The 115,343-nt window shown below is 71.2% G+C and carries 105 protein-coding genes (2 of these 105 running past the window's edge); 61 read left to right on the top strand and 44 right to left on the bottom strand.

Annotated elements, in window-relative coordinates:
* From JOD95_RS07025 to JOD95_RS06990, 8 genes are all read left to right on the top strand, one after another.
* Positions 1–824 carry the 3' portion of an efflux RND transporter periplasmic adaptor subunit gene (locus JOD95_RS07025; RefSeq protein ID WP_209684123.1) on the top strand. It extends 223 nt beyond the left edge of the window, so 824 of the gene's 1,047 nt are visible here — the last part of the coding sequence; its start codon lies beyond the left edge, outside the window; its stop codon occupies positions 822–824.
* Entirely contained in the window at positions 821–1,585 is a 765-nt protein-coding gene (locus tag JOD95_RS07020) for an ABC transporter ATP-binding protein (RefSeq protein WP_235426449.1), read from the top strand. The genes JOD95_RS07025 and JOD95_RS07020 overlap by 4 nt, the downstream gene beginning before the upstream one ends.
* Positions 1,582–2,790 (top strand): ABC transporter permease, encoded by a 1,209-nt coding sequence (locus JOD95_RS07015; protein WP_209684121.1) that lies wholly within the window; start codon positions 1,582–1,584, stop codon positions 2,788–2,790. Before JOD95_RS07020 ends, JOD95_RS07015 begins: the two co-directional genes overlap by 4 nt.
* Before the next feature lie 91 nt (positions 2,791–2,881).
* On the top strand, positions 2,882–3,436 hold the full coding sequence (locus JOD95_RS07010; RefSeq protein WP_066652001.1) for a DUF2231 domain-containing protein: 555 nt from the start codon (positions 2,882–2,884) through the stop codon (positions 3,434–3,436).
* A 149-nt stretch (positions 3,437–3,585) separates the two neighbouring features.
* A complete protein-coding gene (locus JOD95_RS07005) occupies positions 3,586–4,374 on the top strand; it encodes a DeoR/GlpR family DNA-binding transcription regulator (protein ID WP_209684119.1) in 789 nt (262 codons plus the stop codon).
* Between the two features lie 17 nt (positions 4,375–4,391).
* Positions 4,392–5,396: a hexose kinase gene (locus JOD95_RS07000; protein ID WP_307810402.1), complete on the top strand. Its 1,005-nt coding sequence runs from the start codon at positions 4,392–4,394 to the stop codon at positions 5,394–5,396.
* A gap of 82 nt (positions 5,397–5,478) precedes the next feature.
* Positions 5,479–7,608: a fructose-specific PTS transporter subunit EIIC gene (locus tag JOD95_RS06995; protein WP_209684116.1), complete on the top strand. Its 2,130-nt coding sequence runs from the start codon at positions 5,479–5,481 to the stop codon at positions 7,606–7,608.
* Between the two features lie 330 nt (positions 7,609–7,938).
* Positions 7,939–8,712, top strand: a complete 774-nt coding sequence (locus JOD95_RS06990) for a DedA family protein (protein WP_209684115.1) — start codon at positions 7,939–7,941, stop codon at positions 8,710–8,712.
* 4 nt (positions 8,713–8,716) lie between these two features.
* On the opposite strand, the gene JOD95_RS06985 is transcribed toward JOD95_RS06990, so the two are convergent.
* The gene (locus JOD95_RS06985) at positions 8,717–8,920 is read right to left on the bottom strand and encodes a DUF2945 domain-containing protein (RefSeq protein WP_058729617.1); all 204 of its coding nucleotides are present in this window, start codon (positions 8,918–8,920) and stop codon (positions 8,717–8,719) included.
* 200 nt (positions 8,921–9,120) lie between these two features.
* On the opposite strand from JOD95_RS06985, the gene JOD95_RS06980 reads away from it, so the two are divergent.
* Both JOD95_RS06980 and JOD95_RS06975 read left to right on the top strand, forming a co-directional pair.
* A complete protein-coding gene (locus JOD95_RS06980; protein WP_066652012.1) occupies positions 9,121–10,173 on the top strand; it encodes a serine/threonine-protein kinase in 1,053 nt (350 codons plus the stop codon).
* 64 nt (positions 10,174–10,237) lie between these two features.
* Complete coding sequence (locus JOD95_RS06975; RefSeq protein WP_209684114.1) at positions 10,238–10,861, top strand: phosphoribosylanthranilate isomerase; 624 nt, start codon at positions 10,238–10,240, stop codon at positions 10,859–10,861.
* Positions 10,862–10,952: 91 nt separating this feature from the next.
* On the opposite strand, the gene JOD95_RS06970 is transcribed toward JOD95_RS06975, so the two are convergent.
* The gene (locus JOD95_RS06970; protein WP_209684113.1) at positions 10,953–11,711 is read right to left on the bottom strand and encodes an HAD-IIB family hydrolase; all 759 of its coding nucleotides are present in this window, start codon (positions 11,709–11,711) and stop codon (positions 10,953–10,955) included.
* A 110-nt stretch (positions 11,712–11,821) separates the two neighbouring features.
* On the bottom strand, positions 11,822–12,415 hold the full coding sequence (locus tag JOD95_RS06965; RefSeq protein WP_066652018.1) for a nitroreductase family protein: 594 nt from the start codon (positions 12,413–12,415) through the stop codon (positions 11,822–11,824).
* Between the two features lie 126 nt (positions 12,416–12,541).
* Here JOD95_RS06965 and JOD95_RS06960 point away from each other — a divergent pair, with 126 nt between their 5' ends.
* Positions 12,542–13,465: an AEC family transporter gene (locus tag JOD95_RS06960; protein ID WP_066652019.1), complete on the top strand. Its 924-nt coding sequence runs from the start codon at positions 12,542–12,544 to the stop codon at positions 13,463–13,465.
* A 382-nt stretch (positions 13,466–13,847) separates the two neighbouring features.
* On the opposite strand, the gene JOD95_RS06955 is transcribed toward JOD95_RS06960, so the two are convergent.
* From JOD95_RS06955 to JOD95_RS06945, 3 genes are all read right to left on the bottom strand, one after another.
* Positions 13,848–14,684 carry an exodeoxyribonuclease III gene (locus JOD95_RS06955; RefSeq protein WP_209684112.1) on the bottom strand — a complete coding sequence of 279 codons (837 nt, stop codon included), beginning with the start codon at positions 14,682–14,684 and terminating at the stop codon, positions 13,848–13,850.
* A 218-nt stretch (positions 14,685–14,902) separates the two neighbouring features.
* Positions 14,903–16,261, bottom strand: coding sequence for a M23 family metallopeptidase (locus tag JOD95_RS16910; RefSeq protein WP_209684111.1), 1,359 nt, complete (start codon positions 16,259–16,261; stop codon positions 14,903–14,905).
* A 93-nt stretch (positions 16,262–16,354) separates the two neighbouring features.
* Positions 16,355–18,043 carry a hypothetical protein gene (locus JOD95_RS06945; protein ID WP_209684110.1) on the bottom strand — a complete coding sequence of 563 codons (1,689 nt, stop codon included), beginning with the start codon at positions 18,041–18,043 and terminating at the stop codon, positions 16,355–16,357.
* 76 nt (positions 18,044–18,119) lie between these two features.
* Between JOD95_RS06945 and pyrE the strand changes: the two genes are divergently transcribed.
* Both pyrE and JOD95_RS06935 read left to right on the top strand, forming a co-directional pair.
* Complete coding sequence (pyrE, locus tag JOD95_RS06940) at positions 18,120–18,671, top strand: orotate phosphoribosyltransferase (RefSeq protein WP_058729844.1); 552 nt, start codon at positions 18,120–18,122, stop codon at positions 18,669–18,671.
* Positions 18,668–21,085, top strand: a complete 2,418-nt coding sequence (locus JOD95_RS06935; protein WP_209684108.1) for a hypothetical protein — start codon at positions 18,668–18,670, stop codon at positions 21,083–21,085. Before pyrE ends, JOD95_RS06935 begins: the two co-directional genes overlap by 4 nt.
* Before the next feature lie 147 nt (positions 21,086–21,232).
* Here JOD95_RS06935 and JOD95_RS06930 read toward each other — a convergent pair whose 3' ends face one another.
* Positions 21,233–22,186 carry an aldo/keto reductase gene (locus JOD95_RS06930; RefSeq protein WP_066652028.1) on the bottom strand — a complete coding sequence of 318 codons (954 nt, stop codon included), beginning with the start codon at positions 22,184–22,186 and terminating at the stop codon, positions 21,233–21,235.
* Between the two features lie 91 nt (positions 22,187–22,277).
* Between JOD95_RS06930 and JOD95_RS06925 the strand changes: the two genes are divergently transcribed.
* Together JOD95_RS06925 and JOD95_RS06920 are read left to right on the top strand one after the other, a co-directional pair.
* Entirely contained in the window at positions 22,278–22,922 is a 645-nt protein-coding gene (locus tag JOD95_RS06925; RefSeq protein ID WP_209684106.1) for a HEAT repeat domain-containing protein, read from the top strand.
* 349 nt (positions 22,923–23,271) lie between these two features.
* Positions 23,272–24,567, top strand: a complete 1,296-nt coding sequence (locus tag JOD95_RS06920) for a sodium:proton exchanger (RefSeq protein ID WP_307810401.1) — start codon at positions 23,272–23,274, stop codon at positions 24,565–24,567.
* A 583-nt stretch (positions 24,568–25,150) separates the two neighbouring features.
* Here the strand turns inward: JOD95_RS06920 and JOD95_RS06915 are convergent.
* The gene (locus JOD95_RS06915) at positions 25,151–25,840 is read right to left on the bottom strand and encodes a metal-dependent transcriptional regulator (protein WP_066652032.1); all 690 of its coding nucleotides are present in this window, start codon (positions 25,838–25,840) and stop codon (positions 25,151–25,153) included.
* 22 nt (positions 25,841–25,862) lie between these two features.
* On the opposite strand from JOD95_RS06915, the gene JOD95_RS06910 reads away from it, so the two are divergent.
* The 5 genes from JOD95_RS06910 (at position 25,863) to JOD95_RS06890 (ending at position 32,141) form a co-directional block, all read left to right on the top strand.
* Positions 25,863–26,744: a CPBP family intramembrane glutamic endopeptidase gene (locus tag JOD95_RS06910; protein ID WP_209684104.1), complete on the top strand. Its 882-nt coding sequence runs from the start codon at positions 25,863–25,865 to the stop codon at positions 26,742–26,744.
* Between the two features lie 237 nt (positions 26,745–26,981).
* Positions 26,982–28,757 carry a phosphatase PAP2 family protein gene (locus JOD95_RS06905; RefSeq protein WP_209684102.1) on the top strand — a complete coding sequence of 592 codons (1,776 nt, stop codon included), beginning with the start codon at positions 26,982–26,984 and terminating at the stop codon, positions 28,755–28,757.
* A gap of 146 nt (positions 28,758–28,903) precedes the next feature.
* Complete coding sequence (locus tag JOD95_RS16905; RefSeq protein WP_209684100.1) at positions 28,904–29,779, top strand: L,D-transpeptidase; 876 nt, start codon at positions 28,904–28,906, stop codon at positions 29,777–29,779.
* Positions 29,780–29,808: 29 nt separating this feature from the next.
* Entirely contained in the window at positions 29,809–30,705 is an 897-nt protein-coding gene (locus JOD95_RS06895) for a UbiA family prenyltransferase (protein WP_209684098.1), read from the top strand.
* Entirely contained in the window at positions 30,702–32,141 is a 1,440-nt protein-coding gene (locus tag JOD95_RS06890) for an FAD-dependent oxidoreductase (protein WP_209684096.1), read from the top strand. Before JOD95_RS06895 ends, JOD95_RS06890 begins: the two co-directional genes overlap by 4 nt.
* A 19-nt stretch (positions 32,142–32,160) precedes the next feature.
* On the opposite strand, the gene JOD95_RS06885 is transcribed toward JOD95_RS06890, so the two are convergent.
* Entirely contained in the window at positions 32,161–32,958 is a 798-nt protein-coding gene (locus tag JOD95_RS06885; protein WP_058730132.1) for an HAD-IIA family hydrolase, read from the bottom strand.
* 138 nt (positions 32,959–33,096) lie between these two features.
* Here JOD95_RS06885 and JOD95_RS16295 point away from each other — a divergent pair, with 138 nt between their 5' ends.
* The 4 genes from JOD95_RS16295 (at position 33,097) to JOD95_RS06865 (ending at position 35,835) form a co-directional block, all read left to right on the top strand.
* Positions 33,097–33,843, top strand: coding sequence for a TetR/AcrR family transcriptional regulator (locus JOD95_RS16295; RefSeq protein ID WP_209684094.1), 747 nt, complete (start codon positions 33,097–33,099; stop codon positions 33,841–33,843).
* Positions 33,840–34,706: a DUF3592 domain-containing protein gene (locus JOD95_RS06875; protein WP_209684092.1), complete on the top strand. Its 867-nt coding sequence runs from the start codon at positions 33,840–33,842 to the stop codon at positions 34,704–34,706. Before JOD95_RS16295 ends, JOD95_RS06875 begins: the two co-directional genes overlap by 4 nt.
* Before the next feature lie 58 nt (positions 34,707–34,764).
* Entirely contained in the window at positions 34,765–35,076 is a 312-nt protein-coding gene (locus JOD95_RS06870; protein ID WP_209684090.1) for a DUF4190 domain-containing protein, read from the top strand.
* 87 nt (positions 35,077–35,163) lie between these two features.
* Positions 35,164–35,835: a TrmH family RNA methyltransferase gene (locus tag JOD95_RS06865; RefSeq protein WP_374191726.1), complete on the top strand. Its 672-nt coding sequence runs from the start codon at positions 35,164–35,166 to the stop codon at positions 35,833–35,835.
* A gap of 188 nt (positions 35,836–36,023) precedes the next feature.
* On the opposite strand, the gene JOD95_RS06860 is transcribed toward JOD95_RS06865, so the two are convergent.
* From JOD95_RS06860 to JOD95_RS06845, 4 genes are all read right to left on the bottom strand, one after another.
* Positions 36,024–37,043 carry a LacI family DNA-binding transcriptional regulator gene (locus JOD95_RS06860; protein ID WP_209684088.1) on the bottom strand — a complete coding sequence of 340 codons (1,020 nt, stop codon included), beginning with the start codon at positions 37,041–37,043 and terminating at the stop codon, positions 36,024–36,026.
* Positions 37,044–37,393: 350 nt separating this feature from the next.
* Positions 37,394–39,463, bottom strand: a complete 2,070-nt coding sequence (locus tag JOD95_RS06855) for a YhgE/Pip domain-containing protein (protein ID WP_209684086.1) — start codon at positions 39,461–39,463, stop codon at positions 37,394–37,396.
* Positions 39,460–40,176, bottom strand: a complete 717-nt coding sequence (locus JOD95_RS06850; RefSeq protein WP_209684084.1) for a hypothetical protein — start codon at positions 40,174–40,176, stop codon at positions 39,460–39,462. Before JOD95_RS06850 ends, JOD95_RS06855 begins: the two co-directional genes overlap by 4 nt.
* A complete protein-coding gene (locus JOD95_RS06845; protein ID WP_066657692.1) occupies positions 40,173–40,829 on the bottom strand; it encodes a TetR/AcrR family transcriptional regulator in 657 nt (218 codons plus the stop codon). The genes JOD95_RS06850 and JOD95_RS06845 overlap by 4 nt, the downstream gene beginning before the upstream one ends.
* A gap of 158 nt (positions 40,830–40,987) precedes the next feature.
* Between JOD95_RS06845 and JOD95_RS06840 the strand changes: the two genes are divergently transcribed.
* Together JOD95_RS06840 and JOD95_RS06835 are read left to right on the top strand one after the other, a co-directional pair.
* Positions 40,988–44,647, top strand: a complete 3,660-nt coding sequence (locus tag JOD95_RS06840) for a S8 family serine peptidase (protein ID WP_209684082.1) — start codon at positions 40,988–40,990, stop codon at positions 44,645–44,647.
* Between the two features lie 135 nt (positions 44,648–44,782).
* Entirely contained in the window at positions 44,783–44,953 is a 171-nt protein-coding gene (locus JOD95_RS06835; RefSeq protein ID WP_153257418.1) for a hypothetical protein, read from the top strand.
* Positions 44,954–45,033: 80 nt separating this feature from the next.
* On the opposite strand, the gene JOD95_RS06830 is transcribed toward JOD95_RS06835, so the two are convergent.
* Positions 45,034–45,270 (bottom strand): Rv0909 family putative TA system antitoxin, encoded by a 237-nt coding sequence (locus JOD95_RS06830; protein ID WP_245171608.1) that lies wholly within the window; start codon positions 45,268–45,270, stop codon positions 45,034–45,036.
* Here JOD95_RS06830 and JOD95_RS06825 point away from each other — a divergent pair.
* A complete protein-coding gene (locus JOD95_RS06825) occupies positions 45,269–46,573 on the top strand; it encodes an adenylosuccinate synthase (RefSeq protein WP_066652061.1) in 1,305 nt (434 codons plus the stop codon). The genes JOD95_RS06830 and JOD95_RS06825 overlap by 2 nt on opposite strands.
* Positions 46,574–46,575: 2 nt before the next feature.
* Positions 46,576–47,133, top strand: a complete 558-nt coding sequence (locus tag JOD95_RS06820) for a low molecular weight phosphatase family protein (RefSeq protein WP_245171941.1) — start codon at positions 46,576–46,578, stop codon at positions 47,131–47,133.
* A 63-nt stretch (positions 47,134–47,196) separates the two neighbouring features.
* On the opposite strand, the gene JOD95_RS06815 is transcribed toward JOD95_RS06820, so the two are convergent.
* Entirely contained in the window at positions 47,197–48,195 is a 999-nt protein-coding gene (locus tag JOD95_RS06815) for a nuclease-related domain-containing protein (protein WP_209684078.1), read from the bottom strand.
* A gap of 138 nt (positions 48,196–48,333) precedes the next feature.
* Here JOD95_RS06815 and JOD95_RS06810 point away from each other — a divergent pair, with 138 nt between their 5' ends.
* The gene (locus JOD95_RS06810) at positions 48,334–49,278 is read left to right on the top strand and encodes a hypothetical protein (RefSeq protein ID WP_209684076.1); all 945 of its coding nucleotides are present in this window, start codon (positions 48,334–48,336) and stop codon (positions 49,276–49,278) included.
* 51 nt (positions 49,279–49,329) lie between these two features.
* On the opposite strand, the gene JOD95_RS06805 is transcribed toward JOD95_RS06810, so the two are convergent.
* Positions 49,330–50,049 carry a CPBP family intramembrane glutamic endopeptidase gene (locus tag JOD95_RS06805; protein ID WP_209684075.1) on the bottom strand — a complete coding sequence of 240 codons (720 nt, stop codon included), beginning with the start codon at positions 50,047–50,049 and terminating at the stop codon, positions 49,330–49,332.
* Between the two features lie 153 nt (positions 50,050–50,202).
* On the opposite strand from JOD95_RS06805, the gene JOD95_RS06800 reads away from it, so the two are divergent.
* From JOD95_RS06800 to JOD95_RS06735, 14 genes are all read left to right on the top strand, one after another.
* Positions 50,203–51,651, top strand: coding sequence for a polysaccharide biosynthesis tyrosine autokinase (locus JOD95_RS06800; RefSeq protein WP_209684074.1), 1,449 nt, complete (start codon positions 50,203–50,205; stop codon positions 51,649–51,651).
* Between the two features lie 13 nt (positions 51,652–51,664).
* Positions 51,665–52,609 (top strand): hypothetical protein, encoded by a 945-nt coding sequence (locus tag JOD95_RS06795; RefSeq protein WP_209684073.1) that lies wholly within the window; start codon positions 51,665–51,667, stop codon positions 52,607–52,609.
* Between the two features lie 13 nt (positions 52,610–52,622).
* Positions 52,623–54,089 (top strand): sugar transferase, encoded by a 1,467-nt coding sequence (locus JOD95_RS06790; RefSeq protein ID WP_209684072.1) that lies wholly within the window; start codon positions 52,623–52,625, stop codon positions 54,087–54,089.
* A gap of 17 nt (positions 54,090–54,106) precedes the next feature.
* The gene (locus JOD95_RS06785; RefSeq protein WP_307810400.1) at positions 54,107–55,222 is read left to right on the top strand and encodes a glycosyltransferase; all 1,116 of its coding nucleotides are present in this window, start codon (positions 54,107–54,109) and stop codon (positions 55,220–55,222) included.
* Positions 55,182–56,438 (top strand): lipopolysaccharide biosynthesis protein, encoded by a 1,257-nt coding sequence (locus tag JOD95_RS06780; RefSeq protein WP_209684071.1) that lies wholly within the window; start codon positions 55,182–55,184, stop codon positions 56,436–56,438. Before JOD95_RS06785 ends, JOD95_RS06780 begins: the two co-directional genes overlap by 41 nt.
* A 157-nt stretch (positions 56,439–56,595) precedes the next feature.
* Positions 56,596–57,627, top strand: coding sequence for a glycosyltransferase (locus JOD95_RS06775; protein WP_307810408.1), 1,032 nt, complete (start codon positions 56,596–56,598; stop codon positions 57,625–57,627).
* Positions 57,624–58,655 (top strand): glycosyltransferase family 4 protein, encoded by a 1,032-nt coding sequence (locus tag JOD95_RS16900; RefSeq protein WP_307810399.1) that lies wholly within the window; start codon positions 57,624–57,626, stop codon positions 58,653–58,655. The genes JOD95_RS06775 and JOD95_RS16900 overlap by 4 nt, the downstream gene beginning before the upstream one ends.
* A gap of 1,082 nt (positions 58,656–59,737) precedes the next feature.
* Complete coding sequence (locus JOD95_RS06765; RefSeq protein ID WP_209684068.1) at positions 59,738–60,064, top strand: hypothetical protein; 327 nt, start codon at positions 59,738–59,740, stop codon at positions 60,062–60,064.
* Positions 60,061–61,134 (top strand): glycosyltransferase, encoded by a 1,074-nt coding sequence (locus JOD95_RS06760; RefSeq protein WP_209684067.1) that lies wholly within the window; start codon positions 60,061–60,063, stop codon positions 61,132–61,134. Before JOD95_RS06765 ends, JOD95_RS06760 begins: the two co-directional genes overlap by 4 nt.
* On the top strand, positions 61,131–62,039 hold the full coding sequence (locus JOD95_RS06755; protein WP_209684066.1) for a glycosyltransferase: 909 nt from the start codon (positions 61,131–61,133) through the stop codon (positions 62,037–62,039). Before JOD95_RS06760 ends, JOD95_RS06755 begins: the two co-directional genes overlap by 4 nt.
* Positions 62,040–62,104: 65 nt before the next feature.
* The gene (locus tag JOD95_RS17060) at positions 62,105–62,542 is read left to right on the top strand and encodes a DapH/DapD/GlmU-related protein (protein WP_374191725.1); all 438 of its coding nucleotides are present in this window, start codon (positions 62,105–62,107) and stop codon (positions 62,540–62,542) included.
* A gap of 148 nt (positions 62,543–62,690) precedes the next feature.
* Positions 62,691–63,890 carry an acyltransferase gene (locus JOD95_RS06745; RefSeq protein WP_307810398.1) on the top strand — a complete coding sequence of 400 codons (1,200 nt, stop codon included), beginning with the start codon at positions 62,691–62,693 and terminating at the stop codon, positions 63,888–63,890.
* A gap of 188 nt (positions 63,891–64,078) precedes the next feature.
* Entirely contained in the window at positions 64,079–65,899 is a 1,821-nt protein-coding gene (locus JOD95_RS06740; RefSeq protein WP_209684063.1) for a DUF4012 domain-containing protein, read from the top strand.
* A 439-nt stretch (positions 65,900–66,338) separates the two neighbouring features.
* Entirely contained in the window at positions 66,339–66,896 is a 558-nt protein-coding gene (locus JOD95_RS06735) for a hypothetical protein (RefSeq protein WP_209684062.1), read from the top strand.
* Positions 66,897–67,031: 135 nt separating this feature from the next.
* Here JOD95_RS06735 and JOD95_RS16645 read toward each other — a convergent pair whose 3' ends face one another.
* Both JOD95_RS16645 and JOD95_RS06730 read right to left on the bottom strand, forming a co-directional pair.
* Entirely contained in the window at positions 67,032–67,160 is a 129-nt protein-coding gene (locus tag JOD95_RS16645) for a hypothetical protein (protein WP_268746769.1), read from the bottom strand.
* Positions 67,161–67,212: 52 nt separating this feature from the next.
* Positions 67,213–68,103, bottom strand: a complete 891-nt coding sequence (locus JOD95_RS06730) for a VanZ family protein (RefSeq protein WP_209684061.1) — start codon at positions 68,101–68,103, stop codon at positions 67,213–67,215.
* 271 nt (positions 68,104–68,374) lie between these two features.
* Between JOD95_RS06730 and JOD95_RS06725 the strand changes: the two genes are divergently transcribed.
* From JOD95_RS06725 to JOD95_RS06715, 3 genes are all read left to right on the top strand, one after another.
* Positions 68,375–68,701, top strand: coding sequence for a hypothetical protein (locus JOD95_RS06725; protein ID WP_209684059.1), 327 nt, complete (start codon positions 68,375–68,377; stop codon positions 68,699–68,701).
* Positions 68,702–68,814: 113 nt separating this feature from the next.
* On the top strand, positions 68,815–69,144 hold the full coding sequence (locus JOD95_RS06720; protein ID WP_209684057.1) for a hypothetical protein: 330 nt from the start codon (positions 68,815–68,817) through the stop codon (positions 69,142–69,144).
* A gap of 346 nt (positions 69,145–69,490) precedes the next feature.
* Positions 69,491–74,893 carry an Ig-like domain-containing protein gene (locus JOD95_RS06715; protein WP_209684055.1) on the top strand — a complete coding sequence of 1,801 codons (5,403 nt, stop codon included), beginning with the start codon at positions 69,491–69,493 and terminating at the stop codon, positions 74,891–74,893.
* 152 nt (positions 74,894–75,045) lie between these two features.
* Here JOD95_RS06715 and JOD95_RS06710 read toward each other — a convergent pair whose 3' ends face one another.
* Both JOD95_RS06710 and JOD95_RS06705 read right to left on the bottom strand, forming a co-directional pair.
* On the bottom strand, positions 75,046–75,777 hold the full coding sequence (locus JOD95_RS06710; protein WP_209684053.1) for an SOS response-associated peptidase: 732 nt from the start codon (positions 75,775–75,777) through the stop codon (positions 75,046–75,048).
* Between the two features lie 48 nt (positions 75,778–75,825).
* The gene (locus JOD95_RS06705; protein ID WP_209684051.1) at positions 75,826–76,494 is read right to left on the bottom strand and encodes a hypothetical protein; all 669 of its coding nucleotides are present in this window, start codon (positions 76,492–76,494) and stop codon (positions 75,826–75,828) included.
* Between the two features lie 54 nt (positions 76,495–76,548).
* On the opposite strand from JOD95_RS06705, the gene JOD95_RS06700 reads away from it, so the two are divergent.
* Positions 76,549–76,932, top strand: coding sequence for a YchJ family metal-binding protein (locus JOD95_RS06700; RefSeq protein WP_209684049.1), 384 nt, complete (start codon positions 76,549–76,551; stop codon positions 76,930–76,932).
* A gap of 58 nt (positions 76,933–76,990) precedes the next feature.
* Here JOD95_RS06700 and JOD95_RS06695 read toward each other — a convergent pair whose 3' ends face one another.
* Positions 76,991–77,857 (bottom strand): shikimate dehydrogenase, encoded by an 867-nt coding sequence (locus tag JOD95_RS06695; RefSeq protein ID WP_209684047.1) that lies wholly within the window; start codon positions 77,855–77,857, stop codon positions 76,991–76,993.
* Positions 77,858–77,915: 58 nt separating this feature from the next.
* Here JOD95_RS06695 and JOD95_RS06690 point away from each other — a divergent pair, with 58 nt between their 5' ends.
* Positions 77,916–78,932 (top strand): iron-siderophore ABC transporter substrate-binding protein, encoded by a 1,017-nt coding sequence (locus JOD95_RS06690; protein WP_066652111.1) that lies wholly within the window; start codon positions 77,916–77,918, stop codon positions 78,930–78,932.
* Positions 78,933–79,279: 347 nt separating this feature from the next.
* Here JOD95_RS06690 and JOD95_RS06685 read toward each other — a convergent pair whose 3' ends face one another.
* Positions 79,280–79,687, bottom strand: coding sequence for a DUF1304 domain-containing protein (locus tag JOD95_RS06685; RefSeq protein WP_200884129.1), 408 nt, complete (start codon positions 79,685–79,687; stop codon positions 79,280–79,282).
* A gap of 88 nt (positions 79,688–79,775) precedes the next feature.
* Here JOD95_RS06685 and JOD95_RS06680 point away from each other — a divergent pair, with 88 nt between their 5' ends.
* The 3 genes from JOD95_RS06680 to JOD95_RS06670 are packed head-to-tail and all read left to right on the top strand — an operon-like array spanning position 79,776 to position 81,732.
* Positions 79,776–80,096 carry a chorismate mutase gene (locus JOD95_RS06680; protein ID WP_066652113.1) on the top strand — a complete coding sequence of 107 codons (321 nt, stop codon included), beginning with the start codon at positions 79,776–79,778 and terminating at the stop codon, positions 80,094–80,096.
* Positions 80,093–81,220 carry a beta-propeller fold lactonase family protein gene (locus JOD95_RS06675; RefSeq protein WP_209684045.1) on the top strand — a complete coding sequence of 376 codons (1,128 nt, stop codon included), beginning with the start codon at positions 80,093–80,095 and terminating at the stop codon, positions 81,218–81,220. Before JOD95_RS06680 ends, JOD95_RS06675 begins: the two co-directional genes overlap by 4 nt.
* 59 nt (positions 81,221–81,279) lie before the next feature.
* Positions 81,280–81,732: a GNAT family N-acetyltransferase gene (locus tag JOD95_RS06670; RefSeq protein WP_251160442.1), complete on the top strand. Its 453-nt coding sequence runs from the start codon at positions 81,280–81,282 to the stop codon at positions 81,730–81,732.
* 12 nt (positions 81,733–81,744) lie between these two features.
* On the opposite strand, the gene JOD95_RS06665 is transcribed toward JOD95_RS06670, so the two are convergent.
* The 4 genes from JOD95_RS06665 to purS are packed head-to-tail and all read right to left on the bottom strand — an operon-like array spanning position 81,745 to position 86,072.
* Positions 81,745–82,665, bottom strand: a complete 921-nt coding sequence (locus JOD95_RS06665; protein WP_209684043.1) for a 2-hydroxyacid dehydrogenase — start codon at positions 82,663–82,665, stop codon at positions 81,745–81,747.
* Positions 82,666–82,690: 25 nt separating this feature from the next.
* A complete protein-coding gene (gene purL, locus JOD95_RS06660; protein ID WP_307810397.1) occupies positions 82,691–85,072 on the bottom strand; it encodes a phosphoribosylformylglycinamidine synthase subunit PurL in 2,382 nt (793 codons plus the stop codon).
* Positions 85,073–85,119: 47 nt separating this feature from the next.
* Entirely contained in the window at positions 85,120–85,815 is a 696-nt protein-coding gene (purQ, locus tag JOD95_RS06655) for a phosphoribosylformylglycinamidine synthase subunit PurQ (protein WP_209684467.1), read from the bottom strand.
* 5 nt (positions 85,816–85,820) lie between these two features.
* Entirely contained in the window at positions 85,821–86,072 is a 252-nt protein-coding gene (gene purS / locus JOD95_RS06650) for a phosphoribosylformylglycinamidine synthase subunit PurS (protein WP_066652126.1), read from the bottom strand.
* A gap of 146 nt (positions 86,073–86,218) precedes the next feature.
* Here purS and JOD95_RS06645 point away from each other — a divergent pair, with 146 nt between their 5' ends.
* Together JOD95_RS06645 and JOD95_RS06640 are read left to right on the top strand one after the other, a co-directional pair.
* The gene (locus tag JOD95_RS06645; RefSeq protein ID WP_066652130.1) at positions 86,219–86,827 is read left to right on the top strand and encodes a PadR family transcriptional regulator; all 609 of its coding nucleotides are present in this window, start codon (positions 86,219–86,221) and stop codon (positions 86,825–86,827) included.
* Positions 86,824–88,368: a DHA2 family efflux MFS transporter permease subunit gene (locus JOD95_RS06640; protein ID WP_144411226.1), complete on the top strand. Its 1,545-nt coding sequence runs from the start codon at positions 86,824–86,826 to the stop codon at positions 88,366–88,368. Before JOD95_RS06645 ends, JOD95_RS06640 begins: the two co-directional genes overlap by 4 nt.
* A 190-nt stretch (positions 88,369–88,558) precedes the next feature.
* Here the strand turns inward: JOD95_RS06640 and JOD95_RS06635 are convergent, their stop codons facing one another.
* A complete protein-coding gene (locus JOD95_RS06635) occupies positions 88,559–89,380 on the bottom strand; it encodes a cytochrome c oxidase assembly protein (protein ID WP_307810396.1) in 822 nt (273 codons plus the stop codon).
* A 156-nt stretch (positions 89,381–89,536) separates the two neighbouring features.
* Positions 89,537–90,877 (bottom strand): acyltransferase, encoded by a 1,341-nt coding sequence (locus JOD95_RS06630; RefSeq protein WP_209684039.1) that lies wholly within the window; start codon positions 90,875–90,877, stop codon positions 89,537–89,539.
* Positions 90,878–91,135: 258 nt separating this feature from the next.
* On the opposite strand from JOD95_RS06630, the gene JOD95_RS06625 reads away from it, so the two are divergent.
* A complete protein-coding gene (locus tag JOD95_RS06625) occupies positions 91,136–91,579 on the top strand; it encodes a Fur family transcriptional regulator (RefSeq protein WP_066652134.1) in 444 nt (147 codons plus the stop codon).
* 116 nt (positions 91,580–91,695) lie between these two features.
* A complete protein-coding gene (locus tag JOD95_RS06620; protein WP_209684037.1) occupies positions 91,696–93,219 on the top strand; it encodes a catalase in 1,524 nt (507 codons plus the stop codon).
* Positions 93,220–93,413: 194 nt separating this feature from the next.
* Here the strand turns inward: JOD95_RS06620 and JOD95_RS06615 are convergent, their stop codons facing one another.
* The 3 genes from JOD95_RS06615 to JOD95_RS06605 form a co-directional block, all read right to left on the bottom strand.
* A complete protein-coding gene (locus JOD95_RS06615) occupies positions 93,414–93,980 on the bottom strand; it encodes a GNAT family N-acetyltransferase (protein WP_209684035.1) in 567 nt (188 codons plus the stop codon).
* Between the two features lie 134 nt (positions 93,981–94,114).
* Positions 94,115–94,987: a VOC family protein gene (locus tag JOD95_RS06610; RefSeq protein ID WP_209684033.1), complete on the bottom strand. Its 873-nt coding sequence runs from the start codon at positions 94,985–94,987 to the stop codon at positions 94,115–94,117.
* 53 nt (positions 94,988–95,040) lie between these two features.
* Positions 95,041–95,832 (bottom strand): SDR family oxidoreductase, encoded by a 792-nt coding sequence (locus JOD95_RS06605; RefSeq protein WP_209684031.1) that lies wholly within the window; start codon positions 95,830–95,832, stop codon positions 95,041–95,043.
* 110 nt (positions 95,833–95,942) lie between these two features.
* Between JOD95_RS06605 and JOD95_RS06600 the strand changes: the two genes are divergently transcribed.
* Positions 95,943–96,467: a hypothetical protein gene (locus JOD95_RS06600; RefSeq protein ID WP_209684029.1), complete on the top strand. Its 525-nt coding sequence runs from the start codon at positions 95,943–95,945 to the stop codon at positions 96,465–96,467.
* The gene (gene lepB, locus JOD95_RS06595; RefSeq protein ID WP_245171601.1) at positions 96,464–97,093 is read left to right on the top strand and encodes a signal peptidase I; all 630 of its coding nucleotides are present in this window, start codon (positions 96,464–96,466) and stop codon (positions 97,091–97,093) included. The genes JOD95_RS06600 and lepB overlap by 4 nt, the downstream gene beginning before the upstream one ends.
* Before the next feature lie 93 nt (positions 97,094–97,186).
* Here lepB and JOD95_RS06590 read toward each other — a convergent pair whose 3' ends face one another.
* The gene (locus JOD95_RS06590; protein ID WP_144411227.1) at positions 97,187–97,507 is read right to left on the bottom strand and encodes a hypothetical protein; all 321 of its coding nucleotides are present in this window, start codon (positions 97,505–97,507) and stop codon (positions 97,187–97,189) included.
* Positions 97,508–97,624: 117 nt separating this feature from the next.
* Between JOD95_RS06590 and JOD95_RS06585 the strand changes: the two genes are divergently transcribed.
* Positions 97,625–98,821, top strand: coding sequence for a PP2C family protein-serine/threonine phosphatase (locus tag JOD95_RS06585; RefSeq protein ID WP_144411228.1), 1,197 nt, complete (start codon positions 97,625–97,627; stop codon positions 98,819–98,821).
* 251 nt (positions 98,822–99,072) lie between these two features.
* Here JOD95_RS06585 and JOD95_RS06580 read toward each other — a convergent pair whose 3' ends face one another.
* The gene (locus JOD95_RS06580; protein WP_066657742.1) at positions 99,073–99,933 is read right to left on the bottom strand and encodes a phosphoribosylaminoimidazolesuccinocarboxamide synthase; all 861 of its coding nucleotides are present in this window, start codon (positions 99,931–99,933) and stop codon (positions 99,073–99,075) included.
* A gap of 5 nt (positions 99,934–99,938) precedes the next feature.
* Positions 99,939–101,207, bottom strand: coding sequence for a phosphoribosylamine--glycine ligase (gene purD, locus JOD95_RS06575; protein ID WP_209684027.1), 1,269 nt, complete (start codon positions 101,205–101,207; stop codon positions 99,939–99,941).
* A gap of 57 nt (positions 101,208–101,264) precedes the next feature.
* Between purD and JOD95_RS06570 the strand changes: the two genes are divergently transcribed.
* Positions 101,265–101,627, top strand: coding sequence for a sterol carrier family protein (locus tag JOD95_RS06570; RefSeq protein WP_066657743.1), 363 nt, complete (start codon positions 101,265–101,267; stop codon positions 101,625–101,627).
* A gap of 346 nt (positions 101,628–101,973) precedes the next feature.
* Here the strand turns inward: JOD95_RS06570 and JOD95_RS16895 are convergent, their stop codons facing one another.
* Entirely contained in the window at positions 101,974–104,565 is a 2,592-nt protein-coding gene (locus JOD95_RS16895) for a LuxR C-terminal-related transcriptional regulator (protein ID WP_209684025.1), read from the bottom strand.
* A gap of 202 nt (positions 104,566–104,767) precedes the next feature.
* Here JOD95_RS16895 and JOD95_RS06560 point away from each other — a divergent pair, with 202 nt between their 5' ends.
* The gene (locus JOD95_RS06560; protein WP_209684023.1) at positions 104,768–105,196 is read left to right on the top strand and encodes a hypothetical protein; all 429 of its coding nucleotides are present in this window, start codon (positions 104,768–104,770) and stop codon (positions 105,194–105,196) included.
* An 87-nt stretch (positions 105,197–105,283) separates the two neighbouring features.
* On the opposite strand, the gene purF is transcribed toward JOD95_RS06560, so the two are convergent.
* Complete coding sequence (gene purF / locus JOD95_RS06555) at positions 105,284–106,741, bottom strand: amidophosphoribosyltransferase (protein WP_066652154.1); 1,458 nt, start codon at positions 106,739–106,741, stop codon at positions 105,284–105,286.
* A 71-nt stretch (positions 106,742–106,812) separates the two neighbouring features.
* Here purF and purM point away from each other — a divergent pair, with 71 nt between their 5' ends.
* Positions 106,813–107,913 carry a phosphoribosylformylglycinamidine cyclo-ligase gene (gene purM, locus JOD95_RS06550; RefSeq protein WP_209684021.1) on the top strand — a complete coding sequence of 367 codons (1,101 nt, stop codon included), beginning with the start codon at positions 106,813–106,815 and terminating at the stop codon, positions 107,911–107,913.
* A 497-nt stretch (positions 107,914–108,410) separates the two neighbouring features.
* On the opposite strand, the gene JOD95_RS06545 is transcribed toward purM, so the two are convergent.
* The 8 genes from JOD95_RS06545 to JOD95_RS06510 all read right to left on the bottom strand — a co-directional run.
* Entirely contained in the window at positions 108,411–108,632 is a 222-nt protein-coding gene (locus JOD95_RS06545) for a DUF3073 domain-containing protein (RefSeq protein ID WP_066652157.1), read from the bottom strand.
* Positions 108,633–108,801: 169 nt separating this feature from the next.
* Entirely contained in the window at positions 108,802–109,242 is a 441-nt protein-coding gene (locus tag JOD95_RS06540; protein ID WP_209684019.1) for a DoxX family protein, read from the bottom strand.
* Between the two features lie 171 nt (positions 109,243–109,413).
* Positions 109,414–109,680 (bottom strand): DUF3072 domain-containing protein, encoded by a 267-nt coding sequence (locus JOD95_RS06535; RefSeq protein ID WP_066652161.1) that lies wholly within the window; start codon positions 109,678–109,680, stop codon positions 109,414–109,416.
* Positions 109,681–109,787: 107 nt separating this feature from the next.
* On the bottom strand, positions 109,788–110,543 hold the full coding sequence (locus JOD95_RS06530; protein WP_209684017.1) for a hypothetical protein: 756 nt from the start codon (positions 110,541–110,543) through the stop codon (positions 109,788–109,790).
* A gap of 13 nt (positions 110,544–110,556) precedes the next feature.
* Positions 110,557–112,806 (bottom strand): APC family permease, encoded by a 2,250-nt coding sequence (locus JOD95_RS06525; protein ID WP_209684015.1) that lies wholly within the window; start codon positions 112,804–112,806, stop codon positions 110,557–110,559.
* A gap of 128 nt (positions 112,807–112,934) precedes the next feature.
* Positions 112,935–113,516 carry a PadR family transcriptional regulator gene (locus JOD95_RS06520; protein ID WP_066652167.1) on the bottom strand — a complete coding sequence of 194 codons (582 nt, stop codon included), beginning with the start codon at positions 113,514–113,516 and terminating at the stop codon, positions 112,935–112,937.
* Complete coding sequence (locus JOD95_RS06515) at positions 113,513–114,358, bottom strand: DUF4097 family beta strand repeat-containing protein (protein ID WP_209684013.1); 846 nt, start codon at positions 114,356–114,358, stop codon at positions 113,513–113,515. Before JOD95_RS06515 ends, JOD95_RS06520 begins: the two co-directional genes overlap by 4 nt.
* A 132-nt stretch (positions 114,359–114,490) precedes the next feature.
* A protein-coding gene (locus JOD95_RS06510) for an ABC transporter substrate-binding protein (RefSeq protein WP_209684011.1) crosses the window boundary here: on the bottom strand, positions 114,491–115,343 show its 3' portion. 455 nt of this gene lie beyond the right edge of the window; 853 of the gene's 1,308 nt are visible here — the last part of the coding sequence; its start codon lies beyond the right edge, outside the window; it ends in the stop codon at positions 114,491–114,493.

The raw sequence follows: 115,343 nt of genomic DNA, 5'->3' as shown, positions 1-115,343 counted from the left end.
CGGGCGCGGCGTCCGGTACCGTGACCTGGCTGCCCGAACCCGGACAGGTCATCGAGCAGGACCAGCCGGTGTACGCGGTCGACGAGCGACCGGTCCGTGCGATGTACGGCGCCACCCCGCTCTGGCGGACGCTCGAGTACGGCATCGAGGGGGCCGACGTCCGGCAGCTCAACGAGGACCTCGCCGCCCTGGGCTACGACGTGTCCGTCGACGAGACGTTCGGCAAGCGCACCCGGGCAGCGGTGCAGCGCTGGCAGGAGGACCGTGGGCTGGAGGTCACCGGCGCGCTCACGGCGAACGACATCGTCTTCGTCGACGGCCCCGTCCGCGTCGACTCCGTCGTCGCGAAGCTCGGCCAGCCTGCCGCCGGGGACGTCCTCCAGGTCACGAGCACGAAGCGCGTCGTGAACGCCGCAGTGTCCCAGGCGGACGCCGCGCGCCTCGCCGTCGGCACGAAGGTCCGGGTGCGTCTGAACGGCGGCGAGGACGCGATCGAGGGCGAGGTCGTCGACGCCGAGCCGGACGAGTCGGACACGGGCGGCAAGACCGTCCTGACGACGATCGCGTTCGACGCCGGCGACCAGAGCATCCCCGCAGCGGCATCCGTCCGGGTGGAGGCCCCCGGGCAGACCGCGAAGGACGTGCTCTCGGTGCCGGTGCAGGCGTTGTCCGCGACCGGACGCTCCGGCGAGTACAGCGTCGAGGTCGCCCGACGTGACGGCACGACGAAGCGCGTGACGGTGCAGGTCGGGCTCGTCGCCGACGGTCGTGCGGCGGTCACCGGCGACGTGCACGAGGGCGACGAGGTCGTGGTGCCCTCGTGAGCGCGGCGACCCTCGCCGATCATGCCGTCGCCGGCCCGCGCGCCGCGGAGACGGTGGTCCGCCTCCGTGAGGTGGTGAAGACCTACGGCGACGTGCAGGCGCTCCGCGGGGTGTCGCTCGACGTCACCGCCGGGGAGCTCGTCGCGGTCGTCGGTCCCTCGGGCTCCGGCAAGTCGACGATGCTCAACACCGTCGGGACGCTCGACCGGCCGACCTCGGGCACCGTGACGATCGCCGGGCACGACGTCGGGTCGATGCGCGACGACGACCTGTCCCGGCTCCGCGCCGAGCACATCGGGTTCGTCTTCCAGCACTTCCACCTGCAGGCCGGCGCGACCGCGGCGGAGAACGTCGCCGACGGACTCCTCTACGCCGGCGTCCCGCGTCGGGCTCGGATGGAGCGCGCGGTCGACGCACTGGGACGGGTCGGTCTCGAGCACCGCGTCGGGCACCGCCCGCCGCAGCTCTCCGGCGGCGAGAAACAGCGCGTCGCGATCGCCCGCGCCATCGTCGGCGATCCGACGATCCTGCTCGCCGACGAGCCGACCGGTGCACTCGACACCGCGAGCGGTCGGAAGATCCTCGGGCTGCTCCGCGAGCTCAACGACGCCGGGACCACCGTGCTCGTCATCACGCACGACCTGGCACTGGCGGCCTCGCTGCCCCGCCAGGTGCGGATGCGGGACGGGGCCGTGGAGGACGACTCGAGCACCTCGGACGCGGGTGCCCTCGCCGACGCGATCGTCGGAGCCGGACGGTGAGCGCGCACACGGCGCGAGCGCAGCGCCCGCGGACGGTCGGCGCCGGAGACCTGCTCCGGCTCGGGGTCTTCGGGCTCCGGACCCGTCCGGGCCGGGTCGTGCTGTCGGCGCTCGGCATCGCGATCGGCATCGCCGCCATGATCGCCGTCGTCGGCATCTCGTCGTCGAGCAAGGCGGCCCTCGACCAGGTGCTCGACGCACTCGGCACGAACGTCCTCACGGTCACGAAGGCACAGGGCTTCGGGGACGTCCCGCCCCTGCCGAGCACGGCCGTCGAGTCGGCGCTCCGACAGTCCGACGTGCAGGACGCCGCCGGCGTCGGCGAGGCCGAGGACGGCCGCGTCTACCGGAACCCCTTCGTGCCCGCGGCGGAGACGAAGGGCATCGGCGTGATGACCGTCTGGGGTGACGTGCCGACGGTGCTCGGCGGATCCCTGGCGGCCGGACGGTGGGTCGACCCGTCGCCGGACGCCCCCGCCCAGGCCGTGCTGGGGGCGGTCGCCGCGAAGAACCTCGGCATCGACGAGCTCCGGCCGGACACCCGGGTGTGGATCGGCGGACAGTGGGTGCAGGTCGTCGGCGTCCTCGCGCCGCTGCAACTCGCGGAGGACCTCGACAACCAGGTCTTCGTCCCACAGGCGCTCGCGACGACCCTCGGGTTCGACGGACACCCGACCGCGGTCTACACGCGCGTCGACCCGGAACGGGTGGCCGACGCGCGGGACGTCCTGGCGAACGCGATCAGCCCCGACCACCCGCAGGACGTCGGGGTGACCCGTCCGTCCGACGCCCTCGCGGCGAAGAACGCGACGGACGACTCGTTCACCGGGCTCCTGGTCGGGATCGGTGGGGTTGCCCTGCTCGTGGGCGGGATCGGTGTCGCGAACACGATGGTGATCACGGTCCTCGAACGACGGGCAGAAGTAGGTGTCCGGCGTGCACTCGGCGCCCGACGACGGAACATCCGCGACCAGTTCCTGGTGGAGTCGCTGCTGCTCTCCTTCCTCGGCGGTGTCGCTGGGGTGGTCATCGGGCTGGGCGTCACGATCGCCTTCGCGCTCGCGCAGGGGTGGCCGGTGGCGATCCCGCTGTGGGCGGTCGGGGGCGGACTCGCCGCGACCGTGGTGATCGGCGGCGTCTCGGGGCTGTACCCGGCGGCGCGCGCCGCGCGAATCCCGCCCACCTCGGCGCTCGCCGCGGTCTGACCGGTCGCGTGGTCCGCCGGGCGCACCGGTCGGGAGGCCCGGTGCCGGTTCCTGGAACCGACACCGGGCCCGGCGGCCTAGCGTCCAGGGCATGCCAGAGCTGCCGATCATCCGTCGCCTCACCGACTCCATCGAGCACGCCAGCGTGCTCGACAAGGCCGTCGACCTCGACACGCGCGTCGTCCGCGCGGTCGCGAAGCCGAAGGCCCTGCGGCAGCTGCTGCACGGCGTGCCGTTCGGACACCCCCTGCACCCGCTGATGGTGCAGGTGCCACTCGGCGCCTGGATCTCGGCAGCCGTCCTCGACCTGATCGGCGGGAAGGGCAACGCGCGCGCGGCGCAGACGCTGACCGGGGTCGGGATCGCATCGGCGGGCAGTGCGTCGATCGCCGGCTACGTCGACTGGGCGGAGCTCTCGCTCGAGCAGCGCCGGACCGGGTGGGTGCACCAGGCGGTGAACTGGGTCGGCATCACGTTCTTCGGCCTGTCGTGGTGGCAGCGACGGAAGGGCAACACCGCGGCAGGCAAGGCGCTCGGCGTCGTCGGGCTCACCGTCGTGAGCGTCGGCGGGTACCTCGGCGGACACCTGTCCTACCGGCAGCGTGCCGGGGTGGGGTCGAGCGACCGGGTCCCCTTCGACGACTGACGCCCCACACGGCCTCCACAGGAACGCCCGATCTGCACTGGCAGGTCGGGCGTTCCTTCGTTCGTGTTGGTTCTGCCGCGAAACAGTTGCGTTCGTGTTGCTTTCGGACGTACAGTTCCTCGAACCAACGAGAACGAAGGAGTTCCGGCATGTACGCAACCGAGCGGCAGGACGCCATCGCCGCCACGCTGCAGTCGGCCGGGCGGGTGTCCGTCGCCGACCTCGCCGAGCACTTCGACGTCACGACCGAGACAGTGCGCCGCGACCTCGACGCCCTCGAGACCGCCGGTGTCCTGCGCCGGGTGCACGGGGGAGCGGTCCCCGTCGGACGCTCCAGCGTGGTCGAGCTCTCCGTCGCCGAGCGCGAGGGGCAGCACGGCACCGCGAAGACGGCGATCGCCCGCGCCGCGATGCGCCTGGTGCCGTCGTCGTTCACCGGGTCCATCGCCCTCGACGCCGGCACCACCTGCGCCGCCGTCGCCGCCGAGCTGGTCCGCTGGGAGCCCGCGACCCCCGGATCGACCCTGACCGTCGTCACGAACTCGGTCCCGATCGCCGCCACCCTGCAGCACAGCGAGCACGTCGAGCTGCACCTGCTCGGCGGGCGGGTGCGCGGGCTGACGAGCGCCGCCGTCGGTACGGCCACCGTGGAGCAGATCGCGGCGCTCCGCCCGGACATCGCGTTCGTCGGCACGAACGGCCTGTCCGCCGGCTTCGGGCTGAGCACGCCCGACGAGTACGAGGCCGGGGTCAAGGGCGCCTACGTCCTCGCGGCCCGACGCAGCGTCGTCCTCGCCGACGCCGCCAAGCACGGCGTCGAGGCGCTCATGCGCTTCGCCCGGCTCGACGAGGTCGACACCCTCGTCACCGACCAGGAGCCCCCGGCGGACCTCGCCGGGGCGCTCGCCGACGCCGACGTGGAGGTCGTGGTCGCATGAATCAGCAGGAGCACACCGTGCACCCCAGCACCCGGATCGTCACCGTGACGCCGAACCCGTCCCTCGACCGCACGATCGAGCTGGGCGGCGAGCTGCAGCGCGGCGCCGTGCAGCGGGCCGTCCGGACCACGGCCGAGCCGGGCGGCAAGGGCGTCAACGTCTCCCGGGTCGTCGTCGCGAGCGGCGGGGACACCCTCGCGGTCCTGCCCGGCGACGAGCTCGACCCCGTCCTGCTCGGCCTGGCGACCCGGGGCATCCCGACCGCCGCACTGCCGATCGGTGCCCCGCTCCGCTCGAACGTCACCGTCACCGAGCCGACCGGCACGACGACGAAGCTCAACGAGCCCGGGCCCTCGCTCGCGGATCGTCTCGAGGACCTCGCCGCGCTCGTCGCCGACGCCGCCGGACCGACCCCGACCGGGCCGTCCGCCCGCTGGGTGGTGTTCGCCGGGTCCCTGCCGCCGGGCCTGCCCGACGACGCGCTCGCCGTGCTCGTCCGTGCCGTGCGCGAGCGCCACGGCGACGACGTCCGGGTCGCGGTCGACTCGTCGGGCATCCCGTTCACCGCGCTGCTGCAGTCGGGGGAGCGGATCGACCTGGTCAAGCCGAACGCGGAGGAACTCGCCGAGGTCGTCGGCGGTGACCCCGAGGTCTACGAGCAGGACCTCGAGGCAGCCGTCGCCGCCGCACACCGGCTGCGTGAGAAGCACGTCGACACCGTGCTGCTCACACTCGGCAGCGCCGGCGCCGTCCTCGTCTCCGGCGAGGGCAGCCACGTCGCCGCCGCACCCCGCATCGTCGCCCGCTCGACGGTCGGTGCCGGTGACTCGTCCCTCGCGGGCTACCTGCTCGCCGAGGTCGCCGGAGCCTCGGCGTCCGAGCGCCTCGCCCAGGCCGTCGCCACGGGGGCCGCTGCCGCGGCACTGCCCGGGAGCGACGTGCCCGCCCTCGACCACACCGACCCCGGCAGCGTGACGGTCCGGACCCTGCACACGACGCAGGTCCCGGCGCCGATCGCCTGACCGATCCCGCAGCACCACCCAGCAGCACCACCCCGAACCAGCATTGCCCGCGCCCCCGGCGCCACTGCAAAGGAGCAACCCCATGTCCGCAGACACGACGCAGCGCCTCATCAGCGCCGAGCTCGTCGGCCTCGACGAGGACCTCGGCGCGACGTCGTCCGACGTCATCCGCGTGCTCGCCGACCGCGTCGCCGCGACCGGCCGCGCGGCCGACGGCGTCACCCTGGCCGAGGACGCCATCAAGCGCGAGGCGAGCGTCGGCACCGGTGTGCCCGGCGGCATCGCGATCCCGCACGCCCGGTCGGCCTCGGTGTCGAGCCCGACGCTGGCGTTCTCGCGGCTCGCACGGAAGGTGCCGTTCGGAGCGCCGGACGGCGACGCCGACGTCGTCTTCATGATCGCCGTGCCCGAGGGCGCCGACAAGGACCACCTCACGGTCCTGTCGACCCTCGCCCGGGCACTCATCCGCGAGGACTTCACCGCCGCGCTCCGCGCCGCCTCGACCCCGCAGGAGGTCGTCGACCTGGTGCAGCGTGAAGTGGGCGGCGAGGTCGCCGCAGCCGGTGTCGGGAACGGGAGCAGTGCCTCCCGTCCGACCACGTCGCAGCCCGCGCAGGCCGCAGCAGCCGGCGGCGCGACCGGCGGCGCCACCGGCGCGCGGAAGGTCATCGTCGGGGTGACCGCCTGCCCGACCGGCATCGCGCACACCTACATGGCCGCCGACGCCCTCGTCGCCGCCGCGGAGCGCGCCGGAGCCGAGATGCACGTCGAGACGCAGGGCTCCTCGCAGGTCGAGCCGCTCGACCCCGCGCTCATCGCCCGCGCCGACGCCGTCGTGTTCGCGGTCGACGTGGACGTCCGTGACCGCAGCCGCTTCGCCGGCAAGCCGCTCGTGTCCGGGCCGGTCAAGCGCGGCGTCGACGAGCCCGACGCGATGATCGCCGAGGCCATCCGCGCCGCCGACGACCCGAACGCCGCGCGCGTCCAGGGCGGTGCCGCGACCGCGACCGAGTCGAACAAGGCCGACGAGCACTTCGGGCAGGCGCTGAAGCGCTGGCTGCTCACCGGTGTGAGCTACATGATCCCGTTCGTCGCGGGCGGCGGTCTCCTCATCGCCCTCGGCTTCCTGCTCTCCGGCTACGCCATCGCGCTCCCGCACGGCGACTCCGGCCAGAACAACGCCGTCTACACGCTGACGAACTCCACGCTCCTCAACCTGCCGCCGGAGGGCCTCGGCTACTACCTCGGTGCAGCGGCCTTCCAGATCGGCGGGGTGTCCCTCGGGTTCCTCGTCGCCGCCCTGGCCGGGTACATCGCCTACGCCATCGCCGACCGCCCGGGCATCGCGCCGGGCTTCGTCGCCGGGTCGATCGCGGTGTTCATGAACGCCGGCTTCCTCGGCGGGCTCGTCGGTGGTCTCATCGCCGGTGCCGCCGCGTACTGGATCGGCCGCATCCCGACCTGGCGCTGGCTCCGTGGCCTCCTGCCGGTCGTGATCATCCCGCTCTTCGCGTCGATCATCGCCTCGGGCCTCATGCTCCTCGTGCTCGGCGGGCCGATCGCGTGGCTCATGACGCAGCTCACGAACTGGCTGAACTCGCTCAACGGCGCCTCGGCGATCCTGCTCGGCGTGATCCTCGGCCTGATGATGGCGTTCGACCTCGGTGGCCCGGTCAACAAGGTCGCGTACTCCTTCGCCGTCGCCGGCCTCGGTGCGGGCACCGCCACGAACGTGGTGCCGTTCGAGATCATGGCGGCCGTGATGGCCGCGGGCATGGTCCCGCCGCTGGCCCTGGCGCTCGCCTCGACCGTGCTGTACCGCAAGGGCTTCACCAAGCCGGAGCGCGAGAACGGCAAGGCGGCCTGGCTGCTCGGTGCGTCCTTCATCTCCGAGGGGGCGATCCCGTTCGCCGCGGCCGACCCGCTGCGCGTCATCCCCGCCTCGATGATCGGTGCCGCGGTCACGGGTGCGATCTCGATGGCGGCCGGCGTGACGTCGCGTGCCCCGCACGGTGGCATCTTCGTCTTCTTCGCCATCGGCGACGTCCTGATGTTCATCGTCGCGATCCTGGCGGGCACGGTCGTCTCCGCGCTGGTCCTGGTCGGGCTGAAGAAGTGGGTGCGCAAGTCGCCCGCCGCCGACTCCGTCGCCGCTGAGCAGGCAGCGGTGGCCGGCGAGACGGTCGGGCAGCGCGCGCCGGCCGCCGTGTAGCGGTCGTCACCACCTGACGGACGGGAGGCCCGGTGCCAGCTGGCACCGGGCCTCCCGTCCGTCGTCGTGCGGCTCGCACCGCGGGGTCGTGCCGGGTCGCGTCGCCGGGCCGCGAGACGCCGGCGTCTCCGCGAGACGCCGCCCCGCCGCCGAGACGCCGCGGGATCCGGGGGAGTCTCGGCGGGGACGATGCGTCTCGGTCCGACGCCGGCGTCTCGGGAGCGGCACCGATGACGGCGAGACACCGGCGTCTCCGCGAGACGCCGGCGTCCGGCGCGTGCGCGGGCGGGTGCACCGTGATCTGTCAGGACACTCAGGGAGACTCGGGGCATGACGACCGCCCTCACGCTGCCGCCGACCCTGCCCGTGACGACCACCGCCGCGGGCTCCCGGCCGGAGGGCACCGAGGACCTCGGTGGGCTGTCGGGCTTCGTGCTCCAGCTCATCGACGCGCTGGGGGAGTGGGGCGTCGCACTGATGCTCTTCGTCGAGACGGTGTTCCCGCCGATCCCGTCCGAGGTGATCCTGCCCCTCGCGGGGTTCCTGGCGGGAGCCGGGCAGATGAACCTCGTCCTCGTCCTGGTGCTGGCGACGCTCGGGTCGTACCTCGGTGCACTCGTGCTCTACTGGCTCGGCGCGGTGATCGGGTTCGAACGGACCGTCCGGCTGCTGGGACGACTGCCGCTCGTCGACGAGGACGACTTCCGCAAGGCCGCCGACTGGTTCCACCGGCACGGCAAGAGCGCGGTCTTCTTCGGCCGCTTCGTGCCGATCGTCCGCAGCCTGATCTCGCTGCCCGCCGGCGCCGACCGGATGCACCTCGTGCCGTTCTCGGTCTTCACGATCATCGCCAGCGGCATCTGGAACAGCGCGCTCGTGCTGCTCGGTGCCGCGTTCGGCACGCAGTACGACAAGGTCGAGCAGTACACCGAGTGGATCGACCGCGTGCTCTACGTGGCGATCGCGGTCGTCGTCGTGACGTTCGTGGTCCGGCGCATCCGCCGCGTCCGTGCCGAGCGGGCCGAGCAGCGTGCGGCGGCGCAGGACGGCGCGACGACCGGAGCCGCCCGCGGACGCCGCCGTGCGACGCCCGCGAACGACTGACCGGTCACTTCTTCGTGAGTGCCGACTCCTTGTGGGCGGCCTTGTTGCCGGACTTCTCCGACTCGATGATCCAGTACGGGTCGTCGTCCGTCGGCTTGAAGTCCTGACCGTCGAACGTGAAGTCCTTCGTCTTCTTCTCGACGAGCTTGCCGGTCGTCTTGCCCTGCGAGGTGTTCCAGTGCACCTCGTCGCCCTTCGACAGCGCCACGATGTCCTCCTTGCGTAGTGGGTGTGGTTCCGTGACTCCGGACCGTACCCCCGCAGATCCGCGGATCCACGGGCATCTGTCCCCCATCACGATGTCGTAACGCCCCTGCGGGATCGAGGTGGGACGCGTACCGTTGACGGCGAGTCAGTTCGCGGCGTGGGCCGCGGTCCCCGATGGCTCCAGACGGAACGACGTGCACCATGACCCTGGTCGACAGCGCACGAGCCGACACGGTCCTCTCCGGCCGCTACCGGCTCGTCAAGCTCATCGGTACCGGTGGCATGGGGTCCGTGTACGAGGCCCGCGACGAGCACACCTACCGGCTCGTCGCCGTGAAGCTGTTCGCGACACCGGACTCGATGACCACGGCCGACCGCGTCCGCCAGGAGCGCGAGATCCGCCTGCTCAGCATGCTCTCGCACCCGGGCCTCGTCCCGCTCTACGACGCCGGGACCCACGAGTTCGAGGACGGTCCGCACCGCTTCATCGTGATGGAGCTCATCGCCGACACGACGCTGCTCCGTCGGCTCGCCGGCGGTGCGCTGCACAACTACGAGGTCGCCGACCTCGGCGCACAGCTCGCCGACGCCCTGGCCTACGTGCACTCGCGCGGCATCGTGCACCGTGACGTCAAGCCGGCGAACATCCTCATCAACGACGAGGGCGCATCCGGCTTCGTCCGCTCGGTCAAGCTCACCGACTTCGGCGTCGCCCACTTCGTCGACGGCTCCCGCCTGACGAACGACGGCACGATCATCGGCACCGCCGCGTACCTCAGCCCGGAACAGGTGGCCGGTGAGCCGATCGGCTTCGCGACCGACGTGTACTCGCTCGGCCTGGTGCTGCTCGAGTCGCTGACCGGCAAGCAGGAGTACTCCGGCACCCTCATCGAGGCGGCCCTCGCGCGGCTCCGGAACGACCCGCAGGTCCCCGCGGAAGTGGGTGTCGAGTGGAAGGACCTGCTCGCCAAGATGACGCACCGCGACCCGGCGAAGCGCCCGACGGCCGTGGCCGTCGCGAACGCGTTGCGCGGCGGGTCGACGCAGATCACCGGTCCCGTGCCGCTCGGGCCGGACCGCACGAAGCACAAGCGTGACCACAAGCTGCACCGCGCGGCGCACAAGCACGCGAAGCGCGGGACCTTCACGGCGGTGCGCCGCTGGCGTCGCCGGAACGTGCTCGTCGGCTCGTTCGCCACGTTCGGTGTGCTCGCCGCGTGTGCGGCTGCGTACGTCGCGGGCACGCTGCACTGAACGGGTTCGTCCACAGCGCAGCCCGAGGGCATCGTCCGACGGTCGGCCCTGGCAGGATGGGACCATGACCGACCAGCGCTGGATCAAGATCTGCGGCCTGTCGACGCCCGAGACCGTGGACGCCGCCGTGGACGCCGGTGCGGACGCGGTCGGGTTCGTGTTCGCCGCCGGCAGCCCCCGCACCGTGACGGCCGACCTGGCCAAGGAGCTCGTCGAGCGGGTGCCCGACGGCATCGACGCCGTCGGGGTCTTCCGTGACCAGCCGATCGACGAGGTCGTGGGCATCGCGTCCGAGGTCGGGCTCACCACCCTGCAGCTGCACGGCCGCGAGTCGGCCAGCGACTTCGCCCGTGCCCGCGACGCGGGCTTCTTCACCATCCGCGCGGTGTCCGCCGACGACTACCTGCGCGAGACCGCCGAGCAGCGCGCGGCGTTCGACCACGACCTGCTGCTGCTCGACGCCGCGGTGCCCGGCAGTGGCACGCTGGTCGACCCGGCGGCGCTCGCCGATCGGGTCGACGAGGCCTGGATCCTCGCGGGTGGACTGACGCCCGCGAACGTCGTCGCCGCCGTGCAGGCGCTCGACCCGGACGGCGTCGACGTCTCGAGCGGCGTCGAGTCGGAGCGCGGCGTCAAGGACGCCGCGAAGATCCGCTCCTTCGTCGAGGCGGTCCGCAGCATCCCCTGACCGCGGGCGACGTCGCGCCTGACGCCACCACGGGACGGACGGGAGGCCCGGTGCCAGCTGGCACCGGTCCTCCCGTCCGTCCGTGTGCGCGTCAGCGCAGGGTGGGGATCAGGTCCGTGAGGAACGCGTCGGTGTCCTCCCAGCCCTCCACCGCGTGGCAGGGCACGCCGAGCGCCTTCACCGGGTAGTCGTTGCCCTCGGGATCGAGGCGGTCGCCGACGAACAGCATGTCGTCGAGCGGGATGCCCGTCAGCTCGGCGAGGCGACGCATGCCGTACGCCTTGTCGATGCCCTTCCGGGTGATGTCGACGCTGGTCGACCCGCCGGAGCGGACCTCGAGGTCCGGGAGCTCGGCCTGGACGAGTCGACGCAGGTGGTCCTTCTTCTCGCCGGTCGGGTCCCAGCGCTTCTTGACGTCCACCGGAGCGGACTGGCCGAGCGCCGAGAAGGTGATCTGCGAGCCGCGGTCCTCGAGGATCTCGCCCCAGGTCTCCGACTCCCAGTAGCCGGCGGCCTTCGCCTGCGACTCGACCGCCGCGAGGGCACGGGCCTTCTCGTCGTCCGTCAGGTCCTCGGCGTACTGCAGGGCCCAGTCCGACCCGGACCAGCGGTAGTACGCCGTACCGCACGTCGGGAGCAGGTGCAGGTCGTCGAGCACGAGGCCCTCGCGCTCGCGGAGCGGGTGCACGAGCTGCTGCTCGAACTGCTGGAAGTTGCCGCCCGAGATCACCGCGACGGGCACGGTGGCGAGCAGCGCGGCGAACGTCTCGAGCATGCGCGGGTCGAGCGGGGACTTCGACGGCGCGAGGGTGTCGTCGAGGTCGAAGGCGACGAGGCGGGGCGTGGTCATGACACCGATTCTGTCAGGCCCGGTGGGCAGCGGGGTCCCGGCTGTCGTGGTGCGGTGCCGCGCGTCGTCGTGGAGCGATGCGCGGCACCGTGCGCTGCTGCGCGTCGTCCCTACTCCTTGACGAGGACGACCTCGTCGAGGGGCAGGCGGGTGCGCGGAGCGACCTCGCGCTCGGCGGCCTTCTCGTCGAGCTGCGACGGGTCCGCCACGGTGCCGATCGCGGTCACGGTGTAGGGGAGGAAGCGCTCGGGCAGGTCGAAGGCGGCGCGGAGGCCCTCGGCATCGATGCCGGCCATCTGGTGCACGTGGAGGCCCTCGGCGTGCGCCTGGACGGTCAGCGCGGTGAGGGACTGGCCGAGGTCGTACTGTGCGAAGGGGCGCTCGTCGCCGTCCTCGGTCGTGGTCTCGAGGATGCCGACCACCAGGGCGCTGGCGCGGAAGGCCCACGCGGCGTTGAAGCCGAGCAGGTTGTCGTTGATCTTCGCGAACGTGTCCGTGCCGCGACGGCCGGCGACGAAGCGGCGCGGCTGGTGGTTCATCGCGGACGCGGCCCAGCGAGCGGCCTCGAGGACGGCGTCGAGCTGGGCGTCGGTCATCGTCGCGGTGTCGTCGTAGGAGCGCGGGCTCCAGCGCTCCTCGAGCAGCGGCACGAGGGGCTGGCTGGAGTCGGTCGAACGGGAGAGCGTGTCGGGCGTCGAGGTCATGGTGCCTGCAACGGTATTCGATGCGAACGCATTTCCCGGCTGAGTGACGTCACATGTGCGCCGGTCGGCCGCACGCGTTGCCGTCCTGGTCGCCGTCCGTGCCGTCGGGCTGCGAGGATGGGTGCGATGGGTGGCGTGTTGACGGGGTTCGCGATCATCGGCGCGATCATCGCCGCCGGCTACGTGGTCGGGCGCGTCCGCCTGCTCGGCCCGCACGCGCAGTTCGTGATGAGCCGTCTGGCGTTCTTCGTGCTCATGCCGTGCCTGCTCTTCCACACCATCGCCACGGCGCACATCGAGTCCTTGCTCTCCCCGATGCTCTGGGTGTCGCTGGTCAGCGCCGTCACGGTCGGGCTCGTCGCCGTCGCGGTGTTCCGCCTGGTGCTCCGGCGGTCCGTCGCCACGACCACGGTCGGGGCCCTGGCGTCCGGCTACGTGAACGCGAACAACATCGGTCTGCCGGTCGCGGTGTACGTCCTCGGCCAGGCCACCGCGGTCGTCCCGGTCATCCTGCTGCAGCTCGTCGTGCTGGCCCCGCTCGCCCTGACGGTCCTCGACGCGGCGACGGCGGGCGGTGGCGGCTGGCGGTCCCGGGTCGTCGGACCCTTCCGGAACCCGATCATCATCGCCTCGCTCGTCGGGCTCGTGTGCTCCGCGCTCCGCCTCGAGCTGCCGGCGCCCGTGCTCGAACCGTTCTCGTTGGTCGGCGCTGCTGCGGTGCCCGTGGTGCTGCTGTCGTTCGGCATGAGCCTGCACGGCGCGACCCCGCTGCGTGACCGTGCCACACGACCGGACGTGCTCGTGGCCTCGGCGCTCAAGCTGCTCGTCATGCCGGCGGTGGCGTACGTCGTCGCCCGGTTCGTCTTCGGGCTCGACGACCAGGACGTCTTCGTCCTCACCACCCTGGGGGCGCTGCCGGCGGCCCAGAACGTGTTCAACTACGCCCAGCGCTACCAGGCGGCCGTCCCGGTGGCGCGCGACGTGGTGCTCGTCTCGACGATCGGCGCCGTCCCGGTCCTGGTCGTCATCGCCGCGCTCCTGCACCCCTAGCGCGGGCGCGCCGACCGCGGGATGCCGGGGTCTGCCGAACCTGCCGGTGCCTGCCGGTGCCTGCCGATGCCCTGCCGGGGCTTGCCCTGCCGGCGCCTACCGGTGCTGACCGGGCCATCTCTGTCACGGTCAGCGGGTTCGGGCGACCGATCGAGCCCGGTCGGTGACCAGCGCGCGGCACGTCGTGCACGCTCGCGGTGGTCCGAGCGCACTCAGGGTGGCCTCGAGCGCGCTCGGGGACGACAGGGACGGGCGCGCTCGGGGACGTCAGCGGCGGGCGCGCTCGGGGACGTCAGCGGCGGGCGCGCTCGGGGACGTCAGCGGCGGGCGCGCTCGGAGATCGCGGGCGCGGCGCCGGCTGTCGGCCGGGACCGGGCCGGCGTCAGAAGATCATCGGACGATCGTCGTCGAGCGAGGTCTCCAGGTCGAGGTCGACCGACACCGGGACGTGGTCGCTCGGGGCGTCACCCTTGCGCTCGTCGCGGTGGATCGTGGCGCCGACGGTGACGTCCGCGAACGCCTGCGACCCGAGCACGAAGTCGATGCGCATGCCCTCGTTGCGGGGGAAGCGGAGCGACTTGTAGTCCCAGTAGGTGTAGCCCTCGGGAACGAGGGGGCGGACGACGTCCTGCAGCCCGCGGGTCTCGAACTCGCGGAACGCCGCACGCTCCGGCTCGCTGACGTGCGTGGCGCCCTCGAACACCCGGAGGTCCCAGACGTCCTGGTCGAGCGGCGCGACGTTCCAGTCGCCCATCAGCGCGAGCGGGGTGTCCGGTTCGGCGTCGAGCCACTCGGTCGTGCGGTCGGCCAGCTGTGCGAGCCAGTCGAGCTTGTACGTGTAGTGCGGGTCACCGAGCTCCCGGCCGTTCGGGACGTAGAGGCTCCACAGCCGGACACCGTCGACGGTGACGCCCATCGCCCGTGCCTCGACCGGCAGGTCCGGCCCCTCGTGGCCCTTGAGGAAGCCGGGCTGACCGGGGAAGTCGCGGGTGACGTCCTCCATCGGCAGGCGACTGGCGAACGCGACGCCGTTCCACTGGTTCAGCCCGTGCGCCTCGACCTGGTAGCCGGCCGCCTCGAACGCCTCGACCGGGAACTGCTCCGGCTTGCACTTGATCTCCTGCATGCCGAGGACGTCGACGTCCTCGCGCTCCAGCCAGTCGACGATCCGGCCCACTCGGGTGCGGACGGAGTTCACGTTCCAGGTCGCCACGCGCATGGGATCGAACCTACCGGTGACGGCTGGCACGCCGCTCGCGCCGGACCAGGAGCTGACACCCGGCGCGTCCGGCCCGACGCCGCTGGCCCGACGATTCTGGCCGGGTGTGCGACATCGCACCCGTCGATCGACAGGTGCGATGTCGGAGTCGCGGCGTGACGCGCGCCGCCCGCCGTGCAGCGCCGGCGTGACGAGCGCCGCCCGCCGTGCGCTCCGGACTAGAGGCGAACGCCCCGCGCCGCCATGAACGGAGCCGGGTCGATCGTGGCGCCGTTGATGTGGACCTCGTAGTGCAGGTGGCAGCCGGTCGAGTTGCCCGTCGAGCCGACCAGGGCGATGAGCTGCCCCGCCGAGACCCGCTGGCCGGGGGAGACCCGGAAGCCACCGTTCACGATGTGGCCGTACGCGGTCGAGACACCGCCGCCGTGGTTGATGCGGACGTAGTTGCCGTACCCGCCGTACCAGCCGACGTACTCGACCGTGCCGGACGAGGCCGCGACGATCGCCGTCGAGCAGCCGCTCGTCAGGTCGAGTCCGTCGTGCTTCGTGACGCGACCGGTGATCGGGTGCACGCGGTACCCGTACGGGCTGATGACGTAGCCACCGCCGGGGCGCACCCAGCCGGTGCCGGAGCCGGAACCGACCCCGCCGCCCCCGCCGCCCCCGCCGGCAGCCGGAGCGGGCGCACCGCCGCCGCCACCGCCACCGCGGTTCGCTGCCGCCGCCTGTGCCTCGGCCAGCCGCTGGGCTTCGCGCTGCCGTGCGGCCTCGGCCTCCTGCCGGGCCTTCTCCTCAGCCGCCTTGCGGACCTTCTCACCCTCGGCGAACTCGGCCTCGGTGCGCACACGCCCCGAGGTCAGGGTCGCGAGCTGGGCGTCGAGCCGCGCCTTGTTCTCCTGCTGCTCGTCGTACGCGGCCTGGACCTTGTCGGCGGCTGCCTGGGCCGCCTGCATCTTCCGCTCGGCCTCGGCCGCGAGCTCGTCGAGCGCCTTCGACGCGCGGTCGGCCTGCGCGGTCAGCGACCGGGCGACCGAGGCGTCGGCGCTCGCCGCTGCCTCGACCCGCTCGGCCTGCTCCGACAGCTTGCTCAGGGCGCCGAGGTCGTACAGCAGGTCGCGGGCGTCCTCGCCCTCGGCCAGGACCGACGCCGTCACGTCGGCGCCACCGTGCCGCGCCATCTGCGCCGCGAACTGCCCCGCCTGCGACGCGCTGCGCTCGGCGATCTCGGCGTGCTCGTCGGCCTCGGCACGGAGCTTCTGCTCGGTGGCCGCGGCTTCCTGCGCTTCGCTCTGCGCGTCGAAGAAGTCGTCACCGAGGCGCTTCGCCTCGGCCTCGGCTTCCTGCACCTGGTCCGACAGCCCGGAGATGACCCCGCGGATCTTCGTGATCTGCTCCTGCTTCGCGGACTCCTGCCCCCGGGCCGCCATGACCTCGTCCCACGAGGGGTACTTCGCGGCGCTCGCGCTCGGCGCGTCGACGAGCACCGTCGCGAGCAGGCCGGCGAGGGCCAGGCCGGTGGCGGCGATGCGGAGACGGAGGGCGGGGCGCGGGACGCGGTGGCTTGTGGGACGAGTCACGGGGTCGAGCCTATACATCCGTACAGCCGGCGCGACACGCCGCCGCGCCGCCTGTGGAGAACTCCCGACGGCATCGCGGGCCGCGACCGCGCCTCAGAAGCCCCGCTCGCGACGGATGGCGTCCGCGCTGCCGACCACGTCGCGCTGCAGGACGGCCGCCCCGACCGTGCCCGCGTAGTCGTAGACGTCGAACCCGGTGCAGTGCGTGATGGTCGCCGGCGCCCCGAGCGAGTCCTCGACCGCGGTCGTCCAGACGTCGTTGGCACCGATCACCACGAAGGTCGGTCTGGCGTCCCGGTAGGCGCCGAGGTCGACGAGCCACGGGTAGGTCTCGAACGTGTCCCGGACCTGCAGGAGCTCGACGTCGTCGGACGCGTACGCCGCCAGGGGCCGGACGGTCCAGAACTGCCCGACGCCGGTGACCTGCCGTCCGTCCGCCCAGCGGTCCAGGCAGTCCGCCGGCGCGTACCGGGCCGTCGCGACGGTGCTGACCGTGGTCGGGGCGACGGCCGCCCCACCCAGCAGGACCACCGCCGCGGCGATCGCCGCGGCGAGCTGCACGCCGCGGCGCGGCCGGTGCACCCGGGTCCGACGGACGGCGGAGCGCACGAGCTCGGCGACGGCGACGAGCGCCAGGAGCGGTGCGGTCACGATCGGCTCGAGGTACCGCGGTGTCTCCGACCCGGCGACGACCACCCCGACGGACACCGCCACGACCGTCACGAGCGGCAGCACGGTCGCGACGAGCACGGTCCGCGCGGTCCGCACCCGCCAGGCCCAGACCGTGCCGCCGACGGCCAGCACCACGCCCGCGAAGAGCAGCAGCAGCTCGGCGTCGCCACGTGCCGACCCGGCGCGGTCGTCGGTCAGCGCCGCGAAGAAGGCGAGCGTCCGGCCCGCCTGCTCCGGGTGCACGTAGGTCGACGGGTCGAGCGACACGAACGGGGCGAGCGGGATCCGGAGCAGGTACCCGACGACGGAACCGGCGACGAGGACGGCCGACATCCACCCGGTCGGACGCCAGGGGACGCGTCGCGCGAGCGAGAGCAGCACGAGGGTCACGACGACGGGCGCCGCCGACCACGGGACGTACAACGGGTTCGACGCCGTGGTGCACGCGGCGACGAGGCCGGTCACGACGAGGACGACGACGGAGGTGCGGCCGGTCCGGACCGCGCGGAGCACCAGGACCGCGGTGCCGAGCATGGCGAGCACAGCGCCGTAGTAGTAGGTCGTCGTCAGGAGGAGTGATCCGAGTTCGAGCGAGGTCGCAGTTGCCGTGTACTCCGTGAGCACGATCGCGGTCACGAACCCGAGCGCGACGGCGGACACCGCGATCCTGGCCGACCGGCGTGCGGCCGGCATGAGCTCGTTCGCCGCCGCCCGCACCAGCGCGTACACGGCGAGCAGCACGAGCACGCCGTTCAGCGCCAGCGCCTGCTGCGGGGTCGCGGTGACGAGGGAGCAGAGCAGGTAGACGGGCAGCTCGGGGAAGAAGAACAGGGCCGGTGACATCGCCCACTCGAACGGCTGCCCGAGCCGGATCGACCGTTCGACGAGCGGCAGCAGGACGGAGTCGCCGTCGTACCAGAGCAGGGCGACCCGCTCGGTGACCAGGACGTGGCCGAGGGCGATGACGGCCAGGGCGAGCGCGACGGCGGCGCCCAGTGCCTCCTGGCCGGACGCGACCCACCGGCGGCGCGACGGCGGACCCGCCGGAGCGATCGCGACCGGCTCCGGGACCGCAGCGCGGCCGGACGGGCCGGGCGCGACGGGTGACATGAGCGGAGCGTACCGAGCGAGCCGTGACGCCGCCTGGCGATGGCGTTCCGGGGCCGAGCGACTACCCTTGTGGGCTGTGACCGACACGCGCGACCAGCTGATCCAGCACATCTCCGCAGACGCGGTGTTCCACGGCGACTTCACGCTCACCAGCGGCAAGCAGGCGTCGTACTACATCGACCTGCGCAAGGTGAGCCTCGACCACCGGGTCGCTCCGCTCATCGGCCAGGTGATGACGGACCTGCTGCAGCAGGTGCCGGACGTCGACGCCGTCGGTGGCCTCACCATGGGCGCCGACCCGATCGCGAGTGCCGTGCTGCACCAGGCCGCGGCGCGCGGCCTCGCCTACGACGCGTTCGTCGTGCGCAAGGAGCCGAAGGACCACGGCCGCGGCCGCCAGGTCGAGGGTCCGGACGTCCGCGGCAAGCGCGTCGTCGTGCTCGAGGACACCTCCACGACGGGCGGCTCGCCGCTCAAGGCCGCCGAGGCGCTCGAGCGCGAGGGCGCGATCATCGCCGCAGTGGCCGTCGTCGTCGACCGCGACACCGGCGCGAAGGAGCGCATCGAGGCGGCCGGCTACCCCTACTTCGCCGCGATCGGACTGGCCGACCTGGGGCTGAGCGCGTGACCGGGGAGCGTCCGGACGACGCGCGCGATCCCGACCGTCCGTCCGGCCCGACAGACGGGGCGGACGACCGGGAGGCCCTGCGCGCGTCCGGCTCGGACGCTCCGTTCCGCGGTCTCCGCAGTGCCGCCGACATCTTCGGTGCGCCGCGTGGTGCCGACGAGTGGCCCTCGCGCCGCGAGCGGCGCGAGGCGGAGCGGGCCGCTCGTGAGACCGGCGCGCCACTGCCGGAGCCGTTCGAGCCGGAGGCCGTCGATCCCGCACCGGTCGCGCCCGCACCGGTCGTGCCGGCGCCGCCCGTCGGCGACCGTGAGGCCGGGTCCGGGCCGGGGTCCGCGTCCGGGGCTGCGTCCGGATCCGAGTCCGACGAGGATGCCGGGGCGACCCAGGCGATCCACATGGGCGACGAGCTCCGCGAGCCGTCGGAGAACCCGCAGGCGACGGTCGAGCACGAGCGCGAGACGCTCGGGGACCGCATCCCGCCCGCTGCGCCGGTGCCGCCGACGAGCACGGTCTCGCACCCGTCCTCGATCTCGCTGCCGACCGCGATGCGCCACCGGGACGAGCGCGCTGCCGAGAACCGCGCCGTCGACGACGAGCGACGACGTGCCGACCCGTTCGGCCAGGGGCGCAGCGACGTCGACTGGCTCGGGCGGGTCACCGGGTCGCAGCCGGGAACGCCCGCGCCGACGCCGACCGGGCCGGTCGCGCAGCCGCTCGGGGTCGAGAACGTCCTGCCGCCCGCGCCGGCACCCACGAACGAGCCGCCGAGCTTCACCGAGCTGCTGCGCCTGCAGGGAGCGGGTGACGCTGCCCCGGCCGGCGCGACGGAACGACCCTTCGACTGGGCGATCCGGGACGACGAGACCGGCGAGGTCCCGACGACGCTGACGACCGGCCGGTTCGACACCACGGCACTCGGGGCGGGGTCGTGGTCGCTCGCGGACGAGGCGGACGACGACGTGGTCGCGGGCGAGGTCGACACGCCTGCCGGTGGGCTCCCGAGCGGGCTGCTCGCGGCGCCGGTGCCGGCACCGGTGCCGGTACCCGCTCCGGTGCCGACATCGGCCCCGGCGGATGCGAAGGACGACGACGTGGCACGGACGACGGCGCTGCCGTCGGTGCAGGACGACGACCGGGGCGACCGCGAACACCGCGACGACGATGCACGGACGACGGCGCTGCCGGCCGTGGGCGGTGTCGGACGTGACGACTCCGCTGCGGATGCGCCGGTGCCCGTCGCTGCACCGGCGACCCCCTGGTGGGCGGAGCCCGACGCCACCGTGCCGCCGACCGCGGCGCCGCCGCTGATCGAACCGGCGTCGTCGGACGCCACCGCTGCGTACCCGGCGCACCTCCCGCCGTCCGTCGGCCAGGACCTCCGGGGGCTGACCGGCGATCGCGACGCCCGCAGCGACCGCCGCGACGAGGACGACGTCCACGACGAGCGGTACGACGAACACCCCGTCGAGCGCCTGCCCGCCGCTGCACCGGACGACCTCGACCAGGACGAGTGGGACGGCCGCGAGACGAGCGACACGAGCGTCATCAAGGACCTGTTCGGCACGGCTGCGGTCGGGCAGCTCGGCGACACCGGGTACGACCCCGAGGACTCGGGGACGCGCATGATGCCCGCGGTCGCCGCTCCGGCCGGCGCTCCCCGTCGTGACGGGACGCCCGGTGCACGCGCAGCAACCCGTGGGACGGCTCCCGACCGCACGGCCTCGGGGAGCACGGCTCCCGGCGACGGCGGCGGACGGGACAACTTCATCAACGAGGGCTTCGGTCGGCTCGCGGGCGAGGGCAAGCGCGGCAAGCAGTTGCTCGTGATCGGCGCCGTCGTGCTCATCGTGGTGCTGCTCGTGGCGGTCTTCGGGCTCACCCGCTGGATCCTCGGGAACTCCATCAGCGAGGAGAGCGCTCCCGCGGCGAGCGCGTCCTCCGCCGCTGCGTCGGCCGCTCCCTCGGACGAGCCCTCGGCAGAGCAGTCCACCGAGGCCGCCGCGGCCCCCGCGCCGCCGCTGCAGTTCGCGACCACCCAGGCCGCCCCGGGTGAGCACGCTTGGAACGAGCTCGCCGGCGGTGAGTGCCTGTCGCCGTTCACCGACGCCTGGGCGCAGTCCTTCACGGTGGTCGACTGCGCAGCAGCGCACGCCGGGCAGCTGACCGCCCGGATCCAGGTCGAGGCCGGAGCGTGGCCGGGGCCGGACGACCTGGCGGCGCAGGCGGCGCAGATGTGCCAGACCGCCAAGGCAGTCGACACCGCGGCGGCGGCGCGGTACGGCGACGTGCAGGTGCAGGGCACCTACGCGCCCGACCAGGAGACCTGGGACCGCGGCAACACCTTCATCTCGTGCTTCGCGACGCGCTCGAGCGGCCAGCCGTTGACCGGCTCGCTCGCCCCGAGCGGCACCTGACCCGCCCCCTCTCCGCAAGACGCAACCTCGGCGGTTGCTCGCAGCGTTGTACCGCTGCGAGCAACCGCCGACGTTGCGTTCCGCGAGGGTAGCCGCGCCGCAGGACCGCGGGGCTGCGGGAGCGCGGGGGCGGGGCGGGCGGCGCCGTCAGGATGCGGCGGGGACCCGCGCGGACGCCTCGTCCAGGGTGCGGAGCTCCTCGGCGCCCAGCTCGAGGTCCGCGGATGCCAGGAGCGCCGGCAGCTGCTCGGTGTTCCGCGCGCTCGCGATCGGCGCGACGACGTCCGGCTGGGCCTGCAGCCACGCGAGGGCGACCGATGCGATCTCGGCCTCGTGCGCCTCGGCGATGCGGGAGAGCGCGTCGACCACGGCCAGTCCCTCGTCCGAGAAGTAGCCCGACACCTGCCCCTCGCGGTCCTTGCCGGCGAAGTCGTCCTTCGTGCGGTACTTCCCGGTCAGGAACCCGGCGGCGAGGGCGAAGTAGGGCACGACTCCCAGGCCCTCGGACGCTGCGAGCGGGGCGATGTCCGACTCGTAGGGCTCACGGGTGACGAGGTTGTAGTGCGGCTGGATCGCGACGGGCAGCGCCAGCCCGTTCTCCTTGGCGATGCGGATCCACTCCTCGGCACGCGGACGCGAGTAGTTCGAGATCGCCGTGTACCGGACGAGGCCCTCCTGCACGAGCTGGTCGAACGCACGGACGGTCTCCTCGAGCGGGGTGTCCTGGTCGTCGAAGTGCGCGTAGTACAGGTCGATCCGGTCGGTGCCCAGCCGCTCGAGGCTCGCGCGGGCAGCCGCAGCGACGTTCGACGCGGACAGGCCGCTGTACTGCGGGTGCTGCGAGACCTTCGTCGCGACCACGACGTCGTCGCGCTTCCCGGACGCGCGGAGCCACGAGCCGATGACGCGCTCCGACTCGCCGCCCTCGTTGCCCGGCGCCCACGCGGAGTAGACGTCCGCGGTGTCGACGAAGTCGCCGCCGGCCGAGGTGTACGCGTCGAGCACCCGGTGCGAGGTCTGCTCGTCGGCGGTCCAGCCGAAGACGTTGCCGCCGAGGGCGAGGGGGAACACGTGCAGGTCACTGGTTCCGATGCGGGGCATGGGGAGTCCTTCCGGTGCGGTACGGGTCCCGTCCACGCTATGCCTCGGCTGCGTGCACGTGACCAGCGGGTACCCGGTGTTGCATGAGGGGATGACCACCCTCGCCGACGACCTCACCGACCCCCGCTCGTCCGTCCGACTCCGTGCCGTGATGGCCGCCGGCACCGAGGCGAGGCTGTCCGACCTCGAGGTGCTCGTCGAACGCTGTGCCGTCGAGCCGGACCTGCAGGTGCGCGAGGCCCTGACGTGGGCGCTCGTCAGGCTGCCGGCGGAGACCGTCGTGCCCCGGCTGACGGACGAGCTGCACCGTCCCGAGGCGCAGGCGCGCTCGCAGGCGCTCCACACCCTGTCGAAGATCCGCGACGGGTCGGTGTACCCCGAGGTGGCCGACCGGCTCGGCGACGACGACCCCGGTGTGCGTCGGACGGCCTGGCGCGCGGCCGTCCTGCTCGCTCCGGCCGAGGAGGGTCCCGCCCTCGCCCGACGCCTCGCCCGCGAACTCGGTCAGGGTGACCGGGAGACCCGACTCGCGCTGAGCCGTGCGCTGGTCTCGCTCGGCGAGGACGTCGTCGCCCCCGTCCTGGCAGACGCGTCCGAACGTCGCGGCGAGGCCGTGCGCGCGCACGTCGACGAGACCGGACGACTGCTCGCCGACCCGGACGCCGGATCGGCGCTCGCGCTCGAACGCGCCCGTCGCGAGATGGCGCTCGGACGCGGCAAACGCGCCTCCGGGTGACCACCTGACGGACGGGAGGCCCGTGGCTGCGCCGCCACGGGCCTCCCGTCCGACGCGCGGTGCGCCAAGAGCGCGTCCCGCCGTTCCGGGACGGGCCGCGGAAGACCCGGATTCGGGTCGACGAACAGGCCCGATCGGCTTGCGCACGCGGATCGGAGCGCGCCAAGGTGGACGGCGAAGGGGAGTAGCTCCCAGCGCGTGCATCGACACACTGGCCATCACGACGATCGGCCCGGTGCACCACCTGCCGGTCCCACCCGGCGGGCGAGCGAGACCTTCGGCCGTTCTGCCGTGCCGAAGCGCTCCTCACCCCTGCGCGATCGGTGCGGCCCGACCAAGGGACCACCCCGTGATCGACACCTCACCTGTCCGCGTCGTCGATGCCGACGCACCGCCCGCCCGCATGGGACGCAGCGCTTGGGGGCGCATCGCGATCTGCATCGTGATCGCCCTGCCCGCCGTGGTCTTCCGCGTCACGGGCTCCGCCCCGAACCCCGTCGTCGACCTGCTGGTCTTCGGCGGTGCGGTGGTCGCCGCCTCGTTCCTGCTCGCCTGGGCCGCCGAGGCCGCGCAGAAGGACATCTCCGGGGCGCTCGCCATCGCGATCCTCGCGCTCATCGCCGTGCTGCCCGAGTACGCCGTCGACCTGTACTACGCGTTCCGCTCCGGGTACGACCCGTCGTACGAGCAGTTCGCCGCCGCGAACATGACCGGCTCGAACCGGCTGCTGCTCGGGTTCGGCTGGCCCCTCGTCGTGGTGATCTCGCTGCTCGTCGCCCGCCGGTACGTCCGCGCCGGCACCCTGCCCCGGTCGGCGACGACGGTGCTGCAGCTGCAGCAGTCCTCGCGGCTGGACATCGGCTTCCTGGCGCTCCTGGCGGTCGTCGCGTTCCTCATCCCGCTGATGGGCTCGATCCCGCTGTGGTTCGGGTTCGTGCTGCTCGCCGCCTTCGTCGCGTACCTGTGGCGGGCGTCGCAGGCGCCGGACGACGGCGGCGACGAGGAGATGGTCGGGATGGCGGGGAACATCGCCTCGATGCCGCAGCGTGCGCGCCGCTGGACGATCGTCGCGCTGTTCCTCGTGGCCGCCGCCGTCATCCTGTCGTCGGCGGAGCCGTTCGCGGACGCACTCGTCGAGTCGGGGAGCGCGCTCGGCATCGACAGCTACTTCCTCGTGCAGTGGCTCGCGCCGCTCGCGACCGAGGCGCCCGAGTTCATCGTCGCAGCGCTCTTCGCCCTGCGCGGGATGGGCGGCGCGGCGATCGGGACGCTCATCGCGTCGAAGGTCAACCAGTGGTCGCTGCTCGTCGGGTCGCTGCCGATCGCCCACGTGCTCGGTGGCGGGACGACGGGCGGGCTGCCGCTCGACGGTCGGCAGGTCGAGGAGTTCGTGCTCACCGCGTCGCAGACCGTGCTGGGCGTGGCGATCATCATCGCGCTGCGCTTCCACCGGTGGTCGGCGATCGCGCTCGTGGCGCTGTTCGCGGTGCAGTTCGTGGTGACGGACACGAGCGGGCGGTGGGTGCTGAGCGGGGTGCACGTGGTCGCGGCGCTCGTGGTGCTGTGGATCAACCGGAAGGACATCGTGCCGACGTTGCGGGCCCCGTTCCGGCGGGCCGGCGCCGCCGGCGTTCCGGCCGCGTAGGCGGCGGCGCGGCTCCGCCCGCGGCTGCGGGCGCGGCGGCTGCGGTCGGTTCCGGTCGTACGACCTGCCGTCGGCGGCCGTTCAGGTCGCACGACGTGCCGTCGGCGGCCGTTCCGGTCGCACGACGTGCCGTCGGCGGCGGAGGTGAGCGGCATGTCGTGCGACGGGAATCGTGGGACGGGAGGCTCGGGGAGGGCTGGCATCGGGCCTCCCGTCCAATGGGCGCGCCGGCGGTTCCGGTCGCACGACCTGCCGTCGGCGACGGTTCAGGTCGCGCGACCTGCCGTCGGCTGCCGTTCCGGTCGCATGACCTGCCGTCGGCGGCCGTTCCGGTCGCACGACGTGCCGTCGGCGGCGGAGGTGAGCGGCATGTCGTGCGACGGGAATCGTGGGACGGGAGGCTCGGGGAGGGCTGGCATCGGGCCTCCCGTCCGTTCGTGGGCACCAGCCGCATCGAACGGGCAGGACGTGCCGCGCGCGTCCCGTCGGGTGGGCAGGATCCGTCGGCAGGAGCCGCCGAGTGTGACAGGAAGTGCCCGCTCGGCGAGCGGGCGGCGGGCGGCCGCGGCCCCGGCGGCTGGCGTCAGTCGGCGTCGGGGGCGAGCCAGATGGCCGAGGCGGCGGCGGCCGGCAGGTCGACGAGGGACTCCTCGCCGTCGGGAGCCCGCCGGCTGACGGCGATCACACCCGCGTAGTCGCGGACCCGCTCGACGCGCAGGTGCGTGCCCAGTGCGACCCCGAGCTCGTCGAAGTACCGGAGCAGGGCCGGGTCGTCGTCGGACACCCGGTCCACGACCCCGCAGGCTCCGGGTTCGACCGAGCCGAGCAGCGTGCCCGCCGACGACGGGACCGAGCCGTCCGTCGCCGGGATCGGGTCACCGTGCGGGTCGTGCGTCGGGTGGCCGAGGTCGGCGTCGACCCGCTCGAGGAACGTCTCGGACACCGCGTGCTCGAGCGCCTCGGCCTCGGTGTGGACCTCGTCCCACGAGTAGCCGAGCCGCTGCACCAGGTACGTCTCGATGAGCCGGTGGCGACGGACCATCGCCACGGCGACCTGCTGCCCGAGCGGGGTGAGCACGACGCCGTAGTAGGGGGTGTGCTCGATGAGGCCGTCGCGGTCGAGCTTCCGGAGGTTCCCCGACACCGTCGACGCCGAGACCCCGAGGGCCGCCGCGATGTCCCGCGTCGCGAGCCCCTCGCCGCCGCGCTCGGTCGACTTCCACACGAGCTTCACGTAGTCCTCCGCCATGACGGACAGGGAGGGCAGGCGCATGCGTCAATGGTACAAACGGCGGGTGACCACCACCGCACCCGCCCGACGCCGTCGCTGGCCGGTGCCCCCGTCGCTCCTGCTCGGCCTCGCGCCGCTCGTTGCCTTCGCGGCCGTCAGCGCCTGGCGCTCGCGGCCGAGCGACGACTACAGCACGCTCGGGCAGACCGTCGAGGGCGTCCTCGGAGCACTCGTGGTGCCGGAGGGCATCGCGGTGCTCGTGCTCTGCGTCTACGTCACCGCGCTGGGCTGGTGGCCGATCGCGACCGCCGACCGTCGTCGGACGGCACTCCGGTGGACGCTCACGGCCCCGGCGTTGATCGCAGCCGTGTGCGTCGCCCGGCTCCCGCTCGTCGAGTGGGGCGCCCAGCCGGTGCGGTACTTCCTGCTGCTCGCGGTCGGGGTCCTCTTCGTGGGGGTGTTCGAGGAGCTGCTCACCCGCGGCGTGCTGCTCGTCGGGCTCCGGCGGCGGCTGCCCGAGTTCGGCGTGTGGATCGCGTCGTGCGTGCTGTTCGGGCTGCTGCACTTCCTCAACGTCCTCGCCGGCGCGGGGGTCGGTGCGACCGTCGTGCAGGTCGTCTTCGCGGCGTCGTTCGGCTCGACGCTCTACCTCGCCCGCCGGCTCACCGGGAACCTGCTCGCGCCCGTGCTGCTGCACGCCTTCTGGGACTTCGGGTCGATCGCGGTGTCGGCCACCGTGCCGACGCAGGACCTGGTGCGGATGGTGCCCGTCGGGCTCCTCGGACTGTTCGCGTTCGCGGTGCTCGCCCTCGGGGTGGTCGCCGGCGGCCTGGTCGCATGGCGGGACGACCGGGGCCGCCGCCTGCTGCGCCGGTGGCGGTCGGTGCCGCCCGTGGGGGCGCCCGCGGTGCAGGGGGACGAGCCGCGCCTCCCGTCCGCCGTCTGACCCGACCGCCCGCGCTCAGGTACCGGGCCCGGCGGGTGCCGCCGGGCCGACTCGTCCACGAGGGCGACGGGCTGCGAATGCGCACAGCCTGCGGCCCGGTTCACCCCCGGGTGGGGGGCCGTTCGCCGTCCGGCAACCACCCGTCCCTAGGTTCGCCCTGTTTCCACACCGGTACAACAGGAAGGGGCGTCGCCCCCGGGCGACCACCACCACATGCGCAGATCCACCGTCCGCGGCGTGACCGTCGCCACCGTCGCGACCGCACTCGTGCTCGGGTCGCCGCTCGCCGCGCAGGCTGCGACGTACCCGAGCGACTCCACCGAGCCCGACCTGGTGTCGCTGCTCAGCGGGTACGACCAGTACTGGACGTCGAGCGGGAAGAACGACCTGCACGGCACCGTGGACGACCCGGCGACGCTGGCGAAGAACGACCAGCTGACGTCGTGGATCAACCAGCACGCGACGACGGCGCAACAGTTCCGGGCGCTGCAGGACGCCGAGTACGACAACGCGACGAACACCGCCTACGACCAGTCCTTCACCGTGTCGCAGGGGCTCGGCGAGACGCTGAGCAAGCTGTTCGTGCAGGGGCGCAACGACGGCGACCTGCCGCTCGTCGACGCGCTCGTCAACTCGTCGAACGGTACGAGCGGCGCCTACGTCGGCACCGGCGACGCGAAGGCCCACTACAGCTACCCGCGGCCGTACCTGCCGACCGACACCGCGGCGACGCTGCCCGCCGGTGACGACACGGCCAGCTGCAACCCGGCGACCGTGAACGCGTCGTCGCTCGCCGCGAACCGCACCGGCACGGCCTGGGCGGACGCGAAGGGCAACCTCACGATCACACGGGTGCCGGCCACGACCGACACCACGCACGAGTTCTCGCCGAACGACGTCGTGCTCGACGCCGGCTACGGCCAGAAGGGCATCTGCACCGGCGGCTCGTACCCGTCCGGGCACACCACCACGGCGTACCAGGCGGGCATCACCCTCGCCACGCTCGTGCCCGAACTCGCGCCGGAGATCCTCGCCCGCACGTCCGAGGCCGGCAACGACCGCATCGTCCTCGGCGTCCACTACCCGCTCGACATCATGGGCGGACGCATCGACGGCGAGGCCGCCCTCGCCGCCCGCTGGTCCGACACGCAGTACCGCACCGAGGTCCTCGAGCCGGCCCGCGCCGAGCTCACGGCGTACCTCGAGGCGACGTGCGGCGACACCCTCGCGAACTGCATCGCCGCGGAGCGGCCCTACACCGACGACCCCTACGGCGGCCAGGCGATGCCCGGCGGCACCGCGCAGGTCGTCACCGACCGGGCCTCGGCCGTGCAGGTCTACCGCGAGCGCATGACCTACGGCTTCGCGCAGACCGGCACCGCGGGTCTCGCCCCGTCGGTCCCCACCGGCGCGTCGAACCTGCTCCTGTCGACCTTCCCGACCCTGACCGACGCGCAGCGCACGCAGGTGCTCGCGCAGACCGAGATCGCCTCGGGTCACCCCCTCGACCAGTCCGGCTCCGCGAACGGCTCGTGGGAGCGGCTCGACCTCGCGGCCGCGACGAGCGCGACCGTCGCCGTCGGCGCGGACGGCACCGCGACGGTCGTCTCGACCGGTGGGCAGGCCCGCGTCGTCTCCGGCGTGCTGACCGCCCCCGAGGGCACCTCCGTGCAGGCCGGGAAGACGATCGCGCTCGCCGGCACCGGACTCCCCGCCGGCGCCACCCTGCAGGTCGTCCTGCGGTCCGACCCGGTCACGGTCGGCACGCTCACGGTCGGTCCGGACGGCACCGCGACCGGCTCGGTCGTGATCCCCGCGGACGCTCCGGTCGGCGCGCACACGCTCGACCTCGCCGACGCGTCGGGCGCCTCGGTGCTCGTGACGCCGCTCGCGATCACCGTGACCGCGGCGTCGAACGCGGGCGGCTCGACCGGCGGCGCGGGCACGGCGGGCGGCACCGGCGCCACCGGGACCGTCCCCGCCGGCGTGCACCTGCCGGTCGTCAGCGGCTGACCCACCGGACGGGAGGCGCGGGACCGGCCCGCCCCGTGCCTCCCGTCCGCACCCACCCGACGGGAGGCGCGGGACCGCCCCGCCCCGCGCCTCCCGTCCGCCGCCCCTGACCGCTCACCCCCCCCCTCGCACCACCGGAGGCCCCCGTGCCGTACCCCAAGACCTGGACCACCGTCGGCATCGCCGCCGTCGTGGTCGCCGCCGCCGCGATCGCCGTCCCGGTGCTGACCGGCGCGACCGGCGGCGACGCCGTCCCCGCCGCGGCGGACCGCACCCCCACGGCCACGGCGCGCACGGTGCCGAGCGTCCCCGACGTCGCCGCAGCGGCGCTCGCCGCGCTGCCCGAAGCGCGCTACTCGGCCGTGGTCGACGGCCTGCTGCCCGTCGACCGGACGGTGTCGTCCGCCGAGGTCTTCCACCTCCGCACCGACGCACCGCTCTTCGGGTCCGATCGGCAGCACCCTGTCGCGCGCTTCGCGGCCACCGACTTCCTCGGCCAGCCGACGACGGTCGTGGGACTGCGGCACGAGGGGGCCTGGGAGCTCGTCCTCACGCCGGCGCGGCGGGAGCTGCCCTCGGCGGCCGACGGACACGCGGCCGCGCAGACGGCCGCGTGGGTGCCGCGGACGGCACTCGTGCAGCAGGTCACACCGACGTCGCACGTGGTCATCTCGACGGCCGACCAGACCGTGTCCATCGAGTCCTCGTCCGGACGGGTCACCCGGAGTTTCCCCGCGGGGGTGGGCACCTCCGACACCCCGACGCCGACCGGCGTGACGGGGTACCTGGAGCAGCGGTACGTCGACCCCTCGCAAGGGACGGGCGACCACGCGATCCAGCTGACCTCGCTGCACTCGAGCGCAGCCGACGAACCGTACGGCGGGTCGGACGGCGGGCTCATCGGCCTGCACTGGAACGCGGCGGCCTCGGGGGCGGTGTCCCACGGGTGCGTGCGGCTCTCCGCGGAGGGGGTCGCGGCGCTCGACGCCCTGCCGCTCGGGACGCTCGTGACGGTGGAGTAGCACGGGCACCGCCGGGTACGCTCGGGCCGGTGACCGACGGGACCGGACAGTTGCCCAGGACCCTGCGGTCCGGGGCCGGTGCGACCGTGCGCCGACTGGTGCACGTCTCGCGTCCGGTCCTGTGGATCAACACGATCGGCTCGGGGCTGGTCGCCGTGTGGCTCACCGGAGCGCTGTTCGACCTTCGGGCGCTGCCGATCCTGATCTGGCTGACGCTGCCGTTCAACCTGCTCATCTACGGCGTCAACGACGTCTTCGACCAGGACACCGATGCGACGAACCCCCGCAAGGGGTCCATCGAGGGTGCCAGGATCCGGCAGTCGGAGGTCCGACTCATCGTCTGGGCGGTCGCCGTGGTCAACGTGCCGTTCCTCGTCGCGTTCCTGTTGACGCTGCCGCCGCTCGCGAACGCCGCGATCCTGCTCTACGCGGTCGTCTTCGTCTGCTACTCCGCGCCACCGGTGCGCTTCAAGGCCCGGCCGTACCTCGACTCGCTGAGCAACGCGGCGTACGCGCTGCCGCTGGTCATCGTGCCGTTCGCCCTCGAGGAGGAGCCGACGTGGCCCGCCGCGCTGGGACTGATGGCCTGGAGCGTCGCCAAGCACGCCTTCGACGCCGTGCAGGACATCGTCGAGGACCGTGACGCGGGCATCACCACGACCGCGGTCCGGCTCGGACCCCGGGGGACCGCGCTGTGGAGCGGCGCCTGGTGGGTGGTGTCGACGGTGTTGTTCGCGGTGGTGAGCATCCCGGTGGCCGCCGTCAACCTGCTCATCGCCGGCGTCCTCGTCGTGTGCCTGCTGCGCGCCCCGTCGCCGGAGACCGGTCACCGCCTGTACCGCCTGTCGGTCGCCTTCCCGTACATCGCGGGGTCCTTCGCCGGGGTGCTGCTCCTGGTGTCCATCGTGCTCGGAGGTGCCCGGTGAGTCGTGTCGTCGTCGTCGGAGGTGGGATCGGTGGCCTCACCGCCGCCGCCCTGCTCGCCCGTGCCGGGCACCGTGTGACCCTGCTCGAGGCGTCGGGCCGGCTCGGGGGCAAGAGCCGTCGCATCCAGCTCGGGGCGGACCGGATCGACACCGGGCCGTCGCTCGTCACCTTCCCGGCGGTGTGGGACGAGCTGCTGCGGCGACTCGGCGGACGTCCCGGCGAGGACGGGCACCTCGACCTCGTGCGCATGCCGGAGGTCGGCCGGTACTTCCACGGCGGCGAGGAGACCGCGCTCCCGGTGGCACCCGACCACCCCTGGTACCCGGCGTGGCGACGCTTCGCCGACCTGCACGCGCCGCTCGCCGACGACGTCACGCGGCTCCTGCTCGCCGACCCGCTCGACCGCTCGGCCCTGCCGGCCGTCCGTCGCCTGCTCTCCGTGTACGGCTCGCGGCTCACCACGCGTGCGTACCTCGACGGCCTGGCGTGGCTGCCGGACGGGCTGCGCGAGATCATCGCGATCCACACCCTCAACGCCGGGGTCTCACCCGCACGCACCCCTGCGCTCTACGCGAGCATGCCGGCGATCATGGCGGAGACCGGCGCGTGGGTGCCCCGCGGCGGCGTGTACGAGGTCGTGCTCGCGCTGCAGCGACTCGCCGAGGCCGCCGGCGTCGAGGTCCGCACCGGCGAGGCCGTCACCCGCATCGCGCGCGGTGGCGTCACCACCGAGGCCGCGCACCACCCCGCCGACCTGGTCGTCAGCGCCCTCGACGCCGACCGGCTCGCCGCGCTGACCGGACCGGCCGGTCCGTCCGCGATGTCCGCGATGTCCGTGCTGCCACGCCCGCGCTCCCGCCCCCGGGCCCTGTCCTGCTCCGCCGTCGCGCTCTACGGCGTGCTGCGCGAGGAGCTGCCCGAGAACCTCGCGACGCACAGCGTGGTGCTGCCGACGAAGCCGGACGCACTGCACCGGAGCCTCGAGGCGGGCGACGAGCCGGCGGACACGATGGTGTTCGTCAACCACTACCGCGCCGGCGAGCTCTCCCCGAACCCGCACAGCACCGTGGGCGTACTGCTGACCGCACCCGCGGACGGCGCGCACTACGAGATCGACCACCCCTTCGTGCGGCGGGAGGTCGACCGGGTGTCGGCAGCGCTGGGCCTCGACCGACCGATCACCGACCTGCTCGACGACCACGTGGTCCTCGACCCGCAGTACTACGGCACCGGGGGAGAACCGCACGGGGCGCTCTACGGGGCGGCCCGTCCGCCGTGGCAGAGCGGGCCGTTCCACCGCCCCTCGTACAACGACCGCTGGCGGCCCTGGCTGTGGCGGGTGGGAGCGTCGGTGCACCCCGGCGGCGGGATCCCGGCGGTCGTGGGCGGCGCGATGATCGCGACGGAGCGGCTGCTCCGGGCGAACCCGGTCTGAGCACGCGTTCACGCCCTCGCTAGAGCTCGACCTCGATCGGCTCCGCGCGGACGAGCTCGTGCACGCCGGCGATGACCTCGCTCGGGCGGAACGGGTACCGGTCGATCTCGGCCTGGTCGCTGATGCCGGTCATCACCAGGACGGTGTGGAGCCCGGCCTCGATGCCCGCCTGCACGTCGGTGTCCATGCGGTCGCCGATCATGCCCGTGTTCTCGGAGTGGGCCCCGATCCGGTTCATCGCCGAGCGGAACATCATCGGGTTCGGCTTGCCGACGACGTACGGCTGCTTCCCGGTGGCCTTCTCGATCATCGCGGCGATGGCCCCGGTCGCCGGCAGGACCCCCTCGGCGCTGGGCCCGGTCGCGTCGGGGTTCGTCACGATGAACCGGGCACCGTCGCGGATGAGCCGGACGGCCTTGGTGATCGCCTCGAACGAGTAGTTGCGGGTCTCACCGACGACGACGTAGTCGGGCGCGGTCTCGGTCATGATGAAGCCGGCCTCGTGCAGCGCCGTCGTCATGCCGGCCTCGCCGATCACGAACGCGGAGCCCCCCGGCATCTGCGAGCGGCAGAAGTCCGCCGTGGCGAGCGCCGACGTCCAGATGCGCTCCTCGGGGACCTCGAGACCCGACCACCGCAGCCGGGCGCTGAGGTCACGCGGCGTGAAGATCGAGTTGTTCGTCAGGACGAGGAACTCGGTCCCTTCGTCCAGCCACTGCTGGATGAGCTCGGGAGCGCCCGGCAGGGCCTGGTTCTCGTGGACGAGCACACCGTCCATGTCGGTCAGCCAGCACTCGACTTCGTCGCGGGTCGCCATGGGCCCAGCGTACTGGGGCCGCCGCTCGCCGGACCCGGTGGTCACCCGACTGTGGAGGACTGGCCGACCGGACACCGACCGGCGTTCGGCTTTGGGCTACGATTTTCGGGACACGTACCGGATCAAGGAGGCCTCCCCGTGCTCGTCGACCCCGGCAGCCCCACCGCCCAGCCGCGCACCACGACCGACGGCCGTACCGGCGCGGGAGCGGCCGACGCCCCCACCGGGACGACACCGGCAGCCGAAACCGCCGCCGCGCCCCGTCGCCGCCGCGGTCGCCCCAACGTCCTGAGCCGACAGCAGGTGGTCGACGCCGCCACCGCCATCGCCAACGAGGAGGGCCTCGACCGCCTGTCCTTCCGCGCCCTCGGCGCGAAGCTCGGCGTCGCACCGATGACCGTGCACCGGACGATCGGCGGCCTCGACGACCTGCATGCCGAGCTCGTCCGTCGTACCGTCGACGAGTTCACGGCCACCTTCGTCTGGCCGGACGACTGGCGTTCGGTCGTCCACGTCTTCGCCTGCACCTTCCGCGACCTCATGCGCACCCACCCCCTCGTGCTCGAGTCGCACAGCCAGCGCGCCCCGCTCGCCTCCACCGAGTCCGACGCCGTCGTGGCGAAGGTCGTCGGGGCCCTGCAGCAGGCAGGTCTGCCGGAGCGCGAGGCCATGTACGCGTTCTTCGTGGTCTACGACTTCGTCGTCGGGCACGCCGGCGTGCAGGTCGGCCGCGGCGACTCCGAGGCCGGGCGCCCCGAGCGGCACCGCGTGGTCGGGGAGATCCTCGGCGAGCACTCGTACGACGACCGCTTCGCCCTGGGCCTCGAGATCATCACCGCCGGCATCGAGGCCCGCGTCCGCACGCACGGCACCACCGCGTCGTGAGCACGGTCGACCCGCAGCAGGCACGCCGCGAACGCGAGGCCCGGTACCGCGGCTCGACCACCGCCCTGACGATGACCGTCGTCGGTGCTCTGCTGGTCGTCGCCGCGGGGGCGGTCGGTGGACTCGCGGTGTCGGACTTCGTCCTGCGCTTCCGGATGATGACGGTCAACAGCATCTTCTCCGACAGCCCCGACCCGGAGACGCACCTGTGGGCGGCCCCGAGCGCGGTCATCGGCACCCTGGTGGCCGTCGGCGTGTACACGCGGTGGAACCACCGGTGGTCCGGGCGCACCACCGACCTGGTCGGGCTCGGGCCGCTGCCGCTCTGGCTCGTCGGTGCCACCGCGTGCACCTGGTGGGCCACGACCACGCAGTGGCCCGCCCCGGACCGCGTCGGCGTGGCCGTGGACCCGACGTTCGGGCACGACGAGACGTGGGGCGTCGGCAGCTGGATCCTGTACACCGCCGTGTGGTGGCTGCCGGGGCTCCTCACCGTCGTGACCGTCCTCGCGCTCGTGGCCGGCGGTGCCACGCGGATCGGCCGTGGGAACCGGCGCGCCCGGCTCACGGACGTGCTGGCGAACGGCCGCCGCACCACGGGCGAGGTCACCGCGATCAGCGGCGGCACGACCCCGGACGCGTCGCGCACGCTGCTGCGGTGGACGTTCTCGTTCGTGGACCTGCACGGCGTCCGGCGCTGGGTCGAGCGGACCGAGGGCTTCACCCACGGCACCGCTCCGGTGCTCGGTGGGACGGTCACCGTGCTCTTCGACCCGGCCCGCCCCGGTGACCGGAAGCGCATCTTCACGACGACCGGCAGCGGCGACGACCCCGAGGACTTCCTGCGCCCGGGCACGACGTGAGGCCGGACGAAGATTGGCACTTCTCCACGAAAACGCGGCGCTCCTAGGCTCGTCAGCCGTGTCAGAACAGAACGTCCAGCCCCAGCAGCACCCGTACCAGCCGTACGCAACGGCGCCGGCCGCCCCGCAGCGCACGAACACCCTCGCGATCATCGCGCTCGTGGCGGCGTTCGTCGCGCCGATCGTCGGGTTCGTCCTCGGCTTCGTCGCGATGTCCCAGACGAAGAAGCGTGACGAGGGCGGCCGTGGCCTGGCGCTCGCCGCGGTGATCGTCGGCGGGGTGATCACGGTCTTCTACGCCGTGCTCTTCATCGCGCTCGTCGCGGTCGCGATGTCCGAGCCGTCGGTCACGTACCCGACGTCGTACTGACCGTCGGCTGACGGCGGTCGCCGGACGGGAGGCGCGGGGCACGCGCCCTACGCTGGTCACGTGACCGAGCGCCTCCCGTCCGACCCCGTGGTCCCGTCGACGGGACCGGCGCAGCCGGACGGTCCCACGCTGCCACCGACCCACGAGGCCACGACGAACGGCGTCGGGCCGCACCCCGAGCCCTGGCCGGAGGACCCCCGGCTCGACCCGGAGCTGCTCGCCGCCGGGGACACCCGCAACGTCGTCGACCGCTTCCGGTACTGGTCGATGGACGCCATCGTCGCCGAGCTCGACACCCGCAGACACGCCTTCGACGTCGCGATCGAGAACTGGCAGCACGACCTCAACATCGGGTCGATCGTGCGGAGTGCGAACGCGTTCCTCGCCGGCACCGTGCACGTCATCGGTCGGCGGCGCTGGAACAAGCGCGGGGCGATGGTCACCGACCGGTACCAGCACGTGCAGTACCACCCGGACGTCGCGGCGTTCCTCGCCGCGATGCACGAGGAGGGGCGACCGGTCGTCGCGATCGACAACACCCCGGGCGCCGAGCGCATCGAGACCGCGGCGATCCCGGAGCGCTGCGTGTTCCTGTTCGGGCAGGAGGGACCCGGGCTCACCGACGAGGCCGTCGCCGGTGCGGACGCCCACCTCGAGATCACGCAGTTCGGGTCGACGCGGAGCATCAACGCCTCGGCCGCGGCGGCGATCGTCATGCACGCGTGGGTCGTCCAGCACGCGGTCCTGCCGACGGACTGACGCGCTCGCCGCGGGCGGCTGGGCCGCGGGGCCGTCGGGCCGCCGGGCCGCCGGGCCGCGGGGCCGCCGGGCCGGCGGGGCCGCGCACGAGACTCGGCTCCGCGGACACGTTCGCGACGCCGGGGCCGCGAACGTGTCCGCTCAGACGAGTCTCGTGCGCGCGGGCGGCGCGGGCGGGCTTGCTCGCGTCAGCGCGGAGCGGTCGTGCGGCGGGCGACGAGCCGGGGCTCGACCAGGGTCTCCTGCGCCGGAGCGGTCGGGTCGGCGATCCGGGCGAGCAGGCGCTCCCCGGCGCCGCGGCCGATCTCCACGCTGCGGTCGTCGATGCTCGTGAGGCCGACGTAGGACGACGCCGCGAGCGGGGTGTCGTCGTAGCCCATCACCGACACGTCCTCGGGGACGCGCAAGCCCCGTGCGGCGAGCCCCGACATCGCACCGAGCGCCATGACGTCGTTCGCGGCGAACACCGCGGTGACGTCGGGGTGGGCGTCGAGCAGGTGCCCGACGGCCTCGGCGCCGGCCTCCTCGGTGGGTTCCACGGGCATGACGTGCGTGGCGAGCGAGGTGGGCGACGTGGCGGAGGTGATCCGTGCCTCCAGGCCGGTGAGCCGCTCCGCGGACGCAGCCGAGCGCCCGCCGACGAAGCCGATGCGCGTGTGGCCGAGCGCGAGCAGGTGCTCGGCGGCCATCCGGCCACCGGCGCGGTCGTCGTTCGCGACGGTGTCGGCGCGGGGGAGCGCCGCACGACCGCCGGCGACGACGACGGGCATGCTCGCCGGGATCGCGAGGTCGGTGTCGGGCTCGCCGGCGATGACGATGCCCTCGACGCGCATGGACAGGAAGCCCTCGACGGGTGAGGCGTCGAGCCCGGTGTTGAGGAAGCGGTCGGCGACGACGAGGCGGTGCCCCTGGTCCTGCAGCGCCTCGCGCAGGCCGGTGAGCAGGTCGACGAACCACTGGTTGCGGAAGTCGTCGAGGACGACGCCGATCGTGCGGCTGCGGGTGCCGGCGAGGGACACGGCCGCGGTGCTCGGGCGGTAGTCGAGTTCCTGGATGGCCCGCAGGACGGCCTCGCGGCGCTGGTCGCTGACCTTCGGGGAGCGCTGGAGCACGAGCGAGACGAGGGACTTCGAGACCCCTGCGCGGGCGGCGACGTCGTAGATGGTCGCCGGTTTGCCGTCTGCGGTGGCGGACCTGCCGTCTCCCATGATCTCCCTCGACCCGTCGTGGTGTCCCTCGATCGTAGCGGCCCCGACTCGAGCGGTTGTCAGGACATGGTGCGCCGACCGGGGTGGGTGGGGTGCGATGGGATGGGTGTAGCGGGCGCGGGGCGTCCGGCGTGCTCGCGGGGCGGAGGTGGCGCGGAGGCGGCGTGTGGTGCTGGGTGCTCGCGCACCACCGGAAGCACGTCGCGCCACGGAACCGCGTGGCGCGACGTGCTTCTCGTTGTGCTGACGGCCGAGCCGCCCTGAGCGCCGAGCGCCGCCCGCGCCGCCCCGAGCGCCGCGCCCGCGCCGCCCGCGCCGCCGCGCTCCGCGCCGCGCCCGCGCCGCCCGCGCTACCCGATCAGGCTCGGCCGCAGGTCGCGCAGCGTCCGCGAGCGGGTCTGCCGCGCCGTGACGACGTACGACACGAGCAGCGCGCCGAGCAACCAGCACGCGAGCACCCCCGCGTCCGACCACACCGCCGCGAACGACCCGCCGTACATCGTCTGCCGGATCGCGTCGACGGAGTAGGTCATCGGGAGCGCGAAGTGCAGCGCCGCCAACGGCCCCGGCAGCGTCTGCCACGGGAAGGTCCCGCCGGCGGTCACGAGCTGCACGAGCATGAGCACCAGGCCGAGGAACTGCCCGACCGAGCCGAGCAGCACGTTGAGCGCCATGATGATCGCCGCGAAGGTCGCCGAGGCGAGCACCATCACGGCCACCGTCGACCCGGCGTGCACCACGTCGAGGTCGAGCGCGAACCGCACGATCAGGAACAGCGCCGCCATCTGCACGACCCCGAGGAGCGCCGGGGTGAGCCAGCCGCCGAGCACCACGCGCAGCGGCTTCTGCACGGCGGTGATCGCCCGCTTGGAGATCGGCTTGAGGATGAGGAACAGCGCGTACATGCCGATCCAGGCGGCGAGCGAGATGAAGAACGGTGCGAGGCCGGCGCCGTAGTTCGACGCGGCGGCGACGTTGTCGTCGCCGACCTTGACCGGGTCCGAGATCACGGACGCCTGCGACGAGCGCTGTGCGGCGGTCGACGCCGGGATCCTCGTGCGTCCCTGGTCGAGCTTCGCGGCGAGCTCCTTCGAGCCGTCCTCGAGCTGGTCGACACCCGATGAGAGCTGCGAGGCACCGGACGCGGCCGACGCGGCACCGTCCGCGAGCGAGGCCGCACCGGAGGACAGCGTCGGTGCCGCGGCGGCGAGCTTCGACGTGCCCGCGGCGACCTGCGACGAGCCCGATGCGAGCTGCGAGGCGCCACTCGACGCCGATGCGATGCCGTCCGCGAGCTGCGGCGATGCCGAGGCCAGCGCCGACGTGCCGGCCGCGACCTGGGCCGACCCGTCGCGGAGCTGGTCGACGGCCGACTTGGTCGACGCGTAGGTCTCCTTGGCCGAGGCGCCGGCGGTGTTCACGTCGCCGACCGCCTTCGTGATCGCCTCCTGCTGCGAGGGGGTCAGCGTGACGCCCTCGGGCAGGTTCGCGGTGATCTGCGCGAGCACCGTGGCGGCGTCCACCGGCTGCACCGCGTCGACGTCGGCGCTGACCGAGTCGACCTTCTCGGCGAGCGCGGCGTTCCCCGCGGCGACCCGCTGCGCGCCGTCGTTCAGCTGCGCGGTCTGCGCGGGCAGCGACGCGGTCTGCTGCTGTGCGGACTGCAGCCCGGACGCCAGGGTCGAGGCCCCGGACGCGACCTGCTGTGCGCCGCTGTCGAGCTGGGCGGTCTGCGACGGCAGTGCGGCGGTGCCGGAGGCGAGCTGCGAGGCCCCGGCGGACAGCGCGGAGGTGCCGGACGCGAGCGAGGACGCGCCGTCCGCAGCCGTGGTCGCCCCCGATGCGAGCTGTCCCGCACCGTCGACGGCGTCGCCGAGGCTGTCCCGCACGTCGGCGAGTCCGACGAGCAGGGTCGTCGCCGCCTGCTTGCCGACCCGCTCGGCGACGGCCGTGCGCATGGTCTTGCCGGCCTGCTCCGCGATGGTCGAGGCGAGGTACGAGTTCGTGTCCGCGGTCGTCATGACGAGTTCGGCACGCTTCGGGTCGTCGCCCTGCGCCGACGCCAGGGCCTCGGAGAAGTCGTGCGGGATCGTCACGACGAAGTCGTACTTGCCGTTCCGCACGCCGGAGCGCGCGTCGGCCGCGGTCGTCTCGGTCCACTTGAAGTCGGCGCCGTCGATCGCCTCCTTCGTGACGTCCTCGCCGTAGTCGACCCGGTCGCCGTCGAGCGTCGCGCCGGCGTCCTGGTCGACGATCGCGGCCGGGATCTGGTCGAGCTTGGCGTACGGGTCGCGGTTCGCCCAGAGGTACGCGCCGCCGTAGAGCAGCGGCACCACCATGAGGGCGACGAACGCGAGCCGGGCGAGCGGCGTTGCGGTGAGGCGCGCCAGTTCGGCGCGGATGAGCGAGGGGATGGTCACGCGGGTGCCTCCGTCGGGACGGTTGCGGGAGTTTCGGGGTCGGAGGGGCCGGACGGGAGGCCCTGGTCGCCCCCGTCGGTCGAGGTCGCGTCGTCGGGACCCTCGGTGCGGATCGTGTCGAGCAGCTGCTCGACGGTGGCTGCGGCGGCCTTCGACGTCACGAGGACGACGGTGACGCCGCGCCGGGCGACGTCGCGCACGACCGCGAACCAGTCGGCCACGGCGCCGCCGTGCCGCTCGGGCGAGGTGAGCACGATGCCCGTGACCCCGTCCCGCAGCAGCGCGAGCTCGACGAGCAGCCGCACCCGCACGTCGGTCGGGACCCGCTGCACGTGCGTGTCGGCGTGGTCCCGCACGCCGAGCTCGTCGAGCACGGTGTCGACGTGGTCGCGCGAGGGGCGCTGCCCGGCGAACGCGAGTTCCTCGCGCACGACCTTCCGGAGCGTCATGACGGGGAACGGTTCGGCGACGCCCGGGGTGTCCACGAGCGCGAAGGCCGCGCGCACCGCTGCGGCGTCCTCGTGTCCGTCGAGCAGCACCCGCCCGGACTCGGGACGCATCCGCCCGCCGGCGATCAGGGACGCGAGCACCGGCGCCTGCTCGGTCTCGACGGCGACGACACCGGGGCGACCGGGAGCGGCGACGGCGGACACGACGGGCAGCGCGGCGCCGGGCTCGTCGCCGATGCCGACGTGGTCGAGTTCGAGCGTCATGCGCGGGTCTCCTGCTCGGTACGGGGTGCGGGTGCGGCGGGTTCGGACAGCAGCGCGGTGCGCCAGTCGATGCCGGCGGTGCCGAGCGCCGACAGCACGACCGTGCGGCGACCGGCTTCGTCGCTCGTGCCGGACCGGGTGGCCTCGTCGAGGACGGCGATGCAGGCGGCCTCGACCAGGCGGGCGAGCGTGTCCGCGTCGACGTCGTCGCGCATCGAGCCCTCGTCGATGCCGAGCGCGCAGGCCGTGCGGACCTGTGCCCGCAGCGGCGCGAACACCTCGGCCACGGACTCGGCGAACGGGCTGCGCAGGGCGACGCGGGCCATGGAGCGCACGTGCGAGACCTCGGCCCAGAGCGTCACGGCGATCGCCGCGAGCCGTGCGGCGGGCGGGAGGTCGGCGAGCTCGGACGACGACGGCATCGCGCCGGCGATCCGTGCGGCGCCGCCGGTCACGACCTCGCGCACGAGGTCGTCGCGGGAGGGGAAGTGTCCGTAGACCGCACGGCGCGACAGGCCCGCGGCGGACGCGATGGTCTCGAGCGAGGCATCGGGGTCCTGCTGCAGGACGCTCCGTGCGGCCTCGATCAGGGCGGCCCGGTTCGCCGTCGCATCCCGTCGGGGCGCGCGTCCGGGCTGGTCGGTGGTGGTCACGAGCACCATCGTAATAACGTGCACACTGCTGTGCAAGTTACGAGGTGCTGTACCCCCGAACGAGGGCCAGTCCTCCAAAGTGCGGACTGTTCCGCCTGTGAACGAACGCATAACTTCACAGGAATCCCCACCACGGACAGAGCCGAGGAGTGCGCCCTGTGACACGTGCAACACCGAACCGTGCAGTACCCGAGCAACCACCCACCACGGAGCGCACCACGCGGTCACGCGTCGCACGCATCCTGACCGCCGGCATCGCCGCCGTCGCCCTGTCGTGCGGCGGTCTCGCCGTGGGCGGCGCAGCGAACGCCGCGCCGAGCGGTCTCTCCGCCGCCGACCTCAAGCTCGCGGCGCCCCTGCGCGACGCCAAGCCCCAGAAGACGGTCGCGGCGTTCGTCCGCACGACCGGCCAGGGGGCCCTCGAGGTCGACGCGAAGGCGAAGGGCGGCGACCTGACGAAGTCGAAGACGCCGTCGTCCGCCGCGAAGGAGCGCGTGCAGGCGATCACGTCGACCGTCGACGCCGTCCGCGCCGCCGTCAAGCGGTCCGACGCAGAGGCGACGGAGCTGTACTCGACCGAGTACACCGTCCCCGGTGTCGCCGTCGTCGCCGACGTCGACGCCCTGCGCGACATCGCCAGCCGTTCGGACGTCGAGAGCATCATCCCGCTCACGCCGAAGAAGATCGTCGACCCGACCCCGGGTGACGCGTCGAAGGCCCCGAGCGGCGTCGACCCCGACCTGGTGCAGCCGGGCGCGGACGGCGTCAGCCCGAAGAACGCCGCGAGCGACGTCTACACGCGCTCGCTCGATGCGTGGCAGCAGACCGGCCGCACCGGCAAGGGCGTCAACGTCGCCGTCCTCGACACCGGTCTCGACTACACCCAGGCCGACTTCGGCGGCCCCGGCACGACGGCCGCGTACGAGCAGGCCCTCGCGAGCACGAGCGCGCCGGACCCGAGCTGGTTCGACGCGAAGAAGTACCTCGGTGGCTACGACTTCGCCGGCCCCACCTACAACGCCGACTCCTCGAGCGCGGGCTACGACCCGACCCCGAAGCCGGACGCGAACCCGATCGACGGCAAGGGCGGCGACCACGGCACGCACGTGTCCGGCACCGCCGCGGGCTACGGCCTGACCGCGGACAAGAAGACGTTCCGCGGCGACTACACGAAGCTGACGAACCAGTCCGTCCAGGACATGTGGATCGGCCCGGGCACCGCGCCGGACGCCGGCCTCTACGCCCTCAAGGTGTTCGGTGACGGCGGCGGCTCGACCGACCTGACCGGTGCCGCGCTCGACTGGGTCGGCCAGGCCCTGACCGAGGGCAAGGACATCAACGTCCTCAACCTGTCGCTCGGTTCCGACTACGGCGCACCGGACGACCCCGACAACGCGAAGATCGACGCGCTCACCGCCCGCGGTGTCCTGCCCGTCATCGCCTCGGGCAACGCCGACGACTTCACCGACATCGGTGGCTCGCCGGGCAACGCCGAGGGCGCCCTCACCGTCGCCGCGAGCGCCACCGGGCAGTCGCTGTTCGACGGTGTCAAGGCCACCGCGCCGTCCGACGTCGCCGGCACCTACCGAGCGCAGTACTCGCAGAACTACCAGGGCACGCTGCCGGTGGAGGGCGACGTCGTCGTCCCGACCACGAACATCGACGGCTGCGCAGCGTTCAGCGCCGACGAGGCCGCGGAGATCAAGGGCAAGGTCGTCTGGCTGAAGTGGACCGACGGGGCGCTCGAGTGCGGCTCCGGTGTGCGCTTCACCAACGTGCAGGCAGCCGGCGGTGTCGGCGTCCTGCTGGCCGGGACGGTGACCAGCTTCGACTCGGGCATCGCGGGGAACGCGACCATCCCGGGTGCCGAGCTGACCTCGGACAGCGCTGCGAGCCTCCAGGCCGCCGCGACGGCCGGAACCCTGCACGTGCAGTTCGCCCAGGAGCTCAAGGGCTTCCAGCTGGCGACCGACCAGGCGAACGTGAACACGCTCGCCCCGTTCACCAGCCGTGGCGTGCACGGCTCGTTCGACGACATCGTCAAGCCGGACGTCGCCGGCCCCGGGGTCAACGTGATCTCCGCGGCCAACGGCACCGGTGACGGCCGCATGTCGATGAGCGGCACCTCGATGGCGACCCCGCACGTGGCCGGCATCGTCGCGCTGACGTTCCAGTCGCACCCGTCGTGGACGGCCCCGCAGGTCAAGGCCGCCGTGATGAACACCGCGACGCACGACGTTCGTCAGGGTGACCGGAACGCCACGCTGCTGCGCCAGGGCACCGGCCGCGTCGACGCGCTGCAGGCGGTCACCGCGGGCACCACGGTGCGCAGCATCGAGAACGACCAGCTCGTCACCGCCTCGTACGGTGTCGTCGAGGTCAGCGGGAAGACCACCGAGTCCCGCACCCTGCAGATCCAGAACACCGACGGCCGTCCGCACACGTACGACGTGGCGTACCAGGCCCAGGTGGACCAGCCGGGTGTCGCGTTCTCGCTGAGCACGAAGCGGGTCACCGCTCCGGCGCACGGCACCGCGACCGTCAAGCTGACGTACACGATCGCCGACCCGACGCAGCTGCGTCGCGTCATCGACCCCACGCAGGAGTCGGTGCAGTCCGGCTACCAGCGTGAGTTCGTCGCCGCCGAGTCCGGTGTCGTGTCCTTCACGCCGACGGACGCGAAGCTGAACCCGATGCGCCTCGGTGCGTACGTCGCGCCGAAGCCGGTCAGTGCCGTGCACGGCAAGGACATCGCGTTCTCGGGCTCGACCACGACCGCGGAGCTCGCGCTCACCGGCCGCTCGGTCGACCAGGGCGACGCCGTGACCGGGTACCACTCGTCCGTCGCACCGTTCGTCCTGGGCGGGACCGACCCGCAGGAGCCGCTGCCCGCCGGTTCGGCGAAGCAGTCGCTCCAGGCCGCCGACATCCGGGCCTACGGCGCGAACTACGACGAGGCATCCGACACGCTCGCCTTCGGCGTCCAGACCGCGGGTGCCGACGCGAACCCCGGCGCGGTGACCAACGTCGAGGTCCTCATCGACACGGACCGCGACGGTGAGCCGGACTACCTGGTCTACGACGCCAAGTCGGCCACGGTCGACGCGACGCTCGCCACCACGGTGGACCTCGCGACGGGCAAGACGGTCGACGCGCAGCCGCTCAACGGCGGCACCGCGGGACAGGACGTCAACACGTTCGACAGCGCCGTCAAGGTGCTGACGGTGTCGGCGTCGACCATCGGTGCGACCGGTCCGTTCGACTACTCGGTCCTGACCGAGTCGGCGTACGCCCCGGCCCTCGCCACCAGCGGCTCCAACGTCGTGGACGAGACCGACCCGGCGACGTACGACCCGTCGGCACCGGCGCTCACCTTCGCGCAGGGCACCACCACCGGTGTGCTCTACGCGGACAAGGGCGCGCTGCAGGTCACGCGACAGGCCGACGCCACGAACGCCCGGGTCCTGCTGCTCCACCTCGGCAACGCGGTGGGCGACCAGGCCGACGTGCTCCAGGCGGCGCAGACCGCGCCGACGCTCACCCTCCGCGAGGGCAGCGCCGTCACGATCTCCGGCACCCCGAAGGTCGGCAAGACGCTCAAGGCGAAGCCCGGCTCGTGGGACGGCAAGAAGGTCTCGTACTCGTACCAGTGGCTCCGTGACGGCGTCGCGGTGCAGGGTGCGACGGACCAGCGCTACACGCTCGGCACGACGGACGCGGGGCACCGCTTCTCCGTCGAGGTGACGGCGAAGGCGAAGGGTTACCAGGACGGCTCGGCGACCTCCGCCGAGACCGCGAAGGTGGCACCCCGCAAGTAGCGATCGACACGAACGCCCCGTCACCGGTCCGGTGGCGGGGCGTTCGCCGTTCCCGGTCTCCGAGCGGAGTGGTCCCGAGTGCGGCAATGGGACATGTAGTTAGGCAAACTAGGCAATCGATGGGAGAGTGAGGTCATGCGATCCCACACCTCCCTGATGCAGCTCCGGGCGAACCCGATGGAGTGGCGCCGCCGTGGGCTGACCCCGCCCGACGCGCTCCAGGCCATGGTCGAGGAGCGGCTCGCGCAGCCCGGTCACGCCCAGCCGGTGGGCGACCCGTCGTACCAGGACTTCTTCCGCGCCTGATCGCGGAACGCCACCACCACGACGGACGGGAGGCGCGGTGCCAGCTGGCACCGCGCCTCCCGTTCGTTCCGTGGTGCGGTCTACTTGCCGATCTTGTCGTCCGCAGCGTGCTCCGCCTTGTCGATGTGGTCGCCGTGGCCACCGCCGGTGGCCTTGTCGGCCGCGTCCGCGGCCTTGCCGAGACCGGCGTCGGTCGTCCTCGTCCACCGTCTCGTCCACAGGGATGTGGCGTGGAGGTGTCCACTCGATAGACTCGGGTGGACCATCGGCCCATGCCCGCCGGTGCGGTCCTCCGCCAACGTGAGGAGAACCTCCATGCCCGCAGCAGTCATCATCGGTGCCCAGTGGGGTGACGAGGGCAAGGGGAAGGCAACCGACCTCCTCGGGTCCCGCATCGACTACGTCGTCAAGTTCAACGGCGGCAACAACGCCGGCCACACCGTCGTCGTCGGCGGCGAGAAGTACGCGCTGCACCTGCTGCCGTCCGGCATCCTGACGCCCGGCGTCACCCCGATCATCGGCAACGGTGTCGTCGTCGACCTCGAGGTCCTGTTCCAGGAGCTCGACGCGCTCCGCGCCCGCGGGGTGGACGTCTCGAAGCTCCTGGTGTCCGCGAACGCGCACGTCATCACGCACTACCACCGCACCGTCGACAAGGTGACCGAGCGGTTCCTCGGCAAGCGCCAGATCGGCACGACCGGTCGCGGCATCGGCCCGACCTACGCCGACAAGATCAACCGCGTCGGCATCCGCATCCAGGACATCTTCGACGAGAACATCCTGCGGCAGAAGGTCGAGGCGGCCCTCGACCAGAAGAACCACCTGCTGGTCAAGGTCTTCAACCGTCGCGCGATCGACGCGGACGAGGTCGTGGAGTCGCTGCTGTCCTTCGCCGAGCGCCTGCGCCCGATGGTCGCCGACACCGCGCTCGAGATCCACCGCGCGCTCGAGCGGGGCGACACCGTGCTGTTCGAGGCCGGCCAGGCCACCATGCTCGACGTCGACCACGGCACCTACCCGTTCGTGACCTCGTCGTCGGCGACCGCCGGCGGCGCCGCGACCGGTTCGGGCATCGGCCCGGGCAAGCTCGAGCGCATCATCGGCATCGTCAAGGCGTACACGACCCGCGTCGGCGCCGGCCCGTTCCCGACCGAGCTGTTCGACGAGTCGGGGGAGTTCCTCCGCGCCAACGGCTTCGAGTTCGGCACCACGACCGGCCGTCCGCGTCGCTGCGGCTGGTACGACGCCCCGATCGCCCGGTACACGGCGCGCATCAACGGCGTGACCGACTTCGTGCTGACGAAGCTCGACGTGCTGACGGGCCTCGAGACCATCCCGGTCTGCGTGGCGTACGAGGTCGACGGTGAGCGCGTGGACGAGGTCCCCGTGAACCAGTCGGACTTCCACCACGCGAAGCCGATCTACGAGGAGTTCCCCGGCTGGACCGAGGACATCACCGGTGCCCGGTCGTTCGAGGACCTGCCGAAGACCGCGCAGGACTACGTGCTCGCGGTCGAGGCGATGTCCGGGGCGCGGATCTCGGCGATCGGCGTCGGCCCCGGCCGTGACGCGATCGTGGTCCGCCACGACCTGCTCGGGACCGGCGAGGCTGCCGCGTGACGATGCGGATCCTGTTCGTCTGCAGCGGCAACATCTGCCGCTCGCCCCTCGGCGCCCAGGTGCTCGAGGCCCGGCTCGGCCCGGACGCCCCGGCGTTCACGGTCGAGTCGGCCGGCACCATCGCCGACGACGGCGCCCTGATGGACGAGACGGCTGCCGCGCAGTCGTCGCGTCTGGGTGGGGAGCCCTCCACGCACCGTTCGCGCTACCTGACGGAGCAGATCGCGGCGTCGGCCGACCTCGTGCTCACCGCCGAGCGCTCGCACCGCGCAGCCGTCGTGTCGCTCGCACCGCGGGCAGCGAAGCGGGCGTTCACCATCAAGCAGTTCGCCCGGGTGCTCGACGGGCTCGAGCCCGGCGACCTGGCCGGCATCGAGACCGCGCAGGACCTGGTCGACCGGGTCGCTCGACTGCGGGGGACCGTGCCGCCGCCCGCCGACCCGGCGGACGACGACGTGGACGACCCCTACCGTCGGTCCGAGGACACCCACGTGCGGGTCGCCGACGAGATCGACGCGGCGCTCACTCCCATCGCGGACGCCCTGCGCGCGCTGCGCTGACGCCCCTCCGCTCCGGGAACGACGAAGCCCCCGCCTCGGTGGCGGGGGCTTCGTCGTGTCTGCTCACGCCTCCGGCAGGCGGTACGTCCCGACCGTGATCGTGTGCGCGCCCTGGCCGGCCAGCTGTCGCACGACCGAGTCGGTGCGCGCCCGGTTCGGCACGGCGTGCTTGCGTGCCAGGTCGGTGACGAGTCCGCGGAGCTCGTTGTCGTTCGTCACGACGGCGGTCGTCGCGGAACGACCCGTCGGCGTCGTGCTCGTGCTGCGGTCCTCGGGGTTGACGTACGCGGCTGCGTCGCCGGAGTAGAACACGCACGAGTCGACCCACTGCGGCCCGTTGCCGTCCTCGTCGGCCAGGAACCGCTGCAGCCGGCGGGCCTGCTGCCGGACCTGCCGGGTCGGGGCGTTCCCGCCGGACTGCACCCGGACCTGCCACCAGTGCTCGACGTCGTCCGCGTGGTCGAGGACGCGACGGCTGCGGACCTGGATCGCGAACGACCCGGTCAGCGACGACTCGTCGAGCAGGTTGCGGAACGCGTGGTGCACGGCGCTCGGCTTGCGGCCGTCGAACACGATGCCGTTCCACCGCTTGTTCTCGATGACCAGCACGTGGCCGGACTCGAACACGAGCACGTGGTCGAGCTGCGCGGCGTAGCTGCGGTCGCGGTCCCGCTCGCCCTGGGCCACCGGCACGAACACCACGTTGGTCAGCAGGGCGCCGTTGATCCCGGCGGCCTTGCAGACCTCGAGGATCGTGCGCTGCGATGCCTCCTCCCAGCGCATGCCGGTGCGGGCGAGGGCGCGACCGGCCTCGGCCTCGGCGAGGGCCTGCTGGCGGGAGGCCTCGGCGCCGGCGAGCTGCCGCGCGTGCTCCGCGTCGGCGGCTGCGGTCTGCTCGCGGTGTTCCCGCTCGAGGGTGCCGGTGCGGTGGTCCAGCCGGACCTCGGCGTCGGACAGGGCGGCACGGTTGGAGGACTGGGTCCGCCGCAGGACGATCACCAGGACGACCACGACGATCGCGAGCCCCCCGGCGACCACCCACGGCACGAGGTCGCTGGTCATGGGTTCACCTCACCACGGCTCGACGCGAGTCGGTCGCCGCACCCCGGCGCGTCCCGAGGTCCGGTGGGCGATGTGTCCGACGGCCCACGGGTGGGAGCGGACGCCGGCACGATCCGCCGTGGTCGGTACGGTGCCGTGGTGCACCAGGAAGAGCGCGGCAGCGCGCAGCAGATCACCGTCGGAGTCGCGGTCGGAGCCGGGGCGGCCGTCGCCGGTCTGCTCCCGTGGATCATCACCGGGATGCGGCTCCCACTGCAGAACCTGTGGGCGACGCCGACCACCGACCCGTCGGACATGCCGATCGCCCTGCTGCCGTTCAGCCAGTACGCGGTGACGACCATCGCGGCACTGCTGCTCGTCGGGGGAGTCGTCGCCGGCATCGCCGTCCGGGTACTGCGTGCTCGTGGGTCCGTCCGGCGCAGCGGATCGCTCGCGGCGCTCGCCGGGCTGGTCGGGGTGCAGGTCGTGGCCGTCGTCGAGACCGCCGTCGTCACGGGCGCCGGCATGCGGATGGACGGGACGCCGGGTACCGGTGCGGACGTCAGCGCCGCGCAGCTGTACGTCGTCGCGCTCACCGTCGGGTCGTTCGTGTGCATCGGAGCGGCGGCGGTGCTCGCTGCACTCGTCGCCCGAGCGGCTCCCGGCGGTGCGCTCGTCGCACTCGCCGTCAGCGCGGTGGCGCTCGGGTCGTGGGCGAACACGTTCGTCGTCCCGCCGGTGTCCTCGCCCGGTGACGCGGCGGGTGTCGTCCTCGCGGTGCTGCGGTGGCTGCCGGCCGTTGCGGTCGGTGCGGCGATCGCGTGGACCGGGCTCCGTACGGTCGGTCAGGGCATCGCCGCGCTGATCGCGCTCGGGGTGCTGTGGACGGGGACGGCGATGATCACGGCGGTGTCGTACGCACTGGGGTCCCGCGTGTACCTGCCGTACCCGCTCGAGATGGTGTCGGCCGGCGCCACGGTCTTCGTGATGGCGATGGGACCGGCGGGAGCGACCCTGGTGCCGCTGCTGGTCGCCGCCGTCATCGGAGTCGCCGGTGCGGTCGTCGTGCGCTTGCGGGACGGACGGCGCCGGTCGGAGCCCTGAGCAGGATCGGTGCGGCCAGGTCGAACGGCGCTGGGCGGCTTCCGGACCGCGTCAGCGCGGCCAGGTCGCGACGACCGCCACCGCGTTGAACAGCACGTGCGCCACGATCGCGCCGCCGATGCGGTTCGTCATCGCGACCAGGGTGCCCGTGAGCAGCCCGAGCACGAAGGTCGTCAGGAACACCTGCACCCCACCGAGCGAGGTCGTCGCCGACCCGAGGAAGAGGTGCGACAGCGCGAACAGGAACGCCGTCACGAGCACGGCCAGCCAGCGCGTCCGGGGCGTGAGCTCGGCGGCGAGCAGGCGCTGGAACAGCCCGCGGAAGAAGAGCTCCTCGAGCACGGGGCTGACCAGCACGATGCCGACCGCCGACACGAGCAGCAGCCCGATGTCCGGGGTCCCGAGCGACGGCGCGGGCTGCAGGCCGCTCGTCCCGGTGAACGACAGCGCGAGCACGGCGTCGAACACCCGCGTCAGGATCACGACCCCGAGCGCGAACACGAGGTCGCCGAGCTCGATCCGGAAGCGACCGAACAGGTCACGGCCCGAGCGGCGCAGGACCCAGACGATGCCGAGCACGAGCGGCACCCACACCGCGAGGTTGCCGAGCAGCACCTGGAGCACCGGGCCGGGGACGGCGCCGCGCAGCGTCAGGCTGCTCACGATCCGGGCGAGCACGACCGCCACGACGAGGGCGACCAGCAGGGCGACGAGGTCGCGTTGCCGGGCGGTCGAGGGCTCGGCGGCGGCCACTTCCGGCTCGGATGTCATGGGGCGAGCGTAGAGGACGACCGACGCAGATCGGCAAGAACAGCCGAGTGAGGCTCAATGGTGTGGCACTATTTGTATGCCGTCTGCTGGGACAAGCCCACGGAACCTGTGTCGGGACCACAGGAACGGCCAGGATCGGGGAAGGCGGGCCGCGTGGAACTGCGCGACTACATCACAGTGCTGCGGAAGAGTTGGGCACTGATCCTCGTGCTCGCCCTGGTGGGCGTCGCGGCGGCGGCAGGGTTCTCCCTGCTGAAGAAGCCGGTGTACTCCGCCGAGGCGCAGGTGTTCGTGTCGACGGAGACGTCGGGCAGCGCCAGCGACCTGGCCCAGGGCAACACCTTCACGCAGCAGCGCGTGCTGACGTACTCGAACCTGGTGTCGACGCCGATCGTGCTCCTGCCGGTCATCTCGTCGCTCGGGCTCGACATGAACGCGGACGAGCTGTCGAAGATGGTGTCGGCGACGGCGCCGACGAGCACGACCCTCATCTCGATCACGGTCAACGGCACCGATCCGGTGCAGGCGACGAACATCGCGAACGCAACCTCGCAGAGCCTGACCAACGTGGTCGAGGACATCGAGGCCACCGACGAGAACGGTTCGAGCAGCGTCAAGCTGACCCGGGTGAAGCAGGCGCAGGTGCCGAGCTCGCCCGTCAGCCCGAACGTCCCCGTCAACATCGCGCTCGGTCTGCTCGTCGGTCTGGCGCTCGGCGTCGGCATCGCCGTGCTGCGCGAGACGCTCGACAACCGCGTCCGCGTCGAGACCGACGTCGAGAAGATCAGCGACAAGCCCGTCGTCGGCGGCATCGCCTACGACAACAAGGCCTCCGAGCGACCGCTCATCGTGCAGGTCGACCCGCGCAGCCCGCGCGCCGAGTCCTTCCGCACGCTCCGCACGAACCTGCAGTTCCTCGACCTCGGCACCGGCTCGCGCACGTTCGTCATGACGTCGTCGATGCAGTCCGAGGGCAAGAGCACCACCGTCGCGAACCTGGCGATCGCGCTGGACAGCGCCGGCTTCAAGGTCATCCTGATCGACGCCGACCTCCGTCGCCCCCGCGTCGGCGAGTACATGGAGGTGGACGGCTCCGCCGGGCTGACCGACGTGCTCATCGGCCGCGCGAGCCTGGAGGACGTCGCGCAGCCCTGGGGCCGCGGCAACATGGTCGTGCTGCCCGCCGGCCAGATCCCGCCGAACCCGTCGGAGCTCCTCGGCTCGAAGGCCATGCAGGACCTGATCGAGACGCTCGAGCAGCAGTTCGACTACGTGCTCTTCGACGCACCGCCGCTGCTGCCCGTCACCGACGCCGCGATCCTGTCGAAGAAGGCGTCCGGCGCCATCCTCGCGGTGGCGTCCGGCAAGACCCACAAGGGCCAGCTCGCCGCCGCGGTCGCGTCGCTCGAGAACGTCGGCGCACCGATCGCCGGCTTCGTCATCACGATGATGCCGGTCAAGGGTCCGGGCGCGTACGGCTACGGCCGCTACGGGTACGGCTACGGGTACGGCCTCGACGAAGAGGAACCGCCCCAGAAGTCCACCAAGTCGTCGGGGAAGACCCGCGGCAAGCTCGGCGTGGTCCGCCGCGCGGACCGCTGACGGCGGTCGGGGGATGAGCCAGCGCCGGGGGATCCGAAGCCTCGGGAGCGAGCTGCCGCGGACGACGCTGATCGGGATCGCACTCGTGGTCGTCGCGCTCGTCGTCGTCGACGTCGTCCTGGTGGCGCTGGCGCTCGCGCGCACCGCGCCGGAGGCGCGCGGCGACGCCGGTCCGGTGCCGACGTTCGGATCGAGCGCGTCAGCGCCGGCGACGCCGGGACCGTCCGCCACCGCGTCGGCGGAACCGACGGCCGACGGGGTGTCGACCCGCCACATGCTGTCCGCGGTCGACGGCCTGGAGGCATGGCGAGCCTCCAGTACGACCTGTGACGTCTCCGAGACGGTGCTGGAGCACACCACCGACGGTGGGCAGGAGTGGTCACCCGTCGCCCTGGGCGACGACGTGCGGACCATCGGGTCGCTGCGCGTGACCGCCGACGGCCTGTCCGTGCTCGTCGGCGTCGGCGACGAGTGCGCGACCGAGGTCCGGACCAGCACCGACGACGGAGCCACCTGGGTGCTCGGGACCGCCGGTGCCGCCGGCGCGGGGGTGACCGACCAGGGCCTCGTGCTCGGGGACGCGGTCGTGCCCTCGCCGTGCGAGGACCCGCTCGACGCCTTCCGCGGTGACAGCACGACGCTGGTCGCGTGCGCCGACGAGCTGCGGTGGCGCACCGGTACCGGTGCGTGGGTGACCGTGCCGATCGACGGCGTCCGTGCGCTCGCGGTGAACGGGACCGAGTACACACTCGCCCGCATCGGGACGGACTCGTGCGACGGCGTGCAGATCGAGACGATGCCGGCGTCGGGTGTGACGCCTGCGACGACCACCACGCCGATCGGGTGCAACCCGGTCGCGACGGAGGGTGCGATCGCGCTCGACCGCTCCGGGCAGGACGTCTGGATGTGGACGGGCGACGGCGTCGCGGTGTCGAACGACGGCGGGGCGACGTGGTGACGCGGGGTCGGCGATGACGGCCGAGGCCGTCCACCAGCCCGTCTCCACGGGGAGCACCCGCGAGTGGAGCCGCACGTACTCGCGTCGCGTGCTCGTCACCGACCTGCTGGCGCTGATCTGGGTCGTCTTCGGCGTGCAGATCGCCTGGCTCGGGTTCGACTCGGACCTGATGACGAACACGGCGGACCTGCGCCTGAGCTACTTCGGGATCTCCGTGGTCGTCATCGCCGTCTGGATGATCGGGCTGGCGCTCTACGACACCCGTGGTGACCGCGTCATCGGCGTCGGGAGCACCGAGTACCGGCTGGTCGCGGACTCGAGCGTCCGGGTGTTCGGGCTGATTGCGATCGCCGCCTACCTGCTGCGCGTCGACCTGGCCCGCGGCTACGTCCTCATCGCGTTCCCCGCCGGCATCCTCGTCCTGCTGCTCTCGCGCTGGATGTGGCGCCAGTGGCTCGTCGCCGAGCGGAAGCACGGCGGGTACTCGGCGCGCGTCCTGCTCGTCGGTTCGACGGCGAGCGTGCTGCACATCGCACGGGAGCTCGCCCGAACGCCCGAAGCCGGCTACCGCGTGGTCGGCGCAGCCGTGTCCGACGGGACGCGGGGTCTGCTACCAGGCTCCACCGTCGAGAGCCACGGCGGCATCGACGACGTCCTGGCAGCCCTGGCCACGACCGGAGCGGACACCGTCGTGATCACGAGCTCAGACGACCTGCCGCCGGAGCGGGTCCGCCAGCTGAGCTGGTCGCTCGAGCCCGGACGGCAGCACCTGGTCGTCGCGCCGAGCCTCACCGACATCGGCGGTCCGCGGATCCACACCCGCCCGGTGCAGGGCCTCCCGCTCATCCACGTCGAGACTCCGACCTACTCCGGCCGGAAGCTCTACACCAAGCGTGCGTTCGACCTGATCGGCTCGGCAGCACTGATCATCGTGCTCTCCCCGGTCCTGCTCGTGCTCGCGTTGCTCGTCAAGGTGACGTCCATTGGGCCGGTGTTCTTCCTGCAGGAGCGCGTCGGACTGAACGGTTCGACGTTCCACATGATCAAGTTCCGGTCGATGGTCGTCGACGCGGAGCAGCGCCTGCAGGAGCTGAGCGCGCTCGACCGCGCCGAGGGCAACACGGTCCTGTTCAAGATGAAGAACGACCCGCGCGTGACGCGGATCGGTGCCTTCATGCGTCGTTACAGCCTCGACGAGGTGCCGCAGCTGTTCAACGTCCTGGTCGGCAGCATGTCGCTGGTCGGCCCGCGTCCCCCTCTCGCCCGAGAGGTCGAGCGGTACGACCAGCATGTCCACCGACGCTTCCTGGTGAAGCCTGGCATGACCGGCCTGTGGCAGGTCAGCGGTCGGTCCGACCTGTCTTGGGAGGACTCTGTGCGTCTCGACCTGTTCTATGTCGAAAACTGGTCTTTAGTTGGCGACTTTCTCGTGCTTTGGAAGACGGCCCGCGCCGTCCTGGGATCGGAAGGTGCCTATTGACTGCGGCCGACGTCGTCGTGAACCGGTCATCAATCGCTATCGCGCATGACTATCTAACCCAGCGGGGGGGAGCTGAGCGGGTGGCTGCGGAGATAGCAAGCATCTTCACTGATGCGAGGCTGATGACGGCTCTATACGAGCCTGACGAAACCTTCGACGAATTCGCGCGCGTGCGGATCCTGCCGAGTTGGCTAAACCGACTCGCCTTCGCTAGGAAAGATCCTCGCAAGGCTCTTCCGCTACTACCCTTGGCCTGGGACCTCCGTCGATACGTCGACGCGGATGCGGTGATTTGCAGCTCCTCCGGGTGGGCTCATGGTGTTCGCACGACCGCTCGAACAGCCAAAGTAGTCTATTGCCACAATCCACCTCGATGGCTTTATCAGCAAGCCGACTATGTCCAATCCGTGAACAGTATCGCGCGTATAGCTTTGAGGCTTCTAAGCGGTCCTCTCCGAGCTTGGGACCGTCGAGCTGCCGCTAGTGCGGACGTGTACATCGCAAACTCGTCGAGCGTCGCAGAGCGTGTGTGGCGCGCTTACGGAATACAAGCAGAGATTGTCCACCCACCCGTCAGCATCGACCCGGAGGGACCTCAGCTGCCTCTCGCTGTCGACGGGCCGTTTTTCCTTACAGTCGCTCGCAGCCGTGGCTATAAAGGGACGATGCGCATAGTTGATGCGTGGAGGGGTATGCGCATCAGCGCGAAACTGGTCGTCGTTGGTGATCCTCCGCAAGAAATGCACGAAGATGGTGTGCACTTCGCAGGTCGAATAAGTGAGGCCGAGCTCCGGTGGGCATACGCCAATGCTGAGGCTTTGATTTCGGTGTCACGAGAGGACTTCGGCCTGACCCCCGTCGAGGCGAATAGTTTCGGCACGCCGGTTCTGGTGATTCGAAGAGGTGGATTTCTTGACTCTACCGACGAAGGTGTGTCCGGCATGTTTATTGAGGACGACGCTATCTCCTCGATTCGAGATGCGGTAGAAGCCTTCCCCTCGGCTTGGGACCGTCAGGCAATCATCGCTCACGCCCGCAAATTCTCAAAGGAACGTTTCGCTGAGCGACTGAAGGTTGCCGTTGACAGAGCCATTGATCAACATCGACCGAATCGCCATGATCAGGCGAGGTGAGAGCCTGCGATCCTTCGGTCGACGATTCACCGGGTTCATTTCGTCAACGGCAATAACTGCGGGGGCGGGAGTGGTCAGTCTTCCTCTATTGATTGCGGGTCTCGGTGCCGACTCTTGGAGTGCTGTTGCGGTGGCGCAGTCTATTGGCGCTGTCGGCGCTATTGTGGTCGGCCTTGGGTGGGCGGTCACCGGCCCAACGGAGATCGCGCAACTACGTGAATCGGGCCGGAGGGCTTATCTCAGGGAATCGCTTCGGGTTCGCGGAATCGCCGCAGTGCTGGTCGGCGCTTCATGTGTGTCAATTCAGCTGATTCGAGATGGCGGGTCCATCGATCTGGCGCTGATCTCCTTGGCTTCAGCTCTTGCTGGTCTCGGTGGTCAGTGGTACTACTACGGCTCTGCAGACGCGCGAGGCCTACTTGTGGCTGATACTTTGCCAAGAGCTGCTGCGCTCCTGCTGGGGGCTGCGTCCGCACTCTTCACGCACGAACCGCTCAGCTTCGCTGCCTTTCAGATTCTCGGCGCGTTGATTCCGGTCGCCTTTCTCGTTATCAAGGTCAGGCGCTCAAAGCGAGACGGCTACACCGTGGATGTCGAATTCCAAAAGACGCAGTGGAAGCAACAAGTGGCCGGAACCGTCACAGCCTTGAGTGGTTCAATTTACTTAACTCTGCCAGTGGCCCTGATGGCTATCAGCGCTCCTTCTGCGGTGGCTTCGTTCGCGTTAGCAGATCGACTTGCACGTGTCGCGCGTCTTGTGGTGAGCCCGATGACGCAGACGTTACAGGGGTGGGTTTCGGGTGCGGGAGCGTCCGAAACTCGTCGGCGAGAGAAGATTGCGTTCGTCATATCGGCCGTTTGGGGCACTCTCGTTGCTCTTTGCTTCACAATCGGAGCAGCAATGTTCGCTGGTATCGTCAGCGGCGGTCAGATCCGACTGACCTGGGTCCTCGCTGCACTCATTGGGGCGACATTAGTGGCGACATCTGTTTCGCAAACAACCGGTACGATCGGCTTGATACTTCGGGGCCGAGGCGTGTGGCTCGCAGTCAGCGCCGTGGTTGGGGGACTCGTGGCTTGCCCTCTCTTACTGATCTTGCCGCGCTATCTGGGGGCCGAGGGAGGAGCGATGGCAGTGCTCGTGGCCGAGACAGCTGTCCTGCTAGTTCAGTGCATTGCTTTGATCCGACCGGAAAATAGGGGTGCTCGTGCTTGATAAGAGGAAGGTGCGGCGGGCAACGGTTCTGCACCTTAGCCACACAGTCGAACGTGGCGGGGCGGAGCTAGCTCTCCTGCGCACGCTGCAACAGGCTAGTTGGGACTGGCTGCTACAAATTCCGCACGAGAAAGATGGCGATCTTGGAGCTTTCAGTATGCTCAGCGGAGCTGTAGGCAGCCGCGTCTTGCCGATCGGCCCACGGCATGAGGCGGGAGCTGCATCGAGACCTGCTGGTCTGGCTCGTTTCGCTATTGACATTTTGCGCACCGCCTTCTCTATTCGTGCGCATCGAGCGTATCGCCGGGTCAGCCTTATATTCGCAAACGGTTCTCGGAGCGCGACCTACGGGGTCCTTCTCAAAATGACGAGCCCGAGCCGCTCCTTTGTAGTTCATCTGCGGGATACAGTTTCGGTGGAGTCCCTGGGCCGAGCAGGGGCGCTCGTAATGAGAAAGCTGGTACTACCCCGGGCGGATGGTCTGATTGCAAATTCCGAGCACACATTGGCCTCCGCCCGGCCTTATCTTCGTGAATCGGCGAAGGTGCGAGCTCTACCGAGCCCTTCCGGTACAACGCGTGCTGCTTCGGGAGAGTCCGCACTGCCGCCGACGAACGAAATCCGAATAGGTATCGTGGCTCGCCTGACAGAGTGGAAGGGGCACCGGCTGCTCCTCGAAGCGTTCGAGCGGTCCTTTCCTCGCGGTGGTGCGTCGCTGCACTTTATTGGGGGCGCGCCATTCGGCGGTGACGAGTTCCGCAAGGAGCTGGAACGCGAAATTGCGAATCGACGTCTTCAGGAGCGAGTCCACCTCATAGGACACGTCGACAACGTAGAGGCATGGATCAATGCAATGGATATCTGTGTTCAGTGCTCCATCGTTCCAGAGCCTCTAGGGCAGAATGTGCTGCAATATCTGAGTGCGGGCGCGGTGATCGTTGCGGCAGAAGAGGGCGGGCCCCGCGAATGGATTCGCAATGGCGAGAACGGAATCTTGGTCGCGCCGCGCGATTTTCGCGCACTCTCGGATGCGCTCACTAGCTTGGCCACCAATCCTGCCCTGCGTCGCAGGCTGGCGCTGGCCGCAAGTGGCACTCGTGTTCCGACGACAGAGGAGTTGGTCGTGGAGTTACAGGGCTATCTTGAGCAATTCGGTCGCTCCCCGGTTACGAAGGGACGAGGACTGTGATTCGCGTAATCCATCTGTTACCCCATATCCGGCGTTCAGGCAACGGTATCGTCAACGCCGTGGTGGACCTCGCGATCGAGCAAGCCGCCTTGGGCAACGACGTGACAATCTGTTCGGCCGCTGGAGACTACGCTCCGTTACTTAGAAGTCACGGCGTGAACCACCTTGAGCTGCCGACGGAAGATTGGCGAAACCTTCGGGGATTTCTTGCACTGAGACGCCGCCTCAGGCACCTCCGCAAATCACCGACAGACGCTATAGTCCATTCGCATACCCTAGGCTTGCTGATCCTTGCCGTTACAACTGGGCGAAAGAGGCTTGTTCACACGCTCCATAATCCTTGGCAGCGCTTCGCTTTTCTCGCTCGGTTAGTGCCGGCCAGGTTCATCGTCCTGAGTGACCGTGCGCGCCGTGGGGTTCGAGCGCGATCCGCTTCGGTAGTCGAGAACGGTATCGTCGGGAGCAGGCGCTACCAGGTCGAGGATGTCGTTCCGAGGGAGTTGAAGCGTCCTGCCCTGGTTACGGTATGTGGGTTGTACGAGCGAAAGGGTGTGCAGGATCTGATCGCAGCGCTCGAACTTACGAGGGAGCGCTGGAATCTCTACGTCGTCGGAGAGGGACCGTACCGTCGAGTTCTTGAATCACAGGTAAGAGTGGCTTCACTCGAGCGTCAAGTGCGATTTGTCGGCTTCGATGAAGACCCGCTCACTTGGGTGGCGGGTGCTGATGCGTTCGCGTTGGCGTCGCATTCTGAAGGAGGAGCTCTCGTCCTCACCGAAGCAAGAATGTTGAGACGGCCCGTGATCTTCACGTCAGTCGGCGACATGCCTTCGATGATGCGAGATGAAGCCGGCATCGCCGTCCCGCCCGGGGACGCAGCTGCGTTGGCTACAAATCTGGATCGCCTTTCGAGTAGTGAGGAAGAGTTGTTCCGCGCTGCGGCGAAAAGTCAACGAGGGCTAGAGTGGTACAACGTTTCCCGTGTTGCGCGTGAGACGCTAGCTGTTTACACGGAATCGCAGCGGTGATGGAGAGCCCAAGCCGGTTCAGGTCAATAGTCGCCTATGCGGTTCCTTCGGTTGTCCTGGTCTTCGCTATTGGCGCTTTCATTCAGGCGGGAATCTCGGCGTCACTGGTAATCGGAGCAGTATTCGCAACAGGCATCTTCGCCATCCTTTTCCGGTTTCCGGACGCTTGCATTCCGGTCGGCTTCTGGGCGATGACCTTCGTACCACTCCTTCGGAGGATCGTGGGTGGACCAGACGCGTATACGCCGAATGATCCTCTCGTTTTCTTGCCGACGTTGATCCTGATTCCACTGGTACTACGCCGCGGAATATTTGTAGACCGATTGTTGGGCTTGCGGTCCATCTACATCCTCCTTGCAGTCGTCGCTAGTGGAACCTTCGTGTATGGCCTGGCGAGCGGAGGGGCTGCAGGATCACTCATATTGGGTACCGCGACCCTCGTGGTCCCTTTGCTTGGGGTGCTTTCGGTAAGGCCATTGCAACTGAAGTCGGTCTGTCTGAACCTCACGAAGCAGGGTCGGATGATAGGGCTGGTAGCGGCCACTTACGGGTATGTGCAGTACGTGGCTCCGTTCCGCTGGGACTTGGCGTGGTTGGAGAGCAGGCGAGAGGTTATCTCAAGTTTCGGCAATGCGACTGCGGGCGAGTTTCGGCTCTTCGGGCCTACGAGCTCGCCCCTGAGCTTTGCCCTCATTCTTTCAGTCTGCATCTGCTGTTGGTTGTTCGTACCGCGTAGAGGGGCCGCTTGGCCGCGACTCGTCGCGATCGCCTACGTTGCGGGGCCACTTCTTCTCACTTCGGTTCGAACGAGTGTCTTCGCACTCCTCTTGGCCGCGCTCCTGGTGGGCCTCTTCAGGCGTAGCGGAGTGGCAGCGTTCGTACTCGCATTGACTGCGGCGGCGTATCTTGCTCTGCCCGCTCTTCTAGGTGCCATCGCGCCCGGTTTGGCGGGACGTTACGCTCTCAACGGCCTCGGCTCCGACATATCGTTCGTGACCCGCCTTTCGTTGTTGAGGGAGGCCCTAGGGCGAGCCGTCTTCAGTGTCGGCCTAGGGCCGGGCGGCAGTACTAGCGAAAGTACCGTGATCGATAACGGATACCTCGCGAGCTTCCTGGATCTCGGCCTCATTGGTGGCGCCGTGATGCTTGGCCTGGCGGTCGCCGGACTCATTTTGGCTCTCAGATCGAGCGTGCGACGCGCCCAGCTCGAGCCTCAGGGCGCCTTCGCCATCATCGTGATCATCCTGGTTCTCGCGCAGTCGTCCGCGCCAGTGTTTCAGGAAGAAATTGGCATGTTTTTCTGGCTGGGGCTGTTACTGCTGGCGGAGCCCCTGCAGGACCGTTACGCGGTAGTTAGCGGTACAGCTGAGCTCGATCACGTTCCGACAAAGACGGGTGCGATGACGTGAAGGTCCTCTATTTCGCCGTGCACGACGAGCAATACCCCAGGAACACCAAGGTGCGTCAGGCACTGACCGATGCTGGACATATCGTGCAGATCGAAACGGTAGGGCGGGGTTCAACGATTCGCAAGGCGCTATCGCTTCTTCGTCGGGGTTTGAGCGAACGGAAAAAACTTGATCTGGTGATCCTGTCGGAATTCACTCAGCAATTTGCTCTCGTCGCTTGGCTCATCGCGCGGCTGCGGGGGGCCAAACTGGCCGTCGACTTCTTTGTCGGTTTGTACGAGACGAGGGTCGAGGACCACGCTTCAGTTCGTGCGTGTTCTGTGAAGGGTCGCCTTCTCTGGGGGCTCGATTGGCTTGCGCTCCGGATCGCTGACCTTCGCTTCACGGACACGGCGCCCCGAGCACAAACCATCCAAACGAAATTTCATGTCGACGAGGTCCTGCCGGTTGCTGTCGGTGCGCCTGCTTGGGCGTCTCCTCAACCCGCATCGAAGTCTCCCCGTCTTCGGATCCTGTACTACGGCAATTACATACCACTTCACGGACTCCCGCTGGTTGTGGAAGCTCTCGGCGCTCTATCCACACCGAAGGAATTCGTGGTCACTTTTGTCGGCGGGAGTGACCGTCAGCGTGCCGACCTGAGCGCGCAGCTAGCTCAGGTTCAGCCGGAGCTAGAACTGCACCTCCAGCCGCCTTGCAAGGAGAATGAACTGCGGGACATCATCGCGAGTAACGACGTTATACTCGGCGTATTTGGGTCTTCTCGAAAGGCAGAGGAAGTAGTAGCCAACAAGGTCTGGCAGGGATTACTTTGCGGAAGAATCGTAATCACTCGCGAGTCGCCCGCTCTCGACGAGATTGCAAACCTCATGGGCGAGCTCCTGGTGCAAGTTGAGCCGAATCAACCGGCCCGGCTCACTGAGGCTCTTAGCTCCATGCGCGATGCAACACAGCGGGTGTTGCCGTTCGGCGAGTTGTCGGAGCGTACCCGGTCCCTGCGTCAGGTGATTGATACTGAGATGAACGAACTGGTAATCACGTTGCAGCGGTTGACGGAGGTCCGAGAATGACTATCGATCGGCGCGCAGTCGTGGTCGTAACGCACAATCCGAGCTTGCGGGACTTGAAACGCACTGTCGATACAATCCGCGCCGCTGAAGCTTTAGTCATCCTCATCGACAATTCATCGCCAGGGGCTGATCTGGACAGTGTCGGAGCAGACGTCATTGTGCAGGATGGCGTTAATCGAGGTGTCGGTTGGGCTCACAATGAAGGCGTTCGCCAAGCCGCTGAGTCAGGACGACACATCGTCATGTTTCTTGACCAGGATAGTACAATTCGCACCGGCGTGCTGCGTGATCTACTGCTCGAGGCGTCCGGCAAGATGAGGGCAGACGCGAGCGTGTGTGCTGTCGCTCCGCTGTTGGTGGACAGTTCCTCCGGTCGCCCTCTCCTCTTCCGTCAAGGGTTACTGCGGACCACGCTTATGGAGGTTCCTGTTCCAATCGACCGCCCGATGGAAGCGCCGTTTCTGCCGACCTCGGGAATGGTTGTGCTGACCGAGCGTTTTTGGGAGGTAGGGGCATTCCGCGAAGATTTCTTCATCGATCACGTTGATCGTGAGTGGGGAATGCGCGCTGTTGAAATGGGCTACCGACTACTGGTGCTCTCCTCGTCGAGAGTGGAACATGAGCTTGGCGACTTCACGGTCAATAGCAAGGGTCGGAGCGGGTTCTTCCACTCGAGTACTGATCGCGACTACTATTTGAAGAGAAATACTATTCTGATGATGCGCGCTGGCCGTGGAAGCCGCTTGTGGCGTTTGGGGGAGTTGGCTTTTGCAGTCGCTTCCACCGTCAAGTGCTATGCAACTGATCCTACTCGCGCATCGGCTATGTTGAATGGCCTTTTTGACGGCATGTCTGGGCGTGGCGGGAAGCGCGAGACGAAGCAATCGAAGGCGGTTGCACTGTGACTACGCGTACGATTCTGCACGACGTACGATGGAAGATCGGGTCCTACTTCTTCAACGCAGTGGCAATGAGCCCGCTTTGCGGTTCGCGCCTTCGACTGCTCCTCGGCCGGGCGGCTGGACACTCTTTGGGTTCAGTTCGTTTGCGGCCTGGCTCCGTCATCCGTTCAAAGAAACTGCGCGTTGGTGACAATGTGTTTATCAACCACGACTGCTTCGTGGACAACGGACCGGTGACCATCGGCGATGACGTGCTAATTGGGCCTTCAGTGGTGTTGGCGAGCGTCGACCACGCTCCGGGGAGTGCGAGGCGAAGAGCGGGGGACCCTATCGAGCGTCCAATCGTTATCGGCGACGGCACATGGGTTGGAGCACGCGTGACGGTCCTCGGCGGCGTCACAATTGGCCCCGGGTGTGTAATCGCGGCAGGGGCGGTCGTTATCAATGATCTAGAGGCGAACGGACTCTACGCTGGGGTGCCAGCGGTGCGGAAGCGCGATCTTTAGTCGTCGAGACACCTGTTCAAATCCCTAATCGGCTGGGCCCGTTGCCGGAGAACGCGCGCCAAACTTCGGCTCCCGGGGCTTTGACTGTGCATTAACCCCGGTTCACCCGTCGCGAGCACCCGTCCGACCGAAGGGACCGGCCTTACCGGTGCTGCTCCTGGGCTACGCTGAGATAGTGTCAGGTCAACTCGATGTGTCATCCTCCGCCGCCGGTGGTGCGATCGGTTCGCGCAGTCGGATCCGCTCCCTCGATGGACTTCGCGGCCTTGCGGCGCTTGTCGTAGTCATACATCACGCCTTGCTTGCGGTCCCGGTCCTTGCAGCACCCTATTTTGGCCACGGCCCAGTGCCAGGTGAGGATGTTCTCGCTTGGTCTCTAGTGCACACACCGTTGCACCTCTTCTGGGGAGGATCCGAGGCTGTCTACATATTTTTCGTCCTCAGCGGGTTGGTGCTTGTACTCCCCGTGATGCGCAGCGGGTTCTCCTGGCTGGCGTATTACCCCGGCCGCGTTGTTCGATTGTATTTGCCTACCCTTGGAATCGTGATCCTGGGCTACGCCTCGATGTATCTAGTGAATCGGCAGCCCGCGCCCGGCCTCAGCGAGTGGCTTATTGACCGGGCGGGTCAGCCCACTCAAGCAACCGCCCTAAAGGACGTCACTCTATTGACCGGGGCGTCTGGACTGATCAGCCCTTTGTGGTCGTTGCAGTGGGAACTACTTTTCTCCATGCTCCTACCATTGTTCTTCGCATGTGCTGTGGTAGTACGTCGCCTCGTTTTGACTAAGGTTCTGCTGCTCGTAGGTTTCGCAGCGGTCGGGGCACTGCTGGAGAGCCCGCCCCTCTTCTACATGCCGATCTTCGGATTCGGAGTCCTCCTTGCTCTCGAACTCGATCGGGTTCGCGCATGGTCAGCGCGCCTCCGCGCTCCCGGTTGGGTTGCGTTGAGCGCGGCTAGTCTGCTTGCCCTGTCTGCATATTGGCTCGCCCTCGCCATATGGCCCGAGCAAATTCTGCTTTTGCGTATTTGCAAGGTGCTCGCCGTCTTCGGTGCCATCGGGACCGTGCTTCTTGTCGCGTTCAATGGTCCGAGTAGTCGTCTATTCGAACGGCGAAGTTTGCAGTGGCTTGGAAAGATTTCATTCAGCCTCTACCTCGTCCATGAGCCAATCGTGGTGGCGGTGGGGTACGTCGTAGGTGCCGGGGCCGGCTGGTTCGTGCTGCCCATCTCCCTCGTCTTGAGTCTTGTTGCAGCGGGCGGCTTTTTTTGGTTGATTGAGCGGCCTGGCCACCGGCTCGCTCGCTCGTGCAGTGCTCGCTTTACGCCGGTGAGCTTCAAGTCGTGAGCGCGTCGTGGGCGCCAGCAAGGTTCCTGCCGCCCGAGGTTGAGCAAGCGGCGACCGCTACGGCTCTCGCTCGCGGTGAAGGCCCTGGAACGCCCTGTTGGGGCTTATCTGCGGCCGAGAGGGCGGCGAAACGTCAGGGCGTCAGGGCCGTACTCTCTTCCGCGTATTGAGAAGGTAAAGTAGCACTCATGTCCGACCAGCCCGAGTCGCGTCGTGCCGCTGTGACTGGTGGGCCGAGAACCCGCGTCGCCCTGTGGTCCGTCCTTGCCGTCGTTCTGTTCCTCATCCTCGCCGTCGCTTGGGTGGGGGTGCGAGGTGTGCTCGCGAAGGGGCACCTCGAACGCGCCGTTGCAGATGTTGGCACATTGAGGTCGCAGCTGGCGGACGCGAACACGAGCGCAGCGCAGCAGACTGCGACGCGCCTGGAAGACGAGGCGTCGGCTGCGCGCTCACTTACTAGCGATCCGGTGTGGGGCGCGGCGCAGTTCGTTCCCTTCTTTGGGACGAACCTACGGGCCGTTCGGGAGATCGCCGTGATCGTGGACGATGTCGCGGAGGGCGCCGTGCGCCCGGTCGCAGGGGTGGTTGGCGGACTAGGCGTCGACTCCTTCGCTCCGAAGGACGGCAAGGTCGATTTGGCTCCACTCGTGAAGGCACAGCCAGCGGTCGCTCAGGCGGCGCAAACCCTGGCTGTAGCCGATCGCGACGCGCAGTCCATCGACACGAGCGGAACTTTGTCCCCGGTGACCTCAGCCACCGACCAGCTGCGAAATGCGGTGCAGTCGGCTTCCGTGCAGGTCGATACAGCGAACCGGGTTGTACAGCTCGCTCCGGCGATGCTCGGTAACGACGGCGGGCGCAATTACCTACTCCTGTTCCAAAACAACGCGGAATTGCGTGCCGGGGGCGGGATCCCTGGAGCCGTCGCTCTCTTGGAGGCACGAGACGGGTTTGTCAGCCTCACAGGGCTTGCGTCGAGCGCCGACTTCGAGAAGCAGGAAAGTTCTGTCTTGCCGCTCGACCCAGACACTCGAGGTCTGTATGGGGACATAACGGGCCAGTACATGCAGGACGTCAGTCTGACCCCGCGATTCGAGGTGACCGCGCAGCTTGCCCGAGAGATGTGGAAGCGGAAGTTCGGGCAGGAGGTGGACGGCGTCTTCGCAATGGACCCAGTCACGTTGAGCTATGTGCTCCGCGCGACGGGGCCGGTCCAGCTGGCGACGGGTGACACGCTCACTGCCGACAACGCCGTCCAGCTGTTGCTGAGCGACGTCTACACGAAGTACTCGGACCCCGCGGTGCAGGACGCCTTCTTCGCGTCGGCCGCGAGCGCGGTCTTCGACAAGGTGTCGAGCGGTGGCTTCGACGCGAAGCGGTTCATCGGGGCGCTGACCCAGGGGGCCGACGAGGGGCGCCTTCGTCTGTGGAGCGCGTCGGACGACGAGCAGCAGCGTCTCGACGGCACAGCGCTGGCAGGCGAACTCCCCACCGCATCGCGTGAGACCCGGCAGTTCGGCGTCTACCTGAACGACGGCACCGGGTCGAAGATGGACTACTACCTCGACAAGACCGTGTCGGTCGGATCGTCCGTCTGCCGGCAGGACGGTCGTCCGACCTCCGTGGTCCAGGTCACGCTCAAGAACACGGCTCCCGCGGATGCCGCGACCAGTCTCCCGCGCTACGTGACAGGCGGAGGCGACTTCGGGACCGAACCCGGCAAGATCAAGACGCTCGTTGCCGTTTACGCGCCGGAGAACGCCATTTACCTCGGCTCGACGCAGGACGGCAAGCAGGTCGGCGTGCAGACGGCGACGGACGGTGGGCACCCGGTCGCGCAGCTGCAGACACTGCTCGGCCCGGGGGAAAGCACGACGTTCCGGGTCGCATACCTCGGTGACGCGAAGTTCGCGAACGCCGGTGTCGAGGCGATCTCGACGCCGGGCGTCAAGCAGGGCAAGGTCGAGCCCCTGCGCTTCGAGTGCAAGGACCCGATCCCCGCGGGCTGAGCGCGAACCATACGTCCGCGCCTCGTCCACGGACCGGAGGCGACGGCGTGTCGAGCCGCGCAGCGCGGTCCGAGCTGTCCCCAGAGTGGGGGTGTTCGAGACTTTTCTGAGCACGCGGCTCAGCCAGTCACGGGTGGGGATCAATGAACGAAGGCCATTTGTGAATCTGTTACAAATTGCCTCTGAACTGGGATTTCGGTTCGACGACCGCGCCCCTCGCAGGTGGTGCAGGCGCCCCCGAGCTGTCCCTGCTGCGCACCAAGACCGGCTCGATCTCGAAAAAGTTTCGGATCTGGTGGCAACAACCTGAGGATTCCCGCTAGATTGAGGGAACTTCGCCATAGCGACCGCTTGCTCCTTCACGGCTTGCGTTTGGGGGGAGTGCCACGGGCTCTGGGTGTCAGGGTCTGCAGGATCAGATTCTTAGGGGAAACACTTCATGAAGAAGCTCATCGCAGCTGCCGTCCTCGCGGGCGCAGCGTTCATCGCCATCCCGACCGCGGCGAACGCTGCCGGCTACGCGCCGGACTCGAGCGTCTCCGTCTCGGGCAACTACGTCGCGGGCGGCACCGCCTTCGTCAGCTTCACCGACGGTGCGTTCCAGAACGGCGAGACCGTCAACGTCCAGGTGACCGGCGCCGGCGCCGTGACCCTCGGTGCGCTGCCGACCACGACGGTCTCGAAGGCCTACACGGCTTCGCCGACCGGCGCGCTCGTCGTCAAGGTCACCTTCCCGGCCGGTGCTTCGGGTACCTACAACCTGACCGCCACGGGCGCCACCTCGGGCGTCGTCGGCCTCGCCTCGTTCACCGTCGCCCCCGGCGACACCGCCGTCACGGTCGGCTCGAACGGCAACTCCGGCACCCCCGGCCAGCTCGCCTTCACCGGTGGCACCATCTCGACGCTCGGCCTCTGGGCTGCCGGCGGCGCCATCGTCCTCGGTGGTGGCCTCCTGGTTGCCCGCAAGTCGGTCCGTCGTCAGAACGACGCCGCCTGAGCACAGCTGAACTGAACGAAGCCCCCGGCACCTCGGTGCCGGGGGCTTCGTGCTGTCGTCGGTGGAGGAACGAGGCGGGTCTGGTCGGACGGATCAGATCGGACGAGTCAGGTCGGACGGGTCAGGTCGGACGGATCAGGTGACGACCAGGGCGATCGCCACGACGGCGATCACGACGAGCGGCGCGACGATCCACAGCCACCAGGGGAAGGTCGACGGCCGGCGGTAGGGGCGATGGTGCTTCCGATCGGGGTTCGGGTCCATGCGCTGACCGTAGGCCGCGCACGGGCCGAGCGGTTCGTCCGTCGTCAGATCGTCACACTGCGGCCCGCGACTGTCCGCCAGCCGCGCTCACGCGGGCCCGCCCCAGCACCACGATCCCCAGCAGGACCCCGAGCACCGCTCCGGAGGTGTTCGACAGCACGTCGTCCACCGACGCGAACCGCGCCGGCAGGAACAGCGCCTGCACCGTCTCGATCGCGCAGCTCGCCAAGAACCCTCCGAGCATGCCGACCCACCACGCGCGCGCCCCGAAGAGCAGCAGCACGAAGAACCCGAACGGCACGAAGAAGAGCACGTTCGCGGTGAACTCGACCGATCCGTAGTCGAGCCACTGCGGGGTGCCGAGCCGGTGCCCCGCGGCGATCGCGCGCGTCAGCCACGGGTGGACCCCGCGGTCGACGGGGGAGCCCGCCGTCGCCACGAGCACCACCAGGAGCGCGTAGGCGGCCGCGAGCGTCCACGCCACCCGCCTCGTGCGTCCCGACGCGTGCGCGGCGCGGTGCCGTGCGTGCCAGGCTGCGTCGAGCAGTGCCCCGATCGCGACCCCGACGAGGCCTGCGAGCACGACGGACCGGAACCGCTCGCCCGGGGCGGAGGACTGTGCCGCCACGGCGACGGCGGCCGCCAGCACGACGACGGCGCTCACCAGGGCGCGTCCCGCCACCCCGGCCGGCCGGGAGGCCCGGCTCGCCCCCGCCAGCAGCACCGGCAGCAGGGCGGTCACCAGGGTCACCGCGATCGCGGCCACGAACCCGTCGCCGAGCGTCAGCGTGCCGTGCCCGAGCGCGCGCAGCGCGCCCACGAGGTGGAGCAGCGCGGACCGGACCCGGTCCGCGAGGCCGGGGACCAGCAGGACCGCGCCCACGAGCACGACCGCAGCAACCATCCCGCTGCGCACGACCGTGGTCCTCGTCCTGGTGCTCATCGGGAACGACGCTAGCGGGCCGCGCCTCCCGTCCGGGATGGACGCGAGGGGACCTCGCGAACCCGCGGGAACCGGTTCATCCACGGAACGAGTACCCCGATCGCGCACCTGTACCCCGTTCCCGCGTCCCCCGACCCCGGAAATCCGGGGCTGTACCCCGATCCGTATGCACGAAACCCGTGAATGGACGGGCATCGCTGGCGTCGCCGGGGGACGTTCTCGTACGGTTGCACCATCACCTGATGTACCCCGGATCGCGAAGGAGAGCGACATGAGCACCACCGTCACCACCGACACCCGCGAGGTCACCCTCGACACCGACACGGTCGACGTCATCGCGATCCTCGAGGCCGAGGCAGAGCACTCCGGCCGCGCAGCACGTGCCAAGACCACGTGGACGCAGGAGGACGACGGCGAGTGGGTCGCCAACTACGGCGGCTACTTCGGCGGCAGCGTCGACAAGCGCGACGGCCGCTACGTGGCCTCGGACACCTTCGGACTCGTCGTCGGCGACTTCGCCACGCTCGAAGAAGCCCAGACGAAGCTCTCGGACCAGCTCCACGTGATGCTGCCGGCCGTGATCCGTCCGGTCGCGTAGTGCCCGACGACCATCCGGCCCTCGCGGCCAGCACCACCACGCAGACCCGCACCACCAGCACGGCCCGAACCACCAGCACCGTCCAGCACCACAGCAGCACGAGGAGCACCACCATGAGCACGAGCGTCGCCAACAGCCAGCAGGCCGAGGTGACCGTGGACACGGCGACCATCGAGGTCATCACCGGCATCGCTGCCGGCGTCGTGTCCCCCGATGCACCGGCCCGGGCGCACGTCGTCTGGTCCGAGGCCGACGCGGGGCTCTGGGCGGCGAACTACGGCGGCTACTACGGCGGCGTGATCGACCAGCAGGGCGCACACTTCTTCGTGTCCGACACCTTCGGTCAGTACGTCGGCGACTTCCGCTCGCTGCACGAGGCGCAGGACCGTCTCGCTGAGCGGCTCCACCAGCTGCTGCCGGACGTGCGCCGCACGCTCGACTGAGCCACGATCCGACCGGGAGGCCCGGGTCACCTCCGCCACACGGCGGACGTGACCCGGGCCTCCCGTCGTCGTGCGCCCATCGCGACCGTCGTCGCGGGGCGGCCAGCATGCACCCCCAGTTCGAGGAGGGTCCCCCACACTGGGGACCGGTGTTGACCCCTGGTGCACTCAGTGTCCTGCCAGGATCGGGACGACGCCAGCGACCGTCCCTCTGCACGGACCGTCACGACAGCTCGGCGTCGGCATCGTCTCGACCCGAAAGTGACTCATGCTGCCTGTGCACCAGGGCACCCGTGTGCCCGCACGCGCTCACGCGCGCCCACGACCCGGTATCCGTACCGTCGCCATGCTCGGCGTCGCCCTGCTCGGCGCCGTCGGTCTCACCCAGGCCGTGGTGGCCGACCCGGCTGCGGCTGCGTCCGGACTCCGTTGCGACCAGAACACCGTGTACGCGATCAACGGTGCGGGTGACCTCGCGTCCATCGACGTGACGAGCCACGCTTCCGAGGTCAAGGCGAGCATGAGCCCGGGCAACAACGCCCTCGGACTCGCGAAGAACGGTGTCGCCGCCTACGCGTCGTTCAACGGGACGACGCCCGCGGGCAGCGCGAACACCATCACCACGTACGACGCGGTCAACGAGCAGCGGCTCCCCGACGTCAAGAACGCCGACCCCTCCGGCGCGCGTGCGTTGCTGCGCGGCGCGGTCAACCCGGTGACGGGCCTGTACTACTACGCGGGCAACGGGGCGAGCGCCTACCTCGGCGCGTACGACCCGAACACGAAGACCCGCATCGGCCAGGTCGGCTCCCTCGGGAACCTGCAGACGGGCATGAACGGCGACATGGCCTTCAGCACCCGCGGCCTGCTGTTCGTGGTGACCGGCAACCAGGTCCGTCGCGTCGACGTCGAGACCGTGCCGACCTCCGCCGGTCGACAGGCGCTGTCGACCTCGTTGGTCGCGACGCTGCCGAGCAACCAGGCCGACGCCGGGGGCAGCCCGGGCATCGCGTTCTCGTCCGACGGCTACCTCTACGCGTCCATCGGCACCACGATGTACAAGATCAACCCGAGCTCCGGCAAGCAGGTCGACAGCTTCACCATCGGTGGGGACTTCCAGCCGTCGGACCTCGCGACCTGCAACTACGCGAACACGCTCGCCGCGCAGTCGAGCGTCGACGAGCGGTGGAACGCCGGCGACCAGTTCGGTCTCCGCGTCGACGGCGATCAGATCTCCGCGGGCAACACCGCCGACACGACGAGCACGAGTGCCGGCGCGCAGACGCCGAAGGCCGGTGCCGTACTGACGCTGCCGGACACGACCTACACGGCGACGCAGTCCGCCAAGGGGACGACGGACCTCGCGAACTACGACACGACCTGGCAGGCGGTCGAGCTGAACAGCGGTCGGACCGTTGCATCGGGAAGCGGCAACAACGCGTCCTTCGTGTTCCCGCACGCGACGACCGCGGACGGCAGCGACATCGTCGTCACCTTCGCCAACACCGTGAAGGCCACACACGTGGCGACCACCGCCGACACCGCGACCACGACCACCGGTACCGCGGTGACGAAGAGCGCCGCCGACGGTGTGCTCGCGAACGACAGCGGTACCGGCCTGAGCGTCGTCTCGAACACGCAGCCCGCACACGGTTCCGCGACGGTCCGTGCCGACGGGTCCTACACGTACACGCCGGCCGCGGGCTTCTCCGGCACCGACTCCTTCACCTACACGGCGAAGGACTCCTCCGGGCAGACCGCGACGAGCACCGTCACCGTGACGGTCCAGCCGACCGGCGCCGACGACGCCTTCTCGGTGCGCGCCGGCGGGACCGCGACTGCGGACGCGACCACGGGCCTCCTGGCCAACGACGGCGGCAGCGACCTGACCCTCACGAGCCACACCGACCCGACGCACGGCACCCTCGAGCTCGGGGAGGACGGGGCCTACCGGTACACCCCGGCCCCCGGCTTCTCGGGCACCGACTCCTTCACCTACACCGCGACCGACGGCAACGGCACCACCACGACGGCGACCGTCACCGTGACGGTGCTGCCCGCGGCCGGCGCCGACGCGATCACCGTGACCGCCGGCGGACCGACCACCGTCGGTGCCCCGGGCCTGCTCGGCAACGACCAGGGCACCGGCCTGACCGTCACCGGCTCGACCCAGCCCGCACACGGCACGGCCACCGTCGGGAAGGACGGCTCGTACACGTACACCCCGGCCGACGGGTACTCCGGCGACGACACCTTCGACTACACGGTCACCGACGGCAACGGGAAGTCCGACACCGTCACCGTGACCGTCCTCGTGCGCCCCGCAGCGGTCGACGACACGATCACGCTGCCCGCAGGCGGCACCGCCACGGCGACGACCCGCGCCGACGGCGTCCTCGGCAACGACCGCGGCACCGGCCTGACGATCCGCTCGAACACCGAGCCGACGCACGGCTCGCTGACGCTGGCACCCGACGGCACCTACACCTACGTGCCCGCGACCGGGTTCTCCGGCACCGACACGTTCACCTACCAGGCCACCGACAGCGCCGGCACGGTCGTCAGCGGCACCGTCACCGTGGTGGTCGTGCCCGTCGCGGCCGACGACCGCGCCGCGACGACGGCGAACCGTCCCGTCGCGATCGACGTGGCGGCGAACGACACCGGTACCGACCTCACGCCGAGGATCGCGACGGCTCCGGCCCACGGCACCGCGGTCGTGAACGGGGACGGCGCCGTCGAGTACACCCCGGCCCGTGACTGGTCCGGCACCGACGCCCTCTCCTACACGGTGTCCGACGGCTCCGGCCGGACGTCGCAGCCGGCGACCGTGACGATCGCGGTCTCGCCGACCGCCCGCCCGGACACCACCTCGACGACGGCCGGCACCCCGGTCACCGTCGCGGCGACGGCCATGACGAGCAACGACTCCGGTACCGGGCTCACCGTCACCGGCGTGGGCAAGGCCTCGAACGGCACGGTCGTGCTCGACGCGGACGGCAACGCCGTGTTCACCCCGGCCGACGGCTTCTCGGGTACCGGCTCGTTCTGGTACGACGTCCGTGACGCCTCGGGCCGCACCGACTCCACCTGGGTCGTCGTCGTGGTCGGACCGCAGGCCACCGCGGACTCCGCGACCGTCCCGGCGTCCACCACGCTGACCGTCCCGGTGGCGGAGGGCGTCCTGGCGAACGACCACGGCACCGGGCTGACCGCGACGATCGACGAGCAGCCGCTGCACGGCACGGTCGACCTCGCCGCCGACGGCTCCTACACGTACACGCCGACCGCGGACTGGTCGGGCTCGGACCGCTTCACCTACACGACGAAGGACGCGTCGGACACCGACGAGAAGAGCGCCGGTCTCGTGACGATCACCGTCACGCCCCGCACCGAGGACGACCGGATCCGCACCGCGGCCGACCAGCCCGTCACGGTGACCTCGGGTGACCTGACCGGCAACGACCACGGTTCCGGCCTCACCGTCACGTCGGTCGGGCAGCCCAGCGCCGGCACCGTCGTGCTGAACGCCGACGGCACCGTCACGTACACCCCGGCTCCGGGTGCCTCGGGCACGGCGACCTTCCCGTACGGGGTCACCGGCGCGAACGACGAGCAGGCCGCGGGCACCGTCACGGTGACCATCACGCCCGTGGTCGCCGCGACCGACGCCGACGCCACCGCCGACGGCACCCTCGTGGTGCCCGCAGACGAGGGCGTGCTCGAAGGCGCGACCGGCACCGGCCTGACCGTCACCGACAACACGGACCCGGGCCACGGCACCGTCGAGGTCGAGAAGGACGGCTCGTACACGTACACGCCCGAGCCGGGGTACTCCGGCAAGGACACCTTCGACGTGACGATCACCGACGGCTCCGGGAACACCACGACCGGCACCGTCACGATCACCGTCGCACCGAAGGCCGTCGACGACACCGCGACGACCACGACGGGGACCCCGATCGACGTCGCCGTGACCGAGAACGACAAGGGCACGGCGCTCCGGGTGACCGGCGTCGGCACGGCTGCGAACGGCACCGTCCGGATCTCCGACACGACCGGCACCGACGGCACGGTCGCCCACGACACCGGCGTGACCTACACGCCCGCCGACGGGTTCTCGGGCACCGACGCCGTCACCTACACGGTGACCGACGGCACCGGCTCGACCGCGACCGCCACGGTGCGCGTCACCGTCGCACCCACCGCGACCGACGACGTGCTGCAGACCACCTCCGGCACCCCGCTCGCGCTCGGCGGGACCGTGCTGACCGGGAACGACCACGGCACCGGGCTGACGGTCACGGACCACTCCGCTCCGCGCCACGGCACGGTGACCACCGCGGCCGACGGCTCGCTCGTCTACACGCCGACGACGGGCTGGTCCGGCACGGACACGTTCACGTACACCGTGACCGACGCCTCCGGGCAGACCGCGACCGCCACGGTCACGGTCCTGGTCGGCAACGTCGCGACGGCCGACCACGGCACCACCACCACGAACGGCACGCTGCGGGTGTCCGCGGCCTCGGGCGTCCTGACCGACGACTCCGGCGCGGGGCTCTGGGCGAAGATCGACCGGCAGCCGGAGCACGGCACGGTCGAGCTCCACAAGGACGGCTCGTACGTGTACACGCCGGCTGCCGGCTTCTCGGGCACCGACACCTTCACGTACACCGCGGTGGACGCCGAGGGCTCGACGTCGACCGGCCTCGTGACGATCACCGTCACGCCGGTCGCGACCGACGACCGCACCAGCACCGCCGCCGGCACCCCGGTGACGGCGGTCGACCCGGGCGTGCTCGGCAACGACCACGGCTCGGCCCTGCGGGTCGTGTCCGCGGGGACGGCGCGGCACGGAACGGTCCGCATCGCCGGCGCAGGGACCTTCGTCTACACGCCGGACCAGGGCTTCTCGGGTGTGGACTCGGTCACGTACCGCGACCACGACCTGGAGGGCCAGGCCGCGGACGCCACCGTGTGGATCACCGTCGGGATCGACGCCGTCGACGACAGTGCACGGACCGTCGCGGGCACCCCGGTCGCCCGTGACGCCCGGCACGGCCTGCTCGGCAACGACCGGGGGACCGGCCTGACCGCCGCCCTCGACCGGAAGCCCGCGCACGGCACCGTCTCGGTGCAGCGCGACGGCTCGTACCTGTACGAGGCCGCGGACGGCTTCACCGGCACGGACCGGTTCACCTACACGGTGACCGACGCCTCCGGGCAGACGACGACGGCCACCGCGGTCATGACGGTCGTCGCGGCCGCCACCGCCACGGACGACTCGGCTGTCGGTGCCGTGGGCCACCCGGCCAGCCTCCGTCCGACGGACAACGACCACGCCAGCGGCGGAGCGCACTTCGTGGCGACGACGCTGCACCTGGTCGACCCGGCCACCGGCGCACCGACCGACCGGGTCGTCGTGCAGGGCATGGGCACCTGGCAGGTCGACCGTGGGCAGGTCGTGTTCACCCCCGAGCACGGCTGGGCAGCGCGCACCTCGATCGACTACACGGTGCTGGACAGCGCCGCACAGCTGGTCCGCGCGACCATCGAGGTGTCCTACCCGACCGGGATCGCAGCGGTCGCGCACGTCGCGAAGCTCGCCTTCACCGGCACCACGGGACTCGTCGGACTCGGCCTGGCCGCGGTCGCGATGGTCCTGGCCGGGGCGTTCCTCGTGGTCCGCCGCCGAGGTGACGGCGCCGCCGTCGTGACGGGGACGCGCCGCCGCAGCGGGTCCTGACGACCGCACCCCACCACCGGACGGGAGGCCCGGACCACGTCAGCCGACAGGCGCACGTGATCCGGGCCTCCCGTCCGTCGTCCGTGGTCGCGACCCGACGTCGGGTCGCCGTGCCCTCGGGGGTCAGTGGACGGGCCCGTGGCGCGCAGCGCTCACCTGATGGGTGCGATGAGCTGCGGGCCGTCGTTCCGCACGCTGTTCACCGCGCGGGAGACCTCGTACTGCTCGAGCCCGGCCGCGACCGCGAGCGACTCGTGGTCGAGCAGTGCGAGCAGGTCGTCGGAGCCGAGGTCGCCGTCGAGCCAGTCGTCGTAGCCGTCCGGGGTGAGGAACGCCGGCATCCGGTCGTGGACCTCGCCGGGCGCGACGTGCGCGTCGCGGGTGATGATCGCGAGCGACAGCCGCCACTTGTCCGGGTCGTCCTCGGGCTTCGTCGGGTCCGGCCAGGCGCTCACGATGCCCGCCATCGCCAGTGCGCCGTCGGGCTCGTGCACGAAGTGGGGCTCCTTGCCGTCCTCGCGCACGACCCACTCGTAGTACCCGAGCGCGGGGACGATGCACCGGTTCGTGGCGAACGCGCGCTTGAACATGCCGCTCGTCGCGACCGTCTCGATGCGGGCGTTGATCGGCTTCGGCCGCTGCTTCCGGAAGTCCTTCGCCCAGCTCGGAACGAAGCCCCAGCTGATCTGCGGGAGCTCGCGCTGCCCGTGGCGCTGCCGGACGGCGTACACGGGGTCGGTCGGCGCGACGTTCCAGCTCGGGGCGAGGCCGGCGTGCACCTCGCCGGTGTCCTCGTCGACGTGCTCGGTGCGCGCCGCGAGCTCACCCACGAGCTCGGGCAGCAGATCAGCCGTGGTGTCGGAGACGACGAACCTTCCACACATGCGCCCAGTGTGCCCGCCGCGGCCGACAGTGGTGCGGGCGCGCAGCCGTCACTCGCCGGGCAGGCGGACCTTCGACCCGTGGGGGTGCCGGCGCCGGAGCGGACGGTGCCCCGGCGTGGTTGGTGCCGCCTCGAGCGCCGCGAGGCGGGCACGTTCGGCGAGTCCGAGCCGCGCCACCATGTCCGGGAGTGTGAGGAGGTACACGAAGGGCCACAGGATCACGAAGACCTCGACCTGTCCGGAGACGAGCGCCGTGATCCCGCCGGAGGCCGCCCCCACCAGGAGCGGCCCGAGCCGCGAGAGCCGTCGCACGAGTCCACGCTGCAACAGCGGCACGTCGATCAGGACGGCCTCGCGGTCCTCGGGCGCGATCGGCTGCGCTCGCCGGCCGATGTAGGGCTGCACCGACCACCGGACGGACAGCTGCCAGTCGGGTCGCACCTGTCGCCCGTTGATCCGGAGCTCGGGACCGATGTCGCGAGCCGTCGGGAAGCAGGAGTACGCCACCGCGAGGACTCCGAGCGTCGCGAAGGTGATCGCGACGACCGGGCGGAGGACACCGGGGCCCACCCAGGCCCACGCCCACTCCGTCGCGACGAACACGACGAGGGCGACCGCGGCGACGGCTCCCGCGGACCACAGGGCACGACGGGCCCGCGCCGGGTCGACGACCTCCCAGAGACGCCCGCGCAAGACCTGCCAACCGAGCCGGTACACGGACCCCTTCTACGCCGCGAGGCTGCGAGGACCGGCCGCTGCTAGCGTGCCCGGGTGGACGACGAACAGCGCTGCCCCTGCCTGAGCGGCAACCCCTACGGCGAGTGCTGCGGGCCCCTGCACGCCGGTGCCGCCGCACCGACCGCCGAGCGGCTCATGCGCTCCCGGTTCACCGCGTTCGCCCTCGGGCTGCCGGAGTACCTGCTGCTCACCTGGCACCCGCGCACCCGGCCGGACGAGCTGACGCTCGACCCGTCGCAGTGCTGGACGCGCCTGGACATCGTGTCGACCCGGTCGGGAGGCCCGTTCGACTCCGCCGGGCAGGTCGCCTTCCGCGCGTGGTGGCGCACCGACGACGACCGCGGGACGCTCGAGGAGACGAGCGAGTTCGTGCGGGAGCAGGGGCGGTGGTTCTACGTCGACGGTGTGGTCGCCTGAACCGTGGTTCACCGTCGACGGCGTGGTCGCCTGAGCGGTGGTGCCCGGGCGCTGATCGTCAGGTGGTGATGGTCGCCGGCAGTCCGACCGCGAGCCGCATCGCCCGTCGGACCGCGGCCTCGTCCGGCAGCAGCTCGGTGTCGTCGCCGGACACGAAGAACCGGATCTGCCCGATCGCCTGCTCCGTCAGCATGTCGAGCCCGTTGAGCACCCGGCCCCCTGCAGCGGCCCAGCGTCCGGCCGCGGCGGTCGGCCAGGGCTCGTAGGCGACGTCGAACAGCACCGCGTCCGGCCCGGAGGGCAGCAGCTCGAGCGGGTCGGCCGCGCCGCCGGGCAGCGTCGACACGAGGAACCCGTGCCGCGTCCCCGGCAGCGAGTCGATCGGCAGCACCTCGGGCGTCACCCCGAGGCGCACCGCCAGGTCCACGAGGGAGCCGGCCTTCGCGGTGTCGCGGAGGAAGAGCCGCACGTCGACCGCGCCGAGCCGCACCGCAGCCGCGAGGGCGCTCGCCGCAGTGGCCCCACCGCCGACGATCGTTGCCTCGCCCGGCAGGTGCCCGAGTGCCTCCACCGGTCGGACGATGCCCTCGACGTCGGTGTTCGCGCCGGCCAGGACGACGCGGTCGCCCTCCTGCCGGAAGGCCACCGTGTTCGCGACCCCGAGCTCGTCGACGAGCGGGGTGGTTCGGTCGAGCATCGGCAGGACGTCCCGCTTGAGCGGCATGGTCAGGCTGAGCCCGCGCCAGTCGGGACCCAGCCCCGCGACGAACGCGTCGAGCCCGCCGGAGGCGACCTCGTGCCTCCCGTACGTGAACGGCAGCCCGAGCACGTCGTAGGCCGCCGCGTGCAGCGTGGGGGAGAGCGAGTGCGCGATGGGGGAGCCCAGCACGGCCAGCCGGGTCCGGTCGGGGTCGGTGAACTCCACGTCCGGAGCCTAGCCGCTCAGCGCCCTCGACTGGGGTGCTTAGGGTAGCCTTACCTGTGTGATCCGAACCTCCCCCTCAGCGCGCCGCGTCCGCCGCGTGCTCGCGGCCGCCGGCGCCGTCGTCGCCGCGTCCCTCGTCCTCGCCGGGTGCACCTCCGGCTCCTCGTCGCCCGCCGCGTCCGACGGTGCCTCGGGCTCGGGCGGCGCGTTCCCCGTCTCGATCCAGACCGCACTCGGCACGACCGAGATCCCCTCGCAGCCGAAGCGCGTCGTCGCCCTCGGCTGGGGTGACGCGGAGACGGCGCTCGAACTCGGCGTGCAGCCCGTCGGCGCCAGCGACTGGCTCGCCTTCGGTGGCGACGGCGTCGGGCCGTGGCTCAAGGACGCGTACACGAAGAAGCCGACGATCATCCAGACGCTCGAGCCCAGCTACGAGCAGATCCTCAAGCTCAAGCCGGACCTCATCCTCGACACGAAGAGCTCGGGCGACAAGGACCGCTACGCGAAGCTCTCGGCGATCGCGCCGACCGTCGCGGTGCCGAAGGGCGGCGCGAACTACCTCACCACCACCGAGCAGCAGGTCGACCTCGTGTCGCGTGCACTCGGCAAGGAGTCCGAGGGCAAGAAGCTGCTGACCGACCTCGACGACGCGTACGCCGCGGCGCGGAAGGCGCACCCCGAGTTCGACGGCAAGACCGCCGTCGTCGGTTCGTACACGGCGGACGGCTTCGGCGCGTACGCCTCGAAGGACAGCCGCTCCACCTTCATGCAGCAGCTCGGCTTCACCATCCCGAAGGCCGTCGACCAGCAGGCCGGCGACGCGTTCTCGGTGAGCCTGTCCGAGGAGAACCTCGACCTGCTCGACGCCGACCTGACCGTCGTCCTGCCGATCTACGTCGACGCGTCGAAGGCCGAGTCCGACCCGCTGTTCCAGAAGGTGCCGTCGGTCGAGGCCGGGCACTCCATCGTCGTCGACGACGCGGACGTGTCGAACGCGTTCTCGCTCGGCACCACCGCCGCCATCGAGTGGGCGCTGGACCGGCTGCCGGACGAGTTCGCGAAGAAGGTCGGCTGACCGACCGCCACAGGGGGAGTGCGGGAGACGCCGGGTCGCGAGTCGCGACCCGGCGTCTCCCGTTGCGTGCGGGTGTGGCGACCGGCGGCGACGGATGGTGCGCGGTCGCCGGACGGGAGGCACGGTGCGCGCCGGCACCGTGCCTCCCGTCCGACGTCTGGTGCCGTTCCGCGCGTGGGCGGCCGTTCCGCTCGTCGGGGGCTGTTCCGCGCGTGGGAGGCGGTTCCGCTCGTCGGGGGCTGTTCCGCGGGTGGGAGGCAGGTCCTTCCTGCTTCCCTCGCGCGGATCGGTCTCCGATCGCGCGCGTGATGGGCTCGAACGCCGCGCTTCGGGAGGCGGCGGCGGGGCTACGCGGCGGTGAAGGTGGAGCCGATGAAGGCGAAGAGCAGGGCGATGAGCGGCAGCGAGCCCTGCACGAACGCCGAGTTCAGGTACCGGCGACCCGTCCCGGCCAGGACGACCGCGGCGCCGAGCATGCTCGCGCTCGAGAACACCACGAGGGTCCACCCCGTCGCACCGCTGCCGGTGACGACCAGCACGACGCCGAGGATCGCGCCGATGGCGAGGAACAGGTTGTAGAAGCCCTGGTTGAACGCGAGGGAGCGGGTGGCCTGTGCCTCGGACTCCGAGGCGATGCCGAACACGCGACGCACGCGAGGACTCGTCCATGCGACGGACTCGAGGAAGAAGATGTACACGTGCACGAGGCCCGCGAGGACCGCACACACGCCCGAGATCACGAGCAGGACCGACATGACCTCCATTCTCGCAGCCCCGGAGCAGTGCTCGTGTCCGCCCGTCACACCAGCCCGCTCGGCGGAGGGCCGCCGGTAGGCTCGGGCCATGAGTGCCGACGAGTCCACACCCGTCCACGACGATGCGGTCGCCGAGCTGGCGAGCATCCGGCAGAGCATCGACAACATCGACGCCGCCGTGATCCACATGCTCGCCGAGCGCTTCAAGTACACCCAGCGGGTCGGTTACCTGAAGGCCGAGGCGGGCATGCCGGCCGCCGACCCGGGCCGGGAGCAGGTGCAGGTCGCGCGGCTCCGACAGCTGGCCGCCGAGTCGCACCTCGACCCCGCCTTCGCGGAGAAGTTCCTGAACTTCATCGTCGCAGAGGTCATCCACCACCACGAGCGCATCGCCGGCGGCGAGCGGTGAGCGGGCCTGCTGCCGGGATCCCGGCCGACGGCTTCCCGCAGGATCTCGCCGACCTGCACCTGCTCGTCGGGTCGTACACGGCGACGGGTGGTGGGAACGCGACCGGCATCTCGGTCGTGCACGGGACCACCGCCTCCACCGTCGCCGTGATGGACGACCCCTCGTTCCTCGCGCTCTCCGGCGACCGGGTCTATGCCGTGTCCGAGACCGCGGACGGTCGCGTCTCGGCCTTCCGGTACGCCGGTGGTGCGCTCGAGCACCGGTGGGATGCCGATGCCGGTGGTGACGCACCCTGCCACGTGCGGGTCGACCCCTCCGGCGCGCTCGTCGTCACGAACTACGTCTCCGGCACCGTGACCGCGGTGTCGCTCGAGGCCGCTGAGTCGCACGCCGCCTCGGTGACCGCGAGCGACGGTGTCGTCGGGACCCACGGCAGCGCGGACCGGGTCGTCGTCCCCGAGTCGGCGCTCGTCACCGGCGTGCTGCCCGACGTCGAGGGGCCCGTCGAGGACCGGCAGGAGGGGCCGCACGCCCACCAGTCGATCGCGACGCGCGACGGCACCGTGCTCGTCGCGGACCTCGGCGGCGACGCACTCCACGAGTTCCGGGTGACGGCTGACCCCGCGATCGACCTCGTGCGCGTGCACCACCTCGAGCCCGGGGTCGGGCCGCGGCACATGGCGTGGCTCGGAACCGGGGCGGGTTCGGATCTCGTCGTCGCGGGTGAGCTCGACGGACGCGTGTACCGCCTGCGCCGCGACGAGGCCGGGACGCTCCGGCCGATCGCGTCGGCGCCGGTGTTCGAGGGCGCGGTGGGGGAGTCGCTCCTCAGCCACGTCGAGGTCGACCGGGCCGGACGGGTCGTCGTCGCGGTCCGAGGCCGGGACCTGATCGTGGTGCTCGACACCGCGGACGACGGGCTGACCGTCGTCGGGTCGGCGTCGTGCGGCGGCGTCTGGCCGCGGCACTTCGCGCAGGTGCCCGGGTACCTGCTGGTGGCCAACCAGATGTCCGACGCGATCGCCGTGCTGCCCGTGGGGTCGGACGGGGTGCCGGGTGAGGCCGTGGCGCAGATCGCCGTCGGGTCGCCGGCGTGCATCGTGCCGGTGCCGGCGCGGTCGTGACCGAGGTCGGGGCCGGGGCCGGGGCCGGCGCTGGTGCCGGGGCCGGGGATGGCGCTGGGGTGCCCGTGCCCGTGGCCGGGGCCGGTGCGTCGGGCGTGCTCGCCGACGGGTACCGCCTGGTGGTCGGGCCGCCGCCGCTGGACGACTACCTGCGCCTGCGACGGGACTCCGGTCTGTCACCGAAGGACGCTGCGCAGGGTGCCGGGGCGATCGCGGGGAGCTGGTCGGCCGTGCACGTCGTCGACACCGACGGGGTCCCCGTCGCCATGGGCCGCACGATCGGGGACGGCGGGTGGTACTTCCACATCGCCGACATCGCCACCGATCCGGACCACCAGCGCCGGGGGCTCGGGAGGGTCGTCGTCGAGTGGCTCGTGGCGGACATCCGGTCCCGCGCGCCGGAAGGCGCCTACATCACGCTCGTCGGGGACCCGCCCGGTCAGCGGCTCTACCGTTCGCTCGGGTTCGAGGACGTCGCGCCGAGCCTCGGGATGGCGCTGCCGCTGCGCTGAGGGAGCCGGGCGTCAGCCGTGGACGACGTTGGCGAAGGGCCGGCCCGCTGCCAGCGCGGACACCTGGCGTCGCACGAGCTCGAGGGTCCGCGGCACGCTGAGGTCCGTGTTCCCACCGACGTGGGGCGTCAGCACCGTGTTCGGCGTCGTCCAGAGCGGGTGCCCGGCCGGGAGCGGCTCCGGGTCGGTCACGTCGAGCGCTGCCGACAGTCGTCCGCGCTGGAGCTCCGCCACCAGGGCATCGGTGTCGACGACCCGTCCGCGGGCGACGTTCACCACGAGGGCGCCGTCGGGCAGCGCAGCGAGCAGGGCTTGGTCGACGAGGTGTTCGGTCTCGTCGGTCAGCGGGGTGATGAGCACGAGGACGTCCGTCCGGGCCGCGAGCTCCGGGAGCTCCCCGAACGCGTGCACGTGCCGACCGTCCTGCTCCCGTGCAGTGCGCGCCACGACGGTGACGTCGCACCGCATCGCCTCGAACCGCGTGGCGATCGCAGCGCCGATCGCCCCGTGGCCGACCACCGTGACCCGACGATCGGCGAGCGAGCGGGTGGTGCGGACGTCCCACACCCCTGCGGCGCGGTCGGCCTGGAACGCGTGGATCTCGCGGAGCGAGGTCAGCGCCAGACCGACCGCGAGCTCGGCCGTCTCGTCGTCGTGGATGCCGCGGCCGTTCGCGACCTGCGCGTGTGCCGGGGCGTGCGGCAGCGCGTGCTCGTACCCGGCACTCGGCAGCTGCAGGAGTCGCAGGTTCGGCAGGTCGTGCACGAACTGCCACCGGTGACGACCCGCGAAGTAGAACGGCAGCAGCGTGAGCGCGACGTCCTCGGGGCGGTCGTACGGGCCTTCGACGTCCCACACGTCGAGCTCGACGCCGTCCGGCACGGGGCCGAACCGGTCGACGAGCTCGACGAAGGGCAGGGTGACGATCGGCATGCGGTCGCGGTGCTCCTGGTCGCCGTCAGCTGTCGGTGCGCGGCGAGAACGAACCGTGGTCGTCGAGCGGCCCGCGCCCGACGTAGCCCTCGGTGACGTCCTCGACGATCACGTCGCCGAAGCGCGCCGGCAGCGTCGCGCCGTGCGTGCCCCGCAGCTCGTCGATCGACGCCTCGAACGAGCCCTGCACCTCGAGCGTGCCGGACGAGGCGTCTGTCACACCGATGCGCAGCACCGGGAAGCCGCGACCTTCGCACAGCCCGCGGAACCGCACGTCGTCCTCGCGGCGCACGGTCACGATGACGCGACCCGTCGACTCCGAGAACAGCGCGGTCGCCGTGTCGACGCCGTCGCGCTCCTCGAGCTCGTCGAGCACCACGCGTGCGCCGATCCCGAAGCGCAGGACCGACTCGGCGAGGGACTGGCCGAGGCCGCCGTCCGCCAGGTCGTGGGCGCTCGTGAGCAGCTGCTCGCCGGATGCCGCGTGCAGCAGCTCCGCCAGGGCCTTCTCGCGGTCGAGGTCCACCGCCGGCGGGCGACCACCGAGGTGCCCGTGGACGGTGCCGGCCCACGCCGAGCCGTCGAGCTCGAGGCTCGTCGTGCCGAGCAGGTACACGTTGTGGCCGTCGTCCTGCCAGCCCGAGGGCACACGCAGGGCGACGTCGTCGATGATGCCGAGCACACCGACGACGGGCGTCGGGTGGATCGGGGTCGTGCCGGTCTGGTTGTAGAACGACACGTTGCCGCCGGTGACCGGGATGCCGAGCTCCATGCAGCCGTCCGCCAGGCCCTCGACGGCCTCGGAGAACTGCCACATCACCTCGGGGTTCTCCGGCGAGCCGAAGTTCAGGCAGTCGGTGACCGCGGCGGGGACGGCGCCGGTGACGGCGACGTTCCGGTACGCCTCGGCCAGCGCCAGGCGCGCGCCCTGCTTCGGGTCGAGCTGGCAGTAGCGGCCGTTGGCGTCGGTCGCGACGGTGACGCCGAGTCCCGTCTCCTCGTCGACGCGGATCATGCCGCCGTCGTCGGGGAAGGACAGCGCGGTGTTGCCGAGCACGTAGGTGTCGTACTGGTTCGTCACCCAGTTCTTCGACGCGAGGTTCGGCGAGCCGAGCAGCTGCAGGAACTGCGCCTTGAGGGCCGGACCGTCGGTCGGACGCTCGAGCGAGGCGGCGGTGTCGGCCTGCAGCGCGTCGATCCACGACGGGTAGGCGACCGGGCGGTCGTACACCGGACCGTCGACGGCGACCGTGCGCGGGTCGACGTTCACGATCTCCTGGCCCTGCCAGTCGATGACGAGACGGCCGGTGCCGGTGACCTCGCCCAGGACGCTCGTCTCGACCTCCCACTTGCCGACGACCGCGAGGAACGCGTCGAGCTTGTCCGGGCGGACGACCGCCATCATGCGCTCCTGGCTCTCGGACATGAGGATCTCCTCGGCCGTGAGCGTGGGGTCGCGCAGCAGGACGTCGTCGAGCGAGATGTGCATGCCACCGTCGCCGTTCGAGGCGAGCTCGCTCGTCGCGCAGGAGATGCCAGCGGCACCGAGGTCCTGGATGCCCTCGACCAGTTCCTCGCGGAACAGCTCGAGGCAGCACTCGATGAGGACCTTCTCGGCGAAGGGGTCGCCGACCTGCACCGCCGGGCGCTTGGTCGGGCCGCCCTCGGTGAAGGTGTCGGACGCCAGGATCGACGCGCCGCCGATGCCGTCGCCACCCGTGCGGGCACCGAAGAGCACGACCTTGTTGCCGGCACCGGAGGCGTTCGCCAGGTGCAGGTCCTCGTGCCGCAGGACACCGACCGCGAGCGCGTTGACGAGCGGATTGCCCTGGTACACCGGGTCGAAGTAGGTCTCGCCGCCGATGTTCGGCAGGCCGAGGCAGTTCCCGTAGAACGAGATGCCGCCGACGACGCCGTGCACGACGCGCGCCGTGTCCTCGTGGTCGATCGCACCGAAGCGCAGCTGGTCCATCACGGCGACCGGGCGTGCGCCCATCGAGATGATGTCGCGGACGATGCCGCCGACGCCGGTCGCGGCGCCCTGGTAGGGCTCGACGTACGACGGGTGGTTGTGCGACTCGACCTTGAAGGTCACCGCCCAACCGTTGCCCACGTCGACGACACCGGCGTTCTCGCCCATGCCGACCATCAGGTTCTTCGTCATCTCCGGCGTGACCTTCTTGCCGAACTGACGGAGGTAGTTCTTCGACGACTTGTACGAGCAGTGCTCGGACCACATCACCGAGTACATGGCGAGCTCGCCCGAGGTGGGGCGGCGGCCGAGGATCTCGCGGATCTTCGCGTACTCGTCGGCCTTGAGCCCGAGTGCCTCGTACGGCTGCTCCTTGTCGGGGGTGGCGGCGGCGTCCTGGACGGTGTCGGGCTTCGGGCGAACGTGGGTCGTCACGGTGTTGTCGTTCCCTGTCACTGGAGTCGTGTTCGTCGGAGTCGTCGTCACTTGACGAGCGTCGACTCGATCACGGAGGTGAATAAGGTGAGGCCGTCCGTGCCGGAGGCCATCGCCGCGGGGGTGTCCGGGCCGAACCCGGGCTCCGTCGCGTGCTCGGGGTGCGGCATGAGCCCGACGACGTTGCCGCGCTCGTTCGAGACGCCCGCGATGTCGTCGATCGACCCGTTCGGGTTCACCCCGACGTAGCGGAACACGACCTGGCCGTTGTCCTCGATGCGCTTGATCTCGTCGGCGTCGGCGACGAACCGGCCGTCGGCGTTCTTCAGCGGGATCGTGATCTCCTGCCCGGCGCTGAACCCGGAGGTCCAGGCGGTGCCGGCGGTCTCGACGCGGAGCTTCTGGTCGCGGCGGATGAACTGCTGGTGCGCGTTGCGGGTGTGGGCGCCCGGCACGAGGCGGGCCTCGGCGAGCATCTGGAACCCGTTGCAGATGCCGAGCACGGGCATGCCCTTGCCTGCGGCGTCGATGACCTCGGCCATGATCGGGGCCTTCGCCGCGATGGCGCCGGCACGCAGGTAGTCGCCGTACGAGAACCCACCGGGGAGCACGATCGCGTCGACCCCCTGCAGGTCGTGGTCGCCGTGCCAGAGCGCGACGGGGTCGGCTCCTGCGAGGCGGACCGCGCGCTGGGCGTCGCGGTCGTCGAGCGAGCCCGGGAACGTGATGACGCCGATGCGCATCCGCGTCACGCGTCCTGCACGGTGACGGAGACGACGTCCTCGATCACGGCGTTCGAGAAGACGTCGGCCGCGATGTCGCGGACCTCGGCCAGCTTCGCGTCGTCGACCGGGCCGTCGACGGCGATCTCGAAGCGCTTGCCGATGCGGACGTCGGTCAGGTCGGCCTTGCCGAGACGGGCGAGGGCGTTGCCCACCGCCTTGCCCTGGGGGTCGAGGATCTCTGCCTTGGGCATGACCTCGACGACGATGGTTGGCACGTGTTCACTCCAGCGCTTGGGTGGGTTGGGTGGGACGGCATCAGTCTACGGGCCGCGCGCGCCGCGCCGGGCCGCTTGTGGAGAAGTCGTCCAAGGCGTATGTTCCAGGTCGAATAATCGCTCGCGAACACGGTCTGGAGGCACGGATGGCGTCGCTCACGCCCCTCGCGTTCGCCGCGCTCGGCCTGCTCGCCGAGGCGCCGATGCACCCGTACGAGATGTTCCAGACGATGCTCCACCGGCACGAGGACCAGAACGTCAAGGTCCGGCCGAGCACGCTGTACCACCAGATCGGACGCCTCGTGGACCTCGGGTACGCCGAGGCACTCGGGACCGCGCGCGAGGGCAACCGGCCCGAGCGCACCACCTACGCCATCACCGACCACGGCCGCGCGGAGCTCGACGCCGGACTCCGGCGCATGATCGCGGAGCCCGCCGACGAGTACCCCGAGTTCCAGCTCGCGGTGTCCCACGTCGACAACCTGACCGCGACCGACGCGGTGACCGCGATGCGCGCACGCGCTGCCGCACTCCGCGCGGAACGTGCCGGGTACGACGAAGCCGCCACGGGCCTCCAGGCCAAGCAGCTCGCCGAGCGCTACTGGCTCGACGTGTCGTACGTGCGTGGCATGCTCACCGCGCAGATCGAGTGGCTCACCGCCACCGCCGACCGGATCGCGAGCGGCGACATCCCCTGGGACGGCCCCGCCGTCCCCGACCCAGCACCACAGAAGGACCAGGACACCACTCGATGACCTCCACCACGTCCGCCGACCTGCAGCACGGGAAGAAGCCGTGGCCCGCGCTCTGGGCACTCGTCGTCGGCTTCTTCATGATCCTCGTCGACTCGACCATCGTGTCGGTCGCGACGCCCACGATCGCGCAGGCGCTCGACGCCGACATCAACGCGGTCATCTGGGTGACGAGCGCCTACCTGCTCGCGTACGCGGTGCCGCTGCTCATCACCGGGCGCCTCGGCGACCGGTTCGGCCCGAAGGTGCTGTACCAGGCGGGTCTCGTGGTGTTCACCCTCGCGAGCCTGTGGTGCGGCCTCGCCGGGTCGATCGAGGTGCTCATCCTCGCCCGCGTCGTGCAGGGCCTCGGCGCCGCGATGATGACCCCGCAGACGATGGCGGTCATCACGCGCATCTTCCCGCCGCAGAACCGCGGTGCGGCCATGGGGCTGTGGGGCGCCGTCGCCGGCGTCGCATCGCTCGTCGGCCCGATCGTCGGTGGGTTGCTCGTCGACGGCCTCGGCTGGGAGTGGATCTTCTTCGTGAACGTCCCCGTCGGCGTCGTCGCGTTCGTGCTCGCGCAGCGCTTCGTCCCCCGCTTCGAGCGGCACGGACACCGCTTCGACTACCTGGGCATCGTGCTCAGCGCCGCCGGCATGTTCCTGCTCGTCTTCGGCATCCAGGAGGGCGAGACCTACGACTGGGGCACCATCACGGGCCCGATCTCGGTCTGGTCGCTGATCATCACCGGCATCGTCGTGCTCGCCGCCTTCGTGGTGTGGCAGGGCGTGCAGAAGGGCGAGCCGCTGCTGCCGCTCGGCCTGTTCAAGGACCGCAACTTCACGCTCGCCAACATCGCCATCACGGCCGTCGGCGTCGCGATCTCGTCGTTCGCGCTGCCGATCATGCTCTGGGCACAGGACGTCCTGCGCTTCTCGCCGACCCAGGCCGCCCTGCTGCTCGTGCCGCAGGCCGTCCTGTCCGCCGCGCTCGCACCGCTCGTCGGCAAGAACCTCAACAAGTGGAACCCGCGGTGGGTCGGCTCGTTCGGCCTCGCGTGCTTCTCCGGCGGGCTGTTCTGGTTCGGCGCCCTGCTGTGGTCGGGCGCCGGCTGGGGCTGGACGCTGCTGCCGAGCGCGCTCCTCGGGCTCGCGAACGCCTGCATGTGGGGTCCGCTCTCGGTCTCGGCGACGCGCAACCTGCCGCCGGCGCTCGCCGGTGCGGGGTCGGGCGTCTACAACACCACGCGGCAGATCGGTGCGGTGCTCGGTTCGGCCGGCATCGCGGCGCTGATCGAGGCGCGCATCACGGCGAACTTCCCGTCCGGGTCGGGCACGGGCTCGGGCGGTGCGGAGCAGCAGGTCGGCGCGCTGCCGGAGTTCCTGCAGCAGCCGTTCGCCACGGCGATGGGGCAGTCGCTCGTGCTGCCGGCCGTGGTGCTCGTGGCGGCCATCGTCGCGGCGCTGTTCCTGGCGAAGCCGAAGCAGACGACGGCGTGGAAGCAGACCGGCGCGGTCGAGACGCAGCCCGGCGCGGCGGAGCCCGAGGCCGCGGCGCGCTGACGCTGCGGGGCAGTCGTCCGGGTTGTGCCGGTGTAGAACGACAAGACCGCTGTCGTACGACAGCGGTCTTGTCGTTCTTGCCGTCCAGAGCGGAAGAGCGTGGATCGGCGGGGACTGGTGCGACAGGATCGTCGTCGTACGACAGCGCATCTGTCGTACGACGGCGCCGCACGACCCCCCCGGACACAGCTCACCCCCGCCGCTGCAGGTGCGCCCGGGTCAGCTCGGCCATCTCCTCGTCGGACAGGGCGTCCACGGAGCGGGCCTCGCGGCGGTCCGTCCGCTGCCACCGCACGAACAGCATCACGAGCACCGGGACGTCGGCGACCTCGGCGATGAACCAGAGCAGGTCACCCGCCAGGTGCTGGTCGCGCAGCGGGGTCGGGAACCACGGCTGCCCCACGGCGTGCACGAGCGACCCGTCGAGCACGTGGTTCGACACCCGCAGCACGATGCCGGGGACCGCGTCGAGCAGCAGCTCCACGAAGGCGAGCAGGAACTCGACCGTCACGAACGTCGAACTGCGGAGGACCGCCGGCTCGGACAGCGGCCCGAGCACCGTGAAGCCGAGCACCGGCACGGACACGGTGATGAGCGCGGCCCACACGCTCGACTCGCGCACGACCGCCGACAGCGGGGTGAGCAGCACCGCGAAGAGCACCAGCCCGACCACGGGGGCGACGATCGCGTTGCCGAGCACCCGGATCGGCCGTGAGTGCACCACGCGGTCGGCGACGGCGGACCAGTGCGCGGGCCCGCCCAGGCGCAGCAGGGACACGGGAGCGGCCAGGGCGGCGAAGGTCGGCACCGCGAAGAACAACAGGGCGAGCCGGAGCGTGAACGCCCACCGGAGCGTCTGGTCGTACCGCCCGACGATGCCGAACTGCAGCACGGCGAAGAGCAGCAGTGCGACCAGGAACGACGCGGTGCGCCAGGCGGACCACCGGGCCCCACGGCGTCGAGCGCCGACGAGCCACCAGCCGTAGGTCACCGCGGCTACCGCCAGCAGCACCGCGGCCAGGGGATCGACGTGCCAGGTGCTCCAGAACTCGGCGGGTTCGGGCGTGGGGTGCCTCCTGGTGTCGGGCCGGACGAGCCGGCTCCGTCATCCTCCGCCCGTCCGACCCCGCCGCAGCCGGGCCGATGCGCAGCGGCGGTGAGGATCGGCTCAGGTGCCCACTGGTCCCACGGCTGCCGAGGTTGTCCGGGCGGGCCGGGTCCGGCCGAGCAACCACACCCCGACCGGCACGGCGACCGCGCCGAGGACCGCGACGCCGAAGGACAGGTGCCACTGCATCACGACGAACGCCGGGCCGATCGTGCACAGCGCGGCGACGGTCACCACGGGCCACCCCGCCCGGTCGGTCCCCGGCTGCAGTCGGGGGAGCGGGCGGTCCCACCGACGCAGCGCCCTGGCCACACCGATCGCCGCGGCCAGCACGACGACGAGTGCGATCGGCCGCGTCGCCCACCACGGCACGGAACCCGGGTCGGGGAACGGGACGGCGAGCAACAGCGCGACGCCGTTGAGGGCGATGTACAGCGGCAGGTGCCAGAGGTAGATCGCCATGCCGTCACGACCGAGCAGGAACACGGTCGCCTGCGCCGCCCGGGTCTGCATCAGTCGGGTGAGCGGTCGGTGCACGAGCTGCACGAGGCAGACCTGCGACACCGCGAGCACCGCCAGCGGCAGCATCGGCGGGTTGAGGTCCTGCAGCATGTCCGGCGCCCAGAGCCCGACGCTCGTCAGCGGGACGAGGAGGGCGTACCCGGCCAGCGCGACCGCCGCGAGCAGCAGCCTCGAGCGGCGGGCGAACCAGCCGTCTGCCCAGAGGAACCCGAGCTGCTGCGCGAAGAGCCACACCGGACCGAGGTTGAGGAGTCCGACCTCGGCGGTGCCGGTCGCGAAGCGGAGCGTGTCGACGGCCGTCGCGAGGACCAGCAGGACACCGAGCGTGCGGAACGGCGCCCGCGCGTGCAGGCGTGCCATCACCGGCACGCAGCACTGCGTGATGCCGTACGCGGCGAGGAACCAGAGCGGCGAGCCGATGCCGAACGCGACCTCGGCGAGCAGCTCCGCGGGGGTGCCGAGGGCCGTCGCGATCCCCAGGCCGAGTGCCAGCACCACGAACAGCGGCACCGCCGGGCGGAAGAGCCGCACGAGTCGCGTCGCCACGAAGTCCCGCGCACCGCCGCCCCGAGCGAGCGTGCTGCGCCACCCGACCGCACTCGCGAACCCGCCGACCGCGAAGAACAGCGGCATCACCTGGCCCGCCCACGTCGCGGGGACGTACCAGGCCGCCTCCTGCAGCGGGCTCGTGACACCGATGCCGTCGGCCGACACCGCCACCCCGACCATCGTGACGTGCACGACGACGACGAGGACGACGCACGCCGTCCTGATGAGGTCGACGACCAGGTCCCGCTGCGCGATGATCCCCCGGACGTCCTGAGCGCTGCTGGCCGGCACGGAGTCGATCCGCGACGAAGGCCCCTGCTTCGTGGACATGCCGTGACGCTAGCGCCCGACCGGCTGGATCAGCATCGTCCCAGCGGATCGCGGCCGGATCGTGACACATCGCATGCCAGCAGCGGCATACATCGTCCTGAGAGTCGCGCGCGGAGTCGCCGTGGGGGCTCACACCGCCGCTTCGGACGGGCACGGCCGGATGGCGCGCCGACACGCGCAGCACGCCGCCCCCTGGGCTCCGAGCCCACGACCGTGTACGGTGGAGCTTGTCTTGACCGATGCAAGAGAAAGAAGTTGATGGACGCCGACGCCGACCTGCTCCGGGCTGCCGGCCTGCGGGTGACGACGCCCCGGCTGGCCGTCCTGCGTGCCTCGGGATCGATGCCGCACGCGACCGCCGACGACATCCTCACCGCGGTCTCGGTCGAGCTGCCGACGACGAGCCACCAGGCCGTCTACGGGGTGCTGGGCGCCCTGACCGGCGCAGGACTCGTCCGGCGCATCGAGCCCGCGGGCAGTCCGGCGCGGTACGAGCGGCGCACCGGGGACAACCACCACCACATCGTCTGCACGATGTGCGGCGCGGTCGAGGACGTCGACTGCGCCGTCGGCCACGCCCCCTGCCTCACGCCGTCGGAGACGCACGGCTTCGCCGTCACGACGGCCGAGGTCACGTACTGGGGCATCTGCGAACGCTGCGCAGCGGCGGAACGCGACGACGCCCAGGTCGTCACGGCCTGACGCCGGCGGGACGTCCGGAGTCGGACGAGACCGCCCGGCGCGACACCGACGTGACGCGCCCCACGAGCAACCCGAACCATCCTGACCGAACCAACCGTTCCACCTGAGGAGGAACCGTGTCCGACCAGAACACGACCGGCCCCGCCGGCACCCCCACCACGACGACCAACTCCGGCGCCCCCGTCTCGAGCGACCAGCACTCCATGGGTGTCGGCGCCGACGGCCCCCTCGCCCTGCACGACCACTACCTGGTCGAGAAGCTCGCCCAGTTCAACCGCGAGCGCGTCCCGGAGCGCGTCGTCCACGCGAAGGGCGGCGGTGCGTTCGGTACCTTCACCGTCACGCACGACGTGTCGCGGTACACCCGTGCCGCGTTCCTGCAGCCGGGTAAGCAGACCGAGATGCTCGCCCGCTTCTCGAGCGTCGCCGGTGAGCAGGGCTCCCCGGACACCTGGCGCGACCCCCGCGGCTTCGCGCTGAAGTTCTACACCGAAGAGGGCAACTACGACCTCGTCGGCAACAACACCCCGGTGTTCTTCATCCGCGACGGCATCAAGTTCCCCGACTTCATCCGCTCGCAGAAGCGCCTGCCGGGCAGCCACCTCCGCAACCACGACATGCAGTGGGACTTCTGGACCCTCTCCCCGGAGTCGGCCCACCAGGTCACGTGGCTCATGGGTGACCGCGGCCTGCCGTCGTCGTGGCGCCACATGGACGGCTTCAGCTCGCACACCTACCAGTGGATCAACGCCGAGGGCGAGCGCTTCTGGGTGAAGTACCACTTCGAGACGCAGCAGGGCCACAAGACCCTGACGCAGGAGGACGCCGACCGCATCGCCGGTGAGGACGCCGACTTCCACATCCGCGACCTCTACGAGGCGATCGAGCGCCAGGACTTCCCGAAGTGGGTCCTCAAGGTGCAGGTCATGCCGTACGCGGACGCCGAGGGCTACCGCTTCAACCCGTTCGACCTGACGAAGGTGTGGCCGCACGCGGACTACCCGCTCATCGAGGTCGGCACGATGGAGCTGAACCGCAACCCGGAGAACTACTTCGCGCAGATCGAGCAGGCCGCGTTCGCGCCGTCGAACTTCGTCCCCGGCATCGCGGCGAGCCCCGACAAGATGCTCCTCGCGCGCATCTTCAGCTACGCGGACGCCCAGCGCTACCGCGTCGGCACGAACCATGCGCAGCTGCCGGTGAACGCCCCGAAGAACGAGGTCCACTCGTACTCGAAGGACGGCGCCATGCGCTTCGACTTCCAGAAGGCCGAGGTGCCGGTGTACGCGCCGAACACCCAGGGTGGCGCGCACGCCGACCCGACCGCGACGGACGACGTCCCGGGCTGGGAGTCCGACGGCGCGCTGCAGCGCTCCGCTGCGACGCTGCACCCGGAGGACGACGACTTCGGTCAGGCGGGCACGCTCTACCGCGAGGTCCTCGACGACGCCGCGCGTGAGCGCCTGGTCGGCAACATCGCCGGCCACGTCTCGAAGGTGACGCGCGACGACCTGCGCGAGCGCGTGTTCGCCTACTGGACCAGCGTCGACGCCGACCTGGGTGCGCGCGTGCGCGCCGCGGTCGCGCCGAGCGCGCCCGGTTCGAACGAGGACCCGGAGAAGGTCGCGGTCGAGGCGTAGTCAGCCACACGACGGACGGGAGGCCCGGTACCAGCTGGTACCGGGCCTCCCGTCCGTCGTCGTGGCTGTGTCAGACCTGCTGGCTGTTGCGCATGGTCTCGCCCGGCTGGTGGCGGGGCCCGGTCCTCGTTCCTGGACCTGCTGTCCGTTGCGCATGACCTCGCCCGGCTGGTGGCGGGGCCCGGTCCTCGTTCCTAGACCTGCTGTCCGTTGAGCATGATCTCGCCCGTCGGCCAGTCCTCCAGCTGCGCCTCGACCGGCAGGACCATCCAGCCGCCCTGCTCGGTCTCGTTCACGCCGACCCCGTCGGCCGTGAAGGCCGAGAACGTGCCGACGGCGCCGTCGACCTCGTGCCAGCCCATGTGCGCGTAGAAGGGGATGCGGTCCTCGCCGGCGCCGAGGAAGCCGTAGGGCACGCGGAGTCCCTCGAGGACGGCGCGGGTGCGGACGAGGAGCTCGCGGCCGACCCCGCTGCCCTGCAGCCTCGGCGAGACGGCGACGATGCCGGTGTCGCCGACCAGGACGTCCTGCCCGCCGACCGTGACGAACATCCGACGGATCCCGACGTGCGCGAGCACCGTGCCGTCCTCGCCCCAGCCGACGACGCGGCGCTCGGGCTGCATGCCGGCGTAGTCGCGGCCGCCCACGTACCAGTGCGACCAGCTCGGGAACGCCTGCCCGAGCATCGCTGCGATCGCCTCGTGGTCGGGGAGCGACAGTGCGCTCTCCTCGACCACCTCCCACCGGATGTCTTCGCTCACGGGTCCATCCTGCCGGGTCCGCCTGCGCGTCGGTGCGGCCCGAGGCTCGGCCAGGCGGACATGTTCGCGTGTGCTCGACCACGAACGTGTCCGCGGAGCCGAGCCTCGGCGCAGACCGCCCGCGCGCGAGCCGCTCAGCCGCGACCGGGCGCGGTCACCTCGATGCGGTTCGCCCACGGGTCCTCGAACGCCACGGTCCGACCGTCGTCCGCGGTCTGCACCCCGGCGTCGTGCATGCGGGACACGAGTGCGCCGAGGTCGTCCGCGCCCGGCACCTCGATCCGCACGAGCCCGAGCCCGAGTGCCTGCTGCCGGCGCCCGGCCCCGCGGGAGTTCCACGTGTTCATCGCCATGTGGTGGTGGTACCCGCCCGCGCTGACGAACAGCGCCTGGTCGCCCATCGCCGCGGTCGTCGCGAAGCCGAGCCGGTCGACGTAGAACGCCTTCGCGGTGGCGACGTCGCCCACGGACAGGTGCACGTGGCCGACCCGGCCGGGGCGCGTGCTGGCCGCTTCGAGCGCCGAGGAGGTCAGGTGTTCCTGCACGAAGGCGTTCGGGTCGACGTAGATGGTCGCCATGTCGACCATCCCGTGCGTCCACGACCACTCGGTGCGGTCGCGGTCCCAGTACAGCTCGACGCCGTTGCCCTCGGGGTCCTGGAAGTAGAACGCGTTGCTGACCAGGTGGTCGGCGCTGCCCGTGAAGGTCTGCGGGTACTTCGTCGCGACGGAGTACAGCGCTGCCGCCAGGTCGGCCTGCGTGTCGAACAGGATCGCGGTGTGGAAGAGCCCGGCCTCGTGCGGGGCGGCGTGCCGCATCGCGGGGGCGTGCTCGAGGACGACGATCGGCGTCGATCCACGACCGAGCACGGCGGTCCCGCCCGCGTTCGTCAGCACCGTCAGGCCGACGCCGTCGTGGTAGTAGGCGACCATCGTGTCGAGGTCGGCCACGCGGAGCGTGACGGCGCCCATCCCGGTGTCGGCTGCGAGCAGGTCCTGCGTGTGCATGCCCCCAGTGTGCGCCGGAATGGTTGACGCGTCAACCAAACCGCGACCACGGGCTACTTCGCGCTGAACCCGCCGTCGGTCTTCAGGAGCTGGCCGTTCACCCACCCGCCGTCCGGCCCGAGCAGGAACCCGACGAGCGCCGCGGTGTCGGCCGGCATCGACGGGCGCCCGAGCGGGGTCTGCGCGACGGCGGCCCGGCGGATCTCGTCGGTCATCCACCCGGTGTCGTTCGGGCCCGGGTTCACCAGGTTCGCACTCACCCGCACGTCACCGAGCTCGAGGGCAGCCCCGACGATCAACCGGTCGAGTGCGCCCTTGCTCGTGCCGTACGGCAGGTTGAACCCGACGTGGTCGCTCGTCAGCGCGACGATGCGGCGGCGGTCCTCCGGTACGGCCGCACCCTCGCGGAGCCGCCGCGCGTACGCCTGCACGACGAGGAACGGCGCGCGCACGTTCACCGCCAGGTGTCGGTCGAACGACTCCACCGTCGTGGTCGCGAAGTCCGAGTCGACCGACTCGCAGTGCGACATCACCACGGCGGTCACCGGCACGCCGACCTCTGCCTCGGCGCGGCCGACGAGCGCGGCCGCCTGCTCGGGGTCGGCCAGGTCGACCGGGAGGCGCGTCACCCGTGCCCCCGCACGCTCGGCCTCCGCGACCACCGCGTCCACCCCGTCGGGGTCGGCCGCGCCGTGCACGCGCGCGTCGTACGGCCCCCACCACGAGAGGGCGAGGTCCCAACCGTCGGCGGCGAGCCGCGTCGCGATCGCGGCACCGATCCCGGCGCGGCGGCCGACGCCCGTCACCAGGGCGAGCGGTCTGCTGGTGAGCGGTCCGTGGGTCATGGGTCGTGCCTCCCGTCCGGGCGACGCGTCGGTGCGTCGCCCGACCAGGATGGCATCGCACACGGGATCCCGTCGGCGCGGCGCGGCGCGGCGCGGGCCAGGATGGGAGCATGCCGCCCTCCCGCCGACCCGACCTGGCGACCTTCCCGGTCGACCGTCTGCGCGACCGCATGTCGTCGTACATCTACGGCAACATCACCGTGCTCGCGGTCGCGATCGCGGTGGGGCCGGAGCAGATCGAGCACGGGGCAGCGGTGCTCACGGTGCTCGCGACGGCGGTGCTGACGTACCTGGCGCACGTGCTGTCCCACCTCGTGGCGCACACCATCGGCGACACCGGTGACGACGCCGAGCACCGGGAGACGATCGGGGCGATCCTGCGCGACGCGAACCCGATCGCGACCTCCGGCCTCATCCCCGCGGTGCTCTACGCCGTCGCGTGGGCGGACTGGCTGCCGGCGCAGTGGGCGCAGACCGCGGCGATCGTCATCCTCGTCGTCCGCATCGGGATGGTCGGGGTGTTCCTGCAGCGGTTCAGCGGACGGCGTCCGACGTTCCTCGGGCTCTGGGGTGGCATCGTGCTCGCCGCGGTGGCCTTCGTGATCGGCCTGGTGAAGGTGGTGGTGACGCATTGAGCGAGCAGACCGACGAGTCCCGTGCCGGACGACCGGTACGGTCCGGGTGGCGCTTCGTCCGCGACCTGGCGGTCATCGTGGTCGTCGCGCTGCTGGCGTCCTTCCTGGTGAAGGCCTACCTGGTGCGGGCGTTCTCGATCCCGTCCGGCTCGATGGAGCGCACGCTGCTGATCGGCGACAACGTGCTGGTGAACGAGCTCGTGCCGGGCGTCGCCCCGCTCCGCCGGGGAGACGTCGTGGTCTTCCGCGACCCGGGCGACTGGCTGACCAGCGAGCAGGGCGACGACCTCATCAAGCGGGTGATCGGGCTGCCGGGCGACCGGGTGTCGTGCTGCGACGCCGAGGGACGGCTGTCCGTGAACGGGCACGCGGTCGACGAGCCGTACGTGGTCCGGCCGTCCGACGTGGACCGTGTCTCGGCGGAGGACTTCGACGTCACCGTGCCCGCGGGGCGGATCTGGGTGATGGGCGACAACCGGTACGAGTCGGCCGACTCGCGCATCCACGGGACGGTGCCGACGGCGGACGTCGTGGGACGGGCGTTCGTCGTGACCTGGCCGGTCACGCGGTGGAGCGTGCTCGGCCGGTACGGCGAGGAGTGGGACGCGGTGCCCGACCCGCGGTGAGGGACCCCGCGCAGCGCGGTGGACGGGCCTGCAGCCGGGTCGTCCGGACGCGGTGGTCGGTCAGCAGCCGGGCCGTCCGGTCGCGGTGGCCGGTCAGCAGCCGGTCGTGCTGAGCGTGACCCGCGTGACGTCGTCGCCCGACACCGTCGTCCGGACGGAGCACAGGTCGCCGGCCCGCACCGTGACGTCGCCGAGCGGGACCCCGGCGAAGTCCGCGGTGCCTCCGGGGAACACCCGCTGGTGCTCGGACAGCTTGCCGGTCGCGGCGAAGACCTTCACCTCGTAGGGGCGATCCGCAGCGTTCGACGACACGGTCACCGAGATCTGCCCGGTCGAGTCGTGGGCGCCGCACCCCGTCAGTGAGAGCGCGGCGGCAGCGCCGAGGGCGAGCACGAGCGGAGCACGACGGATCACCGTGCCGAGGGTACGCGCGTCCGACGGAGGCGCGTGTCCGGCGGATCCGGTCGCGCGCTCCCGGGTCCACCGTTCTGGGGAGGGGCGCTCCCACGGCGGACCAGTAGCGTGGAGGGCATGCACCAGGGGACCTCACCGACCTCCGCCGGATCATCGCCCGACGCCGTCCGCCGCGCGGCCCTCGTCGCCGCGCTCGACGTCGTCGACGGCGGGCCCGAGGAACGCTTCGAGCGCATCACGCGGATCGCCCGCGAGGCGTTCGGTGTCTCGGGCTCCTTCCTCAACCTCGCCGGCACCGAGGTCCTCACCATCAAGTCGCAGCAGAGCGACGCCGTGTTCGGCCCGACCATCCCGCTCCGGGACACGTTCTGCGGCCGCACGCTCGACCAGGCCGGTCCGATCGTCGTACCGGATGCCCGCGCCGACGACCGGTACGCCGACATGCCGATGGTCGTCGAGGACCCCAACGTGCGCTTCTACGCCGGTGTGCCGCTCCGCGTCGGCGACGACCACGTCAAGGTCGGCACGCTCTGCCTGGTCGACCCGCAGCCCCGGACGCTGGAGCCCGACGACCTGGCGCTGCTCGAGGAGCTCGGCGTGTGGGCGGAGCGCGAGCTCGCGGCCGGCGCGGACGAGGACCGCCTCCGGAACGTCCTCGCCGGGCTGCAGCCCACGCCGGTCACGGTGCCGGGGTACCGCATCGGCGGCATGTCGGTCCCGCACGGGGTGGTCTCCGGCGACCTGCACGAGTGGCACCTCGCCGGTGACGCCCTGCACCTGACGGTCGCGGACGTGATGGGCAAGGGCATGTCCGCCGGGCTGCTGGCGGCGACGATCCGCGGAGCGCTCCTCGCGCGGCCGGACGAGGAGCCCGGGCGGGCGATCGCCGCCCTGGACGAGCAGGTCGCGCCGGACCTCGGCCGTGCCGAGTCGTTCGCCACCATGTTCCACGGCCGGCTCGATCCGACCAGCGGGCGGATGGACTTCGTCGACGCCGGGCACGGCCTCGTCCTGCAGATGCGTGCGGACGGCCGTGAACGGACGCTCCTGTCGAACGACCTGCCGATCGGCCTGCACCCGGCCGGGCTCACCCGGTCGTCGGGGTCGCTCGTGCTCGAGCAGGGTGACGTCCTCGTGCTCGTCAGCGACGGTGCGCTCGAACTCTGGGACTCGACGCTGCAGTCGCTGTCCCGGCTCGGGGCCCTGTGGCGCGAGGAGCCCGAGATCGACGCGTTCCTGGGTCGGGTCCGCGCCCGTGCGCTCGAGCACGACCCCGGTGACGACCTGACGGTCGTCGTGCTCGTCCGCGACTGAGCCACGGCGACCGGCGACCGGCGACCGGCGGTCGTCGGTCGTCATGTGGTCGAACGGGAGGCGCGCGGCGGCCCCGCCACGCGCCTCCCGGCCGGCACCCGGTCACGTCGCGCTCCGCTGCGGACGACACACCCTGCTGTGGCGGGGTACGACGTCCGTACGAGGGCGCGACGTCCGTGCCGGGGCGCGATCCGTGATCGGCGGACGCGTGGCGGGACGCACCCGGCCGGGCCGCGACGCCGGCCCGGCGGTCAGGCGCCGAGGCGCTCGATGAGCTCCGCGTAGCGGGCGGCCGTGCGGTCCACGATCTCCGCCGGCAGCACCGGCGGGGTGCCCTGGCGGTCCCAGTTCGCGCTGAGCCAGTCGCGCACGATCTGCTTGTCGAACGAGTCCGTGCGGCTGCCGGAGCGGGCGTCCCAGTAGCGGCTGGAGTCGCTGGTCAGGACCTCGTCCGCGATCCGGATCGTGCCGTCGGTGTCGCGGCCGAACTCGAACTTCGTGTCGGCGATCACGACGTCGTGCTCGAGGGCGATCGCCGCCGCCTCGCCGTAGACGCGCAGCGACAGGTCGCGGAGGGCCTCGGCGTCCTCGCGCCCGACGAGCTCGACGGTCTGCTCGAAGGAGATGTTCTCGTCGTGCTCGCCCTGCGGCGCCTTGTAGGCCGGGGTGTAGATCGGCTCGGGCAGGCGGTCGCCCTCGGACAGCCCCGCGGGCAGGGGGACACCGCACACGCTCTGCGTCTCGCGGTACTCCGCCCAACCGCTGCCGACCAGGTACCCCCGGACGACGCACTCGACCGGGAACATGGCGAGCGGCAGCACGTGCATGGACCTGGCGGCCACGGACTCCGGCACCGGGGTCCCGCCGGCACCGGGGTCGACCAGGTGGTTCGGGACGTCCGCGATGCGGTCGAACCAGAAGCGCGACAGCCGTGTCAGGAGCTCGCCCTTGCCGGGGATCGGGGGTTCGAGTGCGAAGTCGTAGGCGCTGACCCGGTCCGAGGCGACGAGCAGCAGCTCCGACGCGCTCGCGACGTCGTCGACGCCCGCGGGCACGTAGAGCTCGCGGACCTTGCCCGACGAGACGTGCCGCCAGCCGGGCAGCTCGGACACGGCCGTCACCGTGCGACCTTCGCGGCGATGTCGGTGCGGTACTGCGCCCCCTGGAGCGCGATGTCGCCGAGTCCGGCGTAGGCGCGCTCCCGGGCCTGTGCGAAGTCGGTGCCCGTCGCGACGACGCTCAGCACCCGGCCGCCGGTGGCGACGAGGTCGTCGTCGAGCACGGCGGTCGCGGCGTGCGCCACGGACACGCCCTCGCGCGCCTCGGCAGCGTCGATGCCGGTGATGACCCGACCGGTGTGCGGGTTCTCCGGGTAGCCCTCGCTCGCGAGCACCACCGTGACCGCGACGTCGGTGCTGAACGCCGGTTGCGGAGCCGACGCGAGCTGTCCGGTCGCGGCCGCCGTCAGCAGGGCGCTGAGCGGCGTGGTCAGGCGGGGGAGCACGACCTGGGTCTCCGGGTCGCCGAAGCGGGCGTTGAACTCGATGACGCGGACGCCCTGTTCGGTCACGATGAGCCCGCAGTAGAGCAGGCCGATGAACGGCGTCCCCTCGTGCTCGAGTCGACGGACGGTGGGGAGCGCCACGAGCTCGGTGACCTCGGCGACGAACGCCTGCTCGGACTCCCACCGCTCGGCGAGCCACGGGAGCGGGGAGTAGGCGCCCATGCCGCCGGTGTTCGGACCGGTGTCCCCGTCGCCCAGGCGCTTGTGGTCCTGTGCGGGGCTGAGCGCCCGGACGTCGTGCCCGTCGCTCAGGAAGAACAGCGAGACCTCTTCGCCGTCGAGGAACTCCTCGACCACCACGCGGCCGTGCTGCAGCCAGTACGTGGCGTGGTCGACGGCCGCCTGCCGGTCCTCGGTCACCAGGACGCCCTTGCCCGCGGCGAGCCCGTCGGCCTTGACCACGTACGGTGCCCCGAGCTCGTCGATCGCGGCCACTGCCTCGTCCACCGTGCCGGCGTACACGGGGCGTCCGGTCGGGACCCCGGCCTCGGACATGATGCGCTTCGCGAAGGCCTTCGAGCCCTCGAGCTGGGCGGCCGCACGGCTCGGGCCGAACACCGGGATGCCCCGGGTCCGGAGCGGGTCGGCGACCCCGGCGATCAACGGCGCCTCGGGCCCGACGACCACGAGCTCCACGCCGTTCTCGATCGCGTACTCGGCGATCAGCTCGCCGTTCGTGGGGTCGAGCGACACGGTCTCGACGTCGGCGGCGATGCCGGCGTTGCCGGGGGCCACCGTGATGACGTGTCCGGCCCGCTCTGCGAGGAGGGCCGTGATGATCGCGTGCTCGCGGGCACCGGAACCGAGGACGAGGATTCGCACGCGGCAAGCCTACCGAGCGCGACACGCCGTCCGCGATGCGACGGCTAGCCTGTGGACATGCCGCCGAAGAGGATCGAGGACGCCGCAGGACGCTCCGCGCTCGCCGCCGTGCGCGCGGGTTCGACCGTCCGGTCGGACGTCGCGACCGCGGTGCGGTGGACCCTGCAGCGCCTGGCCGACGACGTCCCCGGCAACAGCGTCGAGGTCCGCGTCCCGCCGTTCGCCGCGGTGCAGGCGGTCCCCGGTCCGCGGCACACGCGGGGGACCCCGCCGAACGTGGTGGAGACCGACGCCACGACCTGGCTGGCCCTGGCGCTGGGCGAGCTGCGCTGGGACGAGGCCCTGGCGGCGTCGCGGGTCAGTGCGTCCGGGTCCCGGGCCGACCTGACGGCGTTCCTGCCGGTCCGCACCGCGGTCTGACGCCGGTCGCGCCGCTGCGGTCGCGCGGCCGGGTGACCCGGCAGCCGGGGCGCTCGGCCGGGTCGTACAGCCTGGCTCACCGACTTAGGTAGGTCCTACCGATGTGACCGACAGGACCACCCGCGTAACGTCGAAGTCGCCGGGATTCGGACCCGACCCGAACGGGTCCGAACCCGGCGACAGGGTTCAAGGTACGCGACATGCTGCCTTCGTTGTCAACCGGTACGGCGAGTCGTGCTGCAAACCGCAACGATCGCGGTCCCATCGGGGACCTTTCCTGACCCTGCGTCAGCTTCCGAGGCGGTTCAGGACGCCGCCGGACGACCATCAGGACGCCGACGCGTGGTCAGCGGGCGCCGAGCAGCTCCACCAGCTCCGACCGCGCGTGCACGTCCCACTTCGCGAAGATCCGCGACATGTGCGCGTCGATCGTCCGCACGCTCAGGCTCAGCGTCTCCGCGATCCGCCGGTTGCTCAGGCCCTGCGCCGCGAGTTCCGCGACCTCGTACTCCCGGTTCGTCAGCGGTGGGCGGACCCGACCGGCCGACACGGCCATCCCGTGCGCGGCGAGGACCCCCTGCGCCGCCACGACCCGCGTCCGGTCGCCGGCGAGCTCGGCGTCCGCGTACTCGACGACCGCGCGGGCGAGGGGACCGTCGACGCGCGCTGCGGCTTCGCGCATGCGGGCGAGCGACGCGGTGGTGTCCCGCCCGGACGTCATGTCGTGCGTGTAGTGCTGCGTCACCGCGTACATCACGTGCAGCCACGACCCGTCACGGGTGCTGCGCTCGATGATCTCGTCCGCGTGTCGGAGTCCGGCCGGGTTGCCGAGCACCGTCTCGGTCCAGGCGATCGACACCGCCACCTGCTCGCCGGTGATCCGCATCGCGCGGCCCGGTGTGGTGCGGGCGCGCTCGAGTGCCGCGGCCGCGCGCTCGGTGTCGCCGGCGTACGCGTACGCCATGGCCAGTCGTGCCCAGGGGTAGGCCGCGAACCCGCCGTGGTCGGCCACGTCGTAGCGCTCGCACGCCGCCGAGAACGCGGCGATCGCGTCGTCCCACCGTCGCTGGCCGATCGCGTGGTTGCCCAGGCCGATGAGCTCGAGCGTGAAGTCGTACTTCAGGAACGGGCTCCCGCGTCGGACCGGGATCTCGGTGACCAGGTCGGCCATGTCCCCGCGCCAGACCTGCACCTGGTGCAGCACCGAGACGTTCTCGCCGACGCCCCACGGGGCAGCCTCGACGTGCTCGACGGCGGTGGCGATCGCCCGACGCGCGAACGCGGCGGCCTCCTCGAGCCGGCCCTCGGTCGCGAGTGCCATGGTGACGCACGGCGCGAGGCACAGGAGCGACACGGGCACGGTCGGCTGCTGGAGGATGCGCGACCGCTCGATCTCCGCCCGGACCTCGGCGAACCGACCGCCCCAACCCAGGTGGGCCAGTCGGAGCAGCCGGACGTGCTCGGCCGTCTCCGGACCGACGAGGGGTGCGAGGGCCTCGGAGAGCGCCACGGCGGCGTCGACGTCGTCGTCGTGGAACTGCCGGATGTTCGCCAGGGTCTCGCACGCCTCGACCACGACGGCGTCGTCGATCTCGCCGGCGCGCTTCCTGGCGAGGTCCCACGCGGCCTCCGCGTCGGCGCGACCGGCCTCACGACCCGTGCTGTACGAGTGCGCGATGGACCGCAGGCAGAGGGCGGTGACCCGCTCGGTGGCCGTGAGCGCGGTGCGCAGTGCGGCCGAGGCCAGGGCGACGGCGCTCTCGTGCTCCTGCAGCCGGACGGCGACCTGGGTGGCGTCGATGAGCTGGCCGACCGACGGCAGCACTCCGCACTCGAGCGACCAGAGCGCGGCGCGGAGCCGGGCGGCGGGCGGCGCTCCCTCCGGCCGGGCGGTCCGGAAGGCGTTGGCGCGCGCGAACAGTGCCGTGCGCCGCGCGACCGGCACGAGGCCACGGACGACCTCGCCCACGAGCGGGTGGGACGACCGGACGATGCTCGTGCCGTCCTCGGCGGAGTCGACGGCGACCAGGCCCAGCGCGACGACCCGGTCGACATCGCCGCCGGACACCATCCCGAGCAGTCGGACGAGCGGGATCGGGTCGGCGAGCGCGACGATGTCGACGACGTCACGGAGGTCCTCGGGCAGCGCGCCGAGCTCGGTGCGGTACATGTCCGCCAGGCTGTTCGACGCGGTGACCCGGCCGCGCCAGTACCAGCCCGTCGCGGTCTGGTCGAGCGCCCCGGACGTCAGTGCCGCGCGGACGACCTCGCGCAGGTACAGCGGGTTGCCGGCGGTCGCCCGGTGCACGCGCTCGGTCGAGGCGGTCTCGAGCTGCGCGCCGAGTGCCTGTGCGACGACCTCGCCGGTCTCGTGCAGGTCGAGCGGGGCGAGGTCGATGCGCTCGAGCAGGTCGTCCTGCCACAGTGCGCGGAGCGGCTCCGACAGTGCGGTGAAGTCGCGGCACGTCAGCACGAGCCGCGCACCCTGGTCGCGGACGAGCCAGGCGACGTACCGAGCCGAGATGGCGTCGAGGTGGTCGGCGTCGTCGACGCGCAGCACGACGTCGCGGTCGGCCAGGTCGTCGGTCTCGCGCAGTCGGCGTGCGGCCGAGGCGTCGTCGACCAGGTCCGCCAGGGCCGCCGGCAGCTCACCGAAGCGGTCCGCCACGGCACCGAACGGCATCGAGCGACCGGCTTCGACCGCGGTGATCGGCACGACGACCGTGCGACCGGTGGGGTCACGGCGAGCGACTCGGTCGGTCACGCGGGCGGCGGTGGAGGTCTTGCCGAGCCCCGGTGCGCCGACGATCGCGACGCTCCAGCGGTGCTCGGCGACGACGGAGACCGCGCGGTCCTCCTCGCGACGCTGCACGATCGGCCACGGGATGCGTCCGGGCGTGCGGGGGCGGCGACGCCCACGGACGGACTGTTCGTGCACCCCGTCACCTCCCGTTCCTGGTCTTCCGCCTGCTCCCCCCGGCTCACGGATCCCGTTCCCGGGCTCCGACATCGTCCTCGACCGGGTGGTCGGTGTCCGACGGACTGCGTTCCGTGGATACCGACCGGTAGGGACATCATGCCCTGGATCGGTCGACGCGCAACAGGCCGACGGACGTCCCACAGTGGGGGACAATGGTCGGGTGAGCGACACCGACCGACCCGAAGACCGCCCGGCAGCGCCGGCCGCGACGCCGGCTCCGAGCGCCGTCAGCTCGGCGGACGAGGTCACCATCCGCCGCGCACCCAAGTTCGGCGTGTTCATCGTCGGCGGCGCGGTGCTCGGCTTCCTCGCGACCCTGCTGGTCGTGACGCTCACCATGGACATCGACCGCGGCGACCAGCAGGACGCCGACTTCGGCACGCTGGTCGGCTACTTCTCGCTCTGGGGCGTCACGATCGGCGCCTTCGTCGGGGCCGTCGTGGCGATCGTGCTCGACCGCGTGTTCGCCCGCCGCGCCGCCCGCCTGACGGCGGAGCGCGTCGAGGTCGAGCCGGCCGAGGAGACCGTCGACGGCGAGGTCGAGGAGCACGGCGACGCGGGCGGACCCGCGGGACGCACCGACCGCTGACGGTCTGCACCGCACGACGGACTGGAGGCCCCCCACCAGCTGGTGGGGAGCCTCCCGTCCGTTCCGTGGTCGCCGTGGCGACGCGACTCAGCTGAGCTGGTTCGCCTCCACCCACGACAGGTACTCCGGGCTCACCGTGCCGGTGACGTACTCACCGGTGAAGCAGCTCATCTCGAGGTCGGTGACGTCCGAGCCCTCGATGATCGCGTCACGCATGTCCGCGACCTCCTGGTAGATGAGGTGGTCGCTGCCGAGCACGCGGTTGATCTCCGGGATCTTCCGGTCGTGCGCGATCAGCTCGGCGCGGGTCGGCATGTTGATGCCGTACACGTGCGGGTACCGGACCGGGGGAGCGGCGCTCGTGAACGTGACCTCGTTCGCACCGGCTGCTCGTGCCATCTCCACGATCTCGCGGCTCGTGGTGCCGCGGACGATCGAGTCGTCGACGATCAGGATGTTCTTGCCCTTGAACTCGGACGACATCGCGTTGAGCTTCTGGCGCACCGAACGCTTGCGCTCCGCCTGCCCGGGCATGATGAACGTGCGGCCGACGTAGCGGTTCTTGAAGAAGCCCTCGCGGTAGTCGATGCCGAGCTTCTGCGCGACCTGCATGGCCGCGGGTCGGGACGAGTCCGGGATCGGCATGACCACGTCGATGTCCCCGGTCGGGGCGTACTGCGCGATCGTGTCGGCCAGGCGGTTGCCGAGACGGAGGCGGGCGTCGTACACCGAGATGCCGTTCATGACGGAGTCGGGACGCGCGAGGTAGACGTACTCGAACGAGCACGGCACCAGGCGCGGGTCCTTCGCGCACTGGCGGGCGTGCATCTGGCCGTTCATCTCGATGAACACGGCCTCGCCCGGAGCGATGTCGCGGACGACCTCGTAGCCGCCGGACTCGAGCACGAGGGACTCGCTCGCGACGACCCACTCCGGCTGCCCGGCCTCGTCGAACTTGTGGCCGAGGATCAGCGGTCGGATGCCGTACGGGTCGCGGAACGCCAGCAGGCCGTGTCCGGCGATCGTGGCGATCGTGGCGTAGGAGCCCTCGACGCGCTCGTGCACGCGCTCGACCGCGTCGAACACCTGACCGGCGTCGAGCTCGCTGCCGCGGACCTGGCCCTGGAGCTCGTGCGCCAGGACGTTGACCAACAGCTCGGTGTCGCTCGTCGTGTTGAGGTGACGGCGGTCGATGTCGAACAGCTCGCGGGTGAGCTCGCGGGTGTTCGTCAGGTTGCCGTTGTGCACGAGCACGATGCCGTAGGGCGCGTTCACGTAGAACGGCTGGGCCTCTTCCTCGTTGCTCGCGACGCCCTTCGTGGCGTACCGGACGTGTCCGAGCCCCATCGTGCCGAGCAGGGCACGCATGTCGCGGGTGCGGAATGCTTCACGGACGTGCCCACGCGTCTTGTGCATGTGGTGGACGCGACCCTCGACCGTGGCGATGCCGGTCGAGTCCTGGCCCCGGTGCTGCAGGAGCAGCAGGGCGTCGTAGATGGATTGGTTGACGGGCCCCTGCGCAACGAGGCCGACGATGCCGCACATTCGCGGAGTGCTCCAGACCGTAGGATCGGGTGGTACCGAACAAGTCTGCCATGCTCCGCGGAGGACCACGCATGCCGAACCCGTACGCTGCCGCCGGTGTCGACACCGCCGCCGGTGACCTGGCCGTCGAACTCATGAAGTCCGCCGTCTCGGCGACCCACAACCCATCGGTGCTCGGTGGTGTCGGCGGGTTCGCCGGGCTCTACGACGTCTCGTTCCTCAAGGACTACGAGCGTCCGCTGCTCGCGACCTCGACCGACGGCGTCGGCACCAAGGTCGCCATCGCGCAGGCGATCGACAAGCACGACACGATCGGCCAGGACCTCGTCGGCATGGTCGTCGACGACATCGTCGTGGTGGGCGCGAAGCCGCTCTTCATGACGGACTACATCGCCTGCGGCCGGGTCGTGCCGAACCGCATCGCCGACATCGTCGCCGGCATCGCCCGCGGCTGCTCGGCGACCGGGACCGCCCTGGTCGGCGGCGAGACGGCGGAGCACCCGGGGCTGCTCGGGCCGGACGACTACGACGTGGCGGGTGCCGCGACCGGTGTCGTCGAGGCCGGACGTCAGCTCGGCGCGCACCTCGTCGAGGACGGCGACGTCGTCGTGGCGATCGAGTCCTCCGGGCTGCACTCGAACGGGTACTCGCTCGTCCGGCACATCCTCTCCGGCAAGGGCATCGGCTACACCGACCAGCTGCCGGAGTTCGGCGCGGGGGTCTCGGTGGGCGAGGCCCTGCTCGAGCCCACCCGGCTGTACACCGCGCCGCTGCTCGACCTGCTCGACGCCCGACCCGGCGTCGTCCACTCGCTGTCCCACGTCACCGGTGGTGGCATCGCCGCGAACCTGGCGCGGGTGCTGCCCGTCGGCACCTGGGTCGAGGTCGAGCGCTCGACCTGGACGCCCCCGACGGTGTTCCGGGTGCTCGCGGACATGGCGGGGACACCGGTGGAGGACACCGAGGGCACCTGGAACCTCGGTATCGGGATGTTCGCGGTCGTCGCGGCGTCCTCGGCGTCGGCGGTGCTCGACGACCTGCGGGCCGCGGGGCTGCCCGCGTGGACGGTCGGCACGGTGTCGACCTCGGCGCGGGACCTGGACGGGTTCGAGCAGGGCGCCAAGGGCGTCGACGGGGGAGCGGTCCGGCTCATCGGTTCCTACGCGGGCTGAGGCGCACCGCCCCGACCTCGTCGGCCGCGCAGCGTCGTGCGGTCGCGCCGAGCTGACGGCGTCGTGCGGTCGCGCGGCGTCACCGTCTGCGCCGAGCTGACGGCGTCGGCGATGTTCCACCGGTGCCGGCGCGGCCGTCCTGGTCGCACGACCTGCCGCGTGCGGTCGTTCCGGTCGCGCGAACTGCCGCTCATGTCGAAGGTGAGCGGCAAGTCCTGCGACCGAGGCTCGCCGCCGCGTGCGGTGGTGCGGCGAGGTCGACCCGCTCGGGCCGGCGTCGGCGATGTTCCACCGGTGCCGGCGCGGCCGTCCTGGTGCACGACCTGCCGCGTGCGATCGTTCGGGTCGCGCGAACTGCCGCTCATGTCGAAGGTGAGTGGCAAGTCGTGCGACCAGGGCTCGAGCCCAGCGAGCTGGACGTGCCCGCCGACCGCCGGTGCCCGCGCACACGACGACGCCGCGCGACCCCGGAGGGTGCGCGGCGTCGACGGTCCGGGTCAGGCGGACTTGTCCTGGTCCTGCTGGGGCTCGAACTCGTCCTCGTCGTCGCCCGGTTCCTCACCGTACTGGTCAGCCCAGCGGTCGACGTAGGAGTTCTCGTCCGAGTGTTGCCCGGCGGAGAGCTCTCGCTCGAGCGCACCGTAGTTCGTGTCCGGACTGAAGTACTTCAGCTCCCGGGCGACCTTGGTGTGCTTTGCCTTCTGACGGCCGCGCCCCATGCGTGACCCCCTCGTGATCGGCTCTGGTCCGGTCCTGGCGGGTGCATGGTTGCCACCCGGGGAACCGAACGGTTCGTGGTTTGAAATCTGCCGATCACTCTACCATGTACCCCGTTCCCCACCTGCCCATCGGCGTCCCCCGTCGGCCGGTCGCAGAGGTGACCAGGGCTCACGCCGAGAGCGGCTCCGGCACGCCCCGCTTCCGCCGTGCCGAGCGCAGGACGAGGGCGTCGAGCGAGAACCGCCCGGGTCCGGTCAGGGCGATCGCGAGCGAGGCGACGGCGAGCACGAGCACGTACTCGAAGCCGCCGTCCTGGGCGAAGAAGCCGGCGGTCGCGTGGGCGAGCAGGCCCGCGACGACCATGTCGACCGCGAGCAGCAGTCCGACGACCCGTGTCGCGACGCCGACCACGAGCAGGATCCCGCCGACGAGCTCGAGGCCGGCGACGAGGGGTGCCGCGACCTCGGCGAGCGGGACGCCCATGCCCGAGAAGCCCTGCGCGACGCCGGGGATCCCCTGCGCGAACTTCTGGGCGCCGTGTGCGGTGAACACCACGCCGAGGACGATGCGGAGCGCGGTCAGGCCGATGGAGGTCGATGTCGTTCGCATGGCGAAGACGCTATGCGGTGACGTGTCATCGACCCGAGGCCCTCGGGGCATTGTCCGCACTCGGCCAGGGGGCACCCAGACGTCGGTCCGCCGAATCGGGGACCGACGCTCAGGAACGACCGACGCCGGTCCACCACAGCGGGGACCGGCGTCGGGCGACAGGGTGTCGCGTCAGGAGTCCGCGCCGCGCCCGGTCTGCTGCTGCAGGCGGTCGATGTGCTCGGACGCCTCGGCCTTGCTGAGGTCCGCGGGGAGCTCCTCGCCGGCCTCGCGGGCGAGGGTGTCGAGGTAGCTGCGCTGCGGGCCGGTCATGGGCTCGTCGCCGGTCACCCACTGCTCCGGGTCCTTGCTCGCGGTCGTCGAGGGGTCGGGACGCTCGCCGCCCAGGGTCTCGCCCTGGTGCGACTCGTCGGGGGTCTGGTCTGCTGCGTCGGTCATGGCGCTGAACCTACGCGCGACGCCGGACACGACACGCAGCGAGGACGTCCCCCAGGGGACGTCCGCCGGCACGCGGACCGGGCTCCCGACCAGGCGGACGGCGGCGCTCAGACCGGCGTCGCCGTGTAGCGCACGAGGTCCGGTCCGACGCCGCTCGTCGCGATCGGCACCTCGTCGCCGCCCTGCTCGATCCAGATCGTCGCCGCCCGCTCGTCGATCCGGACGACCTCGTGCAACGACCCGTCGATGAGCACCGCCGCCCGCACGGACACCTGCCCGGTGGACGCCCGGGGCGGCAGCCCGGCCACGTCGGCGTCGTACGCGGCGTACCGACCGGGGGAGAGGAACGGCGAGACCGGGGTGGTCACGACCTCGAGACCACCCTTGACGGCGCGCACGGCGACCAGGCGCACCGCCTGGTCGGTGGGCAGGGGGACGTCGACCACCGGGGCGTCGACCGGACCGGCCAGTGCACGGAAGGCGGGCCGACCGTCGGCGGCGAGCAGTCCCTCCAGGCCGTCGATCCGCACGCGACCGCGGCCACGCGAGTCGGCGTAGAGCCCCGGCTCGAGCCCGGAGCGGCGTGCCTCGAGCCGCGTGACCACGACGCGGTCCGGTCGGTACCAGTCGCGGAGTGTGGCCGGGTCGACCCAGCCGATGCTGGCGACCCCGCGGGCGAGGTCGGCGCGGTCGTCGGCGGGGCGTTCGTCGAGGGCTCCGAGCGGGTGCTCACCGCGCACGGCGACGAGTCCGGCGTACGGTCCGGCCACCGGTGGTTCGTGGTCGAGCACCTCGACGCGCTTCGACACCTTGCCGCCGTGGCCGTCGAAGGTCGCGAAGGTGCGCAGGTCGGAGATCGTCATGTCGCCGACGATGCTACGACCGGCCGCCGTCACGGCGTGCAGGTGTGGCGACGAGGAGGTGCACCTCGCCCGTGCACTGGGTCGGGTCGACGCCCTCCGCGGGACCGGCGGGACGCGACGCCCGCCGCGGCTGCAGGCCGTCGCGCTGCGCCGGCGACCCCACCGGCTGCAGGCTGTTCCGCTGGACGGACCGGAGCAGACGGTCCTCCTGCGCGTCGTGGTGGGACACGCCCTGCGGCGAGCGGCGGAGTGCCGGCCGGACCGGCTCACCGCGGCGTTCCTGCCCCGGCAGCGGACGGGAGCGCCGGCCGTAGAGCAGTTCCGACGAGTCGAGCAGCCACGGCACCAGGGCCACGGTCACCCCGTGCACCAGCAGGAGCTTCTTGCGGATCCGGCGCCCGCGGTGGTTGTGCAGCAGGGTCTCCCACCAGTGCCCGACGACGAAGACCGGCGTGTAGACGGTGACGACCTCGGACCCGTGCTCGGCCCGGTGCGCCTTGATGTACCGGATGAGCGGCATCGAGATGTCGCGGTAGGGACTCGGCACGACGGTGAGCGGGACCTCGATCCCGTGCTCGACCCACTGCTCCTGCAGCCGGCGGGCCTCGGCGTCGTCGATCGCGACGTGCACCGCCTCGAGTCCGGCGTGCTGTGCCGCGATGGCGTAGTCGATCGCCTTGAGCACCGGCTTCTGGAGTGTGTTGACGAGGACGATCGCGTGGTCGCCGGTCGCGCCGAACTGCGTGTCGACGTCCGCCTCGACCTCGTGCGAGACGTCGCGGTAGTACCGGTTGACGCCGAGCATGAGGACGAACAGCACGGGCATGATCACGAACACGAGCCAGGCGCCGTGCGTGAACTTCGTGATGGTGACGACGACGAGCACGACGAAGGTGGAGGTCGCGCCGATCGCGTTGATCGTCAGCGAGCGCCACACCTGTCCGCGGTCGACGGGCTCGTCCGCGCTGCCGTCGCGGTCCGAGCGCAGCAGGCGCAGCCAGTGCCGGACCATGCCGGTCTGGCCGAGCGTGAACGACACGAAGACGCCGATGATGTACAGCTGGATGAGACTCGTGACGTTCGCGCGGTAGACCACGAGCAGCGCGACCGCGACGAGCGCGAGCACGATGACGCCGTTCGAGTAGATGAGGCGGTCGCCGCGGGTCGACAGGGCCTTCGGCGCGTAGGAGTCCCGCGCCAGGATCGAGCCGAGCAGCGGGAAGCCGTTGAAGGCCGTGTTCGCGGCGAGGAGCAGGACCGCGGCCGTCGTCGCCTGGACGACGAAGAACAGCACGCTGCCGCCACCGAAGGTCGCGGCGGCGATCTGCGCGATGAGCGAGCGCTGCGGTGTGGTCGCGCACGCGGTGAAGCCCTGCAGGTCGCACGCGCGCTCGGCGTAGTGCACGTGCGAGACGAGCGCGAGCGTGATGAGCCCGACGAACAGCACGATCGCGATCGAGCCCATGAGCACCAGCGTCGTCTGGGCGTTGCGGATCTTCGGGCGACGGAAGGCCTGCACGCCGTTCGCGATCGCCTCGACACCGGTCAGGGCCGAGCAGCCGGACGCGAACGCGCGCAGGAGCAGCAGCACGAAGGCCGCCTGCGTCGCGTGCTCGACGTTGTCGATCGTGTACGCGGCGGACTCGGCGACGGGGGCGTTGCCGAGGGCGGTGCGGACCAGGCCGGTGACGACCATGACGAACACCGAGCCGACGAACAGGTAGGTCGGCACCGCGAACGCCTTGCTCGACTCGCGGACGCCGCGCAGGTTCACCCCGGCGAGCAGCACGACGAAGGCGACCGCGAGCTCGACACGGAACGTGTCGAGTCCCGGCAGGGCCGAGATGATGTTGTCCACGCCCGAGGCCACCGACACGGCGACCGTCATGACGTAGTCGACGAGCAGCGCGCTCGCCACGACGAGGCCGGCCTTCTCGCCGAGGTTCCGGTGGGCGACCTCGTAGTCGCCACCGCCGGACGGGTAGGCCTTGACGAGCTGCCGGTAGGACGCGACGACCACGACGAGCAGCAGCACCACCACGGCCGCGACCCACGGGGCGAAGGTCAGGAACGCCATCCCGCCGAGCAGCAGGATCATGAGGAGCTCCTGCGGGGCGTACGCCACGCTCGACAGCGGGTCGCTCGCGAAGATCGGCAGCGCCAGGTGCTTCGGGAGGAGCTGTCCCTCGAGCTTCTCGGAGGGCAGGGGATCGCCGATCAGTCGCGCCTTGAGCGACCGGATCTCGTTCGTCACGAGCGGCAAACCTACTCAGTTGCGCGCCCGAGTCAACACTGTGGGAACGGACAGGCGATGACGGCCGTGCGCCGGACGCACGCCGACGGGCAGCGGACGGGAGGCGCGGCTCGCCACCACCCGTCCGCCGGCGGCCGTCAGACGGAACGGCGCAGGGCCTCCAGGCCGTCCCGCAGGCGCGTCACCGTGTCCTCGGTGAGCGTCCCGCGCGTCGCGCGGCGACGCAGGTCCGCCCGGACCTGCTGCCGGAACGCGGCGATCGCCATCTCGACCTCGCGGAGGGCGCGGGCGCCCTCCGTCGGGACGTCGACGGGCTCGTCGGCGGTCTGACCGCGCGGGGCCTGGGCGCTCGCGGCGAGGTCCGCTCGGAGCGAGCGCATGGCCTCGCCGACCGAGGCGCGGACGCCGTCGGCCAGTGACCGCACCGAGTCGGCGACGCCGGACTCGACCGCGGCGAGCTCCTCGGCGCGGGCGTCGAGCTCGGCACGCCCGGCGTCGGTGATCGCGTACACGGTCTTGCGGCCGTCGACGGTCTTGGTGACGAGCCCCTCGGACTCGAGCTTGGCGAGCCGCGGGTACACGGTGCCGGCGCTCGGGACGTACGCGCCGCCGAAGCGCTCGCCGAGGGCCTGGATGAGCTCGTAGCCGTGCATGGGGCGGTCGGCGAGCATGGCGAGCAGTGACAGGCGCAGGTGACCGTGCGCGAAGACGGGGCTCATTCGGACGCCTCCGCGCCGGTCGGGGCGTCCGTCGGAGCGGTCGGGGCGGGCGGGGCGTGCAGGACCGCGACGTCGCCCGAGACCGAGTTGACCTTGAGGTCGAGCCACTGCCCGCTCAGCTCGCCGCCCTGCTTGACGTACGAGCCGCGGACGCCGCGGATCTCGGAGTCGTCGAACTGCAGCTTGCCGGACGCGGTGCTGACGGTGCAGCGGTAGGGGACGCCGTCCTCGAGCCGGACGCTCACCGACCCGGACACGGTGTTGATGCGTGCGGCGTCCGGGGTACCCTGCAGGTCGAGCACCACGTCGGCGTTCACCCCGTCGGTCGTGAGGCGCGGGATCGCGCCCGTCGCCACGACGTCGCCCGACACGGTGCGGACCGTCAGTGCGCCGTCGAGGTCGCGGACCGTGGTCGCCCCGGAGACGGCGTGCACGGCGAGGTCGCCCGCGAGCCCGTCGACGACGACGTCGCCCGAGACGGTGCTCACCGAGGCGCCGCGGTTCGTGCCGGAGAGCAGCGCCCCCGCGGAGACGACGCCGACCGTGACCCGTGCGTCGCGGGGGACCAGCACGCTGACGTCGGCGGTGGCGCGACCGCGGAACGACCTGAGGAAGCCGAGCGGGTCGTCCCACCGGACCTGCGGGTGGTCGATGGTGAGCGTGTCGCCGTCCAGCTCGATCTTGAGCGGCTTGCCGGACACGCCGTGCACCTCCACCCGGGCGGTCGGTTCGTCGTGGGCCACGACGTCGACCTGCCCACCGGCGAGCCCGACGCGCAGGGCGCGGACGATGCCGGTGTCGATCACCTTGGGCTCCTCGACGAGCCACTTCTCCTGGGCCATGTTGCCTCCTCGAACTCGCGATGTATCGCGTGTGTGGAGTCACGGTACATCGCGAGTGACCGGTTGTCACCAGGCCAGGATGCAGGACGGCCCCGCTCCCGGTGGGGAGCGGGGCCGTCCTGCGGAGCGGGCCTACTTCGCGGCGTCGTCCAGCGCCGCCTGTGCCTTCTCCGCCGCCGCGTCGAGGGCCTCCTTCGGGCTGGTCTTCAGCAGCATCGCGGACTGCAGCTGCGTCGACAGCGCCGCGCTCACCTCGCCGTACGCGGTGATCGACGGACGGGCCTTGGCGTACTCGAGCTCGTCGGCGAAGGCCTTGAGGCGCGGGTTCTCGTCCAGGTACTGCTTCCACGTCGCGTTGTCCGCCGTGGCCTGGTTCGCGGGGAGCAGGCCGGTCGCGATGTCCCACTTCGCCTGGGTGTCCGGGCTGAGCCACCACTGCAGGAACTTCCACGAGGCGTCCTGCTTCGCGGTCGTCGTCTCGATGATGTACGAGTTGTTCGTGCCGAGGTTCATCGCCGGCTCCTCGATGCCCGGGAGCGGGAAGACACCGACGTTCTCCTTGCCGAGCGTGCTGTCGATGGTCGACAGGTCGTACGCGCCGGTGATCGCCATCGCGGCCTTCTTCGACGTGAGCGCGGGGACGGCGCCGTTCGTCGAGGTGGTCAGGAGCGACTGCGGGTAGGCCGAGCCGTCCTGCAGCATGTCCGTCCACGCGGTGAGGGCCTTCACGCCCGCGTCGCTGTTGAACTCGACCTTGGTGTTGTCCTCGTTGAGGAAGTCGCCGCCGGCACCCCAGAGCATCGACTGCCAGGTGAAGACCGGCCACTCACCGGTGCCGATCGGCAGGTAGGCGCCGTACTGGGTCGTGCCCTTGGTGAGCTTCTTCGCGTCGTCCTGGAACTCCGACCACGTCGTCGGGGTGTCGGTGATGCCCGCGGCCTTGAACATCTCCTTGTTGTAGACGACGGCGTAGTCGCCGATGTCG

The sequence above is a fragment of the Curtobacterium sp. 1310 genome, assembly GCF_017834105.1.
Taxonomy (GTDB): Bacteria; Actinomycetota; Actinomycetes; order Actinomycetales; family Microbacteriaceae; genus Curtobacterium.
Note: the sequence above shows the minus strand (reverse complement) of the source record. Positions and strands in the feature narration are given on the sequence as shown.

Excerpts from the sequence above, each read along its gene's own strand:
- JOD95_RS07010 (WP_066652001.1), top strand. The coding sequence starts at position 2,882 with ATGCCAGAGCTGCCGATCATCCGTCGCCTCACCGACTCCATCGAGCAC.
- JOD95_RS07005 (WP_209684119.1), top strand. The coding sequence starts at position 3,586 with ATGTACGCAACCGAGCGGCAGGACGCCATCGCCGCCACGCTGCAGTCG.
- JOD95_RS06995 (WP_209684116.1), top strand. The coding sequence starts at position 5,479 with ATGTCCGCAGACACGACGCAGCGCCTCATCAGCGCCGAGCTCGTCGGC.
- JOD95_RS06990 (WP_209684115.1), top strand. The coding sequence starts at position 7,939 with ATGACGACCGCCCTCACGCTGCCGCCGACCCTGCCCGTGACGACCACC.
- JOD95_RS06980 (WP_066652012.1), top strand. The coding sequence starts at position 9,121 with ATGACCCTGGTCGACAGCGCACGAGCCGACACGGTCCTCTCCGGCCGC.
- JOD95_RS06975 (WP_209684114.1), top strand. The coding sequence starts at position 10,238 with ATGACCGACCAGCGCTGGATCAAGATCTGCGGCCTGTCGACGCCCGAG.
- JOD95_RS06970 (WP_209684113.1), bottom strand. The coding sequence starts at position 11,711 with ATGACCACGCCCCGCCTCGTCGCCTTCGACCTCGACGACACCCTCGCG.
- JOD95_RS06965 (WP_066652018.1), bottom strand. The coding sequence starts at position 12,415 with ATGACCTCGACGCCCGACACGCTCTCCCGTTCGACCGACTCCAGCCAG.
- JOD95_RS06960 (WP_066652019.1), top strand. The coding sequence starts at position 12,542 with ATGGGTGGCGTGTTGACGGGGTTCGCGATCATCGGCGCGATCATCGCC.
- JOD95_RS06955 (WP_209684112.1), bottom strand. The coding sequence starts at position 14,684 with ATGCGCGTGGCGACCTGGAACGTGAACTCCGTCCGCACCCGAGTGGGC.
- JOD95_RS06945 (WP_209684110.1), bottom strand. The coding sequence starts at position 18,043 with ATGTCACCCGTCGCGCCCGGCCCGTCCGGCCGCGCTGCGGTCCCGGAG.
- JOD95_RS06930 (WP_066652028.1), bottom strand. The coding sequence starts at position 22,186 with ATGCCCCGCATCGGAACCAGTGACCTGCACGTGTTCCCCCTCGCCCTC.
- JOD95_RS06925 (WP_209684106.1), top strand. The coding sequence starts at position 22,278 with ATGACCACCCTCGCCGACGACCTCACCGACCCCCGCTCGTCCGTCCGA.
- JOD95_RS06915 (WP_066652032.1), bottom strand. The coding sequence starts at position 25,840 with ATGCGCCTGCCCTCCCTGTCCGTCATGGCGGAGGACTACGTGAAGCTC.
- JOD95_RS06885 (WP_058730132.1), bottom strand. The coding sequence starts at position 32,958 with ATGGCGACCCGCGACGAAGTCGAGTGCTGGCTGACCGACATGGACGGT.
- JOD95_RS06860 (WP_209684088.1), bottom strand. The coding sequence starts at position 37,043 with ATGGGAGACGGCAGGTCCGCCACCGCAGACGGCAAACCGGCGACCATC.
- JOD95_RS06850 (WP_209684084.1), bottom strand. The coding sequence starts at position 40,176 with ATGACGCTCGAACTCGACCACGTCGGCATCGGCGACGAGCCCGGCGCC.
- JOD95_RS06835 (WP_153257418.1), top strand. The coding sequence starts at position 44,783 with ATGCGATCCCACACCTCCCTGATGCAGCTCCGGGCGAACCCGATGGAG.
- JOD95_RS06825 (WP_066652061.1), top strand. The coding sequence starts at position 45,269 with ATGCCCGCAGCAGTCATCATCGGTGCCCAGTGGGGTGACGAGGGCAAG.
- JOD95_RS06830 (WP_245171608.1), bottom strand. The coding sequence starts at position 45,270 with ATGGAGGTTCTCCTCACGTTGGCGGAGGACCGCACCGGCGGGCATGGG.
- JOD95_RS06820 (WP_245171941.1), top strand. The coding sequence starts at position 46,576 with ATGCGGATCCTGTTCGTCTGCAGCGGCAACATCTGCCGCTCGCCCCTC.
- JOD95_RS06815 (WP_209684078.1), bottom strand. The coding sequence starts at position 48,195 with ATGACCAGCGACCTCGTGCCGTGGGTGGTCGCCGGGGGGCTCGCGATC.
- JOD95_RS06805 (WP_209684075.1), bottom strand. The coding sequence starts at position 50,049 with ATGACATCCGAGCCGGAAGTGGCCGCCGCCGAGCCCTCGACCGCCCGG.
- JOD95_RS06795 (WP_209684073.1), top strand. The coding sequence starts at position 51,665 with ATGAGCCAGCGCCGGGGGATCCGAAGCCTCGGGAGCGAGCTGCCGCGG.
- JOD95_RS06790 (WP_209684072.1), top strand. The coding sequence starts at position 52,623 with ATGACGGCCGAGGCCGTCCACCAGCCCGTCTCCACGGGGAGCACCCGC.
- JOD95_RS06775 (WP_307810408.1), top strand. The coding sequence starts at position 56,596 with ATGCTCAGCGGAGCTGTAGGCAGCCGCGTCTTGCCGATCGGCCCACGG.
- JOD95_RS06755 (WP_209684066.1), top strand. The coding sequence starts at position 61,131 with ATGACTATCGATCGGCGCGCAGTCGTGGTCGTAACGCACAATCCGAGC.
- JOD95_RS17060 (WP_374191725.1), top strand. The coding sequence starts at position 62,105 with ATGAGCCCGCTTTGCGGTTCGCGCCTTCGACTGCTCCTCGGCCGGGCG.
- JOD95_RS06740 (WP_209684063.1), top strand. The coding sequence starts at position 64,079 with ATGTCCGACCAGCCCGAGTCGCGTCGTGCCGCTGTGACTGGTGGGCCG.
- JOD95_RS06735 (WP_209684062.1), top strand. The coding sequence starts at position 66,339 with ATGAAGAAGCTCATCGCAGCTGCCGTCCTCGCGGGCGCAGCGTTCATC.
- JOD95_RS16645 (WP_268746769.1), bottom strand. The coding sequence starts at position 67,160 with ATGGACCCGAACCCCGATCGGAAGCACCATCGCCCCTACCGCCGGCCG.
- JOD95_RS06730 (WP_209684061.1), bottom strand. The coding sequence starts at position 68,103 with ATGAGCACCAGGACGAGGACCACGGTCGTGCGCAGCGGGATGGTTGCT.
- JOD95_RS06725 (WP_209684059.1), top strand. The coding sequence starts at position 68,375 with ATGAGCACCACCGTCACCACCGACACCCGCGAGGTCACCCTCGACACC.
- JOD95_RS06720 (WP_209684057.1), top strand. The coding sequence starts at position 68,815 with ATGAGCACGAGCGTCGCCAACAGCCAGCAGGCCGAGGTGACCGTGGAC.
- JOD95_RS06715 (WP_209684055.1), top strand. The coding sequence starts at position 69,491 with ATGCTCGGCGTCGCCCTGCTCGGCGCCGTCGGTCTCACCCAGGCCGTG.
- JOD95_RS06710 (WP_209684053.1), bottom strand. The coding sequence starts at position 75,777 with ATGTGTGGAAGGTTCGTCGTCTCCGACACCACGGCTGATCTGCTGCCC.
- JOD95_RS06685 (WP_200884129.1), bottom strand. The coding sequence starts at position 79,687 with ATGTCGGTCCTGCTCGTGATCTCGGGCGTGTGTGCGGTCCTCGCGGGC.
- JOD95_RS06680 (WP_066652113.1), top strand. The coding sequence starts at position 79,776 with ATGAGTGCCGACGAGTCCACACCCGTCCACGACGATGCGGTCGCCGAG.
- JOD95_RS06665 (WP_209684043.1), bottom strand. The coding sequence starts at position 82,665 with ATGCCGATCGTCACCCTGCCCTTCGTCGAGCTCGTCGACCGGTTCGGC.
- purQ (WP_209684467.1), bottom strand. The coding sequence starts at position 85,815 with ATGCGCATCGGCGTCATCACGTTCCCGGGCTCGCTCGACGACCGCGAC.
- JOD95_RS06645 (WP_066652130.1), top strand. The coding sequence starts at position 86,219 with ATGGCGTCGCTCACGCCCCTCGCGTTCGCCGCGCTCGGCCTGCTCGCC.
- JOD95_RS06640 (WP_144411226.1), top strand. The coding sequence starts at position 86,824 with ATGACCTCCACCACGTCCGCCGACCTGCAGCACGGGAAGAAGCCGTGG.
- JOD95_RS06630 (WP_209684039.1), bottom strand. The coding sequence starts at position 90,877 with ATGTCCACGAAGCAGGGGCCTTCGTCGCGGATCGACTCCGTGCCGGCC.
- JOD95_RS06625 (WP_066652134.1), top strand. The coding sequence starts at position 91,136 with ATGGACGCCGACGCCGACCTGCTCCGGGCTGCCGGCCTGCGGGTGACG.
- JOD95_RS06610 (WP_209684033.1), bottom strand. The coding sequence starts at position 94,987 with ATGCACACGCAGGACCTGCTCGCAGCCGACACCGGGATGGGCGCCGTC.
- JOD95_RS06605 (WP_209684031.1), bottom strand. The coding sequence starts at position 95,832 with ATGACCCACGGACCGCTCACCAGCAGACCGCTCGCCCTGGTGACGGGC.
- JOD95_RS06600 (WP_209684029.1), top strand. The coding sequence starts at position 95,943 with ATGCCGCCCTCCCGCCGACCCGACCTGGCGACCTTCCCGGTCGACCGT.
- JOD95_RS06585 (WP_144411228.1), top strand. The coding sequence starts at position 97,625 with ATGCACCAGGGGACCTCACCGACCTCCGCCGGATCATCGCCCGACGCC.
- JOD95_RS06570 (WP_066657743.1), top strand. The coding sequence starts at position 101,265 with ATGCCGCCGAAGAGGATCGAGGACGCCGCAGGACGCTCCGCGCTCGCC.
- purF (WP_066652154.1), bottom strand. The coding sequence starts at position 106,741 with ATGTGCGGCATCGTCGGCCTCGTTGCGCAGGGGCCCGTCAACCAATCC.
- purM (WP_209684021.1), top strand. The coding sequence starts at position 106,813 with ATGCCGAACCCGTACGCTGCCGCCGGTGTCGACACCGCCGCCGGTGAC.
- JOD95_RS06545 (WP_066652157.1), bottom strand. The coding sequence starts at position 108,632 with ATGGGGCGCGGCCGTCAGAAGGCAAAGCACACCAAGGTCGCCCGGGAG.
- JOD95_RS06540 (WP_209684019.1), bottom strand. The coding sequence starts at position 109,242 with ATGCGAACGACATCGACCTCCATCGGCCTGACCGCGCTCCGCATCGTC.
- JOD95_RS06535 (WP_066652161.1), bottom strand. The coding sequence starts at position 109,680 with ATGACCGACGCAGCAGACCAGACCCCCGACGAGTCGCACCAGGGCGAG.
- JOD95_RS06530 (WP_209684017.1), bottom strand. The coding sequence starts at position 110,543 with ATGACGATCTCCGACCTGCGCACCTTCGCGACCTTCGACGGCCACGGC.
- JOD95_RS06520 (WP_066652167.1), bottom strand. The coding sequence starts at position 113,516 with ATGAGCCCCGTCTTCGCGCACGGTCACCTGCGCCTGTCACTGCTCGCC.
- JOD95_RS06515 (WP_209684013.1), bottom strand. The coding sequence starts at position 114,358 with ATGGCCCAGGAGAAGTGGCTCGTCGAGGAGCCCAAGGTGATCGACACC.